Annotated in this window: 107 protein-coding genes and 3 tRNA genes (1 of these 110 only partly in view); 60 read left to right on the top strand and 50 right to left on the bottom strand. The window is 50.9% G+C overall.

All coding sequences use genetic code 11. The annotated features are described in order from the left end of the window. The coding region (locus MJZ26_01830) for a hypothetical protein (GenBank protein MCQ2104508.1) at positions 1-452 on the top strand (452 nt) is incomplete at its 5' end. Between the two features lie 100 nt (positions 453-552). On the opposite strand, the gene MJZ26_01835 is transcribed toward MJZ26_01830, so the two are convergent. After that, a complete protein-coding gene (locus MJZ26_01835) occupies positions 553-1,038 on the bottom strand; it encodes an 8-oxo-dGTP diphosphatase (protein ID MCQ2104509.1) in 486 nt (161 codons plus the stop codon). 23 nt (positions 1,039-1,061) lie between these two features. Further along, entirely contained in the window at positions 1,062-1,847 is a 786-nt protein-coding gene (locus tag MJZ26_01840; protein ID MCQ2104510.1) for a queuosine precursor transporter, read from the bottom strand. Between the two features lie 159 nt (positions 1,848-2,006). Between MJZ26_01840 and MJZ26_01845 the strand changes: the two genes are divergently transcribed. After that, positions 2,007-4,382, top strand: coding sequence for a diguanylate cyclase (locus MJZ26_01845; GenBank protein MCQ2104511.1), 2,376 nt, complete (start codon positions 2,007-2,009; stop codon positions 4,380-4,382). A 9-nt stretch (positions 4,383-4,391) separates the two neighbouring features. Here MJZ26_01845 and MJZ26_01850 read toward each other — a convergent pair whose 3' ends face one another. Further along, entirely contained in the window at positions 4,392-4,772 is a 381-nt protein-coding gene (locus MJZ26_01850; GenBank protein ID MCQ2104512.1) for a VOC family protein, read from the bottom strand. 106 nt (positions 4,773-4,878) lie between these two features. On the opposite strand from MJZ26_01850, the gene MJZ26_01855 reads away from it, so the two are divergent. Next, positions 4,879-5,439 (top strand): hypothetical protein, encoded by a 561-nt coding sequence (locus MJZ26_01855; protein MCQ2104513.1) that lies wholly within the window; start codon positions 4,879-4,881, stop codon positions 5,437-5,439. Positions 5,440-5,517: 78 nt separating this feature from the next. Here MJZ26_01855 and metG read toward each other — a convergent pair whose 3' ends face one another. Next, a complete protein-coding gene (gene metG, locus MJZ26_01860) occupies positions 5,518-7,611 on the bottom strand; it encodes a methionine--tRNA ligase (protein ID MCQ2104514.1) in 2,094 nt (697 codons plus the stop codon). Between the two features lie 180 nt (positions 7,612-7,791). Here metG and MJZ26_01865 point away from each other — a divergent pair, with 180 nt between their 5' ends. From MJZ26_01865 to prfB, 8 genes are all read left to right on the top strand, one after another. Then, complete coding sequence (locus MJZ26_01865; GenBank protein MCQ2104515.1) at positions 7,792-8,418, top strand: PadR family transcriptional regulator; 627 nt, start codon at positions 7,792-7,794, stop codon at positions 8,416-8,418. A 168-nt stretch (positions 8,419-8,586) separates the two neighbouring features. After that, complete coding sequence (locus tag MJZ26_01870) at positions 8,587-11,103, top strand: glycosyl transferase (protein ID MCQ2104516.1); 2,517 nt, start codon at positions 8,587-8,589, stop codon at positions 11,101-11,103. 326 nt (positions 11,104-11,429) lie between these two features. Continuing rightward, positions 11,430-12,518, top strand: coding sequence for a Fic family protein (locus MJZ26_01875; GenBank protein MCQ2104517.1), 1,089 nt, complete (start codon positions 11,430-11,432; stop codon positions 12,516-12,518). Between the two features lie 90 nt (positions 12,519-12,608). Then, complete coding sequence (locus MJZ26_01880) at positions 12,609-13,895, top strand: fibrobacter succinogenes major paralogous domain-containing protein (GenBank protein ID MCQ2104518.1); 1,287 nt, start codon at positions 12,609-12,611, stop codon at positions 13,893-13,895. A 251-nt stretch (positions 13,896-14,146) separates the two neighbouring features. Next, a complete protein-coding gene (locus MJZ26_01885) occupies positions 14,147-15,034 on the top strand; it encodes an Rpn family recombination-promoting nuclease/putative transposase (protein MCQ2104519.1) in 888 nt (295 codons plus the stop codon). A gap of 129 nt (positions 15,035-15,163) precedes the next feature. Further along, positions 15,164-17,026 carry a DUF4832 domain-containing protein gene (locus MJZ26_01890; protein MCQ2104520.1) on the top strand — a complete coding sequence of 621 codons (1,863 nt, stop codon included), beginning with the start codon at positions 15,164-15,166 and terminating at the stop codon, positions 17,024-17,026. Positions 17,027-17,149: 123 nt separating this feature from the next. Beyond that, positions 17,150-18,157: a peptidylprolyl isomerase gene (locus MJZ26_01895; protein ID MCQ2104521.1), complete on the top strand. Its 1,008-nt coding sequence runs from the start codon at positions 17,150-17,152 to the stop codon at positions 18,155-18,157. A 65-nt stretch (positions 18,158-18,222) separates the two neighbouring features. Beyond that, a protein-coding gene (gene prfB / locus MJZ26_01900) for a peptide chain release factor 2 (protein MCQ2104522.1) occupies positions 18,223-19,333 on the top strand; the annotation gives its coding sequence in 2 pieces (ribosomal slippage) (positions 18,223-18,294 and positions 18,296-19,333; 1,110 coding nt in all). Between the two features lie 73 nt (positions 19,334-19,406). On the opposite strand, the gene MJZ26_01905 is transcribed toward prfB, so the two are convergent. From MJZ26_01905 to MJZ26_01915, 3 genes are all read right to left on the bottom strand, one after another. After that, positions 19,407-19,661, bottom strand: a complete 255-nt coding sequence (locus MJZ26_01905) for a hypothetical protein (protein ID MCQ2104523.1) — start codon at positions 19,659-19,661, stop codon at positions 19,407-19,409. Between the two features lie 40 nt (positions 19,662-19,701). After that, positions 19,702-19,872 carry a hypothetical protein gene (locus MJZ26_01910; GenBank protein MCQ2104524.1) on the bottom strand — a complete coding sequence of 57 codons (171 nt, stop codon included), beginning with the start codon at positions 19,870-19,872 and terminating at the stop codon, positions 19,702-19,704. A 165-nt stretch (positions 19,873-20,037) separates the two neighbouring features. Continuing rightward, on the bottom strand, positions 20,038-21,732 hold the full coding sequence (locus MJZ26_01915; GenBank protein ID MCQ2104525.1) for a diphosphate--fructose-6-phosphate 1-phosphotransferase: 1,695 nt from the start codon (positions 21,730-21,732) through the stop codon (positions 20,038-20,040). A 179-nt stretch (positions 21,733-21,911) separates the two neighbouring features. Between MJZ26_01915 and MJZ26_01920 the strand changes: the two genes are divergently transcribed. Together MJZ26_01920 and MJZ26_01925 are read left to right on the top strand one after the other, a co-directional pair. Next, a complete protein-coding gene (locus MJZ26_01920) occupies positions 21,912-22,988 on the top strand; it encodes a hypothetical protein (GenBank protein MCQ2104526.1) in 1,077 nt (358 codons plus the stop codon). Positions 22,989-23,069: 81 nt separating this feature from the next. Beyond that, positions 23,070-23,933 (top strand): hypothetical protein, encoded by an 864-nt coding sequence (locus MJZ26_01925; GenBank protein MCQ2104527.1) that lies wholly within the window; start codon positions 23,070-23,072, stop codon positions 23,931-23,933. A 73-nt stretch (positions 23,934-24,006) separates the two neighbouring features. Here MJZ26_01925 and MJZ26_01930 read toward each other — a convergent pair whose 3' ends face one another. The 3 genes from MJZ26_01930 to MJZ26_01940 form a co-directional block, all read right to left on the bottom strand. After that, positions 24,007-26,301: a CotH kinase family protein gene (locus MJZ26_01930; protein MCQ2104528.1), complete on the bottom strand. Its 2,295-nt coding sequence runs from the start codon at positions 26,299-26,301 to the stop codon at positions 24,007-24,009. Positions 26,302-26,567: 266 nt separating this feature from the next. Further along, complete coding sequence (aqpZ, locus tag MJZ26_01935; protein MCQ2104529.1) at positions 26,568-27,287, bottom strand: aquaporin Z; 720 nt, start codon at positions 27,285-27,287, stop codon at positions 26,568-26,570. 205 nt (positions 27,288-27,492) lie between these two features. Beyond that, positions 27,493-27,565, bottom strand: a tRNA-Arg gene (locus tag MJZ26_01940). A gap of 133 nt (positions 27,566-27,698) precedes the next feature. On the opposite strand from MJZ26_01940, the gene MJZ26_01945 reads away from it, so the two are divergent. From MJZ26_01945 to MJZ26_01955, 3 genes are all read left to right on the top strand, one after another. Continuing rightward, a complete protein-coding gene (locus MJZ26_01945; GenBank protein MCQ2104530.1) occupies positions 27,699-29,282 on the top strand; it encodes a hypothetical protein in 1,584 nt (527 codons plus the stop codon). A gap of 110 nt (positions 29,283-29,392) precedes the next feature. Continuing rightward, a complete protein-coding gene (locus tag MJZ26_01950; GenBank protein ID MCQ2104531.1) occupies positions 29,393-29,626 on the top strand; it encodes an XRE family transcriptional regulator in 234 nt (77 codons plus the stop codon). A gap of 55 nt (positions 29,627-29,681) precedes the next feature. Next, a complete protein-coding gene (locus MJZ26_01955) occupies positions 29,682-31,010 on the top strand; it encodes a TldD/PmbA family protein (GenBank protein ID MCQ2104532.1) in 1,329 nt (442 codons plus the stop codon). Between the two features lie 302 nt (positions 31,011-31,312). Here MJZ26_01955 and lgt read toward each other — a convergent pair whose 3' ends face one another. From lgt to orn, 3 genes are all read right to left on the bottom strand, one after another. Next, positions 31,313-32,176, bottom strand: a complete 864-nt coding sequence (gene lgt / locus MJZ26_01960) for a prolipoprotein diacylglyceryl transferase (GenBank protein ID MCQ2104533.1) — start codon at positions 32,174-32,176, stop codon at positions 31,313-31,315. 79 nt (positions 32,177-32,255) lie between these two features. Continuing rightward, positions 32,256-33,593, bottom strand: a complete 1,338-nt coding sequence (locus tag MJZ26_01965) for a penicillin-binding protein (GenBank protein MCQ2104534.1) — start codon at positions 33,591-33,593, stop codon at positions 32,256-32,258. Positions 33,594-33,598: 5 nt separating this feature from the next. Beyond that, entirely contained in the window at positions 33,599-34,162 is a 564-nt protein-coding gene (gene orn / locus MJZ26_01970) for an oligoribonuclease (GenBank protein ID MCQ2104535.1), read from the bottom strand. A gap of 204 nt (positions 34,163-34,366) precedes the next feature. Here orn and fabF point away from each other — a divergent pair, with 204 nt between their 5' ends. Both fabF and MJZ26_01980 read left to right on the top strand, forming a co-directional pair. Then, entirely contained in the window at positions 34,367-35,596 is a 1,230-nt protein-coding gene (gene fabF / locus MJZ26_01975; protein ID MCQ2104536.1) for a beta-ketoacyl-ACP synthase II, read from the top strand. Between the two features lie 72 nt (positions 35,597-35,668). Then, the gene (locus tag MJZ26_01980; protein MCQ2104537.1) at positions 35,669-36,598 is read left to right on the top strand and encodes a YfiM family protein; all 930 of its coding nucleotides are present in this window, start codon (positions 35,669-35,671) and stop codon (positions 36,596-36,598) included. Between the two features lie 12 nt (positions 36,599-36,610). Here MJZ26_01980 and MJZ26_01985 read toward each other — a convergent pair whose 3' ends face one another. Together MJZ26_01985 and MJZ26_01990 are read right to left on the bottom strand one after the other, a co-directional pair. Beyond that, a complete protein-coding gene (locus MJZ26_01985) occupies positions 36,611-37,738 on the bottom strand; it encodes a hypothetical protein (protein MCQ2104538.1) in 1,128 nt (375 codons plus the stop codon). A gap of 91 nt (positions 37,739-37,829) precedes the next feature. Then, positions 37,830-39,413 carry a hypothetical protein gene (locus tag MJZ26_01990; GenBank protein ID MCQ2104539.1) on the bottom strand — a complete coding sequence of 528 codons (1,584 nt, stop codon included), beginning with the start codon at positions 39,411-39,413 and terminating at the stop codon, positions 37,830-37,832. Between the two features lie 141 nt (positions 39,414-39,554). Here MJZ26_01990 and MJZ26_01995 point away from each other — a divergent pair, with 141 nt between their 5' ends. Beyond that, positions 39,555-40,121, top strand: coding sequence for a fibrobacter succinogenes major paralogous domain-containing protein (locus MJZ26_01995; GenBank protein ID MCQ2104540.1), 567 nt, complete (start codon positions 39,555-39,557; stop codon positions 40,119-40,121). 100 nt (positions 40,122-40,221) lie between these two features. Then, positions 40,222-42,549, top strand: coding sequence for a UvrD-helicase domain-containing protein (locus tag MJZ26_02000; protein MCQ2104541.1), 2,328 nt, complete (start codon positions 40,222-40,224; stop codon positions 42,547-42,549). Between the two features lie 30 nt (positions 42,550-42,579). Here MJZ26_02000 and MJZ26_02005 read toward each other — a convergent pair whose 3' ends face one another. Together MJZ26_02005 and hflX are read right to left on the bottom strand one after the other, a co-directional pair. Beyond that, positions 42,580-43,161 carry a phosphatidylglycerophosphatase A gene (locus MJZ26_02005; GenBank protein ID MCQ2104542.1) on the bottom strand — a complete coding sequence of 194 codons (582 nt, stop codon included), beginning with the start codon at positions 43,159-43,161 and terminating at the stop codon, positions 42,580-42,582. Between the two features lie 28 nt (positions 43,162-43,189). Further along, entirely contained in the window at positions 43,190-44,560 is a 1,371-nt protein-coding gene (gene hflX / locus MJZ26_02010) for a GTPase HflX (GenBank protein ID MCQ2104543.1), read from the bottom strand. A gap of 55 nt (positions 44,561-44,615) precedes the next feature. On the opposite strand from hflX, the gene MJZ26_02015 reads away from it, so the two are divergent. Together MJZ26_02015 and MJZ26_02020 are read left to right on the top strand one after the other, a co-directional pair. Next, complete coding sequence (locus tag MJZ26_02015) at positions 44,616-45,695, top strand: ABC transporter permease (protein ID MCQ2104544.1); 1,080 nt, start codon at positions 44,616-44,618, stop codon at positions 45,693-45,695. 89 nt (positions 45,696-45,784) lie between these two features. After that, positions 45,785-46,864: an ABC transporter ATP-binding protein gene (locus tag MJZ26_02020; protein MCQ2104545.1), complete on the top strand. Its 1,080-nt coding sequence runs from the start codon at positions 45,785-45,787 to the stop codon at positions 46,862-46,864. Positions 46,865-46,976: 112 nt separating this feature from the next. Here the strand turns inward: MJZ26_02020 and MJZ26_02025 are convergent, their stop codons facing one another. Continuing rightward, positions 46,977-47,666 carry an NAD-dependent deacylase gene (locus tag MJZ26_02025; protein ID MCQ2104546.1) on the bottom strand — a complete coding sequence of 230 codons (690 nt, stop codon included), beginning with the start codon at positions 47,664-47,666 and terminating at the stop codon, positions 46,977-46,979. A gap of 11 nt (positions 47,667-47,677) precedes the next feature. Further along, complete coding sequence (locus MJZ26_02030) at positions 47,678-49,057, bottom strand: M20/M25/M40 family metallo-hydrolase (protein MCQ2104547.1); 1,380 nt, start codon at positions 49,055-49,057, stop codon at positions 47,678-47,680. A 216-nt stretch (positions 49,058-49,273) separates the two neighbouring features. Here MJZ26_02030 and MJZ26_02035 point away from each other — a divergent pair, with 216 nt between their 5' ends. Genes MJZ26_02035 through MJZ26_02045 form a run of 3 tightly spaced genes read left to right on the top strand, consistent with a single transcriptional unit; the run spans position 49,274 to position 51,774 of the window. After that, complete coding sequence (locus tag MJZ26_02035; protein MCQ2104548.1) at positions 49,274-50,404, top strand: dihydroorotate oxidase; 1,131 nt, start codon at positions 49,274-49,276, stop codon at positions 50,402-50,404. Next, positions 50,401-50,979: a hypothetical protein gene (locus tag MJZ26_02040; GenBank protein ID MCQ2104549.1), complete on the top strand. Its 579-nt coding sequence runs from the start codon at positions 50,401-50,403 to the stop codon at positions 50,977-50,979. Before MJZ26_02035 ends, MJZ26_02040 begins: the two co-directional genes overlap by 4 nt. Before the next feature lie 27 nt (positions 50,980-51,006). Then, positions 51,007-51,774 (top strand): redoxin domain-containing protein, encoded by a 768-nt coding sequence (locus tag MJZ26_02045; GenBank protein MCQ2104550.1) that lies wholly within the window; start codon positions 51,007-51,009, stop codon positions 51,772-51,774. Positions 51,775-51,848: 74 nt separating this feature from the next. On the opposite strand, the gene MJZ26_02050 is transcribed toward MJZ26_02045, so the two are convergent. Beyond that, on the bottom strand, positions 51,849-52,205 hold the full coding sequence (locus MJZ26_02050) for a hypothetical protein (GenBank protein ID MCQ2104551.1): 357 nt from the start codon (positions 52,203-52,205) through the stop codon (positions 51,849-51,851). Between the two features lie 77 nt (positions 52,206-52,282). Here MJZ26_02050 and MJZ26_02055 point away from each other — a divergent pair, with 77 nt between their 5' ends. Next, positions 52,283-52,786, top strand: coding sequence for a hypothetical protein (locus tag MJZ26_02055; protein ID MCQ2104552.1), 504 nt, complete (start codon positions 52,283-52,285; stop codon positions 52,784-52,786). Positions 52,787-52,819: 33 nt separating this feature from the next. Here MJZ26_02055 and MJZ26_02060 read toward each other — a convergent pair whose 3' ends face one another. From MJZ26_02060 to MJZ26_02100, 9 genes are all read right to left on the bottom strand, one after another. Beyond that, on the bottom strand, positions 52,820-54,079 hold the full coding sequence (locus tag MJZ26_02060) for an SUMF1/EgtB/PvdO family nonheme iron enzyme (protein MCQ2104553.1): 1,260 nt from the start codon (positions 54,077-54,079) through the stop codon (positions 52,820-52,822). Positions 54,080-54,115: 36 nt separating this feature from the next. Then, positions 54,116-54,958, bottom strand: a complete 843-nt coding sequence (gene cdaA, locus MJZ26_02065) for a diadenylate cyclase CdaA (protein MCQ2104554.1) — start codon at positions 54,956-54,958, stop codon at positions 54,116-54,118. After that, positions 54,945-55,829, bottom strand: coding sequence for a dihydropteroate synthase (gene folP / locus MJZ26_02070; GenBank protein ID MCQ2104555.1), 885 nt, complete (start codon positions 55,827-55,829; stop codon positions 54,945-54,947). The genes cdaA and folP overlap by 14 nt, the downstream gene beginning before the upstream one ends. Before the next feature lie 14 nt (positions 55,830-55,843). Then, a complete protein-coding gene (gene ftsH, locus MJZ26_02075; GenBank protein ID MCQ2104556.1) occupies positions 55,844-57,982 on the bottom strand; it encodes an ATP-dependent zinc metalloprotease FtsH in 2,139 nt (712 codons plus the stop codon). A gap of 61 nt (positions 57,983-58,043) precedes the next feature. After that, positions 58,044-59,090: a tRNA lysidine(34) synthetase TilS gene (tilS, locus tag MJZ26_02080; GenBank protein MCQ2104557.1), complete on the bottom strand. Its 1,047-nt coding sequence runs from the start codon at positions 59,088-59,090 to the stop codon at positions 58,044-58,046. Between the two features lie 38 nt (positions 59,091-59,128). Then, the gene (gene hisI / locus MJZ26_02085; GenBank protein ID MCQ2104558.1) at positions 59,129-59,479 is read right to left on the bottom strand and encodes a phosphoribosyl-AMP cyclohydrolase; all 351 of its coding nucleotides are present in this window, start codon (positions 59,477-59,479) and stop codon (positions 59,129-59,131) included. A gap of 23 nt (positions 59,480-59,502) precedes the next feature. Next, positions 59,503-60,498 (bottom strand): hypothetical protein, encoded by a 996-nt coding sequence (locus MJZ26_02090; GenBank protein ID MCQ2104559.1) that lies wholly within the window; start codon positions 60,496-60,498, stop codon positions 59,503-59,505. 24 nt (positions 60,499-60,522) lie between these two features. Further along, a complete protein-coding gene (locus MJZ26_02095; protein MCQ2104560.1) occupies positions 60,523-61,797 on the bottom strand; it encodes a glutamate-5-semialdehyde dehydrogenase in 1,275 nt (424 codons plus the stop codon). Between the two features lie 311 nt (positions 61,798-62,108). Beyond that, positions 62,109-64,955: a beta-galactosidase gene (locus MJZ26_02100; protein MCQ2104561.1), complete on the bottom strand. Its 2,847-nt coding sequence runs from the start codon at positions 64,953-64,955 to the stop codon at positions 62,109-62,111. A gap of 216 nt (positions 64,956-65,171) precedes the next feature. On the opposite strand from MJZ26_02100, the gene rplU reads away from it, so the two are divergent. The 7 genes from rplU to MJZ26_02135 all read left to right on the top strand — a co-directional run bounded on the left by rplU (position 65,172) and on the right by MJZ26_02135 (position 75,343). Then, entirely contained in the window at positions 65,172-65,657 is a 486-nt protein-coding gene (gene rplU, locus MJZ26_02105) for a 50S ribosomal protein L21 (GenBank protein MCQ2104562.1), read from the top strand. A gap of 3 nt (positions 65,658-65,660) precedes the next feature. Next, on the top strand, positions 65,661-65,921 hold the full coding sequence (gene rpmA, locus MJZ26_02110) for a 50S ribosomal protein L27 (protein MCQ2104563.1): 261 nt from the start codon (positions 65,661-65,663) through the stop codon (positions 65,919-65,921). A gap of 245 nt (positions 65,922-66,166) precedes the next feature. Continuing rightward, a complete protein-coding gene (locus MJZ26_02115; protein MCQ2104564.1) occupies positions 66,167-68,503 on the top strand; it encodes a hypothetical protein in 2,337 nt (778 codons plus the stop codon). A gap of 45 nt (positions 68,504-68,548) precedes the next feature. Then, positions 68,549-69,343 (top strand): inositol monophosphatase, encoded by a 795-nt coding sequence (locus MJZ26_02120; protein MCQ2104565.1) that lies wholly within the window; start codon positions 68,549-68,551, stop codon positions 69,341-69,343. A gap of 98 nt (positions 69,344-69,441) precedes the next feature. Beyond that, a complete protein-coding gene (locus MJZ26_02125) occupies positions 69,442-71,250 on the top strand; it encodes a glycoside hydrolase family 9 protein (protein MCQ2104566.1) in 1,809 nt (602 codons plus the stop codon). Positions 71,251-71,604: 354 nt separating this feature from the next. Then, positions 71,605-72,954, top strand: coding sequence for an NADP-specific glutamate dehydrogenase (gdhA, locus tag MJZ26_02130; GenBank protein MCQ2104567.1), 1,350 nt, complete (start codon positions 71,605-71,607; stop codon positions 72,952-72,954). Positions 72,955-73,246: 292 nt separating this feature from the next. Next, positions 73,247-75,343 (top strand): hypothetical protein, encoded by a 2,097-nt coding sequence (locus MJZ26_02135; GenBank protein MCQ2104568.1) that lies wholly within the window; start codon positions 73,247-73,249, stop codon positions 75,341-75,343. 17 nt (positions 75,344-75,360) lie between these two features. On the opposite strand, the gene ligA is transcribed toward MJZ26_02135, so the two are convergent. After that, entirely contained in the window at positions 75,361-77,544 is a 2,184-nt protein-coding gene (ligA, locus tag MJZ26_02140) for an NAD-dependent DNA ligase LigA (protein MCQ2104569.1), read from the bottom strand. Between the two features lie 30 nt (positions 77,545-77,574). Beyond that, complete coding sequence (locus MJZ26_02145; GenBank protein MCQ2104570.1) at positions 77,575-78,132, bottom strand: manganese efflux pump MntP family protein; 558 nt, start codon at positions 78,130-78,132, stop codon at positions 77,575-77,577. Positions 78,133-78,168: 36 nt separating this feature from the next. On the opposite strand from MJZ26_02145, the gene MJZ26_02150 reads away from it, so the two are divergent. From MJZ26_02150 to MJZ26_02170, 5 genes are read left to right on the top strand one after another with little or no spacing between them, the layout of a single operon-like run. Continuing rightward, on the top strand, positions 78,169-78,540 hold the full coding sequence (locus tag MJZ26_02150) for a hypothetical protein (protein MCQ2104571.1): 372 nt from the start codon (positions 78,169-78,171) through the stop codon (positions 78,538-78,540). Next, the gene (locus tag MJZ26_02155; GenBank protein MCQ2104572.1) at positions 78,537-79,085 is read left to right on the top strand and encodes a hypothetical protein; all 549 of its coding nucleotides are present in this window, start codon (positions 78,537-78,539) and stop codon (positions 79,083-79,085) included. The genes MJZ26_02150 and MJZ26_02155 overlap by 4 nt, the downstream gene beginning before the upstream one ends. Before the next feature lie 8 nt (positions 79,086-79,093). Further along, positions 79,094-79,987, top strand: a complete 894-nt coding sequence (locus tag MJZ26_02160; GenBank protein ID MCQ2104573.1) for a 4Fe-4S dicluster domain-containing protein — start codon at positions 79,094-79,096, stop codon at positions 79,985-79,987. Then, entirely contained in the window at positions 79,987-81,717 is a 1,731-nt protein-coding gene (gene nrfD / locus MJZ26_02165) for a polysulfide reductase NrfD (protein MCQ2104574.1), read from the top strand. Before MJZ26_02160 ends, nrfD begins: the two co-directional genes overlap by 1 nt. Next, positions 81,714-82,175: a hypothetical protein gene (locus MJZ26_02170; protein ID MCQ2104575.1), complete on the top strand. Its 462-nt coding sequence runs from the start codon at positions 81,714-81,716 to the stop codon at positions 82,173-82,175. Before nrfD ends, MJZ26_02170 begins: the two co-directional genes overlap by 4 nt. 3 nt (positions 82,176-82,178) lie before the next feature. Here MJZ26_02170 and MJZ26_02175 read toward each other — a convergent pair whose 3' ends face one another. Next, positions 82,179-82,922, bottom strand: a complete 744-nt coding sequence (locus tag MJZ26_02175) for a hypothetical protein (GenBank protein ID MCQ2104576.1) — start codon at positions 82,920-82,922, stop codon at positions 82,179-82,181. 7 nt (positions 82,923-82,929) lie between these two features. Continuing rightward, positions 82,930-83,937, bottom strand: coding sequence for a hypothetical protein (locus MJZ26_02180; protein MCQ2104577.1), 1,008 nt, complete (start codon positions 83,935-83,937; stop codon positions 82,930-82,932). Positions 83,938-84,062: 125 nt separating this feature from the next. Here MJZ26_02180 and MJZ26_02185 point away from each other — a divergent pair. The 3 genes from MJZ26_02185 to MJZ26_02195 all read left to right on the top strand — a co-directional run bounded on the left by MJZ26_02185 (position 84,063) and on the right by MJZ26_02195 (position 86,030). Then, positions 84,063-84,135, top strand: a tRNA-Lys gene (locus MJZ26_02185). Positions 84,136-84,193: 58 nt separating this feature from the next. Next, positions 84,194-84,267 (top strand) — tRNA-Pro (locus MJZ26_02190). A gap of 716 nt (positions 84,268-84,983) precedes the next feature. After that, positions 84,984-86,030, top strand: a complete 1,047-nt coding sequence (locus tag MJZ26_02195) for an alpha-hydroxy-acid oxidizing protein (protein MCQ2104578.1) — start codon at positions 84,984-84,986, stop codon at positions 86,028-86,030. Positions 86,031-86,114: 84 nt separating this feature from the next. Here MJZ26_02195 and MJZ26_02200 read toward each other — a convergent pair whose 3' ends face one another. From MJZ26_02200 to glgC, 8 genes are all read right to left on the bottom strand, one after another. After that, entirely contained in the window at positions 86,115-86,447 is a 333-nt protein-coding gene (locus tag MJZ26_02200) for a TfoX/Sxy family protein (protein ID MCQ2104579.1), read from the bottom strand. A gap of 59 nt (positions 86,448-86,506) precedes the next feature. After that, a complete protein-coding gene (gene trmFO / locus MJZ26_02205) occupies positions 86,507-87,898 on the bottom strand; it encodes a methylenetetrahydrofolate--tRNA-(uracil(54)-C(5))-methyltransferase (FADH(2)-oxidizing) TrmFO (protein ID MCQ2104580.1) in 1,392 nt (463 codons plus the stop codon). A gap of 77 nt (positions 87,899-87,975) precedes the next feature. Next, on the bottom strand, positions 87,976-88,431 hold the full coding sequence (locus MJZ26_02210) for a hypothetical protein (protein ID MCQ2104581.1): 456 nt from the start codon (positions 88,429-88,431) through the stop codon (positions 87,976-87,978). 114 nt (positions 88,432-88,545) lie between these two features. After that, positions 88,546-89,607: an IMP cyclohydrolase gene (locus MJZ26_02215; protein MCQ2104582.1), complete on the bottom strand. Its 1,062-nt coding sequence runs from the start codon at positions 89,605-89,607 to the stop codon at positions 88,546-88,548. A gap of 66 nt (positions 89,608-89,673) precedes the next feature. Further along, positions 89,674-90,327 (bottom strand): radical SAM protein, encoded by a 654-nt coding sequence (locus tag MJZ26_02220; GenBank protein MCQ2104583.1) that lies wholly within the window; start codon positions 90,325-90,327, stop codon positions 89,674-89,676. 8 nt (positions 90,328-90,335) lie between these two features. Further along, on the bottom strand, positions 90,336-90,668 hold the full coding sequence (queD, locus tag MJZ26_02225; protein ID MCQ2104584.1) for a 6-carboxytetrahydropterin synthase QueD: 333 nt from the start codon (positions 90,666-90,668) through the stop codon (positions 90,336-90,338). 61 nt (positions 90,669-90,729) lie between these two features. Continuing rightward, on the bottom strand, positions 90,730-91,536 hold the full coding sequence (locus MJZ26_02230; protein MCQ2104585.1) for a NifU family protein: 807 nt from the start codon (positions 91,534-91,536) through the stop codon (positions 90,730-90,732). 268 nt (positions 91,537-91,804) lie between these two features. Beyond that, positions 91,805-93,055: a glucose-1-phosphate adenylyltransferase gene (gene glgC, locus MJZ26_02235; protein MCQ2104586.1), complete on the bottom strand. Its 1,251-nt coding sequence runs from the start codon at positions 93,053-93,055 to the stop codon at positions 91,805-91,807. Between the two features lie 402 nt (positions 93,056-93,457). Between glgC and MJZ26_02240 the strand changes: the two genes are divergently transcribed. Together MJZ26_02240 and MJZ26_02245 are read left to right on the top strand one after the other, a co-directional pair. Next, positions 93,458-95,320 carry a phosphoenolpyruvate carboxykinase (GTP) gene (locus MJZ26_02240; protein MCQ2104587.1) on the top strand — a complete coding sequence of 621 codons (1,863 nt, stop codon included), beginning with the start codon at positions 93,458-93,460 and terminating at the stop codon, positions 95,318-95,320. A gap of 298 nt (positions 95,321-95,618) precedes the next feature. Next, on the top strand, positions 95,619-96,794 hold the full coding sequence (locus MJZ26_02245; protein MCQ2104588.1) for a multidrug effflux MFS transporter: 1,176 nt from the start codon (positions 95,619-95,621) through the stop codon (positions 96,792-96,794). A gap of 204 nt (positions 96,795-96,998) precedes the next feature. Here MJZ26_02245 and MJZ26_02250 read toward each other — a convergent pair whose 3' ends face one another. After that, positions 96,999-98,441: a hypothetical protein gene (locus tag MJZ26_02250; GenBank protein MCQ2104589.1), complete on the bottom strand. Its 1,443-nt coding sequence runs from the start codon at positions 98,439-98,441 to the stop codon at positions 96,999-97,001. Between the two features lie 120 nt (positions 98,442-98,561). Here MJZ26_02250 and MJZ26_02255 point away from each other — a divergent pair, with 120 nt between their 5' ends. The 16 genes from MJZ26_02255 (at position 98,562) to MJZ26_02330 (ending at position 107,477) form a co-directional block, all read left to right on the top strand. Continuing rightward, positions 98,562-99,638, top strand: coding sequence for a hypothetical protein (locus MJZ26_02255; protein MCQ2104590.1), 1,077 nt, complete (start codon positions 98,562-98,564; stop codon positions 99,636-99,638). 17 nt (positions 99,639-99,655) lie between these two features. After that, complete coding sequence (locus tag MJZ26_02260; GenBank protein ID MCQ2104591.1) at positions 99,656-100,108, top strand: type II toxin-antitoxin system VapC family toxin; 453 nt, start codon at positions 99,656-99,658, stop codon at positions 100,106-100,108. 93 nt (positions 100,109-100,201) lie between these two features. After that, positions 100,202-101,656: an Asp-tRNA(Asn)/Glu-tRNA(Gln) amidotransferase subunit GatB gene (gene gatB / locus MJZ26_02265; protein ID MCQ2104592.1), complete on the top strand. Its 1,455-nt coding sequence runs from the start codon at positions 100,202-100,204 to the stop codon at positions 101,654-101,656. Positions 101,657-101,710: 54 nt separating this feature from the next. Next, complete coding sequence (locus MJZ26_02270) at positions 101,711-102,043, top strand: hypothetical protein (GenBank protein ID MCQ2104593.1); 333 nt, start codon at positions 101,711-101,713, stop codon at positions 102,041-102,043. 200 nt (positions 102,044-102,243) lie between these two features. After that, positions 102,244-103,290 (top strand): site-specific integrase, encoded by a 1,047-nt coding sequence (locus MJZ26_02275; GenBank protein MCQ2104594.1) that lies wholly within the window; start codon positions 102,244-102,246, stop codon positions 103,288-103,290. A 181-nt stretch (positions 103,291-103,471) separates the two neighbouring features. After that, complete coding sequence (locus MJZ26_02280) at positions 103,472-103,657, top strand: hypothetical protein (GenBank protein MCQ2104595.1); 186 nt, start codon at positions 103,472-103,474, stop codon at positions 103,655-103,657. A gap of 57 nt (positions 103,658-103,714) precedes the next feature. Then, positions 103,715-104,137, top strand: coding sequence for a SpoVG family protein (locus MJZ26_02285; GenBank protein ID MCQ2104596.1), 423 nt, complete (start codon positions 103,715-103,717; stop codon positions 104,135-104,137). Positions 104,138-104,169: 32 nt separating this feature from the next. Next, on the top strand, positions 104,170-104,592 hold the full coding sequence (locus MJZ26_02290) for a hypothetical protein (protein MCQ2104597.1): 423 nt from the start codon (positions 104,170-104,172) through the stop codon (positions 104,590-104,592). A gap of 79 nt (positions 104,593-104,671) precedes the next feature. Beyond that, on the top strand, positions 104,672-104,905 hold the full coding sequence (locus MJZ26_02295) for a hypothetical protein (GenBank protein MCQ2104598.1): 234 nt from the start codon (positions 104,672-104,674) through the stop codon (positions 104,903-104,905). A gap of 30 nt (positions 104,906-104,935) precedes the next feature. Continuing rightward, complete coding sequence (locus tag MJZ26_02300; GenBank protein MCQ2104599.1) at positions 104,936-105,313, top strand: hypothetical protein; 378 nt, start codon at positions 104,936-104,938, stop codon at positions 105,311-105,313. A 9-nt stretch (positions 105,314-105,322) separates the two neighbouring features. Beyond that, positions 105,323-105,496 carry a DUF4314 domain-containing protein gene (locus MJZ26_02305; protein ID MCQ2104600.1) on the top strand — a complete coding sequence of 58 codons (174 nt, stop codon included), beginning with the start codon at positions 105,323-105,325 and terminating at the stop codon, positions 105,494-105,496. Beyond that, entirely contained in the window at positions 105,493-105,906 is a 414-nt protein-coding gene (locus MJZ26_02310) for a hypothetical protein (protein ID MCQ2104601.1), read from the top strand. Before MJZ26_02305 ends, MJZ26_02310 begins: the two co-directional genes overlap by 4 nt. 30 nt (positions 105,907-105,936) lie before the next feature. Further along, positions 105,937-106,215: a hypothetical protein gene (locus MJZ26_02315; GenBank protein MCQ2104602.1), complete on the top strand. Its 279-nt coding sequence runs from the start codon at positions 105,937-105,939 to the stop codon at positions 106,213-106,215. 13 nt (positions 106,216-106,228) lie between these two features. Continuing rightward, positions 106,229-106,384, top strand: coding sequence for a hypothetical protein (locus tag MJZ26_02320; protein MCQ2104603.1), 156 nt, complete (start codon positions 106,229-106,231; stop codon positions 106,382-106,384). Positions 106,385-106,503: 119 nt separating this feature from the next. After that, positions 106,504-106,764 (top strand): hypothetical protein, encoded by a 261-nt coding sequence (locus MJZ26_02325; GenBank protein ID MCQ2104604.1) that lies wholly within the window; start codon positions 106,504-106,506, stop codon positions 106,762-106,764. 2 nt (positions 106,765-106,766) lie between these two features. Further along, positions 106,767-107,477, top strand: a complete 711-nt coding sequence (locus MJZ26_02330; protein ID MCQ2104605.1) for a GIY-YIG nuclease family protein — start codon at positions 106,767-106,769, stop codon at positions 107,475-107,477. Here the strand turns inward: MJZ26_02330 and MJZ26_02335 are convergent. Genes MJZ26_02335 through MJZ26_02355 form a run of 5 tightly spaced genes read right to left on the bottom strand, consistent with a single transcriptional unit; the run spans position 107,474 to position 113,424 of the window. Further along, positions 107,474-110,128 (bottom strand): minor capsid protein, encoded by a 2,655-nt coding sequence (locus MJZ26_02335; GenBank protein ID MCQ2104606.1) that lies wholly within the window; start codon positions 110,126-110,128, stop codon positions 107,474-107,476. The two genes, MJZ26_02330 and MJZ26_02335, sit on opposite strands and share 4 nt — an antisense overlap. Before the next feature lie 4 nt (positions 110,129-110,132). Beyond that, a complete protein-coding gene (locus MJZ26_02340; protein ID MCQ2104607.1) occupies positions 110,133-111,371 on the bottom strand; it encodes a DUF1073 domain-containing protein in 1,239 nt (412 codons plus the stop codon). 15 nt (positions 111,372-111,386) lie between these two features. Beyond that, a complete protein-coding gene (gene terL, locus MJZ26_02345; protein MCQ2104608.1) occupies positions 111,387-112,721 on the bottom strand; it encodes a phage terminase large subunit in 1,335 nt (444 codons plus the stop codon). Between the two features lie 43 nt (positions 112,722-112,764). Then, positions 112,765-113,199 carry a hypothetical protein gene (locus tag MJZ26_02350; GenBank protein MCQ2104609.1) on the bottom strand — a complete coding sequence of 145 codons (435 nt, stop codon included), beginning with the start codon at positions 113,197-113,199 and terminating at the stop codon, positions 112,765-112,767. Positions 113,200-113,220: 21 nt separating this feature from the next. After that, complete coding sequence (locus MJZ26_02355; protein ID MCQ2104610.1) at positions 113,221-113,424, bottom strand: helix-turn-helix domain-containing protein; 204 nt, start codon at positions 113,422-113,424, stop codon at positions 113,221-113,223. A 39-nt stretch (positions 113,425-113,463) separates the two neighbouring features. On the opposite strand from MJZ26_02355, the gene MJZ26_02360 reads away from it, so the two are divergent. Beyond that, on the top strand, positions 113,464-114,015 hold the full coding sequence (locus MJZ26_02360) for a hypothetical protein (protein ID MCQ2104611.1): 552 nt from the start codon (positions 113,464-113,466) through the stop codon (positions 114,013-114,015). On the opposite strand, the gene MJZ26_02365 is transcribed toward MJZ26_02360, so the two are convergent. The 3 genes in view from MJZ26_02365 to MJZ26_02375 are tightly spaced (each overlapping or abutting the next) and all read right to left on the bottom strand, a layout consistent with a single transcriptional unit that may run on beyond the window. Further along, positions 113,979-114,542: a GTP cyclohydrolase I gene (locus MJZ26_02365; protein ID MCQ2104612.1), complete on the bottom strand. Its 564-nt coding sequence runs from the start codon at positions 114,540-114,542 to the stop codon at positions 113,979-113,981. The genes MJZ26_02360 and MJZ26_02365 overlap by 37 nt on opposite strands. Continuing rightward, positions 114,520-114,861 carry a 6-carboxytetrahydropterin synthase QueD gene (queD, locus tag MJZ26_02370; GenBank protein MCQ2104613.1) on the bottom strand — a complete coding sequence of 114 codons (342 nt, stop codon included), beginning with the start codon at positions 114,859-114,861 and terminating at the stop codon, positions 114,520-114,522. The genes MJZ26_02365 and queD (MJZ26_02370) overlap by 23 nt, the downstream gene beginning before the upstream one ends. Then, positions 114,861-114,945, bottom strand: partial view of a 7-carboxy-7-deazaguanine synthase QueE gene (locus MJZ26_02375; protein ID MCQ2104614.1) — the end only. 485 nt of this gene lie beyond the right edge of the window; only the last 85 of its 570 coding nucleotides appear in the window; its start codon lies beyond the right edge, outside the window — the gene reads right to left on this strand; the stop codon is at positions 114,861-114,863. The genes queD (MJZ26_02370) and MJZ26_02375 overlap by 1 nt, the downstream gene beginning before the upstream one ends.

Raw genomic sequence — 114,945 nt, forward strand, 5'->3', positions numbered from 1 at the left:
GCAGCGGCGACGTAAGCTCCTCTAGCAGCAGCGTTCCTGGCTCCTCCAGCAGTTCTACCGAAGGCTCCAGCTCCAGTAGCGAGGCAGGTTCCTCTAGCTCCAGCAGCGGCGACGTAAGCTCCTCTAGCAGCAGCGTTCCTGGCTCCTCCAGCAGTTCCACCGAAGGCTCCAGCTCTAGTAGTGAGGCAGGTTCCTCCAGCTCCAGTAACGAAGAAAAACCCACCACTGTACAGCAGTTACAGCCAGAGTTTGGTATGAAGCTTGAGGTTAATGGACTCCGCGTTGGTATATCCAGCACGCAGAACGGAATTGTCTCGATATATGATCTCTTGGGTCATGTAGTCGCAAGGCTATATGTTACAGCAAATACAGAAACTTACTATGTAATGCCATATCCAGGAAAGTATATCATCAAGCAGAACGGTGTAATACGTTCGTTTAATGTTAGGTAGCGGCACTTCCATTTCGCTGTAAAAAATAAAAGCCCGAACATGAAATGTGTTTCGGGCTTTTTTAATGTAGAGTTTTACAGATTTATGTAATGACTTTTGATTAAATAAAATCTTCCACCTTCACCGGTTCTTCATTCAAAAGGGCCTCGGTCAAGGTGCTGCCCTTGTAGGTCAGTTTCAGGCTGAAGAAGGGCTCGCCCCGTTCCAACAGGGCCAAAAAGATCAGGTCGCCGTCCCAGTGGGGGAGTTTCGCAACGTCTGCCTTCGGAACCCATTCCAAGTTGCCTTCGTCACACTCCTTGATTTCGCCGGTCCATTGGGTTGCTGTAAACAGGTGCATAAACTCGGTCTGGTCCATGCCGTCGCTAATGAAGGTTACGATGCCGCGGTACCTGGGCTTAATCAAGGTTAGTCCGGTCTCTTCCATCGCTTCGCGCTTGATGCAATCCTCGGGGGATTCCCACTCCTCGAACTTTCCGCCGATGCCAATCCACTTGTCCTTGTTGATGTCATTCTTTTTCTTGACACGGTGGAGTAGCAGATACTTGTCATCTTGCTCGATGTAGCAGAGGGTGGTGTTTAGCATAATTATGAATTATGAGTTATGAATTACGAGAGTTTGTCGTTTTCGTTGCGGAGGCCGTCAAGGCTTTCTGTGATAGAATTCAGCACCAATTCTTGCTTGCCTTCCATGGCTTCAAAACGTTTACGCAGCCAGTTGATGAGGGCGTAGGCGATAGGTGTTGCGCAGATGGCTTCAATAGCAAGCTTGCCCGGGAACTGCACCACGATCATGCTGATTAGGTCGTTGGTGGGCACCGTGCCAGCAAAGGCGATCAGCACAAAGATGCTGGTGTCTACGATGTAGCCGAAAAGGGAACTGCCGATGGTTCGCACCCAAAGAAGCCTGCGTCCGGTCTTCTCGCGAATCTTCACCATGGTCCAGGCGTTGGTCAATTCCCCAAGCAAAAACGCAATGAGGGAAGCCACGGTGATTCTCGGTACGAAACTGAAAATGGTGGAGTAGGCGCTGGCCGTTTCTTCCGTAAAGTCGGGGTAGGGGAGTGTGGTACCGATGAAGGTGAATACCGCCATGAACACCTGGCAGAAGAAGGTGAGCCAGATAACCTTGCGAGCTGTCTTGAATCCCCAGATTTCTGTGAGAACGTCCCCAAGCATATAGGCCAGGGGGAAGGTGATGGTTCCGGCATCGAAAATGGTAATGCCGCAGACCGACAGCAGTTTCACTGCCATCACGTTTGATGTCAAGTAGCAGGCCACCATCAGGCCGGCAATGACTACCAATGGGGAGAAGGGATCCTTTTTTGCGCCGATATCAAAATCAGACACATTATTAGGGACGGTTTTATCAAGGTTTTCCGAAACTTGTTTCATAGTCTAGGAAAAGTTAGAAAAAATATCCGAGATGATTTGATTATTCTATTTTAGAGTTGTTTTGTTTGAGTTTTTTACACTTGTGACGTATGTTTGTATATCTTTAATCTTACAAATATTTTTCACGGGTCTCAGTTTTACTTTTGGGGAGAAAGGTTGATGCAAAAACGAGTCTTTTCCTTTGTAGATACGGTTAGTTTTAAAAAGGAACTGTCTAAGTTCAAGGAATCGTATAGCTCAACGGCGCAGGGATCCCTCTTTTTCCATATCCATTCCGCCGTAATCGACGAGGCTCGCCTTAGGTCTGTCTGGACTTCCATCGAAGAGGTTTTTCCCGGTGTACCCTGGCTGGGAAACTCCACCAGCGGAAACATTGTGGATTGTAAACAGTCCGCCGAAATCTCTGTTACCGCAACTTTGTTTGAGAAAGCATCAACACGCTTCAAGTTGTTCCAGTACGACATGAAGTCTACGTCCGTAGAAAAGATAGCCCAAAGCATTGTTGCTGACGCTCAGAATAATCCGTGGGTCAAGGCTATCGAGATGCACTACACCATTTCCGATTTCTCCACTACAAAGATTTGCGACGGATTGCATGGCCTACGTAACGACATCCAGGTTTTTGGTGGAATAGTCTGCTCCATGGATATCACCAGTTCTGATTCCTGCGTGTTCTCTTCCGTTGGGGGATTCAATCCCCATGGTCTGTTGATCATGTTCTATGGAGGCGATGAATTCTTTGTGGAGTCTATCAAGATCAGCGGTTGGAAACCTCTTGGCAGAAATTTTCACGTGACCCGGGCCAACGGAAGTACTCTTTACGAACTGGGTGGCGTTCCTGCCTATGACATATACCGCAAGTATTTGAATATCGGCAACGATGAGAACTTTTTCTACAATGCCCTCGAATTCCCCTTGCTGTATGAACACAATGGCACAACCATTGTACGTGCTCCTGCGGCAAGTAATCCCGATGGCTCCTTGAACATGTCCTCGGATATTGATGTAGAGTCCATTGTGCGCTTGTCCTATGGCGAACCCCAGACGATTCTCGAAAGCATCCGCCAGGAAGGTGAAAGAATTAAGAAGTTCAAACCGGACATGATGCATATTTTCTCCTGTGCAGCGCGAAAGGCCTTCTGGTCCAGTCACGAGCCGACCTATGAACTTCTGCCTCTTAAGAACATCGCAGAAAGCGTGGGGTTCTTCTCCCATGGCGAATTTATCCGCGAAAAAGGTCATCTGAACCAGCACAACATCACCTTGGTGATTGCGTCCATGCGCGAAGGCTGCGGTAGGGAAGAACTAACAGCAGCAGAATCTACTTCTAAGAAACAGTCTAAGCTGCCATTGGCTGCCCGTATGGCCACCTTCATTCGCGAGACCTCCTTTGAGTTGGAGGAGATGAACAGCAAGCTTCAGGTATTCAACCGTCAGCTTCAAGATCTTGCTACTACGGATAGTCTTACTGGCCTCGAAAATAGACTGGCCTTTGATGAAATGCTTAAAGGCATTAGCAACGAAGAAGATTTAAGTGCAAACTGGGTCATGGTGATGATAGACGTGAATGGCCTGAAGTATACCAACGACACCTTTGGCCATTTGGCTGGAGATGCCTTGATTGTTGCTGCGGGCAAGGCCATTTCCTCTGCGTTTGCCGATGTAGGATCTTGCTTCCGAATCGGTGGTGATGAGTTTGTGGTGCTGGTGAAGGCCGACCACGAACAACTTTATAGACTTAGGAACAAACTGAAAAAATCGGTAGACGAATACAACAAGGATGCTCTCTACAGACTTTCCATGGCCATAGGTGAAAGTTTCTTGAAAAACGACATGGGCGTCCGCAAGTCCATCTGTGACTGGAAACTGGATGCCGACCTGAACATGTATCACGACAAGGTGAGCTCTCACCACAGTCGTGAGACTAGTGAAAACCAGAACCTGAGGGAACTGGTTTCCTGCTTGAATTCTATCGAGGAAGCCAAGGATTCCTATACGGCTCATCACTCCGACCGCGTGCAGGAAATTTCCAATATGCTTTCCAAGGCTCTTGGACTTTCTGAGTCAACCCAGCACTTGATTTCTGATGCAGCCTTGTTGCACGACATTGGCAAGGTCGGCGTTAGCGATGCCATCCTTAGTAAGCCGGGCAGATTGACTAACGAAGAATTTTCTGTTATTAAGCAGCACCCCGTTATTGGTGCTAGAATCCTGATGCAGTCCAACTATACTCAGGAACTGGTTCAGATTGTGCTTCATCATCACGAACGTTACGATGGTCACGGTTATCCGGAGGGCCTCGCTGGCGATGACATTCCTATTGGTGCCCGCATTATTGCCATTGCGGATTCCTTTGATGCAATGACAAGCAAACGCTGCTATCGCGACGCCCTTTCCCTGGATTTCTGCCGTTCAGAAATCGAGAAGAATGTGGGCGTAATGTACGATCCGGCTATCGCCAAGGTTGCCTTGGATCACTGGGATGAAATTGCGGATAAGCAGCTGGTCATGATGAGTGGCCATACCCGTCGATAGACAGGATTCTTATTCGTGTATTTCCAGGGGCAATCCGTCGGGATCGCTGAAGAAAGTCATTTTCTTTCCGGTGTAGTCGTCCACGCGAACAGGTTCCGTTGCGATTCCCAAGGCGTTCAGCTCTGCAACGGTTGCATCTACGGATTCTACGTGGAATGCCAGGTGACGAAGGCCGTTTGCCTCGGGGTAGCTGGGGCGGGGCGGCCTACCCGGAATGATGAACAGTTCCAACTCCATGCCGTTTAACTGCAGGTCAATCTTGTAATCTCCGCGTTCTGTACGGTAATTTTCGCGGATGATTTTAAATCCCAGAAGGTCCACATAAAAATGCTTGGACTTCTCGTAATCGCTGCCGATGATGGCGATGTGATGGACTTGTGTAAGGTTCATAAATTGCTCGTCAGTTGAATTCCTTGACGAAAGTAGATTTTGTTTCGACGAATCGCAAATCCGTATTCGAAAAAAAAGCCTATATTAGAGCTATCGGGGTTAGCTTATGAAATGTCCTTCCTATAAATTCCTTGGTTTATTTGCGGGCCTGTTCTGCTTTGCCATGAATAGCCATGCCCAGCTTGTGTTGTTGCCAGTCCAGTCGGATTCTTTGGTTAATCCAAATCTTGATGGACCTGTCCGTTTCGACAAGAATCCTCAAATCGTCGAGTCACAAAGCACTGGCCTTGGATTTAATGTTGCCGTGGACGATACGGTAGGGGCGGATAAGTTTTACATAGGCAAAGACTCTCTTGCCATGTATTGCAAGACGACCGTTGTCCAGGGACGCAAAAAGAAAAAGGAAAAACGCTACTGCTGGATTCCCGAAATTCCAGAGGCTGTGCAGAAGCCCGTAAAAGAGATTAGCTGTACCGATGACTGTCCCATCACTGAAGAAAGCTGGGACCGTGAACAGAAAATGAAGGAACGCAAAAAGGACTGGCGTGATCCTCTCGAAAGGGACAGGGATCGGGAACGTAGGACCGCTTTTCGTGTGATGTTGAAAGCAGCGCCTTTTATGGCGGCAGGGGCTTTGTGTCATCTTGATGCGAGTTGCTCAGAGTAATCTGAATCGAAAAAAAATGACCCGCTTTGAAGCGGGCCTTTTTTGAATTGTCATTCTCGCGAAGGCGAGAATCTAACGTTAATGCACGCCGTTGCCTTCCGGAACGTCGCAGGTTACGGCCTTGCCGCCGATTTCCAACGCGATGGGTGCGGCACCTTCGCCGGCAGTGCAGAACACTTCGCCGTTTTTGACGGAGAGAGCGATCTTGTCGAAATCCTTCAGCTTCAGTTCGCGAGGCTCGCTGGGAGAGACGCCCTTGAACAGTGCGCGGTCACCGGGCTTTGCTCCTTCAGGTACGGCCACCAGGCGGCACTTGTGGGTTTCCGGTTCTAGGTCGCCTGCGAAGAGCATGCCTGCGCTCATGATGCCGCGGAGGGGTGCGGGCTTCAGGTTTGCAAACAAAAGAATCATGCGGTCCTTAAGTTCAGAAGCTTCGTAGCTAGCCTTCAGGCCGGAGCAAACGGTGCGGAGTTCGCCTTCGCCTGCGTCCACCTTCAGAACGTAGAGGGAAGTTGCATCCGGGTGGTCTGCCACTTCCACGATCTTTGCTGCGCGAAGGTCCATGGCGGCAGGAACATCTGCTGCGGTCAGGGGCTTGTTCTGCTTGGGCTTGGCCTGCTGCTGTTGCTGCTGGGGCTTCACTTCTTCTTCGATGCGGGGGAACAGGGGCTTGCCTTCACCGAAAGCTTCGCCACCCTTCATGAGACCCCAGACCAGGTCTTCAGCGCTGGTGAACTTGGTGCCCAGCATAGTAAGGCCTTCTTCAGCCTTGGTGGGGATCACCGGCCACAGCATGCAGAGGCTGAGTCGCACGGCTTCGGCTGCCACATAGAGAACGGTTGCCAGTTCATCCTTGGCGGCCGGGTCCTTGGCCAGCTTCCAGGGAGCCTTGATTTCGAAGTAGCGGTTGATGCTACGGACCAGACTCATGATGTTTTCGATAGACTGGGAAAGACGTGCCTGGGGCAGATCCTGCTTGATGTCTTCGATAACCTTCTTGGCCAGGTTCATCACGTCGTTGGCGGCGTCATCCATAACGACAGCTGCGGGGAGCTTGCCTTCGAAGTTGGTGAGCACCAGCTTGTGGACGCGGTTCAGAACGTTACCCAGGTCGTTTGCCAAGTCGGCGTTAATGCGACGGACAAAGGAATCGTGGGTGAAGTTTGCATCCTGGCCAACCACCATTTCGCGGGCCAGGTAGTAGCGGAAGGCGTCGTCGCCGTACTTTTCCATGTAGTCCATGGGCTTTACGACGTTACCGGCGGACTTACTCATCTTTTCGCCGCCGTTCACCAGCCACCAGCCGTGGGCCAGAATATGCTTGGGCAGAGGAATGTCCAGGGCCATGAGCATGGTGGGCCAGTACACGCTATGAGTGGTGAGGATGTCCTTACCGATCAGGTGGTAGGTGGCGGGCCAAATGGGGGTGCCGTCGGCAAAAGTCTTGTGGAAGGCGGTGGAGGCGCTCACGTAGTTGAGCAAGGCGTCGAACCACACGTAGGTTACGTAGTCGCCATCGAAAGGCAGAGGAATGCCCCAGCTAAGGCGTGCCTTCGGGCGGCTGATGCAAAGGTCGTTCAGGGGCTGGCGGAGGAAGCCCAGGATTTCGTTACGACGGTAGTCGGGAACGATCCAGTCCGGGTTGTTGTTCAAGTGGTCGATGAGCTGCTGCTGGTACTTGCTCATCTTGAAGAAGTAGTTCTTTTCCTTCAGCCATTCCACCGGGCGGTGGCTAATGGGGTCGCACTTGTTTTCGTCCAGTTCGTCTTCGCCAAAGAAACGTTCTTCGCCAACGGAATACCAGCCTTCGTATTCCTTGGAGTAGATTTCGCCCTTGTCCCACAGCTTCTGCAGGCATTCCTGCACGTAAGCCTTGTGTTCGGGATAGGTGGTGCGGATAAAGAAGTCGTTGCAGATGCCCATCTTCTTCCACAGGTCTTCGAAGTGATGGTAGTATTCATCTACATGCTGCTGCGGGTCCACTTCGCGCTTGGCGGCGGCGCGCTGCACCTTCTGGCCGTGTTCGTCGGTACCGGTCAAAAAGAAGGTCTGGTAGCCAAGAATCTTGTGGAAGCGGGTAAGAATGTCTGCAAGGACGGTGGTGTAGGAATGACCGATATGAGGTGCGTCATTCACATAATAAATCGGGGTAGTAACGTAAAAGTTCTTCATGGGCCCAAATTTAGTAAATATTCCAAAGATGAAGAGGCTTGAAACCTGGACCCTAGGTTAGCTGTCTGGATATTCTAAGAAAGAAAAAAATATTTCATTTTTTTGTACTATTGCTTCAAAAATTGCATATATTGGAATTATTCCAAGTTGGAATACTTGGGTATTAGAAGAGGATGGAATATGAATCGTTACGACTTGGTTTTGCTGGGTCTTATATTGGAACACGAAAGCAGCGGTTATGATATTATTACCGCGATTCGTGAACGTGAACTGGACCGCTGGGCAAACCTGAGCACCTCTACGGTGTACAATCGTCTGACTACGCTCGAAAAGAACGAGTGTATCGTGGGCCGTACCGAACGTGACGGAAACCGCCCTGAACGAGTCGTGTTCAATATTACCGAAAAGGGTAGGGACGTTCTCAAGAAGGAAGTTCTCAAGCACCTGACCGGTTTTAACGACGACCCTCGTACCCTGGGCTTTGCTTTCCTTTTCGGCGCCGACAACAAGGAACTGATCCGTACCCTGGAGGCTCATGAACGCCGCCTTGTGGCTGAAATTGAAAATTTGGAGAAGATGATTGCGGAAGAACCGCGCCCCACGCTCTATCCGGAAGGCCCGTTCCTGAACTGCATGAGCCGCGACCACATTCTGGTGGAACTGAAGTACGTGCGTGCAGCAATCGGCATTTTACGTGACCCGATCCGCAACAAGAAGCTGGATGGTTATTTCTATATCAATTTCGGTAACCGCCCCTTCGAAAACTTCAAACAGAATGAATTAAAGGAATCTTCCGAAGTAAAATAGGTGACTTTTATAGGAGGTCATAGGGGTAGCCTATCCCTGCCTCCATTTTTTATTTCTAGATTTTAAACGGAAAATGGTGTGGACGAAATTTGAACCGTCAAAAGTCTCATAATTCGTAATTCATACCTCGTAATTTTTAAATCACAACCCCTCTATAACGGAGATAAAATGGCTACAACAAAGACAAAGAAGCCCGCTGCAAAGAAGGTGTCCGCTAAGGCCGCCGCCAAGTACGGTTACTTCGATGACGCTGCTAAAGAATACGTTCTCACCAACCCGGCAACCCCGATCAAGTGGTGCAACTACGTTGGTACCCTGAACTTCGGTGGTATTGTTGATACTACCGGTGGTACCCTGGTTTGCAAGGGCGACCCCGCTCTGAACCGTATTACCAAGTACATCGCTCAGATGCCTTGCTCTGACTTCAAGGCAAGCACTGTTTACATCCGCGTTAAGGATGCTAAGGGTGGCTACAGCGTGTTCTCTCCGTTCGTGGTTCCGACCCTCACCAAGATGGACAAGTGGGAATGCCACGTTGGTCTGTCCTACATGCGTTGGATCGCTGAATGCCAGGGCGTTCGCACTCAGGTCACCATCTTCGTTCCGACCGGATCCAACACCCTCCTCCAGGACATCCAGGTTACCAATATCTCTAAGGCCGCTAAGGAAATTGATATTGTTCCCGTTTACGAATTCAGCCACTTCGAAGCTGAAAAGCAGCTCACCAACGCTGACTGGGTTCCCCAGACCATGACCCTCAAGGCTCATCCGGAAAAGGATGGCTGCCTGGTTCTCGAACAGTATGCTTACATGAAGCGTGACTTCGCCGTGAACTACGTTACCGCCAACGGTAAGGTTTCCTCCTTCGATGGCGACCGCCGCGTATTCCTCGGCTCCAACGAAATGGGCTCCTGGGCTGCTCCGCTCTCTCTCGCTAACAAGGAACTTTCCAACTCTGAATGCGACCGTGGCGACAACATCGCTGCTCTCATGATTCACGCTGGCAAGGTTGCTGCCGGCAAGACTTTCCGTACCTGCACTCAGCTCGGTCAGGAACAGTCTCTCAAGGTTGCTAACAAGGCTATCAAGAAGTACCGCGACCTCAAGAACGTCGACAAGGCTTTCGCAGAACTGGCTCAGTTCTGGGTCAAGTACCTCTCTACCATCCAGGTGGAAACCCCGGATGCAGCATTCAACTCCATGGTGAACGTGCACAATCCTCGTCAGTGCCACACCACCAAGAACTGGTCTCGTTACCTGTCCCTGTACCAGCTGGGCTACGGCACCAGCCGCGGTATTGGTTACCGTGACTCCAGCCAGGACCTCATGGGCGTTATGAGCCACATGCCGGAAGAAGCTCTGGAACTCGCTAAGAACCTTCTCTCCGTACAGCGCCCCGAAGGTAACGCAATGCACCAGTACGCTCCGCTCGCTCTTGCTGAAGATAACGGCAACGAAGCTAACGCCGGTGACTCCCGCGAAAAGGCTGGCGTCAAGGACGAAAAGGGCAATCCGATGTATGCCGACTGGTACGGTGACGACCATCTGTGGATCGTTCTCACCGTTGCTAACTACCTCAAGGAAACTGGCAAGCTCGCTCTCCTCGACGAAGAAATTCCGTTCTACGTTGCTGGCAAGAAGCGCGCTGACCGTCCGAAGGGCACTGTCCTCGAACACCTCAAGCGTTCTCTCGCTTTCACTCACTCCAACATGGGTAAGCATGGTCTTCCGCTCCTCGGCTTCGCTGACTGGAACGACTGCATGAACCTCCCGCTGGGTGCAGAATCCAACTTCAACTCCGGCTTGTACGCAAAGGCCCTTCTGGAAATGATGGACATCTGCGAAGCTACCGGCGACAAGAAGTCCCTGGACATGTACAAGAAGTGGTACGAAGAAATCAAGAAGGCCTTCAACGACAGTTCTTGGGACGGCAAGTGGTGGATCCGCTGGTTCGGCAAGGACGGCACCGCTTACGGTACCAACAAGGCTAAGTACGGCAAGATCTATTGCAACAGCCAGTCTTGGTCTGTGATTTCTGGCATCGCTTACGGCGATCGCGCAGTACAGGGCATGGACAGCCTGAACAAGCTCCTGAACACTGCTAACGGTGTGAAGAGCTCTACTCCGGGTTACCGCGGCTTCGATCCGACCGTTGGTGGCATCTCCACCTATCCTCCTGGAGCAAAGGAAAACGGCGGTATCTTCCTCCACACCAACCCGTGGGTGATGATCGCTGAAACTATCCTTGGCCGTGGCGACAAGGCATTCCAGTACTACAACCAGATCAACCCCGCTGCAAAGAACGTCAAGCTGGACGAATTCGAATCCGAACCGTACTGCTATCCGCAGAACATCCTCGGTGACGAACACAAGCAGTTCGGTATGGGCCGTAACGCATGGCTCTCCGGTACCTCTTCCTGGACCTACCAGGCTGCTACCCAGTTCATCATCGGTGTTCGCGCAAGCTTCAAGGGCCTGATCATCAATCCTTGCATTCCTTCCGCATGGGGCGAATTCAAGGTGACCCGTAAGTTCCGTGGCGCTACCTACGAAATCTCCGTGAAGAACCCGAAGCACGTCTGCAAGGGCGTTGCCAAGATGGTTGTTGACGGCAAGGAAATCGATTCCAACGTCGCACCGGTGTTTACTAGCGGCATCCACAAGGTCGAAGTAACTCTGGGCTAAAATTTCCCATAGCCGTCGCAATAGTTCGTCGTTCGCCCCCTTACGTACTACTTGTACGCTACGGGGGCTCACTCCTGCTCTTGCTAGGCTCTGAAAAATTTTCGAAGAGGAGGTTCTGGAAAGGACCTCTTCTTTTTTTTCGCATATACCCTCGCTAGGTTATCTGTGATTTTTTGAATCTGAATTGATTTAAAGAGGCTCGTCTGCAAAGACGGGCTTCTTTTTTTTTGCGTTTTTCAATAACCATTATTATTTTTTGCGTCATTTTTCTCTAAACAATGCCGCAAATTATGCGTCATTATTGTATATTTAATGACGGTAATGCTATGTATATTCACGAAAAGCCGCATTGGACTGATTTTTACTGGAACAAGGGCGAGGTTACGCCCCTGGTTGACAAGGTGCGTATTGCTCAGGGGCATCTCTACGGTCGCCTCCTTGGCCTGGGGTTTGACAAGCAACTTTCAAAAGTGGCGGAAAACCTGACCGCAGACATTATCCGTTCCTCCGAAATCGAGGGCATCGAGCTGAATATGGATCAGGTTCGTTCCTCGGTGGCAACAAGGCTTGGCATCGATGGTGACAAGGTCGCCTATTCCCGTGGGGTGGAGGCCGTAGTGGCCGTGATGATGGATGCCATGGAGCATTACGACCGCGCAATTACCGATGAAATTCTGTTCGGCTGGCAAGCGGCATTTTTCCAGGACCGTTTCAGCAACGGCGCCCGCCTGGAGGTGGGAAAGTACAGAACCTGCGAGGAGCAGGTGGTATCTGGAATCATGGGCCGCCAGAAGGTCCATTACGAGGCCCCCAAGCCGGAGCGAGTTCCTGCAGAAATGAACCGTTATATGGAATGGTTCAACGGCTTCGATAACAATTCTTGGGTGGTGCGTGCCGCCATTGCCCATTTCTGGTTTGTGAGCATCCATCCCTTTGAAGACGGCAACGGCCGCCTGGCCCGAATCCTTGCGGATATCCAGCTGGCGAAGGGGGAGGAGAGCCGCCTGCGTTTTTACAATATGTCCACCCAGATCAACAAGGACCGTAAGGAATATTACCGCCTTCTGGAGTTGACCCAGCATGGCAACGGGGATATTACCCAGTGGCTGGTATGGTTCATGAATACCCTGCTTTACTCCTTGCGCGATGCAGAAGTTTCGCTGGACCTGGTGATGAAAAAGACCTTGTTCTGGAACCGCTTTGCAGACGTTGCCGTGACGGAGCGAGAGAAGGAAATCCTGAACATCTACCTGAACGGTTACGAAGGCAAGATGAATTCCAAGAACTGGGCGAACTTTGGCAAATGCTCCTCGGATACCGCCAACCGCGACCTGCAGGATTTATGTCAAAAAGGCCTTATCAAGTGCGACGACGAAGCCGCCAAGCGTAGGACGTACCACCTGGTGCTGGAGTAGAAGTTTGCAAATTAAATTTGGAAAAAATTCCGAATTTTAATTTTTAGATTTGTCAGTAGAATTTTTGAAATTGTGGGTTAGAGGTCTCTCATGAAAAAGAATTTCCTTGCTCTTGGAACTTGTGCGTTTGCGCTGGTCTTGGGCCTTGTGGCCTGCGATGACAGCACTTCTGCGAATGGTTCGTCCGGGGATGAAAATCCCGCTGAAGTGTCTTCCTCCAGTGTCATCCCGAGTTCCTCCTCCAGTGTCATCCTGAGCGATAGCGAAGGATCTAGCAGCTCTGTGGTTTCCTCTTCAGATGTCATCCCGGGCACCGACCCGGGATCTAGCTGTTCCGTAGCAAGCTCCAGCTCAGTAACTTCCTCTAGTTCCGTGGAGTCCTCTTCGTCGGTTGCTAGCTCCTCTAGCGAGAAGAGTTCCTCTTCTATTGCTAGTAGTTCCTCCGTAAAGAGCAGCAGCTCCGTTGCATCGTCAAGTTCTGCGGAATCTTCCTCCTCCAGTGTCATTCTGAGCTCATCGAGCGAAGAATCTAGCAGCTCTGTCGCTAGTTCCAGTTCGGAAGAATCTTCAAGTTCCGTAACATCCTCTTCTTCTGTCGCAAGTAGTTCTTCTTCGAGTGTCATCCCGAGCGAAGTCGAGGGATCTAGCAGCTCCGTTGCATCTTCCAGCTCCGCGAAGTCTTCGTCGTCGGTAGCAAGTAGTTCCTCGGTAAAGAGTAGTAGCAGTGTAGTTGTTGTAAAGGGGTCCATGACCGATTCTCGCGACGGTCAAGTTTACAAGACCGTAACTATTGGCACCCAGACATGGATGGCGGAAAACCTGAACTACGCATACACTGGCGTGAAGTACAATTACAACGGTTACACCTCCGACTCCACCAGCTGGTGCTATGAAAATGAAGCTTCCAACTGCGACAAGTATGGTCGTCTTTACACCTGGAGCGCCGTGATGGACAGTGCAGCCCAGTTCAGCGTGAACGCTGGAACCCAGTGCGGCTATGGTAAGACCTGCACCCCCAACAGCCCCCACCGCGGCATTTGCCCCGAGGGCTGGCACGTGCCCACGAACGAGGAGTACAGCACTCTGTACACCTACATCGGTGGTTCCAGCACCGCTGGTTCGTTGTTGAAATCTACCAGCGGCTGGTACAGTGGCGGCAACGGTTCCGACAAGTATGGCGTCTCGGTGCTCCCCGCCGGTTACAGGAACTACAATGGCGGTTTCTACTATGAGAGCGACGACGCCGACTTGTGGTCTGCCTCTGAGTACAGTAGCAAAGGCGCGTGGTACCAGTACTTCCGCTACAATTACGACGACGCGCGCCAGCGCAACCACGACAAGTACAACGGTCAAAGTTTGCGTTGCCTCAAGGATTGAGCCTACGGCTCGGATCCGCTTGCTCGAAGAATGAAATCAAGCTAGCTTGATTTCGCTTTTAACCAGGCCCAACGGGCCACAAAACAGGCCGCCAAGCAGCAACGCAAGCGGCCCGATTTTTTTACACCATTTTCTTCAAATGTCATCTTTTGTCATTTGACTGTTTCTAAATTACACCCCGTGCAAAATTTGCACACGCTTAACACAACATGCCTTGCAGTTTCAGCTTGTTTGCAAGGAAAGGAAAATCTATGAATACAAAAGATCACGATGGCATCTTCAAGACCGCCTTCAAGGAACCTAAGCGCGCAGCCTCGCTGCTTAAGCTCGCTGCAAAAAAGAACAAAAGCCTTGCAAAGTTTTTGCAGGTGGTTGATCTCAAGACCATGCGTGCTGAACGCAGCGAAACAAACCGACAAGGCCTCAAAGGTTCTGCAGATTTGGCCTTCTCACTAAAAATCAAGAATTCAAAGAACAAAGCCAAACTGGTTGTTGGCCTTGTTCTAGAGCACAAGTCGTACCCCGATAACGAAGTGGTCTCCCAGCTGGAGCATTACTTTTATGAACTGTTCCGCCTCAGTCGTCCCGACTGCCCAATGGTCGCTGTAATCGTCTATAACGGCGAAATCAAGTGGAACCCGCTCAAAGCAAAACTTTACGCAAAGTACCCGGAATATTTCCATGACATCGGCTATCCTTTCAAGATCGAGATGATCAATGTGGGCAAGGAAGTAGGGAATATCGACTTCAGTAAGTTGAACCCTTACGTGGCGCTCACACTTGTAGCCATGAAGTATGTGTTCAATGCCGAAAAGTACAAGCCCCTCATGGATAAGGCCGTGGCATATTTTACGAACCCGAAAAATAAAATCGATGCAAACTTCATCCAAGAAGTTTTGCTATACTTAGGCGAGGAATCATCTTCGGAATACAGGGAGGCTATCATGGACCGTCCAGAAATCATGGCAGAACGCAAGCGCAACGGCTTCGTGTCTGTAGCCGATGTGATTCGCGCCGAAGCAAAGCATTCCGCTGTAATCAAGGCTCTGAAACGTGGTAAGCTTACAGTTGAGGAAATCGCCGAAGATAACGATTTGTCTCTTGACGAGGTCCTTAAGATTCAAAAGGAACTGTCTTAAGTAAAATTTAAGGTTCTAGCAGAGAAATCGGCTAGAACTTTTTTTTACAAGTGCCATATTTTTGCTTATATTCACCAGTGAGGTGTGAATATGACTAAGGGATTGGTTGCATTTTTTATCTCAACTAGTTTGGCAGTATCTGCAGTAAGTGCAGCAAATCTTGTTGAACAGAATCTTGATTACAGCGACCACTTGCAGGAACTGCATAATCCTGCTCGCGGAACCACCCATCACAAGGGTTTTTACCTGCGTCCGGGAAAGACGTTGGATTTGAAATCCAACGGCACGGTCTATAACGACTTTATGCGTTTCCTCATTGACCTGGGCGGTTTCTCTAGCAACGCCTGGGAGAAGGATGCCGATGGCAACAAGGTGTCTCGCGGTGTTTCGCAGCCGCTGGATGAGGTTTCGCTGAACAATGTGCGGGCGGCCTTGGATTCCCTGCGTCGCCGTGGGGGAGCCTGCACCATTCGCGCTTCCTACGATATTGACTGCCGCGGTTCCCAGGATCCGGATATCGAGACCACTTTAATTCACACGAAGCAGCTGGCGGAACTTTACAGCGACTACGAGGATGTGATTCACTTTGTGGAGTTGGGAATGTTCGGCACCTGCGGCGAGATGACTACGGGCGGCCAGGACAATCACGCAAAGGCTTTGCAGACGTTTCTTGAAAACTCCAGCGATTGCATCAAGGTGGGTGTCCGCAGCCCGCAGGTGGTGGCGCTGTGGATGGGCCTGAAGGATCCCTACAGCACTTGGTATGTTTTCCCCGATTTCCGGGCGGATTCGGAACGCTTTCAAGATAGCACCCGCTCGGAGCGTTACGCCAAGTACATGGACCGGGTGGGTCTTTACAATGACGGCTACCTGGGAAGCGATAACGATCTTGGGACTTTCGGGGCGGGAGAGCCTTACCCGATTTCCCGTGAGAACGTGATTTCCTGGATGGAAGAGTTTGGCGTGGCGGTTCCCTATGGCGGAGACTTTGTCTGTAATTATAACCCGGAGACGCGCCCGCCCTTGAATACGGCGGAGTACCTTTCCTACGAAGGTTTCCGAACGCATACTTCTTACATTGGAGGGTCTATGGCGGGCAAGTGCTACAACTTTATGGACACCACCACGTTTATCGGCATTGACCCGGAGTATGGCGGCAAGGTGATGGGGCGTGAATATGTCCGCGACCATCTGGGTTACCGCTTTGTTTTGCGCAAGTCGGCGCTGTCTGATTCGGCGGCTCCGGGCGGCAAACTTCTGCTGAAACTGAATATCCAGAATGTTGGGTTTGCCAATAATCTGACGGCGGGGAAGGCTTCCTTGATTTTGAAGCGTTCTTCGTCAGAGGGTGCGCCTGCAGGTGATACCGTCGTTCGCGCAGGCGATGTCGTGGAGATCCCGCTTTCCTTTGACCCACGCCATTTGAATTCCCGCAAGCTGAAGATGAAGGAAACGAAAAATCCCACAGGACTTTGGACGGGAAAGAATTTTGCAGACTTGTTCGACGCGGAACATCCCGAGTTTGACGGCGTTAATGAAATTAGCGAAAGCGTGACTTTGCCCGCCGATTTGGCCTTGGGCGAATACAGTGCCTACCTGCGTTTTTCCCGTTATGGCGATTTCAAGACCGACAAGAATTTCCATGTGATTCAGTTTGCCAACGATTCTACCTATTTTGACAAGGAAACTGGCTCCAACTACATCGGGAATTTCCTGCTGGTGGAAAAGCTGGAAAATCCGGAGGCTATCGACGGTTGCGGCCCTAGGGGATGCTGCGGAACTTCTCCCGCGCATAAGGCTGTTTCCGTCCAGTATGTCTCTGGTTTGCTGCGTGTCTCTCATGCGACCCGTATAGAAATTTTCAACACCCGCGGACAAAGACTTTTCCGCTTTACGGGTCTAGAGAAAAATGCAGAAATTCCGATCCGGCTTAATCCTAGCATCTACATTGTAAAGACGGAAAGTTTACTTCAGACGCTTGTGGTAAAATAGCTCTGATTTTGTCTAAGCCCTTGATTCGTGTATAAAAAAGGGGGGCAAAAGCCCTGTTTTGTAATATTTAAGTGGTTAGTTTTTCTATATTTGAGTCGGAAAATTTTTAACAAGGATTAGATAATGTCCCTTAAATTGATTTCTCGTGGTGTTGCCGCTATGCTGCTCACTGCAGGTATTGCTTCTGCACAGTTGATGAATTCCAAGAGCCTGGATGTTATCCGCGTCGAAAAGGTCGGCATTTCTGCTGGCAAGATCGATAGCTTGGCCAAGATGCTTGGCGAACAGCAGCTCCGCGGCAAGAAGATTGACGACCAGACCATGACTCAGCTTCGCTATGCAGTTATCGACAACCTGGTTGGTCAGGAACTTATCAAGCTCGAAGCCAAGAAACAGGGTATCAAGGTTCCCGCAGCTAAGGTTGACAGTGTGACCAAGCTTTTCAAGGCTCAGTTCGGTTCCGAAGAAAACTTCAAGAAGGAACTTAAGAAGTCCAATACTACTGAAGCCCAGTTCAAGGAAAAGATCGAAGATCAGTTGAAGAGCGAAATCATTCTCGAAAAGAAGGTTCCGTATCCGCAGGATCCTACCGACAAGCAGAAGGAAGCATTCTGGGAACTTAACAAGTCCAAGGTCCAGGTTAACGACTCCATCAGCGGTGCCCGCATCGTTATCTACACCAAGGGCAAGTCCGCACAGGAAATTTCCGACGCTAAGGACATGCTGAAGGGTCTTGCTGCCCAGGTTCGCTCCAAGAAGGCAACCTTCGCTCAGCTTGCTGCCATGTATAGCGACGACCAGACTGCCAAGAAGACTGGCGGTGTCATGTCCAAGTTCGTGCCTAAGTCCAAGACCGATGCTTTCGGCAAGGCTATTGCAAAGATCAAGGTCGGCGAAATTACCGAAGTTTACCAGGATGCAGAAGGCGTTTGCATCTTTATGCTTACCGAACGTAACGATGGCAAGTACGAAAGCTACAAGCACCAGATCGACTACATCCTGCGTGTGCAGGCTGAACAGGATCGTCAGGCTCAGCTGAAGGCTTATCTGGATGGCCTTGGAAAGACCTACAAGGTTCAGTACCTTGATTCCAAGTACACTCCGCCTCAGGCAATCGGTTCTGCAAAGTAATTCGCATACATTTATGAAAAGGCAGCGGCGAATATAAGCCGTTGCTTTTTTTATAGGAGATTTTAATGGCATTTCAGACTACACATACCGGGCTTATTGACTTGCGCGCACGCGTAGATAAGCTCTGGGGGTATCTTTGACTTAGAGGCCAAGACAGAAGAACTGTACGTGTTGGAAAAGGATTCCAACGACCCTAACCTGTGGAATGACCAGGAGAAGGCTCAGGCCATGATGAAGAAGATCGGCAACTTGCGCGATCTCCTGAACAAGTGGAATGAAGTTTCTACTGCCTGCAATGACCTGGCGGAACTTTACGAAATGAGCAAGGACGAGGAGTCCGAAGACTTGACCAAGTCCATCGAGTCTGACATTGCCGACCTTAAGGCAAAAATCGAGGAAATGGAATTCAAGAAGATGCTTAATGGCCCCGATGACGCCTGCGCATGCTTGCTTTCCATTCACCCGGGTGCTGGCGGTACCGAGTCCCAGGACTGGGCCCTTATGCTGTTCCGCATGTATACCCACTTCTTTGAACGGGAAAAGATGGACTTTAAGGTGGTGGACTTCCAGGAAGCGGAAGATGCAGGCCTCAAGAGCGCTACCATTGAAGTGACCTGTGAAAATGCCTACGGTCTGCTTCGTTCCGAGATTGGTGTGCATCGTCTGGTGCGTATCAGCCCCTTTGATGCAAACGCCCGCCGTCATACAAGCTTTACCGCAGTGTATCTTTACCCGGAACACGAAGACGTGGAGTTCGACCTGGATATGGCTGATGTCCGTGTGGATACCTACCGCAGTAGCGGCGCCGGTGGTCAGTACATCAACAAGACGGACTCCGCCGTACGTATGACTCACTTGCCCACAGGCATTATGGCAAGCTGCCAGACGGAACGTTCCCAGATCCAGAACCGTGAAACCTGTTACAAGATGCTTAAGACCATGGTGGCCGAACATTACCGCCTGGAAGAAGAAGCCAAGCGTGATGCACGTATGGCCGAAAAGAAGAAGGTGGAATGGGGTAGCCAGATCCGCAGCTACGTGCTGCAGCCTTACCAGATGGTGAAGGACTTGCGTACTGGTGTGGAAACATCAGACACTGCAGGCGTGCTGGACGGAAAGATTAAGCCGTTCATTAACGCTTACTTGCTTAGCACCAGCGAAACCCAGCAAGGTTAAAGCTATCGCGGAACCAAGATCGAGTCCATTTAAATAAAGGTCTTCGGCGTTACAGCTGAAGACCTTTACTTTTTTAGGATTTTTTAAACTTTGCTTTCAGTCGTTTGACGCCTTCAACACCAAGGATGGTGAGGCCGCCGTATTGGAATGTCTTTGCCAATCCAAAGAATATGACCCACAGAACACCTTTTGTTGCTGCGTCGATGTCCAGGGCCATCTGTGCGAAGGATATGATGTAGCAGGGAATGCAGAGTAGCAGTACGATAACGCCTGTCCTAAAGGATAGCTTGGCCAGTTGGGTCTTGATCTTCTGAAGAAGTTTTTTCACTGGCGGGGCTCCTTGGATTATTGGGTCTCGCGGCGGTTGATTACTTAATATCGTACTTTGCGCAGATTTCTGCTCGTTCCTCATCGCTGAGGCTCTTTAGGTAAGCCTTGAAGCCGGGGCAGAACTTGGTATGAAAATGCCAAAGACGTCCAATGATGGACTTAGGATTCTTGTCGTACTGGGCGCGGATTTTGCAGTTTGCACATGCCATAGGTCGCTCTCTTTTCGATGGGGATCACGGTTCTTTCTTGTTTAGAACAAAATAAAAAAAAGAAAGGTTCCCGCGAGGGAACCTCTCTTTAAGTTTGCACTGGTCACGACGAATTTAATCGGCTATGACCCAAATGTCATTCCCGGCTTGACCGGGAATCGGGCATTACTTGCTCTTCTTAGCGGACTTCTTAGCAGCAGCAACCTTCATTGCGCCGCGTTCCAGCTTGATGGTGAAGTTGGTAACGTCGCAAACTTCGCTCGGACCCCAGTACTGGATCGGACCCGGATAGGTGTAGGATTCAGTCTTTGCCCATTCTTCGCGGTTAGCAGCAAAGAACTTGAACGGAGCACCGTCGAGAACGACGAGAGCCTTCTGGATAACCGGCTTGTCTGCACCGTGACGGCGTTCCATGTTCATCATCATGGTGATAGGAATGCCACCAGCGGTCCACTTTTCGATACCCTTGGTCAGGTCGCGAACAGAGCTCATGTAGCCGTTCATCTTGTTGAAAGCGAGAACGGAAGCGGTGTAGCCCAGGCTGTAGCAGTAGTCAGCGTCGAAGTTGGACGGAGCTGCGCAACGACCTTCGTAACCGAAGAAGTGGTTGAGGGCGGAGAACTTGCCCTTGAAGTTCTTGCGGCTCTTGAGTTCGCTCTTCACCATGTCGATGATGAGCTTTTCAGTTTCGATGAGGGAAACCTGAACGTTGCCATGGCTGTCGCGGTCCAGCATGAGCTGAGCCTGAACGAATGCCGGGAGGGAAACGAGAACTTCTGCAGAAGCCTTGGAAACCCACTTGCAGAGCTTTTCAACCTTAGCAGCGGTGTCGAGGCCTTCAACTTCCTTTTCGTGGTGAGCGAGGGCTTCGGAGAGTTCGGAAATCAGAACGCCAACATCCGGGATGAATTCCAGGAGGCCTTCCGGAATGAGAGCAACACCGAAGTTCTTGCCAGCAGCAGCACGTGCAGCAACGATGTCTGCAACATACTTGATGACCTGCTTGAGCTTCATCTTCTTGGCCTTGACTTCTTCAGAGATCAAGCAGATGTTCGGATGGGTTTGGAGAGCAGCTTCCAATGCAATGTGAGAAGCGCTACGGCCCATGAGCTTGATGAAGTGCCAGTACTTCTGAGCGGAGTTGGCATCGCGCATGATGTTGCCGATGAGTTCAGAGTAGGTCTTCACAGCGGTGTCGAAACCGAAGGAGGTTTCGATGTATTCGTTCTTCAAGTCGCCGTCGATGGTCTTGGGGCAGCCGCAAACAACGCAGGAAGCTCCGTTAGCCTGGAAGTATTCACCGAGAACAGCTGCGTTGGTGTTGGAGTCGTCACCGCCGATGATGACGATAGCGTCCAGCTTCTGAGCCTTGGCAACAGCCATGCACTTCTTGAACTGTTCTTCAGTTTCCAGTTTGGTACGGCCGGACTGGATGATGTCGAAACCACCAGTGTTGCGGTAGGAGTCCATGATCTTTTCGTTGATCACGATGAACTTGCCGTTTTCGAGGCCAGACGGACCACCGAGGAAGCCCAGGAGCTTGGAGTTCTTGTTGATGGACTTGATACCGTCGAAGAGACCTGCGATAACGTTGTGGCCACCAGGTGCCTGACCGCCAGAAAGAACAACGCCAACGTTCAAAGCCTTAGCAGCACCAGCTGCCTTGCCTGCCTTCAGCTGAATGTAGGGAGCACCGTAAGTGTTGGGGAACAGAGCCTTGATCTTCTTCTGATCAGAGACGGATTCGGTTGCCTTACCCTTGTTGAGTGCGACATTGAGAGCGCCCTTGCGGAGAGCGACGGGGAGTTTCGGCTGGTAGGCCTTGCGAGCCTTGCCGAGGACGGACAGATTGTCAGCCATTGTTTCTTCCTTTGGTTGAGAGTCCACAGGATGTGGACGGGTTAAAAAATCTACGAAGTAAATATAACAAAATATTTCATTTATGAAATTCATGGCGATGAGGACGAATTCCCGAAATAAGTCGATTACAATTCGCCTTGTTATTTTTACATTACGGTGTGGTTGATTAGGAGAAATATATGCGTAAAGTAGTTCTTGCCCTCGGGGCTGTGGTTGCTGGTGGAATCCTTGGTGCATGTGGCGACAATGGCTCAAGCGTCAATGAAAATTCAAAGACTGAATCTAGGGTAGATACCCTCTATGTCAGCAACTTGGATACCATTATCGCCATCGATACCATTCATTCCGTTGATACGGTTGTTCTAAATAACGTGGACACCCTTGTTTTGGACCGCGTCGACACCCTGGTTCAGGTGGACACCACTATTCTTAACAATGTGGATACCCTGATTCAAAAGGACACGGTCTATTCTGTGGATACTCTGGTCTTGAACAAAGTAGATACCTTGCTCATTACGGACACTCTTGTTGTGGAGGAACCCGCAGAACCTCCCTTCGGCTATGTTACTGATCCACGTGATAAGAAAACTTACAGGACTGTAAAAATCGGTTCCCAGGAATGGATGGCCGAAAATTTGAACTACCGCTATATGGGTTCTACGGATACCGACGATTCCTTAAGCTTCTGTCTCTTTGCAGATGAAGAAAATTGCAATCTTTTTGGACGTCTGTATTTCTGGTCCGCCGCCATGGACTCTGCGGGCTCATTCAGCCAGGATGCTGTGGGCTGCGGCAAGGGCGTGACTTGCGATCACAAAGATACAGTGCAGGGTATTTGCATGGAAGGCTGGCACCTGCCTAGTGTCGATGAATGGCAACAGCTCATTGATTATGCTGGTGGCGAGAAGAAGGCTTATAGTCTTTTGGAATCCCAAGACGACTGGGGCAAACGCATCGAATTTTTCAGGGACGAAGAAACTCAATCCGCTACACAAAATGAATTTATCTATAGAGGGGTGGATGCTTATGGCTTCAATGTGAAACCTTACGTTAGCGGTTCCGATCCTGGTCCAAGCTATATTGAAATTTTCGAATCAGCCTTTTATTGTTCCTCTACGGAAGACGATGAAAATTACATGATGGGCGTGGAATTCGGTAGAGCCAGGCTTTCCGTCAACCCTTCCATGAAAAACAAGTTCCATATACCTATGATGGAGGCTGATCAGGGCTTTTCTGTTCGTTGCGTAAAGAATTGACCCTAGGCCTTGCCGCTTGTCATATTCCGACATTTAAGGAATTTCTATATTTGTCACCGGAACGTTTGAATACGGATTAAAATGATGAACGAATTTGAAAAAGCCCTTAATAGCTTGCTGAACTTTGATGACTGTGATTCCAAGGCTGCGGAAAAGTACAATGCGCTTTTCAAGCAGATGGTGTCTGCTTCCATGCAAATCTGTGGCGAAACAGATTACAGCGCCTTGGTAAAGCAGAAAATCGAAACTGCAGAAAAGAAGTATGGCAGCAAGGTCGAAGTGGAGGATGGGGAGACCGATCCCTACAAGTTGCTCCGCGATGTTGTACGTTTCGAGATGTCTCGCGAAGCCGTTTTGGCCAATATGGAGTACGAAATCTGCTGTACAGAGAGTAACTACAGTAACGCCATGGCCAAGTTCCGCAGCGAACTGGAAAAGATCGTGCCCCAGGGGCAGTTTGAAGTGGTGGAGTCCATGTCTCAGGCGCTCTATTCCGATTTCACCAACTTCTTTGTGAACATGACGCTTGACATGGTTGCTGATTCCAAGATTTACCAGATGAAGGAATTCCGTCCGCTGCAGCTGAATGCCATGGGCAAGGAAATCCGTACCTACGCCAATGTTATCAAGCAGCAGAACGAAAAGCCTCAGAAGTCAGAAACTGTTTCAAGCTGGTTCCGTACCTTGTTTGTGCTGCCGGCGTTCCTCTTCAAGAATCTTTACGCTGTAAACATGATTGGCATGTTCCAGGTGCCTCAGAAGCATGTGGACGATGCGGCCCACATGTTCAACATCTTTACCCGCACGAATGAAACCTTCATGGCGGGAGACGAGTACAAGATTCTGCTTTATTTCCTGGCTGAGATGGGGCTTAGCAGCTGCTTCACGGTTCGCCCTAAGAAAAAGTCGAGCAATGCAGACGCAAAGAAACCTTTGGTGAACTAACAACCTCACGGAATGTTAAAAAGGCCCGGTCTCGTTTGAGGCCGGGTCTTTCACATAGGGAAAATTTCAAGGCTTACTTGAAGTTTGCCGTAATTGTCATGCCTTCGCTGGGATTGACCAGGTGGGGATTCTCGGTAGCACCGTCGCTCCAGCCTGCAAATACACGGCCTGCGTCAGGAATCGCCGTAAGCTGCATTCCGTTTCCGCTGAAGAATTTACCCTTGAAGCTGTTGCCCGGAATCTTTATTCCGTCTACAAGAATAGATCCATTGCCGCTTGCAGAAATATTCACATTGACCTCTCCGGAAAGTCCGAAGTATTGAGTGACTTCCTGCTTGAAGGTCTCGGTGCGGGTTCGTGCGAAGCTGAGCAGGTCGGAACCATCGGGAGACCAGTTGAAGCGGCTCTGGTTACGGGGCCAGCGCTGCTCGTCTCGTTGCTGTTCCGAACTGGGAATGGAACTTTTCATATTCTGTACGGCGGCCTGGACTTTCTCATAGGTTAAGTAGCCGTTCAAAAGGACGCTTGCCTGGTTGATGAACATTCGCTTGAATTCCGGGTTGGCCAAGAGCTTCTTCAGCATGTTTCCGATGGTGGAATTGGCTCCACCACCGAAACCTCCAAAGCCGCCAAAGCCTCCGAAGCCGCCGCCCATGCCGCCCCAACCGCCGTTGTTGCCGCCGTTATTATTATTGCCGCCATTGTTATCCATGGTGGCGCTTCCCAGTACCCACTGGAACATGTTCTGGCTCTGAACGTCAAAGCCGGAAATACCCGGAGTAAATCCATAGCCGTGGTCCACGTCAAAGATCATGAACTTGAAGGGATTACCGTTGCCGCCCCAGGCGCGGATGTTGTTGCCCGGCCAGTCACCGTTGTGAATGTACATTTCCGCGATCATATACTGAGCGAAACTGACCACATTCATCTTTTCCTTGACTTGGCTATACTGCTGGTTGTTTTCGCCTTCGAAGTTTCCGTTGGTAATCTGGTTCACCAGCTGGACAAATTCATTGGGAGAAGCGCCGGTTGTACCGCTTGCAACCCAGCCATTCTGGCAGCCGGTATCCATGCTGCTGCAGTTCTTCACTACGTTGATGCTTTTGGAATCGATGCCGTAGTTTGTTTCTACGAAACTGCGGTTTAAACGTTCACGCATGTCGTGAATGCCGAAGTATTCGCCGTTGTAGAACACCACCACCTGACGGCTGCGCTGGTAATCCACCTCGGTACCTTCCATGAGGCTTACCAGCATGGCGTCGCCGAAGTAGTCCGTCCAGAAACGGTTGCCGTTATTACGGAGGTTGAAACTCTTGATTTTCTTGGCTTCCGGGCGGGTCTTGAAGAGAGAGTATTTCAGGACCTTGTCGCCGTAGTTGTCGTTATCCATCTTGATGGCGACGCTCTTCTTGGGCTTGTAGCGGCTGTAGTTTCCGATAATGGAAATGCCCGCGTCAATTTCCCAGTTCTTGGTCTTGGTGGAGCTTCCGTTCTCGAAGAATTCCACATGGACAGGAAGTTCTGTTTCTTTCCAGAAGTTAGCTCCCTTGCAAGGTTCCTGGCACTTGGGGTTGTTGTTATCTGTCGCGTTCATGGCGTCGCCCTGGTAGGGGCCGGGGCCAGTAGCGTAGAGACCAGCGGTGGAGTCGAACATGTCGTGATGATTGACCGTAAGGGCCACCACCGGCATGGAAACGTTTTCGTTAATGAAGTAAGTCTGGGTTGTGGTATCGGCAGCCTGGCCGTTCACGAATTCAGAACAGCGGACTACCGTATTTTCGGTAATCGTTTTTGCTGCCGTAATTGCCTGGGAACCCTGGGTGGGGAAGGATCCGTCAAAGGTACACTTGATTTCGCCGCCCTTTCGTGGGGTTGGCGGATTGATGGTCAAGCTGGAATAGAAACCCGCTGCCGGAAGGACACTTTCCTTAGGCAGGTGGTTGTCGTCGTAGTCCTTGATACCTACGGAGGAGGAAGACTGTTTGCTTGACGAGGAGCTTGAACCGGGTTGAACCTGGTTGTTTCCGTTAGGCTGCTCTCCGGGATTGGTCGGGTTTTGCGTGTTACCCTGGTTCTGGGATGCGCCAGGATTGGATGGGTCTGCCGGATTAGTAGGATTCGACGGATCTACGGTATTTTGGGGATTGCTAGGATCCTGCGGAATTCCCATGTTGGGGTTGTTTGGGTCCTGCGTGTTGCCGGGGATAATTTCGCCTGTAATGGGGTCGATAACGTCGCCGGGGTAGATGTCGTCAATACCGGGATTTTCCCCGATTATGGGATTATTGGGGGATGTTTCGGAGTCTGAACACGCAAGGAACAAAGTGCTGGCTACAACAGCCGAGAATAGAGCGATTTTTTTATTCATATAAGCCCAAACAAGAATGGATTTCTATCCAAAACATCGCCACCATTTTTCAAAATAGGAAAATTTACACCACATGAATCTTTTGTTACACCATTGTTTACAAGAAGATTCTGAAAAATGATTCATAGTTGATTATAATCACATAATAGCGCTATGGGTAAAAAGTTTACACACTTTTTAGTGTTAATTCATTTTTAACTGATAAAAAAAGACTGCTTCGGATTTTTCCGAAACAGCCTCTGAAAGGAGTTTTTTAAAGGTCTTGCTTACTTCTTTTCAGCGAGGCACTTGTAGCCGAAACCACCGATAACGCCACCGAGGATGGGGGCGACCCAGAAGAGCCACAGCTGCTTGATAGCTGCACCGCCAACGAACACTGCAACTGCGGTAGAGCGAGCCGGGTTCACGGAGGTGTTGGTCACGGGGATGGAGATGAGGTGGATGAGGGTAAGGCAGAGGCCGATGGCGATAGGAGCAAAGCCAGCGGGAGCACGGCCGTCAGTAGCGCCCATGATAACAAACAGGAAGATTGCGGTGAGGACAACTTCGATGAGGAATGCGCTCATCATGCCGCAGGTCTTGCCGCCGAATGCGTTGATGCCGTTGGTGAGAGTGTCGGACCAGCCGTTAGTTGCGAATGCACCGATGCCTGCATTGGTGAGGTCCGGGCAAGCGATCACGTAGAGGAGGCCAGCAGCGATGATACCACCGATAACCTGTGCAATGATGTAAGCCGGAGCTTCCTTAGCCGGGAAACGACCGCCAGCAACCTGGCCAAGAGTAACAGCCGGGTTCAGATGGCAACCAGAAACATGGCCCAGGGCATAAGCCATAGTGAGAACGGTAAGACCGAAGGCGAGGGACACGCCTACGTAACCGATGCCAACGCCTGCAACACCGCATGCGAGAACAGCTGCGCCGCAGCCGCCGAAAACGAGCCAGAATGTACCGATTGCTTCTGCAATTGCACGAGTAGAAAGTTTCATTTTTGTCTCCTTGGTGTATTCACCATTATAAGGTTGTTGCAAATCTACAAATTGTAGGTTCCCAATTTCGGAATGAGGGCTGTTTTAAGTCGTTGACGTGAGGTTTGTCACGAAAAATGAATCGGAGAACTCGTTTTATAAACCAAGTTTTACATATTGGAATAAAAAGAAAGTCGGCTTTCCGTGGTGGAGAGCCGACTTTTACTACCCGGATCGCGATTCGAACGCGAGTTTGATCCTTAGGAGGGACCCGTTCTATCCAACTGAACTATCCAGGCAGATTAATGTGGTCCAAATATAGTAAAACAAAACATGATAACTGGGTTGTCGTTTCCAAAAATATGATTTTATGACCAAGATGCCTGCTAAAACGGATTTGGCGATTACGTGCCTTATGGAAATTTCTAACTTATGGATGTGAATAAGAAGTTTGTCCCCTTTGTAGTTGTATTTGCCGTCTTGCTGCTGCTGCCCTTTACTGTGCAGACTGTTTCCGATGTCAGGAACATGGGGGAGGCAAGTCCTCGACTTTTGAGTTTTGACATTTTCAAGGATCTTTTCTGCACGCCGTTCCAGCGAGAAAGCAAGATGAACGAAAGCGCCCTGGCTTTGGAGACTGCTTGGCGTGATGCTCGCGAGTCCATCGCTGGCGGCGAAGAAATCGGTGAATCGCTGGAAACTGTAATGGCGGCCCTTTCGGATCTAGAGTCAGCCGTATTCACGGTCAACGGCTATAATGACCTGGATTCCTCGGAGTTCGACTACAAGCTTTTGAAACAGGCCGACACGCTTCTTGCCGCTTTGGAAGATAAGCCCCTGACCTTTACGGCTGTCGACAGTTGCCTTAAGGTCGTGATTGCCAGTTATAGGGATTTCTCCCTCGGTCGGGCAATGTACGGTGTGAAGCATTATGGACTTTGGACCAGTCGCTACCTCCGCGCGTTCGAAAAGAAAGTCGAAGATGAAAACGCCCTTGTTCTTGCGGCTCGCCCCAAGTATCAGCTGGCCGTCTGGAAGTTGTTTAGTGACCCTGGTGAAAAGGTTGTGCTGGGGGATAAGTGGCTGTTCTACCGCCAGGATGTGGAATTCCTGGTTCAGCCATCACCTTTTGAAGCTCGTTCCGCAAAACTGGATAATCCTATTTCTGCCATCACCACGTTCCGAGATCAGCTTAAGGAGAAGGGTGTTGAATTGCTTGTTGTGGTCGTCCCTGGCAAGCCTAGCATCTATCCGGAGCGTTTGACCGGAACAAAGGTTCCTGCTTCCAGGGAGGAACTGTTTGGCCATGGCAAGAAAATTCTTGATTCTTTGACTGCGCTTGGCTTTAATACCGTGGATCTTTACACCCCTCTATGGAGTGCCAAGGCTGGAGACGAAAAGTTCGGTGCCTTATACCTGGATGACGATACTCACTGGACTCCTCGTGGTGCGGAACTGGCTGCAGGCGTGATTGCGGCAAAGGTTCACAAGATGAGTGCCGCCGGTGAAATTGATATAGGCGAAGCATCCATGAACTATGTTGCGAACGACAGCTTGGCAGACCGCATGGGCGATATCGGCGAAATGAGCGGGTTGAACAAGTTCAACGTATTTGCTGCACAGCAGGTGGTTGGCCATGTTGTCCAGCAACAGAATGTTACCCAGAGAGTTGTTCCTGCCGTTGACTCTACTGCGAAAGATTCGGTTGTGTACGACACTACGACGGTTCCTTTCAAGGATGATTTCCGCAAGGCCAGGATTTTGATTCTCGGCGACAGTTTCAGCCGAATCTATCAGACGGATTCCCCAGTGAATGCCGGCTGGATTTCTCACTTCGCAAAGAACATGGGCCGACCTGTTGCGAGCATTGTCAGCGACGGTGGTGCAAGTACCTTGGTTCGTGAAAAACTTGCCCGTAAGTCAGGCGTGCTGAAGGGCAAAAAACTCGTTATCTGGGAATTTGTGGAACGAGACCTTCGCTTTGGTGCAGAAGGCTGGAAGGATGTTGAATTTTAATGAAGAATGAAAAGTGAAGGATGAAGAATTGAAAGTAAGGCGGCTTTGCCGCGATTATCAATAATCATCAATCATCAATCATCAATTGTCAATCATCAATTAGGTAAGTTATGGCAAGACATGGTACCCCGACACCGGGTCAGGCAATTTTGGAAGGTATAGAATGGCTGAAGATGGACAAGGCTGAATTTGCCCGTCGCATTGGTGTTTCCATGGAAATGCTGGAGTCTCTGATTGCGGGTGCTCAGCCTATTACAACAGAATTAGCAACGGCTCTGGAATCCGTGACCGGCAGTCCTGCCGCCTACTGGAAGATGCTGGAACGCAAGTCCAAGAAAGCGTAAAGATTGCTGAACAAGACCGCTCCTCTTTATCCTTTAACCTTTATACTTAAGCTATATGAATATTATTGATGCTGTATCTTACTTGTGTGACCAGGCCAAGGGCCAGGCAGATCAGTTTGATGTGATTGCCTCTACCTCTCATTCCGAAGGTCTTTCCGTTTTTCAGGGGCAGGTTCAAAATACCGAGATTTCCGATTCTGTGGGTCTAGGTGTGCGCGTTATTAAGGATGGACGCCCGGGCTATGCCTATACGGAACGTCTTACCAAGGATGCCATTTCCCAGACCTTGAAGGATGCTCTTTGCCACACCCAGTGGACCGAGGCCGTGAATATCACGTTGCCTTCTGCGGTGGAAATGCCGGAAATCTATCCCAACTACAACGCAGACTTGGAATCGGTAAATCTGCAGCAAATGAAGGATTTCTGTATCGAACTTGAAAAGGAAACTTTCGCCAAGTCTAAGGAAATCGAGAACATTCCTTATCTTGGTGCAGATCTCAGTTCAGCATCCTCTGTCATTGCCAACAATACGGGCTTGATGTACAAGGGAAAGTCTAACTCCGTTTCTGTCGGCGCTGGTGCAGTCGCTTCTCGCGATGGAGTCAAGAAGCTTGGCAACTACGTAAAGTCCGGCCGTGACTGGTCTCAGTTTACCGTGGATGAAATCGCATCCAAGACAGCCGAGTACGCAACGGAACTCTTTGGCGCCAAGAAGATTGAAGGCGGCAAGATTCCTGTGGTTTTCTCGGAACGTGTTTCTGCAAGAATCGTAGGAATGTACACATCTCCCTTTATCGCAGAATCCATGCAGAAGGGGCAGTCCCGTTTGGCAGGAAAAGTGGGTGAAAAGATCGCCGGCGAAAAGTTCTCCATCGTGAACGATCCCCAGGGCGAGATGTTCATGCACAAGATCCGTTTTGACTCCGAGGGCTGTGTGGCCAAGCGAGTGGACGTGGTAAAGAATGGCGTCTTTGAAAGCGCACTTTACAATCTCGAAACTGCAGCCAAGGACGGTTGCGAGACTACGGGAAACGGTGCCCGCGATTTCGGAAGCAAGATGGTAACCGGCTTCAACAATCTGCTGGTTCCACCGGGAACCATGACTACCGCAGAACTTTTGAAGCTATTCCCCAAGTGCTTGCTTGTTGTTCGCCTGGAAGGCGGTTCCGGCTGTAACGCCATCAGTGGTGAACTCTCCATGGGTGCCCACGGCTTCTGGTGTGAGAACGGTGTTATCCAGCATCCGGTAGATGGCGTTACCTTGAGCGGAAACTTCTTTGATATCATCCAGCATGTGGTTGAAGTGGGCAACGAATTCAAGGATCCGTTCAGCACGTATCAGGTGCCTGCTCTTGCAGTAAGCGAGCTTAGCGTCAGCGTTTAAGATAAATCAACGTTCGTGCTTAAGAGTTTAGGACTAATTTCTCGATGTACGAGAATTAGTCCTATTTTTTTATTGGTCAAATAGGACTAAATATTTAGCATCAGGATTTTAGTCCTACAAAAGAACGATCTAACGATGATTTTATATGAGTTTTCTGTTAATTTGTTTCAAAAAGACGGAGAAAAATAGAACTACTTTTATCAAGTTGGCAAATTAGTCTTAAGACAGCCTAAAAAAAATAGGACTAAACCTCCCAAAAAGAAAGTTTAGTCCTAAAATATCCGGATTCCAGCGTAATGGCTTTAATTCTTACGCTTTTTTTCTCTATAAATCAGGACGATCAACCAGATCAAACCGCTAAGAATCATCAAGCTGCAAAGAGTCTGGCCGCGGCTCATGCCGAACAGGTCGACGCGTCCGAGGTGAGCGTCTGGCTTGCGGAAGAATTCGATGAAGAAGCGGAACAGACCGTAGCCCATCAGGTAGAGGCAGGGCATTTTGTCGCGAAGCTTTGGAATTCGACGTGCGTTGTACAAAATAGCGAAAAGGATGATTCCCTCAAAGCACATTTCGTAAAGCTGGCTGGGGTGGTGTAGAATGGGATTGCTCAGAGGGCTATCGTGGGCGAGGGGGAAGTACATTCCGATGGAGCTGGTTGTGACTTCGCCGAAAAGTTCACCGTTGATAAAGTTGCCCCAGCGGCCCCAGGTGTAGGCAAGAGGTGCGACAAGGAAGCAAAGATTCAAACCCTCCCAGACGTTCATCTTGTTTTTCTTCAGGCCGATGAAGGTGAAGATTGTCCCGAGGATAAGGCCTCCGTGATAGCTCATGCCGGCGATTCCGGAGAAATGATAGCCGGTGGCGTCGTGGGACATGGGAAGGATTATTTCAGTGGGATTGGCCAGGTAGTAGTCCGCCTTGTAGAAGAAGACGTATCCCAGGCGGGCGCCGATGATGATGCCTGCGATAATCCAAGTGAACAGGCTGTCGAACTGGTCCTTGGTATAGCCCAGGTTTTCCTTCTTGTTGATTCGCCACATGGTCAGGTATGCGGTGACAAAGGCGAAAATGTACATGATGCCGTACCAACGTACAGGAAAACTGCCGATTTCTATGGCAGTCCCGTCAAAGTATGTCGGAATCAGATTCCACCAGGATAAATCCATATAAACTCCTTAATTAGCGTACAGTTTAAAGGTTAAAGTAGAAAGAAATATCTTTACCCTTTATCCTTTATCCTATAACCTACTTATTAATGTATTCCCGTGCCCAGTGATTGATCAGGATTGCCGCAACATCGGCAGATGACTGGGTGCGCATTTCTCCATAGACTTGCATAATGACAATGATGATACCCTTGCTCGGGTTGTCCTTGGGTTCTGCAAAGCCGGCGAACCATTCGTAGCGGCCTGCGGGATTGCTGCCGTCCTTGTTTCCGGTCTTACCACCGATGGTCAGACTTTCAAGGGTCTTGCGGGCCATGTTCCTGTGAGAGATTCTCTTGCGGGCAGAACCGATGGTGACGGTTGCGATCATGGCCTTCTTGATTTCGTTGCAGGTTTCGTTACTGAACCTCGGCAGGCCGAGAGCATAAGGTTTGTCGGGAGCGAAGCCCTTCAGGTTCTTTGCCCAGGGAATTTCCAGGGGCTTCTTGTACACCAGGGCTCGCATCTGGGCTGCAGCAACGATGGGGGACAGGGTCACATCCTCGGTGAATCCGCTGGCAACCTCGTACAGGCCGTATCCTGTATCGGGCGGAGCGTACTGCAACGGCGGGTTGTTGAATCCAGGATGTCTTGCGTTATAGCCCAGCATCTTGGCGGTTTCCTTCAACTTCTTGGCGCCAAGATTGTAACCTACAATAGCCATGGACGGATTTGCGGAATGGGCGTATACTTCCTTGAGGGTGAGGGTCGGTCCGATGTACGGCTCCTTGACCTTCAGCTGATTCCTATAAAGATGGGTGCTCTTTCCTTGGGCGGGAATGGGGCTGTCCAGATTGTACCTTCGGCTTTCGAGGGCGGCAGCCATGGTTACAGTCTTCGCCACGGAGGCGGCAGGGAAGGTATTCCTTGCAAGATAGTCCGGCTCGTTCATGACCTTGCCGTCCTTCATTTCGCCCCAGGCCATGATTTCGTTACTCTTGGCATCTACCATCAGGTACATTGCATGGTTCGGTCTGAAGCGGCGAAGGTACTTGTCGATTTGCTTTGCCATGAATACATCCTTCTGGTTCAGGATGTGGGCGCTGTCTATGATTTCTGGTTCCGGCGGGTTTTCCGGGGCGACCTCGGCCAGGACAGTGGCTCTTGTATTCTCGATATCTTCAGCCTGGAGCTGTTCCTTGGTTGGCAGGGCCTGTTCTTCGGCAGGCAGGGACTCCTGGGCGGATGTTTCTGTTGGCTCAGCTGTCTGCTGGCTTTTTTCTGCGGTTTGCATCTGGGTGGTTTTCTTTTCATCTCCACCGAAGATGCAGGATCCGATACCTAGACAGACAAAGAGGAACACCACGATGGCAATGCAGCGGTTGCGCATGCGCGTAGCGTAGGGAAGGCGGTTCTTTGGTTCAATATAAGGTTTCAAACTCATTATTTCTTGTAAACGTCTTGCTTGAAAATAGTCTTTCGATAATAGTCGAGTTCTGCAATGCTTTCTCGGATATCGTCCAGTGCTTTATGATTCTCCATCTTCTGGAATTCAGGAAGACCTGGGAACCACCTAAAGCTTAACTCCTTGATGGAACTGACGTCGATGTTTCTGTAGTTCAGCCATTCGGACAGTTTGGGCATGTACTTGTAGAGAAAACGTCTGTCCTGGGTGATGGAATTTCCGCAAAGCAGGTTTCCGCCTTTTTCGGTGTAGGGCTTGATCAGGTCCAGAACCATCTTTTCGCAATCTTCCACAGTAAGCTTTGACTTGCGACATCTGTCTACCAGCCCGCTTTGATTGTGATGGCGGGTGTTCCATTCGTCCATTTGCTCAAAGACATTCTCTGGCTGATGAACGGCAAGAACCGGCCCCTCGGTAATGACCCTCAGGTTGGCGTCAGTGACGATGGTGGCTACTTCCAGGATAACATCCTTGTCGGGATTCAGGCCGGACATTTCCAGGTCCATCCATACCAGGTTCGGTGAACTTTTCCATCTAAGCATAGCAGCCACAATGTAGAAACTTTAAAACGGATAAATTGTGGTGTTTTTGTTGACTGATTGTTCTTTTGGGTAGTTCTTGATTTGATGCATTTCGTCTAGTTTTTTGGCTTATTTATCAAAAATTGACGTAAAGTACCATAAAAATCACTTTAACGTAAGTTTTTCGTTTACTATATTTGGTTCAAAAAATTGAAGGAGTCTGATATGGAAGACGTTGTAATCACTGGTATGGGCTGCGTTTCTGCCCTTGGCAACACCCCTGATCTTCTTTGGAACAATTTGCTGGCTGGTAAGTCCGGCATTTCCATGATCGATCGCTTTGACACCACTGCTTACGTTACCAAGTTTGCTGCATCTGTTAACGAATTTGACAGCTCTGAATATTTCAGCGCCCGTGACCAGTCCCGCTACTCCCGCGCCATCCAGTACGCCGTCTACTCTGCATACAAGGCACTGGCCGATGCTGGCATTGATCCTGCTGCAGAAGATCCTAGCCGCGCCGGTGTTATCATCGGTTCTGGTATCGGTGGCATGAAGATTTACAACGAATCCTGCGTTGCTCTTGCAAACCGTGGTCCTAGCCGCGTTTCCCCCTTCTTCATCCCTATGTCCATCACCAACATGCCGGCAGGTGAAGTTTCCAACCGTACTGGCTGGATGGGCCCCTGCTTCGCAGTGACCTCCGCTTGCGCAACCTCCAACCACTCCATCGCCGCCGCCGTTGACGCTATCCGTCTTGGCCGCGCCGACATCATGCTGGCTGGCGGTGCCGACGAAACTGTGAATGAAGTCGCTGTTGCAGGCTTCTGCTCCATGAAGGCTCTCTCCAAGCGTAACGACGATCCTACCACCGCTTCCCGCCCCTTCGATGTTGACCGCGATGGTTTCGTCATTGGTGAAGGTGCTGGCGTCCTCGTTCTCGAAAGCCTTTCTCACGCTCAGAAGCGCGGTGCAAAGATTCTCGCTCGCATTGCCGGTGTTGGCATGAGCGCCGATGCTCACCACATGTCCGCTCCTCGCGAAGATGGCGAAGGCGTTCGCATGGCTATTGAAATGGCTCTCCGCGAAGCTGGCATCCAGGCTTCCGAAGTGGGCTACGTCAATACCCACGGTACCTCCACTCCGCTGGGCGACGTTGCTGAATGCTCCGCTCTCGAAAAGGTGTTTGGCCTCCGCGACACACTCAAGATCAACTCCTCCAAGTGCATGATCGGTCACGCTCTCGGTGCTGCAGGTGCTCTCGAAGCCATCATCACCATCAAGAGCCTCCAAAACCAGATGATCCACGCTACTACCAACGTGTTCAACCAGGACGAACGCATCCACTTCGACGTTTGCGCCAACAAGAACACCAGCCACTCCTTCCGCTATGCCATGTCCGATGGCTTCGGCTTCGGTGGCCACAACAGCGTTGTTCTTCTCGCTAAGGACTAAGAGAAAATCAATTTTTCTAGAAAGCGCCTGCATGGATGCAGGCGTTTTTTTATATTTGTGCCCGTGAAAAATTTGTCGGTACTAATCCTTTCCTTGCTGATGCTCTGTGCGGTTTCCGTCCAGGCTGCTCCTGGTGATCCGCTGACTTGGCGTGATTCTACCTGGGATTATCGCAGTGAGGATTCTACAGACATCAAGAGTGAAATCTCCGTGCCCAGGCTCGCCACCGTTGTGGGCCTTACAGCCACGGCTTATGGTGCCGCCTACATCTTTGTGTTTGCGAAGGGTTGGTGGGGCGACCAGGGAAGTGATTTCCACTTCGAGAATGACTTTGATTACGCCTTGAATCTGGACAAGTTCGGACACTTTGCTTCCGGCGTGGCCATGGGTGAACTGTTCTACGAAGGGTACCGCTGGGCCGGTGTATCCGAGTTCAACTCCTACTTGTACGCCGGTTTGTCCGCCATGTCGACTCATATTGCTATCGACATCAAGGACGGTTTTGCTCCCAAGTGGGGTTTCAGCATATTTGACGTTCTGTCGGGCTCCCTGGGCGGTTTCCTGCCTATGGCGGAGCGCTATGTCCCTCTGTTCAAGTATGTGGATTTGAAGTGGAGCTACTGGATCAATTCCAAGGCCTACTATCGTTGGGAACACGCCGCCTCCAATGGAGTCTTTACAGACGACTACGTGAACCAGACCTACTGGGCTAGCTTTAAACCGTATCGCTTGCTGCCGGCTGCAGCCCGCAAGTATTATCCTAGCTGGCTTGCTATTGCCGCGGGCCTAAGTATCGACGATGGCGTATTCATCAAGCATTACGAGGGGACGCCTCATCGCGAAGTCTATATAGCTCTGGATTACGACCTGGAGGCCTTCCGCCCTCAGAGCCGCATGGCAAGACAGGCTATCAAGTGGCTGAATTACTTCAAGCTTCCGGCACCCACCGTTCAGGTGTATCCAGAAGTCCACTGGTATCTGCTTTATCCCATCAAGTTTTAGTAGAAGTTCGGCCTAGAAGCTGAACAGCATTTCGGCGCCAAAGGAAATCTTGGTGTTGTCCTTGGAGTTGTTGAATACCTCTTCCTTGTCGCCTATGGGAATCTTGACCATGGAAACAGCCGTTATATCAAGATGTTCGACGGGCGTGAGGTAAAGCCTGGCCCCCGTTTCGATGGTCTCGTAGGAAACGTCCTTGTATCTTACTGGCGTGTTGGTATGGAATTCTACGGGAACGCCTAATGCAATGGAATTGTTGAAGGATATGCCAGGCTCAAGATAGGCGAAGAAGAATTCCGGAACCTCATACTTTTGGTTCATCAAGGTATAGTAATCCTGGTTCCAGCCATGGACCGTGGGGAGCTTGCGGCTGTCTACGATGGAGTATAGGGCGCTGCCCTTGATGCTGAACATTCCGTAGGCGAAGTTCGGCTCGAGAAGAATGACATGCGTTGCCTTGGGCTCGCTTTCGCTAAGCTGGTCTGCATGGAGCCCGTAGACTGCATGAAGGCCAAAGCCACCGAACAACAGGTTTGCCTCGATGCCGGAGTGCAGTTCATTGAGGTGTTTGTCCTGCAGGCTCTTGTAGTCTCCGAAGGCTCGCAGGGCTTGCCGCCCGATGTTGAGCTGGTATGCAAGGTGAACATCGTAGGTCTCAAAGCCTATTCCATCGCTTCCGTTTTCGTCGTTCTTTCCTCTTGCAAATCCTGCACCAATCTGTAAGCCGTAGGCATTGATTTCAAAACCGCGAATGTCGTGGGACCGCATGCCTGCTGCGAATTTTTCCTCATCGTCGTATAGGTAGTACTTGATGGCGCCTTCTGTGAAGGATATGTCGCCAACTTTGAAGGCTAGATTGGGGCTAGGGGAGTATTGGATGAAGGCTCCATCGTAAAGGGCTGCCGCCTTGGCGAAAGTACCCTCTGCTTCAAGCTTGAGCGTTGCGGACCATTTTTCGTTGAATCTATGGCTGATGGCTAAGTTTAGGTCGGTGTCCAGGGTGTGGAGAACGTCGCTATCTTCAAAGTCGGTTGTGGCGTATGCCTTGGATTCCATGTTGCCGGAAATTTCCAGGGCGTAGGATCCGGAGGACAGGGCGCAGACCATTGCTGCGGCGGAACATAGAAACTGCTTTGTAGCCATTGATTTATCCTGCATTATTCTGCAAATTTAAAAAAAGTCCCTGGTTGAAAAACCAGGGACTTTTACTCAAAACGAGTCTTAAGCCGTTTTATTAGAAGCTGAAGACAGTTTCAACGCCGAAGCGGAGAGCAGTGTCTGCATCATCGTTGTCGTCACCCATCGGGATGTCGAGCATACCGAAAGCGGTGATGTTGAGGTTTTCAACCGGGCTCATGTAGAAGCGAGCGCCAACGTCGAGGGTTTCAACGCTTGCGTCGTCATCGAGAGTGTTGGTGTGGTATTCAACAGGAATACCGAGCTTGATGAAGCCAGCGAGCTTGAGAGCCGGTTCAGCGTAGATGAACATCCATTCAGGAATTTCACCTGCATATTCCTGGTTGCCGAGGTCTCCGTCATCGGTGAATGCGATGAAGAAGGAGGTCTTGATCTGGAACATGCTTACGTCGAAGGTCGGTTCAGCCAAGATGGTGTGTGCAGCAGAGGTGATGTCTGCGTCGCCAGCGAGGCTCTTGTCGTCGTCGTCGTCGCCGAGGAAGTCAGCATGGAAGCCATAGACAGCGCGGAAGCTGAAGCCACCGATGGTGAGGCCTGCGTCGATACCGGCATGGAGTTCGTTGTGTTCTTCAGTCTGGTAAGACTTGTAGTCCACATACGGACGGAGGTGCTGACCAGCGTAGTTGAATTCGTATGCTACGTGAGCGTTGTAGTTAGCGCCGTTGCACCAACCGAAGTTGTTATCGGCGTAGCAACGTTCGTCGTTGCCGTTACGGCCAAAGCCGATGCCCAGTTCAAGGCCGGCGAGTTCGATCTGCATACCGCGGATGTCGTGTTCCTTCATACCAGCAGCATTGTAGGTCGGATCATCGTAGCCATAGTAAGCAACGAATGCACCTTCAGAGAAGGTCAGGTCGCCGAACTTAACAGCGAAGAAGTCGGCCGGCTTGTACTGAACGAATGCACCATTGTAGCCAAAGCCCGGAGCTTCGTTTGCGTCGTCGGCTTCGATACCCAAGTGTGCAGACCACTTGTTGTTGAACTTCACGTCGATGTTGAGGTCGGCGGTGGTGGAGTAGTTGTGACCGAGGTCTTCGTCAGCGAGAACGTCGTTGGTGTAAGCGTCGAATTCGACTTCACCAGAGAACTTAACTTCCATCTGAGCAGCGGAGGTTTCTTCGTTCATGCTAGCCTTGAGCATGTCGAGAGCGTTGCCAGCAGCAGCGGAAACTTCACCCTTGTCTTCTGCAGGAGCAGCTTCGGCGGTCTTAGCTTCTTCAGCCTTCTGAGCTTCAGCGGCAGCCTTTTCTTCTTCAGCCTTCTTAGCTTCAGCAGCAGCCTTTTCTTCTTCAGCCTTCTTGGCTTCGGCGGCGGCCTTTTCTTCTTCAGCCTTCTTAGCTTCAGCAGCAGCCTTTTCTTCTTCAGCCTTCTTGGCTTCAGCAGCGGCCTTTTCTTCTTCGGCCTTCTTGGCTTCTTCAGCAGCCTTTACGGAATCAGCGTTAGCAACCGGAGCGGCAGCTTCAGCCTTGGGAGCTTCAGCAGCAGGAGCAGCGGCAGCAGGAGCAGCGGCAGCGGGCTGTGCAGCAGGAGCAGCAGCGGGAGCTGCTGCGGGGGCGTTCTGAGCAAGTGCGCCAGCGGCAGCGATGCCGAGGACAATTGCAGAAAGCTTCATCTTGTTCATTCTAATTCTCCTTTTATAGGATTTGGTGTTGTGAATTTCACAACCGCAAATTTAGTTAGTTTCGTGTATTTTTGCACCCCTAGTAAATTAAAAATGGTGATAAAACACACAAAAAAAAGGTTATTTTGTATAATTTGGAGTATGAAAAAGAGCTTTTTTACACTGGTGGTAATGTTGTCGACGTTTGCCGTGGCCCTGCCGGTTACGGGATCATTTAAAGACGGTCGCGATGGAAAAGTTTACCGAACCGTGATAGTCGGTTCAAAAACTTGGATGGCCGAAAACTTGAACTTCAAGTCCAAGGGTAGCGAGTGCTACGAGGGTTCCGAAGAAAATTGCAAGAAATACGGCCGACTTTATACGTTCGAAGCGGCAACCAGGGCTTGTCCTGCGGGCTGGCACCTGCCTGAAAACGACGAGTGGACCATGTTCAAGACCTTTATCGAAGATAGCGACGGCAAGGAAGCCGCCTGGGTGAGCCTCAAGTCACGAGACAAGTGGGATGGCTCCGATAGGTACGGCTTTGATGTTGTTCCTGCAGGGAAGGCTACGGATTCCTTCATGGATTTGGGAGTCTCGGCACATTTCTGGAGCGCAACCGAAGAGGATGGCGACGCCTATGGATGGCACCTTGCTCCTCCCGGTGACTTTAGCCGCGACTTCGATATCAGCTCCAACATGTATTCCGTGCGTTGCCTGAAGAATTAGATAGCAGTGAATTTGCTTTGGGACTTGACGATTTTCTTTTTGTAGTTTACATTTGTGCACTATGAACGCGGATTTTAAGTCAGCTCCCGATTTTCAGAAAATGCTTGATTCCTTAGATGCGGAACAGCGCCTTGCCGTAGAGACTACGGAGGGTTTTGTTCGCGTGATTGCGGGGGCTGGTTCAGGCAAGACCCGTACGCTAACCCATCGTTACCTGTATCTGGCCAAGGAACTGGGAATTTCCCCCGGCAACATTCTTTGCGTAACCTTTACCAACAAGGCTGCCGGCGAAATGAAGTCCCGTATCCGTACTATGTTGAAGGGTGACGATTCCGGCTACATTTCCACGTTCCATGGCTTTTGTGTTCAGTTTTTGCGTGAAGATATCCATGTGCTGAACTATCCCAAGGAATTCATGATCCTGGATGAGGACGACCAGAAATCCCTGCTGAAGAAGGCTTATGCCGAACTGGGCTTGCACCTGAACGACCTGAAGATCAGTAGCGTCATGGATTTTATCGGTGGTCGCAAGGCCATGGAAACAGATTATGTCTCCATGTTCGCTGAAAAGGATGGCGAGGCCCTGCTGGAATTGATTGATTCTGCGCCAGACAAGTGGCACAAGGTTTATTACCGTTACCTTTATGAGCAGCGCAAGAACTTTGCCCTAGATTTTGACGATCTTATCCTGGTGACGTTGTATATCCTGAAGCGATTCCCGGAGAAATTGGAAAAATGGGCCAAGCGCATGATGTATATCATGGTGGATGAATTCCAGGACATTGACGGTCAGCAATACCAGTTGGCAGAACTGCTTAGCAGTTACCACAAGAACCTGTTTGTGGTTGGTGACCCGGACCAGACCATTTACACCTGGCGCGGCGCCGATGTAAACCGTATTCTTGACTTTGACCGCCATCATGAAGGCTGCAAGACTATTCTTCTGCAGAACAATTACCGCTCTACGCCTAGCATTTTAAAGGTCCCGGATTCTGTCATCAAGAATAACGAATTCCGTATCCAGAAGGTTTTGAAGCCCGTGCGTGCCGGTGGCAAGACTCCTGTTTTCTACCACGCCAAGAATACCCGTAAGGAAGCGGAGTGGATTGTTGAACGTGTCCAGCAGGCGGTGGAAAACGGGGTGGACTACAAGGATATCGCGGTTCTGTACCGCATGCATTCCCAGTCCCGTTCTGTTGAAGAAGCCTTGATGAGTGCTGAAATTCCTTACAAGGTCTATAGCGGTATCGGTTTCTACCAGCGCCAGGAAGTGAAGGATGTGCTTTGCTATCTGCGTATGCTTGTGTATGCCGATGACCTAAGCTTTATGCGTGTGGTGAATACGCCCAAGCGCATGTTCGGTCCCAAGAAGCAGGCAGTCTTGCAGAGTTATGCGGCTAGCCGTGGGCTCTCTCTTTACGACGCCCTGCTTGAAATCTATGTGGCTGCCGAGGCGGAAAATGCCGCCGTGGAGAATACGGAAGATAAGCCGGAGCTGGACTGTGCCGCCTTCATGGCCCGTACCAAGGTAGGGGAGTTTGTAAAGCTTATCGAGAAGTTCCGTTCTTCCTATAAGGACATGGCTGTTAGCGATGTACTGACCAAGATGCTTCGCGAATCGGGCTACGAGGAAATGCTCCGCCTGGATGGAGACGATGACCGACTTAGCAATCTTGCTGAATTGAAGCAGGGTGTCATGGAGTTCGAAAAGAATTTCGAGGAAGACGCTACCCTGGATGAGTATCTGCAAAACATCGTGCTGTTTACCAATGCGGATACGGATGGTTCCGCTGACGCTAATTCCGAAAGTGGTGACGCCGCCGAAAATGCCCGCAAGAATAAAATCCAGCTTATGACCATCCACAACGCCAAGGGGCTGGAGTTCCCCTATGTGTTTGTTTGCGGGCTGAATGAAGGTTGTTTCCCGGTGAAGCGGGTAAAGAACAAAATCCAGCTAGAAGAGGAGCGTAGGCTTGCTTATGTGGCCTTTACCCGCGCCGAGAATGTCCTTTGCATGAGTGATGCCGAAGACAGCGCCGGTGGCGATGTGCAGTGCCGTTATCCGTCTCGGTTCTTGTTGGAAATGAACATGGACGAACTGGATATTGCCCGCGGCTTCAGCGACGAATGGTACCAGGAGGCCCGCAAGCACATTGCCCAGGTAGATAGCGAGCGCGAATTGAACGAAAGTCTAGATAATCTTGATTTAGACGGATCCGGTGTGGATGGGGTTTCTGGCAAAAAGGCTCCTATGGCCCAGTTTGCCGAGGGTGATCGCGTGTTCCACAAGATCATGGGTGAGGGAACCGTGGTTGGCGTTGATACGGAGAACTTCTATTACGAAATCAAATTTGACAAGATTACCACCCACAGGGCAATCCAATTCGACTATCCGCTACAACGGATAGATTCTTCAGACGAAGAATAATTTCAAAAAGGTGTGAAAACAGTTGCGGGATTAAAGTCCCGTAGCTGCAACCAGTGCAAACATCAAGATGCCGGCGTAAACACCGCCCAGCAAGTCGTCTGCCATAACGCCCCATGCTCCGGGAAAAGCTTCGAACTTGTGGATGCCCAGCGGCTTCAGAATGTCAAAGAAGCGGAACAGGGCGAATGCGATTCCCAAAATCCAGGGGTGTGCCAGGATGCTTGCCGTGGAAACGAAAGCGACGGACATGAAAATACCGCACACTTCGTCAATGACGATCCAGCCCGGATCTTCTGTCTGGGTGTCATTCATGGCTTTCTTTACGAAAGGGATGGCGGCAAAAAAGACAATGAGGGCGGCGGCAAGAAAGGCAATGTTCAAGCCTGCGCTGTATCCCGCGAAGGTCAAGTCCGGGCATCCGATCTTTGCAAACAGTAGAGCCATGGGGTAGGCTACGATAGCGGCTGCCAAACTTCCCATGGTGCCGGGAGCCTTGGGGCTCATTCCAGAACCGAAGAAAGTACAAATCTGTGCGGAAACAAAGTCCGTACCGCGCCACTGGTGAGGTACGCGCTTCTTGCCGTATTTTTCCTTAAGTTCTTCCTTGTTCATAATTACCTTGCATCTAGAACTTCAAACATCAATCAATATAAATTCCTGGCTCGCGGTAGTTTTCGTCGCGGTTGCTGTTGAAGCTTTTGTCGGAAATGCTTTCGGCGGGGTGGGCGGGCCACGGCGATTCCACTTCTTCCTTGATCTGGGCGGCAGCGGCCTCGCGCTTCTTGTGCCAGGCGGCCAGCTGTTCCTTGAAGGCGGTGCGCAGCAGTTCCATGCCGATGTTTTCCTTGGCGCTGACCTGAATTGCCTCAGGGTAATTTTCACGCAGTTCGTTACGGCGGGCTTCGTCGCAGGTTTCTACCTTGTTGAATACGCGGAGGCGGGGCGTCTCGGGGCTGATAATGCCCTGCAGCGTCTTGTGGGTCACTTCCAGATGTTCGCGGTAGTCGGGGGCGCTTCCGTCAACCACTTCAAGGATACAGTCGGCGTGGGCGGCAACTCCCAGGGTGCTCTTGAAGGTTTCAATCAGGTTGTGGGGGAGCTTGCGGATAAATCCCACGGTGTCAGACAAAATAATGTTCTCGCCTTCCAGGAACAGTTTACGGGTCGTGCTGTCCAGTGTAGCGAAAAGCTTGTCTTCCACATAGACGTCGGCGCCGGTCAGGCGATTGGTGAGGGTGGACTTGCCCGCATTGGTATAGCCCACGATTCCCAGATGGAAAATGTCGTTGCGGTTCTCGGCCTGCTGCTCCCGGGCGTCCTCAATTTTTTCCAGCTTTTTCTTCAGTTCCTGGATTCGCTTGCGGATCATTCGGCGGTCCGTTTCCAGCTGGGTTTCGCCAGGACCCTTCGTTCCGATACCGCCGTTATGCTGGCGGCATAGGTGAGTCCACGCACCTGTCAGGCGGGGCATCATGTACTGCAGCTGGGCCACTTCCACCATGAGGCGGCTTTCGGCCGTGACCGCGTGCTTTGCAAAAATGTCAAGAATCAAACCAGTGCGGTCCAGCACCTTGATTCCGGGGAGGCGGGCTTCCAGGTTGCGCACCTGGGATCCGCTCAAATCGTCGTCGAAGACCACCATCTTGGCGTCGTTTTCTTCCAGGGCACGCTTGACTTCGTTTACCTTGCCTTCGCCAATGAGGGTGGCGGCGTTGAACTGCTGAACGCGCTGCAAGAAACTTTGCACCACTTCGGCGCCGGCGGTTTCTGCCAGGCGGCCAAGTTCCGCCAATTGTTCGGTGGCAAGCCAGGGACGAACCTTGGGAGTGGCGATTCCGACTAGAATGCAACGTTCCTTCTGGACCTTATTTTCCTTAAGCCCACGTTCCCCGCGGGATTTCTTTTCGCGGGGGTGGAAATCATTGGAAAATTCGTCGGCATGCTCGCTGTCGAGCCCTCGGTTGAATTCCGGGTCGTTTCCTCGGTTTCTCTGGTTATCTTGTCTGCGCATACAAAAATCCAATATAAAAATTTTGAACAGGATTATTTTTTTATATTGCCCAAAGATGAAAATCCGTCTTACCACAGAGACCAAGAATAGATTGAAACGTTTCCGCAAGAACAAGCGGGCGTTCTATTCCTTGATTGTCCTGGTGGTTGCCTATCTTCTTTCGTTGACCAGTCCTTGGACGGTGAACGACGAACCTCTGGTGCTCCGCTATCAAGGCAAGACTTATTTCCCGGCATTTGTCCAGTACAGCGAAAAGGAGTTCGGTGGCAGTTACGATACGGAGCAGGACTATGCCAAGCTTTTTGCCGATGTTCGTGAGTGCGAGGAAGATGCCGCCGAAGGTTTTACCCGCGCCGGGGGCTGTCCCGAGACGTGGGCAATTATGCCTCCTGTTGCACATGATCCCCTGAAGGCGGATCTTGACGATGATGGTACTCCTCCATATGCCCCCAGTGCAAAGCATTGGCTGGGAACCGATAGCAACGGCCGTGACGTGCTGGCCCGCCTCATTCACGGCTTTAGAATTTGTATCAGCTTTAGCTTGCTCTTGACTGTTCTTGGCACCTTGCTGGGAATTGTCATTGGCGGAATCCAGGGCTACCTTGGTAAGTTCTGGGATACGGGCATGCAGCGCATGATTGAAATCTGGTCGTCGTTACCTATGCTCTATGTGGTAATCTTGATCGGAAGCATCTACGGACGAAGCTTCTGGCTATTGATCTTGATCATGGCCGCGTTCAACTGGATTTCCTTGAGCTACTACATGCGTGCGGAATTCCTGAAGCTTCGCAACATGACCTATGTGCAGTCCGCCAAGGTTCTTGGCATGAGCCATCGTCATATTTTCTTCAAGGAAATTCTGCCCAATGCCATGACCCCGGTGGTGACCTTGTTCCCCTTTACCCTTATCGGCGGTATCGGTAGCTTGACTTCCCTGGACTTTTTGGGCTTTGGACTTCAGCCGCCTACACCTAGCTGGGGCGAACTGATGAGCCAGGGCCTCAACAATCTTTACGCCCCCTGGATTTCGGTAAGCACTGTGGCTGCTCTTTTTGTGACTTTGCTCTTGACCACCTTCGTGGGAGAAGGTGTCCGTGATGCAATGGATCCCAAGTCCGGAGACCGGTATGAATAAAACGCTTCGCATTTTATAATGAACCGTGAATAATTAAACGTGAACAATTAATATGGCGCTTCGCGCGGAATAAAGAATAGATGGATGATATGAACATCGCTCCAGTCCTATCGGTGAGAAATCTTTCTGTTGCCTTTGGTTTTTCCAAGGGCAAGAAAGGTACTTTCATCTGTAAGGAAGGAAAGCCTTTGCAGGTGACGGACAAGGTCAGCTTTGATATCCGCCCCGGTGAATTCTTTGCGCTGGTGGGGGAGTCTGGCTGTGGCAAGAGTGTTACCGCCATGAGCATCCTGAGATTGCTTCCGCAGCCCAGCGCCCAGATTGTTAGCGGCGAAGTTCTGTTTAACCGTTCCGTCATTCTGAGCGACTCCTCCTCTGAGGAAGAATCCAGTGCAGTAGACTTGGTTAAACTGCCTATTGCTGAATTGCAGAAATATCGCGGTTCCAAGATTGCCTGTATTTTCCAGGAACCCATGCAGGCTCTCAATCCGGTACTGACCATCAAGAAGCAGCTTCTTGAAGTTTTGAGGAGTGAAAAGTCCAAGAAGGAAGAAAGCCTTGAGGTCATCCGTCAGCAGCTAGCTGCAGCAGGATTTTCAGACCCCAATCGAGTGCTTGATTCCTATCCCCATGAGCTTTCCGGTGGCATGCTCCAGCGCGTATGTATTGTGATGGCGCTTCTTGCTAAGCCCAACCTGATTATCGCTGATGAACCTACCACCGCTTTGGATGTGACAGTACAGGCTCAGGTTCTTGCTGTCCTGAAGGAAATGGCTTCCAAGTCCGGTACTGCGGTTCTTCTCATTACGCACAACATGGGCATTGTGTCCCAGTATGCGGACCGCGTGGCGGTCATGTATGCGGGGCGTATCGTGGAGACGGGCCCTGTGGACCAGGTCATCAACGAACCTCTTCATCCCTATACCCAGGGGCTGTTGGCTGCCATTCCTGAAAGCCACAGCCAGATGAAGAACCTAAGATCCATTCCCGGTTCTGTTCCCCACCCGAGGGATTTTGTCGCCGGTTGCCGATTTGCAGACCGCTGTGAAGTTTGTTCCTGTGGAAGCGAAGAACTCCAGGCTGGCTGCCGCTCGGCGCAAAGACCGCCTTGCATTGGAAACGTGCAAGACGCTTTCGGCCATATTGCCTTCTGTTTCCGCAAACTTTAACTCTGGTTTTTATGATCGTGTCGCAGGATGCTTGAATCCTTGTGCTGCACGAAAATCTTGAAATAAAAAAGGCCGCATTTTATTGCGGTCTCTTTTCGCATGGCGAAACAGGTTACTTAAATGCCTTGCACCACTTGGGAACGATGTCGGTAGCCTTGCCTTGGATACATACGTCCGTATCGGGATCGTACTGGGGTACTTCTAGGTTCAGGCAGGTAACCTTGGCGCCGTAGCGCTTGGCTATGCTCTTGAATCCGGCGGCGGGGTAGACCACGCTGCTGGTTCCGATGTATACGAATTCTTCGCATTCAATCAGGGCCTGCTGGATTTCTTCCATGTACAGGGGCTGCTCGCCGAAGAATACGATGTCGGGCCGGCTCATGGCTCCGCAGAAGGGGCAGCGGGTTTCCATGGTCTCGTCGGCCTTGTACATAAAGCGATGCTCTGGATTCTTTTCGCAGGTCAGTCGATTCAGGTCGCCGTGCATGTGGAGAACCTGGCGGCTGCCGGCACGTTCGTGAAGGTCGTCTACGTTCTGGGTTACCAGCAGGAACTCGTTACCGAGACGTTTTTCCAGTTCTACCAGGGCCAGGTGGGCGGCGTTGGGCTTGTGTTCGGGAAGCCCCTTACGCAGGAAATTGTAGAAGTCCTTGACGCGCTTCTTGTCGCGGGCGTAGCCTTCGGGTGTGCACACGTCGTCGATATTCTCGTGCTCCCACATGCCGTCGTTGCCGCGGAAAGTTCTCAGTCCGGATTCTGCGCTGATGCCTGCGCCGGTAAGTACTACAAGACGTTTTTTCATGGGACACCCTCTTAGCAGAGGCCTCCAAAGAACAGGGTTTCCGACAGGATGCCGCTTTCGAAGTCTGGCAGGTAAAGGCTTTCGTTTTCTCCGTGGGCGTTGCATTCAGGGTCTTCGAGACCGGTCATGAGAATGGGAATGTCGCCGAGGATGCTACGGAAAAGTTCTGCGCCGGGGATGCTTGCGCCGCAGCCGACAATCTTGGTTTCGGTTCCGTAGGCGGAGGCCATGGCTTCGCTCATCTTCTTGAAGAAGGGGTGATCCGTATCAGTGACAAAGGGGTTGGCTCCGTCTTCGGTCTCGATTTCGCAGGCGAGGCCATAGGGAACCTGTTTCTTGATAAAGTCTACCAGCAGCTGTGTGCAGCGTACTGCGTCCATGCCGGGAGCAAGGCGAATGCCGATTCGGGCATAGGCGCTGTCCTGAAGGACGTTTCCGGCGTTGGTACGGCTGCCCACTTCCATGGCGGTCACCACCAGGCTGGGCTTGCGCCATAGGGTTTCCAGGATTTCGTCTTCGCTGCATTTGAGCTTGACGCTGTCCAGTACGCCGCCGTCGTTACGGAAGATTTTCTCGGTCATGCCCAGGCTCTTGTAGGAGGTAAGTTCCTCGGCCGTAGGCGGTACAAGTCCATCCTCGAAATGGGGGATGAGGATCTTGCCGGTGCCGTCAGTAAGGCTTGCAATGATACGGCAGAGAGCCTGACCTGGGTCGGGAATAGGGCCTGACCAGGAACCGGAATGAAGGGGCGCCTTTGTAGAGCGGAGTACGACAGAGATGGCGCTCATGCCACGGAGGGTGGCTGTAATGGAGGGCGTTCTCTTGGCGAAGTTGCCCAGGTCCGCAATAATGACTGCGTCGCTTTTCAGGAGCTGGGCATGGGCCTTCAACAGGCCCTCGAATCCGGCGCTGCCGGATTCTTCTTCGCCTTCGATGATAAACTTAAGGTTTGGACCATCCTGCTTTTTCCAAGCGCGAACCTGTTCAAGAGCTGCAAGGTGGGTGATGATACCTGCCTTGTCGTCGGCGGTGCCACGGCCAAAGAGCCTTTCGCCATCGGCACTGACGGTTGCTTCGAAGGGCTTGGTATTCCAAAGGGCTTCGCGCATGGGCGGCTGCACGTCGTGATGGGCGTACAAAAGGATGGTGGGCTTGTCCGGGCTGGTGAGGCTTTCACCGTAGACCGTGGGGCGGCCGCTTTCGGGAAGCAGGAACTGTACGTTGGTGAGACCCGCGTCAATGAACATCTTCTTGACGGCTTCAGCGGATTCAAGGACAAACTTCTGGTCGAAATTGTCGAAACTGATGGAGGGAATACGAACCAACTGGCGGAGCTGTTCAATGTACTCCGGCATTTTGTCGTGAATGGTCTTTTTCAGTTGTTCCTGCATATTACGAAATTCTGTTATATATTTATACGCGAATAAGATAGTAAAGAACTTTGGTTTTGGGCGTTGCCCCCCTTTATTTGCTATTTTTTGAAAGGAATAAAATCAAGATAGTGATTAGAGTCACTAATCGTGATTCTTTAGGAAAAGGTTTTACTTATGAGTTTTAACTGTGTAAATCACGAATATTATTTAAACTTTGGCGACAGGGTTTTGGCCATGATCAGAAAGGTGTTCCATAAGTACCCTGAATTTCGCCATGATTCCCTGAAGCATGTAGCAAAATTTGCTCCCGTGATTCCCTTCATGGGTGGTCGTCCGGACTTGAGCAAGACCCTCAAGCGTGTGGTGTCCTTCCCGGACCATAGCAACTCCCTTTACTTCGGCTGTCCCATTATTCTGGCTGCAGGTGCCAACAAGACCGCTAAGCGTATTTGCGATTATGCCAACATGGGTTTCGGTGGTATTTCTGTTGGTACCGCGACCCGTAATTTCCGTGAAGGCAATACCCATCGTCCCCGCATTGGTTTCCTTGAAGAAGAAAGGGCCATCCATAATAGCATGGGCTTGAATAACGAAGGCGTTGAAGTCATTGCCAAGCGTGTCGATTCCCAGTTGACCAAGGCTCATAAGGTGGGCTTGTGCGTTGGCGTTTCCGTGGCGGAAACCCCGGGCCTTACAGATGAAAATGAAAAACTGAAGGATGTAGTAGAAAGCTTCGCCATTGCCTACAAGGCTGGCGACTATATCGAAATTAACGTGAGCTGCCCCAACACCGGTGAATCCCGTGTAGACATGGACTTGACCCTTACGGAAAAGATCTTCAGTGAAATCATGAACTTCCGTAACTCGCAGACTTTGCGCAAGGCTGTCTATGCAAAGATCAGTCCGGACCTTTCCGAACGTCACTTGGTGAACATCATGGACATGCTTGTCCGTTGCGGTGTCAACGGCGTTGTGGTAGGAAATACCTATCCTACAAAGAAGATCAGCGAACTTCCGGTACAGACCAAGTTCGAAGATCTTACTCCGCTCCGTGCCGATGGTGATTGCGGCGGCATGTCCGGTCGTCCTCTTTACGAAAACATGCTGTGGAACGTAAAGTATATCCGTGAACATTATCCGGAAATGAGCGTCATTGCCTGTGGCGGTATCGACCATGGCTTCAAGGTTTATGACTTGATTAAGCTGGGTGTAGATGCGGTGCAGTGCTATTCCGTGGTGGCTTTCCGCTGGATGGCTGCACACGCCATGCGTAAGGAACTGGAAGTCGCCCTCAAGGAAGATGGCTACAGCTCCCTGGCAGAATATGACGATCGTAATCCCAAGCAGACAAAGGTTGCTCGTTGATTCAATTCGGACGGATTGTCGCTAGAACTGTGCTGACGGTAGGTCTCCTGCTGTCAGCTTCTTTTGCTGGCTACTTTCTGGACGAAACAACGCCCCGTGTAGAGCCTCCGCGGGAGTTGCCCTCCTGGATATTTGGCGGTTCCTTCGATATTGGCTTCTATCTCAACGCTCTGGATGTGGGCGCATCTGCTGCAGGGGAGTACCGCCTCCTTCCCAAACATTCCCTCGGGTTGGCCGCGGGCGTCCAGTTTGGCGGAGAACTGTTGGATGTGGCCTTGGATTACCGCTTCTTCTTTGGCGGAACCATGATGGAAGTCGGCTACGATGACTTTATCCATCTGGCGGTGGCCGGTATGTACTTTGAAAAGTTTGACGAAAGCTATTTCGTGCCGACTATCTCTGTGGGGTATGGCCGCGACTTCATGCCCTTGCGTAAGGCCGATCTCCTGTGCCGTATGGAAATCAAGATTTCCTATCTCATAGGGGAGACAATAGCCGATTTCGATGAAGGCAAGTTGATTGCCCGAGAAACCCACATGGTAACCAATTTTTCTGTAGGCGTTTTCCTGTTCTAGCATAGGTTATTTCAGTTGGAGTTCTAGATGAAAAAATCTTTGTTGTCCGCTGTTCTAATGTTATCCACTTTGTCGTTGGCGGCTCCATGGCTTGGTGTTACCTTCAAGAAAGGAGTTTTTGAAAATCATCTGGCGCTGGATGTAAAGGGCGTTCATCCAGGTTCCGGTTGCTTTACCGCAGGCATGGTTGCTGGCGACCAGATTATCGGTGTCCAGGGTGTAGCCCTTACCGACATGTCGCAGATTCAGAGTGCAGTGTCCAAGGGCAAGGCCGGGCAGAACATCAAGATTGAAATTGCAAGAGACGGTAAAAAGATTCCCTTGAATGTGAAACTGACTGAACGTCCCGATGATATCAGTGACTTGACCGGCTCTGCCATCGGTAGCAAGATTGCTGAATTCAAAGCCAACTTCTACAAGAATGGCGAAAGGCGCCTGGCAAAGCCCAAGGCTACGCTGCTGGATTTCTGGGCTACCTGGTGCGGTCCTTGCCGCAAGACTTTGCCGGTCCTGGCGAGCGTCTACAAGAAATACAATGCAAAGGGGCTTGAAGTCATAGGCATCTCTAACGAGGAAGTCTCCGTGCTGAACCAGTTCTACGCCCAGCAGCATGCGTCCCCCTATCCGCTGTATCGAGACGCAACCCAGGACATGTGGCGTCGCTATGGAATCCACGCGGTACCCACCCTAATGCTTCTTGATCAGGATGGATACATTAAGCGCGTATGGAGCGGCGCTCCCAGCGAAGCTATGGTAGAAAAGCTGGTGCTGGAAGTTATGAACGAAGCGAAGTAATTCCTGCACGTTCTAGCAAAAAGCAAAGTCCCCGGTCTTGAACCAGGGACTCTTTTTTTAAAGGTTGTTGAATATTAATGGACGGAAGCCTTTTTCTGGGTGGCGAACAGCTTGTCGTACTCGGCCTTGCTGATACGCTTGTAACCGGTAGTGATACCACCAAATTCATAGTAGGCGGAATCACCCTTGACGCTCATGCAGTAGGTCATGTTCAGGGAGTTCTTGCCACAGATCTTGCCGTCTTGGGCGGTTGCTTCAAGATCGCCATTGACATTGCGAATGGTGAAGTTCTGGTTGTCGGTGCTCAACACTTCGAAGATCATGTTGGCTTCACCTTGCCACTGTCCTACGTAGCTGCCGGCATTTTCACCGCAGGCGTTGAGGAGGAGGGTAGAAAGCAGAATTGCAGAGAGAGAGAGAATCTTTTTCATGTCATTTAAAATAGTATTTTTGAGTGAAAAAAAACATAATGTAACCAATGAATTACCTAATACGGCATATTTATCTATTGGCACCTGTTCTTGCTGTGGCCTTGCTGATTGGCATATACAGGCTGATCAAGGTCAATGACAGGCCTATTCCGAAGTATGAACCGAAGTACATAGAGGATACCTGGTCGGCAGAGGAGTACATAAGGCATTTGAAAATGCGTCCCTTTAACGACAGGGAAGTTCACCGCCTACTGCTGAAACGGACTAGGCAAAAGGCTGGTGTGTACCTGGAAAGCCTTTTACCTGCAATGGATACTGCCGGAATTGAAATTGTCCATGCCTTCCATGTGGTTCTTGGTGACGACTATGTTCCAGTAATCACCAGCGGTAACGATTATCCCTACCATAAGCAGAATTCAAAACATTACAAGAATGCTGCCATGGATTTTAGAATCAAGTACATTCCTTACGAAGACAGAAAAAAAATCGTCGATCTTGTGGATCAACGACTTAAGGATCGATTCAAGGTTATCTGGGAAAAAGACGAGGCGGAACATCTTCATGTGGAGATGCGGGACTAGTTATTCCGGAGCTTTGCGCCAGCCCCCTTGCGACTACTTACAGCAGCGGAAACCTACAGAAGGATACTGATTCTGGGGATAGAAGCTGAACTTGCTTTCGGTACACTTGCTTCCATTGTTGGTATTCCAGGCACCGCCTGCTACCAGGAACATGTTGGGATGGTCCTTGCTTGCAGTAGATGTCCATTCCCAGAGATTTCCGTTCATGTCGTACATGCCCCACCAGCTACGGCACTGTTCCTTGCGGCCAACGCGCTTGGCGGCCTTGGTGTTGGTGTTGCACTTGTTCTGCTTGTAGGAATCGCCGTAGGAGTACTTGTAGTTGTCCTTGCCGCGACAGGCTGCCTGCCATTCGTCTATGCTGCAGAGGTGCTTGCCTTCCTTGGCGCAGAGGGCCACTGCTTCTTCCTGGCTGACCATGTCCTTGGGAAGTTCGTCAGCCTTGTTGGGATATTCGTAGGCGTCGACGCACACGGTCTTGCCGCCAACGGGAACGGGATAGGCGTTCTTGCCGCAGATGTTGTCGCTGGCCATGTCGTACTTGGCTTCTTCCCACGGGGTGCGGTTTCCAACAGAGTCTTCTGCGAAATAGAATACGGAACCGGTCTTGTTGTATTCGATGGCCTTGCCTGCTTCGACGGGGTTCAGTGTGTCGCCAATGGAAAGGAATGTCTTGCACTTGATTTCGTCGCACTTGACCTTCAGCTTGATGGGGTCGTAGTAACGGCCTGCGGGAGGTGCGATTTCGGCAACCGGCGGAACCTTGTCGGAGTTACGGATGCTGTCCTGAATGCGTTTCTTTTCGGCTTCCTCGGCGCGGGCCTTGTCGGCGGCTGCGATGCTGTCGGCTACGGCCTTGAGGCTATCCTGACGGGCCTTTTCCAGAAGGGCAAGGCTGTCCTTGACGTGCTTGATGCTGTCGCGAACGTGACGGAGGCTGTCGCGGTTAATTTCCGGTTTTAGGTTTGCCAGGGAATCTGCAATACGCAGGCTGTCGGCGATACGGGCGCTGTCGGCGCGGAGTGCTGCCAGGGAATCGGCTGCACGGAGGCTGTCGGCGCGAAGCTTTTCAAGATTGCGGAGACTGTCAAGAGAACGCTGACGCTGCAGTTCCAATTCGGACTGCTGCTGGCGAGCTAGGGCTTCCTGCTTCATTTCGTCGAGCTGACACTGCGCAATGAAAAGACATGTCAGCAGAAGGAACATCAGGACAAGAATGACGATATTCTTTTTCTTGCGGTTCTTCTTTTGGGAATCGTTGCCTTGTGTATTATTCTGATTTTGCTCTGCCATAAAAGTCTCTTTTTTAAACCTAAATAAATGTCTTTACTAGTCTGCCTTTTCTGCGGCAATTGCATCCTGCTTTGCCGATTCGCGGACATCATTGAAAAGTTCACCCCAGTGGCGAATGATTTCCTGCTTCAATTCCTGGACGCTGATGTTACGGCGCAGGGAGTTTCGATAGGCGATGGAAATGTAACCCGTTTCTTCGGACACGACTATCACCAGGGCGTCACATTCGGAGGCCAGGGCCTTGGCAGCACGATGGCGCATGCCGTAGCCAGCTTCCTTTTCGGCGTTGCCTGTAGGCATGGGAAGAATACAGCCTGCAGCCACGATGCGCTTGCTATTCAAGATGACGGCACCGTCATGGAGTGCGGAGTTAGGGAAGAACAGGGCTCGTAAAAGTCTGGAACTGATTCTTGCATCTAGGATTTCACCGGTGTCGGCGTAGTTCTTTAGACCAACGCGTTTTTCGAGAACGATCAGTGCACCGGTTCTGGTCTTGGCCAGGTCTTGGACGGCGGCTGCGATGGTCTTGGTGATTTCGTCAAGGCCGCTGGCGTGGAAGAATATATTGTGGAAGTCCAGCTTACTTGCTGCCTGGCCGATTCGGGTCAAGGCGCTTCGAATTTCGGGCTGGAACAAAATCACGATGGCGATAATACCAAGCGTTGCCAGGTTACTGATGAGCCACACGACGGTGTGCAGTTCCCACCACTGTGCAATAATCCAGGCGAGGATCAGGAGAAGCCCACCAAAGATCATCTGGGCGGCGCGGGTTCCGCGGAACAATAGGAAGATGTAGTAGATGATGATGGATATCAGGAGAACATCCAGGATATCCGCCATACGGACATCAATAATATCGAATAGCTTAAATAGAACCATTGGTCATGGCCTCCAGATAAAGCATAGATTCCTTGGCTTCCTTAACGTCGTGGACGCGAATTACACTTGCTCCACCGAGGGCGGCAACGATGCCTGCGGTAACGGTGGGAATCAGGCGGTCGCTGGTTTCGAGTCCCTTCATCTTGCCGATGTAGGATTTTCTTGAAGAACCAATCAGGATGGGGTAGCCTTCCTCCAGGAAATCTTCGACGGACTTCATCAGGTCGATGTTGTCCTGGGCTGTCTTACCAAAGCCGATACCGGGGTCGATGCAGATTTTTTGCGGATCTACACCAAGTGCTAGAAGCTTAAGTACCTGGTCCATCAGTTCGTCGTGAACTTCCTTGACCACGTTCTCGTAGGGCTTGAAATCCTGCTGCATGGTGCCGAAGTTACCGCGGATGTGGTTCAATACAACGGACGCCTTAGTTTCGGCAACGGTCTGTGCCATTTCCGGGTCCATGGTCAGAGCGCTGATATCGTTGATGATATGGGCACCCAGGTGCATGGTTTCCTTGGCTACAGCGGATTTCACGGTGTCGATGGAAAGGTAGATGCCCATTTCTTGGGCAAAGGGTGCAAGCTTTTCCACCAAGGGGCAGACACGGTCGATTTCTTCTTGAACGGGAACAGGGGCGCTCCCGGGGCGACTGCTTTCGCCACCGATATCGATGATGGTTGCGCCTTCTTCAATGAGTTTTCGTGCATGATCAAAGGCTGCATCCAGGGTGTTGTGTGTTCCACCGTCGAAGAAACTGTCCGGGGTTACATTCACGATTCCCATGATCAAGGGGGTAGGCCTGCAATCCAGCAGGTCTTTGCCGATTTTCCAAGGAAGAGCTCTTGATTTGGAAAGCAGTTCTTTAAACATAATCCGTAGTCTTTTTAAGCTTGGGGCTTGGGTTCTTCGGGGGGAACTTCAGAAGAATTTTCATGGACAGTTTCGCCGCCTTCTGCCGGAGCTGGCTTGACTTCGGTAACGGGGGCGTCTGCGGCCGGTGCTGTCGGAGGATTTGCTCCGGGGTCGGGGGGCGGAACGTCGACCATCTTCTTCTTTTCGGCCAGTTCTTCCATGGCCTTGTACTGACGGCTCTTCTTGGTTCCTTCCAGCTTTTCGCCTGCCATGACGCGGTCGATTTCCTCACGGTCGAGGACTTCGAATTCAAAGAGGGCTTCGGCCAGGGTCTTCAACTGTTCGCGGTTTTCTTCCAGGAGGTTGCGAGCCTGGGTGTCAAGACGTCTGATCAGTCCGTTGACGGCGTTGTCGATCTTTTCTGCCATCATCTCGGACATTTCCTTGGGCTTGCTGATTTCGCGTCCCAGGAATACTTCGCCATCGGCTCGGCTGTAGCAGACAGGGCCGATTTCGTCGTCGAAGCCCCATTCGGTAACCATCTTGCGGGCAAGCTCAGTGGCTCGCATAATGTCGTTGGAGGCTCCGGTACTCTGGTGGTTGAAGAAAATCAGTTCGGCGAGACGACCGGACATCATGATCATGATACGTTCTTCGGCATATTCGCGACTGTAGCTGACTTGGTCTCGTTCCGGCAGTGCCATGGTAACGCCCAGGGCTCGGCCACGAGGAATGATGGTGATCTTGTGGAGCGGGTCGCTGTTCTTGCAGAGGAGCGTCATGAGGGCATGGCCTGCTTCGTGGTAGGCGGTATGACGTTTCTCTTCGTCGGTCATCAGGAGAGTACGGCGTTCTGCACCCATAGAGAGCTTGTCGCGGGCTTCCTCGAAGTCCAGCATGGTAACTTTCTTGTTGTTGAAGCGGGCTGCCATGAGGGCTGCTTCGTTTACAAGGTTTTCAAGATCGGCACCAGCCAAGCCAGGAGTTCCCTTTGCAACGGCCTTTATGTCCACGTCATCTGCCAGAGGCACCTTTCTCTTTTTCAGGTGGACGCGGAGGATTTCTTCACGGCCCTTCAGGTCGGGGAGGCCAACCACAATTTGTCGGTCAAAACGGCCCGGACGGAGCAAGGCCTTGTCCAATACATCGGGACGGTTGGTGGCTGCAATAAGGATAACGCCTTCGTTGGCGGAGAAACCGTCCATCTCCACCAGGAGCTGGTTCAAGGTCTGTTCACGTTCGTCGTGTCCACCGCCAAGGCCCGCGCCACGCTGGCGACCTACGGCATCAATTTCATCAATAAACAGGATACAAGGGGCGTTCTTCTTTCCGTTTTCAAAAAGATCACGGACACGGCTTGCGCCCACACCCACGAACATTTCCACAAAGTCGGAACCGCTCATGCTAAAGAAGGGTACGCCAGCTTCGCCAGCCACGGCGCGGGCGAGCAAAGTCTTACCGGTACCCGGAGGACCAACCAGCAGGGCTCCCTTGGGAATACGGCCGCCCAGTGCGTCGAACTTCTTTGGATCCTTCAAGAATTCAACCAGTTCCTGCAGGTCTTGCTTTGCTTCGTCGCAACCAGCCACATCGGTGAACAGGGTCTTTTTCTTGGAGTCAAGTTGCTTGGCCTGGCTCTTGCCAAAGGAGAAGGGGTTCTTGCCACCTCCGCCCATCTGGCGGTTCATCATGAAGTAGAAGAAAACAATCAGGAGGATTGCGGGCATGAAGGCGATAAGGGTGTCCATCCAAGAGGTCTCTTCGTGGATGACCTTGACCTTGACGCCCTTGAACACTTCCCATGCGGTAATCTGTTCGTTGGTCACGTCCAGCATGTGGCTGGTAAAGCGCTTGGTGCCACCTTTTTCATTGTCGGACTTGGTAAACCTAGCGATAGCGCTACGGTTTGCCTTTGCCTCGGCCTGTTCCTCGGGTGTCATTTCGCGGGCACCTTCGATCATTACGCCGTCTTTGGTCTTCTGGAGGGTCAATTCCGTAATGACCTTGGTGGAGTCGCCCATCATGGCCAGGAATTCGGTGCGAGTTATGTCGGATTCACCTTCCTTGCCTGCCAAGGGGAACATGATAAACAGTAAAAGAATCATCACGATAAGGATGATGAAATTCTTGTTCTTGTACGGGGGCGTCGGCTTGCCTTTCGGTTGACTCATACGTTCCTTCGGTCGTTAATAAACTTGTATACGTGCATTTTAGGCCGCAGATAACGGCCTTTTACTTGTCCATAACAAGATACAAATTGTCGCTATCCTTGATTGAGGCTAAATCACAAAACCAAAGGATATTACGCCGTTTTTCAAGGATAATTTGCTTATGTCTAAAATGTCTTGGAAGTGGATTGGGTAAACAAGCTTTGCTTTGATTGATTGCGAGCCTGAATCCCTTGGTTTCTAGCCAGAGACGGAAAATTTCAGAACTCAGTAGTTCGTTAGGAAATTTTTTAAGGTCAATGGTCAGGACTTTTCCGTATTGACTGAATTCGTCGCTGTGGGGGCAGTTCTGCGGCGAAACCATGGCTGGATCAAAGATGGCATTCGCCTTTTCCAGAACGCGGGAATAGGCTTTCTGGGCAAGGGATCCAACATGGCAAAGCTGCAAAGTAGCTTCGGGAACTGTTTTCTCAAGATAGGGAAGGTCTACGTGACGAATCTGGTTGCGGGCAAACTTGGTGTCGGAATTGGATTCATCTTCACACCATACAAGACCATTTTCGGCGGCGTATTGAGTCAGTTCCTCTCGCGTCACATTTAAGAAAGGTCGATAAAGTTCCGTGCTTCCGAAGGATCTTGTCTCTTGAATTCCGCGGAGTCCGGCCAGGCTTACTCCGCGACGCAACCTTAGATAAATCGTTTCTGCCTGGTCTCCCGCGTGGTGGGCCGTAAGGATGGCGTCGGCGCAGTTCTCTGCTGCGAATTGACGCAGTGCACTGTATCTGGCGTCGCGGGCGTTTTCTTCAAGGGATCCGCCTGCATTCTTAAGGGCGGTGCCGTCTAACCTTTCTATGAAAAAGGGAGCTTTGTAATTTACGGCGAAATTTTGAACAAATTCAGCATCCCTGTCGGCTGTTCCTTCTCGCAGCCCGTGATGCACATGGGCAATACCCAGCCATTCAATGCCGTGGTCTGCTTTGTGGGTTACAAAAAAGTGGGCGAGACAGATGGAGTCCAAACCGCCCGAAACAGCAAGAAGCAATCGCTTCCAGCCGTTTTGCTTGATTTTATTTCTTGTGGATTCAAGGAATGATGGGGGGGGATTGCTCAAAACAAAAAACCTTTATCCTCTATCCTTTATCCTCTCCGCTATTTATCGCAAACCTTAAAGAAGCAGCTGCGGGCACCGGTGTGGCAAGCCACTTGCGGGCCCTGCATGCGGACCTTGAAGAGCAAGGCGTCGCTATCGCAGTCGGTAGCCCATTCCACGACGGTCATAACGTTTCCGCTGGTGTCGCCTTTGTGCCAGTATTCCTTACGGCTGCGGCTCCAGAAAACCATTTCACCGCATTCCTGGGTACGGCGGAGAGCTTCTTCGTTCATCCATGCCATCATGAGAACGTCGCCCTTGTCTGCATCCTGAACGATAGCGGGAGCAAGCATAACGCCGTCCACTTCCACTTCGAACTTCACTTCCTTCATGATATCTTCAAACTTCATGGATCACTCTTTTTGTTGATGTTTTAATCGTTTCTTGGCTTGTATGCCGGGTTGTTTGCAAATAGTCCTGCCAGACAGTCTTTGTATTCTTTCTCGTTGCCACGTCCGCGGAGATAGAATGTTTCTGTGGTATCGGTTGCGTTCATTTCCAAGTAGTTGTTTGTGAGGTAGGCCCTGTATGCTTCGCTGCAGAATTCCGGTTTGTTGACGTAGCCAAATGTGGTTTCGTTGGAACAGGTTACGCCATTGGAAGAAACCTTGAAGGAATAGCGGGCTTCATTTATGCGGGTGGTTCCGTATGCTTCAACGTCAATGTTTTGTCCGCCTATGGTCAGGGTTCCTGTATTCTTCGTCAAGTTGGAAAAAGCCACGTCTTTTTGAGGGATGTCCTGGGGGTATTCGCTATCGCTACCTTCATTGTAATCGTATGGACAGATGTTGAAGTACGTTTCCAGAATGTCGTGCATCATTTCGTTGATGAAGACATAGTTGGGGTCGATTGTCATGTAGCTGATGACGGAGTCCTGCATGAATTCGTAGGCCATATTGAACAATTGTGCCTTTCCGCAGGTATAAACTCCGTTACGAATTCCGCAGTGGACGGAATTCCAGCTACCCCAAATAGAACCATCGTTGTTTCCTCCGAACATGAAGAAATCTATGTCGGGGTCCAAGGGAGAACTGTTTTCGTATTCTTCTGTGCTGCGGTAATACACCTTCATGGAATCGGCACTGATGGTGTAGGCGTATATGTTGTCGTCTCCCATGGGGTTCCAAGAGTAAACTCCATTGACGATGGTGCATTTGCCCCAGTAGTAGGTAAAATAATTGATGCCATCCTTGGTTTCGTACTTTGCAGGACGTGCAACGCGGAATGCGCCTTCTTCAGCTGACGTAGATTGGTTGCTTTCTGACGGAATTTGAGGATTGGCGGAAGAGTCGTCTCCGCAACCAATCAACAAAGACAATGCGATTGCTGTGAACGTCAGCGCCCCAAAATTCATTTTCTTAAAACTCATAAAACCTCCTAACTTTTTTGAGCATTAACCGCGAACTTGTCCTTCGCCGCGGAGCACCCACTTGTAAGTGCAGAGGCTTTCTACACCCATAGGGCCACGAGCGTGGAGCTTGTCGGTGGAAATGCCCACTTCTGCACCCAGACCGTATTCGCCGCCGTCGGCAAAACGGGTGCTGGCGTTTACCATGACGCTGCTGGAATCCACGTTTGCAACGAAGTAATCCTGTGCGGCAACGTCTTCGGAAACGATGGCTTCCGTGTGGCGGCTGCTGTACTTTTCGATGTGGTCTGCGGCTTCTTCCACGTTTTCCACAAACTTTACGCTGGCCTTCAGAGCCAAATACTCGGTGTGGTAGTTGGCTTCGCCGCCGATGTCGGTGACCTTTGCGATACCTTCCAGACGCTTCTGGGCGTCGGCGTTACCAAACAGTTCTACGCCACGGCTAGTGAGGGCTTCTACCAAACGCTTGACGTCTGCAGTGGGGAGGGCCTTGTCAAACAAGACGCATTCCATGGCGTTGCAGACGCCGGTACGCTGAGTCTTGGCGTTAATCAAGATGTTTTCTGCCTTGGCAATATCGGCAGCCTTGTCTACGTACACATGGCAGATACCGTTAAAGTGCTTGATCACAGGGATCTTGCTCTGTTCCACAACTGCGCGAATCAGACGTTCGCCACCGCGAGGAATCACCAGGTCGATGCAGTCGTTGCGCTGGAGCAGCATGCCCACCAGGTCGTGGCTGGTTTCCGTTACCAGCTGGACGGCGTCCGCTTCAACGCCGTTTTCGGTCAATGCCTTGCGGAAAATTTCAGCCAGGCACTTGGCGCTGTTCAAGGATTCCTTACCGCCACGGAGGATTACTGCGTTACCCGCCTTAAAGCAGAGGCAGGCACCGTCGATAGTCACGTTGGGGCGGCTTTCAAAAATAAAGAACACGGAGCCGATGGGCACAGCCACACGGCGGATATCAATGCCATTCTTTAGAGAGCGATGTTCAAGCTCCTTGTTCAGCGGATCTGCAAAGGCCGCAATTTCTTCGGCGCCCTTGGCCATGGTCTCGATGCGTGCATCGTTCAAAGTCAGACGGTCCAGCATGGAATCGCTGATCTTGCCGCGGGCGGCATCCACATCAATCTGGTTGGCTGCAAGAATCTCCGGCTTGCTTGCGCGGAGCAGTTCTGCCACGCGGGCGAGAACCTTGCTGCGGGTCTCTGCACTGAGGGTACGGATTTTCTTGCTTGCCTTACGGGCGTTGTTTGCCAGAAGGTCGGAATATTTCTCTAAATCGACAGTGTTCATACGCAAAATATAGCTTTTGAACATTTCGATGTTCCAACTTGGAATATGCGGCGGCTGTCAAATGTGAACTGAAACTTGATTTTCGTCACATTTGAGATTATTTTAATATCAAACAGGTTTGTTTTTATCCGCGACATTAACGGGTAGTCGCTAGGGTATCGGACTTGGGTGTTTAGACTCGGTGCTAGCCTTCTCTCTCAAACGGCACCGAGTCTTTTTTTGTTTCGATTTATTTTTGTTTGAACAAACTAAAAGAGACCGCGGAATATATCCGCGGCCTCTTTAACTTTTAACCTATACGCTCTACGCTATTACAGCAGTTCCACGATCTTTGCGAACAACTTGTCGGCCAGGGCGTTTGTTTCCAGTCCTTCGAAGATGTTGAACTGGTTGAACATGATCTTACCCTTACCGAAGGGATAGAGTTGCAGGTCGGAGCCGGCCTTGATTTCGCCATCCTTCAGAGTGAAGTCGCGGGCGAAGACGGTTGCGCCAGGCAGTTCATTCAGGGAAAGGCTCGGTGCAACTGCAGCGGAGATGTGGTCCAGCACGGCGCTGTCGCCGAATACGCCAGAAAGGGCGGATCCCTTGGGCAGGTAATGAATGCTCATTTCGTTAGCGCCGGTGCTCCAGTGGGATTCGATATTGAAATCGAACAGATGACTCTGATTCATATAGTCAATATCGTCTTGGGTCATGTCGGAAAGAAGCAGGGTCTTGCCACTGTTCTTTGTAACATCCACAATCTTGTCCAGAATTTCATCGGGCCAGGAACTGAGGTTTGCTGTGAAGATAATCTGTTCGGGGCCGGTGAGAGCAGCGAGAGCATCGCTGGATTCTTCGCAGTTGTCCAGGAAGCAGACCTTCTTCATGGCGTTCTTTACATCCGCCTGTTCGATGACAACAAGGTCTTCGCTAGAACTGTGGACGGTCTTGCCGTCGGCAATCAGGGTAACCTTGATCTGGTACTTGCCAGCGCTACGGGGGGCCATCATGGTGCATACGCCCATCTGGGTAAGACTGGTCTTGCCGGCAGGTTCCTCGGGGGTCAGAGTCTGGCTGGAAATTTCCTTGCCCTTTTCGTCTTGCAGGGAGACTTCCACAGAAACATCCTCGTAACGCTTGTTGTTAAGCAGGGTTACCTGGAAGCTGACTTCACCCTGGGGAGCGACTACGTGTTCCAGTTCGCTAATGAGTGCGCGGCTGGGGGTGGTAATTTCCTTGGTGAATTCGTCGAAGCCCTTGCTTACGCGATTTTCGTCGCAAAGACCGTTGAAGTCCGTGGTGTAGTCAGCCCACTGGTCCAGGAAGAAACCGGAAACCTGAGGGTTGCTCTGGAAGGCGGTAATCTGGTCCAGCTTGCTCTTGATTGCGAGGCGGCGGGAATCCTTACAGAAGTCTTCGTAGCTCTTCCAGATGGAAAGGTCGCTTTCAACGAAGTTTTCGATGTTCTTAATGAAAGTCTTGATTGCCTTCTGGTTCTTGCCGCTACGGGGGCCTTCAATATTGGTGGCGGTTTCGGGCAGCAAGGTGTGGTTCTTCATTGTAACCAGAATCTTGTTGCTGATATCGCTTGCAACGTTTTCTTCTTCGTCCTGGAAATGGGCGTCACCCAGGCCGACATCGGGAACCATGAGTTCTTCGTTGTCGCGGTCGAAGCTGTGGGCCAAGTAATGGCTATAAGCTGCACTGGGGTTCATGCGGGGATTGATACGCAAGGAGGCGTAGCGGTCAATGCGGTCTACCGTTACAGGAACAACCTTGCCGGTATCCTTGCGGAAGTTGCCTTCGTTGTCCAGGTAAATGCTGTTCAGGTTGCTGATTGCCGGGCGGGTCATGTCCACAGGGCTAATGGAGTTCAGCATCTTGTTGCCGTTCTGCAGCAGGAAGGTGCCGTTTTCGGAACCGAGGACCCATGCGCCGATACAAGGATGGTTATGCTGTTCCTTGACGATGTCGTTGATCAGCTTCTTGGCGATTTCCAGACCCTGGGGGGTGGAACGCATGGTGTGGATGGGGAATTCCTGGAACACGATGAGGCCGAGATTGTCGCAGATGTTCAAGGCTTCTTCGGTCAAAGGTGCACCGCAGGAACGGATTGCGTTGAAACCTGCGTTCTTTACGGCCTTCAAGTCTTCTTCCAGCTTTTCGTTCTTGTAGGTCCAGAGGCCGCCCTTGCTCCACTGTTGGTTGTAGCTCACGCCCTGGATCTTGAGAATCTGGTCGTTCAGGTAGTAGTCGCCCTTAAGGCAGTCGAACTTGCGGAAGCCGAAGGTACGGACAACGGGGTAGGCGTATTCAGGACGCTTGATTTCCTTGCCTTTTTCCTTGGCGGCCTTGATTTCCATCTGGAATTCCACGGCGAACATCTTGGGGTGGTCCGGGCTCCAGGTGTACTTTTCGCGCTTCATGTCCTTGACTTCGAAAACGTAACGCTGGGTTGCGTTTTCCTTGTCCAGCTTGATGTTGTCAATGAAGTGCTCATAGACGTCGCCATCGGGATTTCTCATGAGGACGCGCAGGCGTGTCTGGAAACCGCGGGGATTGTTGAAGCTGACTTCGCAGGCGATTCGGTCCTGGTCCATGTCCGGTTCAACATGTACATCGGAAATGAAGGCTGCGGTACCGACAATCAGCTTGACGTCGCCAAAGATACCGCCAAAGGGGTACTGGTTCCAGGGGAGGCCTACCGGCATTTCGTCGGGGCGAGCGTAACGGTCGTCTGCACCTTCCTTGGATTCACGGCCGAAGTCGATACGGCTGTTGGATGCGCCCATGTTGGCAACGCGGACGCAGAGGATGTTTTCTTCGCCGATCTTCAGGGCTTTCTGGGTTTCGAGAATAAACGGTGTGTAGGCGCCAAAGTGGGTGCCCAGGAACTTGCCGTTGAGCCAAACGGTTGCATGGGTTGCGATACGATCAAACTGCAGGAAGATTCTCTTGGAAACCTGCTTTTCGTCATCGATGGTGAAACGCTTAAAATAGTAGGCGCAGTCCTGGGACATTAAAAGCTTGTCGAAGGAACGTTCCCAAATGTGGGGAACCTGGACAGTTTCTGTGTTTTCGGGATAAGTTGCATACCAGCGGTTAGAAATGCCCTGGTCTTCAGTGTCCCAGATCATCTGCCAATCGCCATTCAGGCTCGTAATTCTGCTCATTAGAGTGTCCTTTTAAAATATACGGGGACAAAGGTAGGAAAAAATGAACAATGAACTGTGTGCAATGAACGACTAGGGGGTAAAAATGGGGTGCTTTTTTGTTGCTTTGTTGAAAAAATGTGAAAAAGTTGAGGTTTTTTCGCTCTAACCCTTTGATAAACAACAGATTCTTACTAAATTTGGGGCTCCAATAGCAACCTAAAAAGGATTACAAAAATGTATTCTATTGTTGAAACAGGTGGTTTCCAGTATAAAGTCGAACTCGGCAAGACCTACAAGGTTCCGACCATCGACGCAGCTGTTGGTTCCGAACTGGAGCTCAAGTCCGTTCTTCTTTTCGCAGGAAAAGAAGTGCAAATCGGCACCCCTGTCCTGAATGATGCTTCCGTCAAGGTTGAAGTTCTCGACCACGGCAAATACGATACCATTATCGTGTTCAAGAAGAAGCGTCGTACCCGTTACGAACGTCGTAACGGTCATCGTCAGGGCTATACCGAGGTGCTCGTAACGGAAATCCGCTCCGGCGCAGAATCCGCAACTGTTGAACCTCAAGTTATTACCCGCAACCGCGCTCGCGTGGCTGCCCTTGCTAAGCAGAAGGCTCAGAACAAGCCGCTCACTCGCAAGGAAAAGATCGCTCAGGGTATCGCTAAGCCTGCAAAGGTTAAGAAGAACTCTCTGCGTAAGGCTAAGGAGGCTTAATCCATGGCACATAAGAAAGGTCAAGGTTCTGTACGTAACGGTCGCGACTCTAACGCCAAGTATCTTGGTGTTAAGAAGTATGCTGGTGAAGTTGTCAAGGCTGGCAACATCATCGTTCGTCAGCGCGGTTCTCACTTCCACAACGGCAAGAATGTTGGCATGGGCAAGGATTTCACCTTGTTCTCCCTCATTGATGGCGTCGTGAAGTTCGAACGTGTCGACAACAAGCGTCAGAAGGTCTCTGTTTACGCTGAAGAAAACTAATTGAGACGCAAGGGAAACCACAAGGTTTCCCTTGGAACCTTTCCTAGAGTCTTCTAGTGAAAGTTTCAATCTCAGTAGCTAGGTATGGTGTCCTCTAGACTCCTTCCTTGAATCAGGGTAAATAAGCTCTAAAGCTTTTAATTAGGTCATCCGCAAGGGTGGCCTAATTTTTTTTCGGGTGTTTTGGTGGCTCATCTGCAATGGGCTCCTGATTTTTCCATTCTCATTTTTCTAGATTCTTGTTGATGATTTTTAGTAAGCTCAAGTTTTCGCTGATTTCTTTTTTTGTAGCCCTGGTGACAGTCTTGTTCGTGGGTTGTTCCGACGATGATTCCTCTGTAGAATTTCTTTTTGACCGAGAGGTCACCGAGCTTACCGTAATTAGGAGTTGTGCAGACAAGTCTGATTCCATAAGCTATTGCTATCAGATCCGCTTCCACGCTCCTATGGATACCAGCGATCTGGAAGCCTATTACATTTGGGTGGATTCCACTGTTGTGGGGGATACTGCAAAGAAGGCCGACAAGAAGAAAATGGATCTTGCCGATACGGTTATCCACTATGATCACGCCAGGGAAGTTTATAAGACTGTCGACTTGACCTCCCTCATCCAGGATTACGTTAAGGAACGTGACAGCCTGATGGTGGGTATCTACTGCGGATACTCTGATAAGGATGATCCTGGTTCTATCCAGCGTGTCTATCTGCACTTTGGCGACGATATGCCGCCCTCCCTGGTGGCGCTCACAGACTCCGTTTGGACGACAGGAGCCTTGTTCCGTTGGAACCGTCCTACGGATCAGACGGATTACTACGCTCCCAATGAACTTTCCGGACCGATCGTTGGCTATAACATTATCCTTTATGCGGAGGACGATACCGAGGACATCCGCGACCTCAAGGTGACTGTATCCAATGTGGAAACCACCGACTCCACGGGCGATGAGATTTACAGACGTCATTCCCAGATTTACTCGAATAACGATTCCATTTGGGTAGACTCCGTTAATCATGGGGACAAGAGAAAGAATTATCTGTTCCTTTCCATCCTGGACGGAAAGGGTTACGACACGGAGGACTTTGACGCCAATGCATTCAGCTTGATCATTGAGGGCCTGAGGTCTGAAAGTCGCTATACCATTGGTATCAGGTCATTTGACTCTAGCGGAAAATCTTCCGGTAACGCAAGTACCAGCGTGGCGAAGGACAACCAGCTTATCATTACGACGGACTCTGTAGCACCGTTGATTGGAGAGAAAATCTTTACCATCAAGGATACCCTGTATCCTGAACTGGCACGCCTTGACAGTAACAATCGTCTTCGAATTTTCTGGAGCCGGAGTATTGACCCCATGTCTGCCGAGAACGACTTCTCTGTGGATTCCGTCGTGAATGTTCCCGATACCTGTCTTAAGGGTGTTCATTACAAGCCTGTCAGGGATTACGTCATCGACTATTACGACACTCATAATAAGACTTGGGATTCCATCGCCGGCGGTACGGTTGATCGTTACAGCAAGTACTACGCAATCTCCGGTGACACCATGAAAGCGGTGACTGAGGCGGAAGGTATCTTTATTACGGATACCGTTCGCTGGGTGGCTCCTAGCGATACCTTGATTCTCCGTATACGAGCAAGGGATTTGTCCAAGTATTATTCCAAGGCGCTGATCGACACCATCGTTGTTTCTCCCGGAGCTCTAGCCCAGGAAGTTGAATGTCCCGAAGGCTTTGTTCCGGTATCTGCTGGCGATACGAATATCTTCTGCATGGAACGTTATGAACATATGGATGATTCCGGAAAGTTCGTAACGAACGTTCTTCATTCGGAGGCTGTTGCTGCCTGCGAGGGTATTTCCGCCAGCGGCTTTACGGTAGGTCTTTGCAAGGAGCGCGACTGGGAACTGGTTTGCCTTTCCGGGGCTCTTTCCTATGGTGTTATCAAGGAAGATGATGTCGGAGCCATTGACTACCTGTTCTCCGACTGTAACGTGGCGACCAACGACTCCGCTTCTGCTGCCGACTTGACCAAGCGTAATAAGCGCTGCATGAATCCCATGGGCGTCCATGACCTGCCAGGGCAGTTCCAGGAATGGGTGATGGGCCGATCAGAGGATACGTCGGCTGTAGCCAAGGGTGGAAGCTTCAGGGTCTATGGTGGCATGGACCGCGAAACCCAGGCTCTTTGCACCAACCGTAGTTTCCCGTATTATACGCGTCCTGCCTATACCCAGGATCCCGTCTATCTCTATCGCGAAGGTACTCGAGTCGATACGGTTTTCCAGGCCGATACCTCCAGGACGCTGTATGCCAAGCTGACCAAGAAGGATTTCAAGGATTCTCTGCAGTTCTTCGATGTGATGGATTCCAGCGGCAACGTGGTGGGCACGGATTATGTGCTGTACTCCGAATACAAGAGGGGTGGCGATGAATGGCTTGATACCCTTGCTAACGGAATGACTTACTCTCCGACCAAGATTGAAGTGGTGTTCCTGACAGGGGAGAAGGTTGCCTATAGGCAGGCTTCCGCATTCTACAAGTCCTACTCCATTGGCTTCCGTTGCTGTGCTTATCCGGAGTAGCTTTTGAAAACTTGTTTTGTTCCGCGTTATTACGAAGGGCGAAGGATGAGCGAAATTAATACAGACGAGTTCTTGAAGGTTGCCGAGGAACTGGCACGAAAGGCAGGGGAGATCTGCCTTGAGTTGCAGAGCGACCTTGGTGATGTTAAGTACAAAACAGCCAAGGATGTGGTGACCATTGCCGATGTCACCAGCGAAAAGCTGATTGTTGATGGTCTCCGTGCTGCGTTCCCCACCCATTCCATCCGTACCGAGGAAGCGGGCGTTATCGAGGGGTCCGACCCGCGTTACCGCTGGATTATCGATCCGGTAGACGGTACCGTGAACTTCAGCCGCGGTATACCCCTGTGGGGCGTTTCCATTGCGCTGCATTTCGAGGGTAGGCCGCTGGTGGCTGTGGTGAACCTGCCGAAGCTGGGTGAAATGTTCACCGCAGCCAAAGGCCAGGGGGCCTTCATGAATGGCAAGCCCATTCATGTCAGCGGCGAAAGCAATCCTACTCATGCCATCGTAAGCAACGGCGACTTCAATGTGGGCGATGTCCCGAAGATCAATGCCCAGAATTCCAAAAACTTCGCCCGCGAAGCGGAAACTTTTGAACGCGTCAAGTGCTTCGGGTCTGCCGTTATCGAGGGCTGCTTTACCGCATGCGGCCGCCTGGACTGCTTCGTGATGACCATGAGCTATCCTTGGGATATCGCGGCCATTGCTCTTCTGGTAGAAGAGGCTGGCGGTAAGTCTACCCATATCGACGGTTCCGAAATGCAGTTTGTGGACGCAGAGCAGGTTGTATTCAGCAATGGCCTGCTTCACGATGTCCTGGTAAAGACGGTCTCGTAAAAGCCCTTATTTCAATCTGTATAAGCGAGGACCCTTCGGGGTCCTTTTTTATTTTTTCTATCTTCATTGATGGTGTGATGGGATATTTCGGAGAACTTATGACTATAAAGAAGACTTTATTGGCAGGTCTCGCCGCTTTCGGTCTGGCAGCAGTCGATGCTAGCGCCGCCCTTAGCGAAGACGATTTTGTAGAAGCCGCCTGGATGACCACCCGTTTCTTTGGTGCTCAGCGTTCCGGCGAAGGCCCTAACTGGATGGCGGATGGTACCAACTATCCCACCAGCTTCATGAAGGACAGCTACCAGGGTAAGGACATTACCGGTGGCTGGTTCGATTGCGGTGACCATGTGATGTTTGGTCAGACCCAGGGCTTTGCAGCCTATATCTTGGCACTTTCCTATGCTGAATTTACCGAAGGTTTCTACGACCTTTATACCGGTGATTACACAGACTACAAGGCTAGCAACGATTATTCCCGTAAGGGTGGTAAGCCCAACAAGATCCGCGATCTTCTGGAAGAACTTCGCTACGAGGCTGACTTCTGGGTTAAGGCAGCACCCGATGAGAAGACCTTCGTTGCCGTGAAGGGCGATGGTAATTACGACCACATGAAGTGGGTTACCCCTGGTAAGATGAGTACTTTGGGAACCGGTGAAGGTGGTGGAAATCGTCCTGTCCAGGCAAATACCAACGACTCCTTCTCCTCGGGCATGGTGGCTGCCATGATGGCTGTCATGGCTCGTGTGGATCCGGATGAGGCCAACCGTACCAAGTACCTCCAGGCTGCAAAGAATGCCTATGCCTACGCCAAGGCCCATAAGGGTGTGACCACCTCAGGTTCTTTCTATGCAGAAAGCTGGTGGGATGGTCGTGTTCAGGATGGCGTATTCCTGGGTGCCCTGGAACTTTACCGTACCACGAAGGATGAATCCTACAAGAGCGATGCGCAGAAGGTCTTTGCTGACTTGAAGTTTGAAAAGGGTAGCTATTCCCGCTTGAACTACGCCAATGCCGTTCCGCTGTCCGTGGTGATGGCCCAAGGTGTGTTTGACTGGACTCCCGAGGGCGGTACCTACCGTGACATGCAGCTGTACCTTGACAATATCTACAAGGGCAACATGAAGGATGATATTTTCATGAAGGAAACCGGTGGTGGTGGCTCCTTCTCTGTTCGTACTCCGTCCGGTGGTGCTTTCCTTTATGCTCTGTATGCCAAGTTCACAGGCGATACTGACTACGATCAGTTGATCGAAAAGAACGTGGCCTACCTGCTTGGCGATAATGGCAATAAGAAGTCCTATATCGTAGGCTTTGATCGAAACAGCGCCAAGGCTCCGACCGCACCCCATCATCGTGGCTATTATGGTAACGAAGATGAGGGCCGTGAAGTAGGTTCTTTCTCTGCAAATTCCGCTCCTGCAAAAAACAAGTACTTCGGTGCCATGATTGCTGGCTCCTTCAACAATCCTGGCCATAACACCAATGTTTCCGACTGGCAGGAAAACGAAGTTTGCGTCGATATGAACGCTCCCATGGTGGGTGCCCTGGGCTACATCCTTTCCAAGAAGGCTCCCAAGACCGATGTGGACCTGGGGATCAAGGCTCCCGAGACTCCTAAGGATACGGTGTCTTCCGTTGATCCTAACGAAGGCAACGAAGCTGGAATCCTGTCTCAGAAACTTGTAGCCTCCGGCTTCAGCCTGGTTCGCAGTGCAGGCGTTGTGTCTGTAGCCAATGCTGCCAAGTCTGCCTTTGCCGTAAGTGTCTTTGATCTTAACGGTAATATGGTTCAGCGCATTGAAAGCGATGGACAGCCGGTGTACTTTGTACCCAAGTCCAAGGGCGTGTTCCACGTTCGCGTGAGCTCCAACAGCCAGCAGAAAGTCTTTACGCTGAAGAATTTCTAAGGCTTTGAAAGGGTAAATGAAGACTCTCCCGGCAATCCCGGGGGAGTCTTTGTTGTAAAATTAACTTTACACTTGTTTGATAAATTGTCTAACTTACAAAAATGTAAGAATTTTTGGCTGTACCCGTTTAAATTTAGCCAAAAAAGGCAATTTGAAAATCGTACAAAATTATAACCTACAAAAATGTATGTTTTTTACATTTTTTGCCCTTTACCGCTTGTTTTTTTTCATTATTTGTTATCTTTAAAAACGTAACAGAAATACCGTGCCTCGCGGTTCGAAATCGTCGAAAAGTGGGGTAGGGTACCAAAGTTTAATTAAACATAACTCAAACTCTCATCGGAGATAATTATTATGGCAATCCAGAATGCTTACCTCAAGTCCGTCTACGAAAAGGTCGTCGCTCGCGATCCGGACCAGGCTCTCTTCCACCAGGCTGTTCGTGAATTCCTCGAATCCCTGGACCCCGTTCTCGCTCAGGACAAGTCCTGGGAAACCAACGGCGTAATCGACCGCCTCGTCGAACCGGAACGCGTTATCACTTTCCGCGTACCTTGGTTGGATGACAAGGGCAACGTTCAGGTTAACCGCGGTTACCGCGTTCAGTTCAACTCCGCTATCGGTCCTTACAAGGGCGGTCTCCGTCTCCGTGGCGAAGTGACTCTCTCCATGCTGAAGTTCCTCGGCTTCGAACAGATCTTCAAGAACTCCCTCACTACTCTCCCCATGGGTGGCGGCAAGGGTGGTTCCGACTTCGAACCCAAGGGCAAGTCTGATAACGAAGTGATGCGCTTCTGCCAGTCCTTCATGACTGAACTCTGCAAGCACATCGGCGCTGACACCGACGTTCCGGCTGGTGACCAGGGTACTGGCGCTCGCGAAATCGGTTACATGTTCGGTCAGTACAAGCGTATCCGCAACGAATTCGTTGGCGTTCTCACTGGTAAGGGCCTCTCCTACGGTGGTTCTCTCGCTCGTACCGAAGCTACCGGTTACGGCCTCTGCTACTTCACCCGTGAAATGCTGAAGGATCTCGCCAACACCTCTTTCGCTGGCAAGACTGTTGTTATTTCCGGTTCCGGTAACGTTGCTATCTACGCTACCCAGAAGGCTCAGGAACTCGGTGCAAAGGTTGTTACCGTTTCTGACTCCAACGGCTACATCTACGACCCGAACGGCATCAAGGTTGAAGTTGTTCAGCAGATCAAGGAAGTTGAACGCGGCCGTATCTCCGAATACGCAAAGCGCGTTCCGGGTTCTGAATACCACGAAGGTTCTAAGGGCGTTTGGACTGTCAAGTGCGACATCGCTCTTCCCTGCGCAACTCAGAACGAAATCGACGAAGAATCCGCAAAGGCTCTTATCGCTAACGGCGTGATGGCTGTTGCTGAAGGTGCTAACATGCCTTCTACTCCGGAAGCAATCGAAGCCTTCCTCAAGGCTGGCGTTCTGTTTGGACCTGCTAAGGCTGCAAACGCTGGTGGCGTTGCTACCTCCGGTCTCGAAATGTCTCAGAACTCCGAACGTCTCTCCTGGACCTTCGCTGAAGTCGACGCTAAGCTCGATGGCATCATGACCTCCATCTACCAGGCTGCTTCTTCCGCTGCTGCAAAGTACGGCGACAAGAAGAACCTCGTTATGGGTGCAAACATCGCTGGCTTCCTCAAGGTTGCCGACGCTATGAAGTGGCAGGGTGCTTGCTAATAGTGCACAAGCCGAGTGCAGCGAAGCCAAGTTTGCTTGGCTTCATTGCCGAGGCGTAGCACGGACGCCGTAGGCGTCAACAAGACCGCTCGCGCTAGAATCAGGTAGAAATACTCTGATAAGCGCTCGCTCTCACAAGAAAGGACTGGCTTTTGGCCAGTCCTTTCTTTTGTATACGGATTCTACAAGGAATGGCCTGGCTATGGATGATTTGTATAAGGTATTTTCATTTTCTTGTAAAAAAGATGATACAATTAAGTTATATTCTTATGTGTATTGATTTAGGGGAATCATGAATAAAATACTAAGCCTTTGTTCATTGCTTGTAGCTTGTGTTTTTTCTTCGGCTTTGGCCCATGTTGAAAGAATGCCCGACATGAAGGACAAGCGTGATGGCCGCGTCTATAAGACCGTACAGATTGGTGATCAGCGCTGGATGGCAGAAAACCTTCGCTACGACTTGAAGGGTAGCTTTTGCTATGAAAACAAGCCTGTAAATTGTGAACGCTTCGGCCGTCTTTATAATTGGTCCATGGCTATGATGTTGGTTGACTTCTATAACAACCACACCATTGCAAAGCTTGTTCCCAAGTACAGGGAAGGTCGTATTCATGATATCTGTCCTAAGGGCTGGCATCTGCCTACCAACAAGGACTGGAAACGCATGAAGAACTTTGTGGGCAAGAAGGGTTCCAGCGATGGCGTGGGAATCAGCCTTAAGTCCGTGGATTTCTGGGAAAAGGAAATCCGTCTGCCCGGTGGCAACGATGAATTCGGCTTTAATGCCTTGCCTTCTGGTGAAAGAGATTTTGAAGGCCGCTATTTTGATATGTTCAGGTCTGCCTTGTATTGGACTTCTACCGAGTATGACGATGGCGGCGCCTACATTTGGTGGATTTACTATGATTCAAGATCCATGGAAAAGAATTACGATACCAAGGAAACGGCAGCTTCTGTCCGTTGTGTCGAAGATGTAACCTACAAGATCAAGGAACCTCCTCCTCCGCCGCGTAAGATTATTCCCAAGGTTGTGGAAGTTCAGGGTAAGAAGCTTCAGACAATCCATATCGGTGACCAGGTATGGATGGCCAACAACGTGGATACCAAGGTCCCGGGAAGTTTCTGCTACCAGGACAAGGAAGAATACTGCGAAAAGTACGGTCGTCTGTACACATGGTCTGCAGCACTTAAGCTTGATGAAAAGTTCCAGAAGGAAGTGGCCAGGGATTCCATTTCTAAGATTAGGCCCAAGGGTATTTGTCCCAATGGCTGGCATGTTCCTACGGCTCGTGATTACTATAGGCTGAATGTCTATTTGAAGGAAATCGATGACGCCGTAGGCGTTGGCACCAATTTGAAGTCTCGCACTGGCTGGAACGAAAGCGAAAATGCTTTGCTGGGTGAAAACGGCTTTGGGTTCAATGCAGAAGCTTTCGGTATCCGCCGTTACGCCTTGCCCAAGATGCTCTGCGAGCGTATTGTCAAGGACATCTTGAAACCAACCAAGAAGGGGATGGAACCTGATACGGTCTATGCGGATTCCTGTGTTGTTGATCCCCAGTGGCAGCCGGGCCTTGTGTACGAAGGTGACAGCCTGTTTACCGGTTTCTGGTCTGGAACGGAGTCTGATTCCCTGTCTTCTGTAGTCTGGAAACTGACCTATGACGAAGATGACTTTGTTCAGGATTCCGCAAGCAAGGATGAGGCCTACTATCTGCGCTGCATGATGGATCCGCCTGAAGAAGATGAAATTTACGATAGTACCGCAATTCACGATAGGCGAGATGACAACAAGTATAAGACTGTAGTCATTGGTGAAGATACCTGGATGGCGGAAAACCTACGTTTTGCAGCTCCTGGCAGCTACTGCTATGAGGAAAAGGATTCTAGATGCCGTTCCTATGGACGTCTGTATCCTTGGACTGTAGCGATGCGTCTGCCGGCAGATTATATCGATAATTCTTCTACGGGAGGTATCATGATTGAACACCAGGGCCTCTGTCCTGATGGTTGGCATGTACCTACGAACGAGGAATGGCTTGCCTTGGGTCAGAAGGCTTTGAACATGCGCCGTGGCGGTATTGGTGCCGCTATGAAGAGTAAGGAAGGCTGGGCTAGGGGTGGTGCGCCCATTTCTGCAGCCAGTGGCTTTAACGCTCTGCCATCAGGAAGCCGATTCGCTGATGGTGAATACCTTGAACTGGGTTCCAGTGCCTACTTCTGGACTGCTGCAGGTGGTGATGGCATGGGCGGTGTGTACTGGTACCTGGTGAATAACAAGGATGAATTTACCAGTGCAGAAGACTTCGACAATGCTTCGTTCTCATTGAGATGCGTCAAGAATAAGTTGTCCAAGGATTCTGGTAGCGCGCCTGCCGCAGCTCCTTAAAGCACATCAAAAAAAACTTAAAACAAGCTCATTTGTTCGCCGGCATCACTTTGTGGTGCCGCGTTCTTTTTTGGGGAAATTTCTTCCTTGTTTGCTGCGGAGGGCGTTTCAGGCGTTTCTTCGGAGGAGTCGGCGATTTGCTGTAATAGCCAGGCTTCGTCATGGACGGGGATGCCCAATTCGTTGGCCTTGGTCTGCTTGCTGCCGGCGGCTTCGCCTGCCAGGACCCAGCTTGTTTTCTTGCTGACAGAACCGCTGACCTTGCCGCCGTTCTCCTCGATGAGCTTGCGGGCTTCATCGCGGTCCATGGTGGGGAGGGTTCCGGTAATGACTGCGGTCTGGCCCGCGAACAAGGTCTTGACCACACCCTTGAATTCCGTGGGGCAGCCTTGGGCGACCAGCTCATCAACCTCTGCAGTGTACATCTCGGTATGGAAGAAGTCGTAGACGGAATAGCCGATTCGTTCGCCGACGTCGGTAACGCCCTGCAGCTGTTCTGGCGTTGCTGTACGGATAGCTTCCAATGTGCGGAAATGCTTTGCCAGGTTGCGGGCACTGGTACGGCCCACGAAACGGATGCCAAGACCGTGGAGCAGGTTCTCCAGGCTTCGTTCCTTGCTGGCCTGGATGGCGTTGAACACGTTCTTTGCGCTCTTCTTTGCCATGCGTTCCTGACTTTCCAGGTCTTCCATGGTAAGGTGGTAAAGGTCCGGGATGCGCTTGATCTTGCCTGTTGCAATGAGGCTTGCCAGAAGCGAAGGCCCAAGATTTTCGATGTTCATTGCCTCGCGGCTTACGAAATGCTCGAAGAGGCATTGGACCTGGGCTTTACAGTGAAGGTTTTCGCAGCGGAGGATCACTTCTCCTTCCACATGGGTGAGGGGAGTGCCGCATTCGGGACATGTTTCCGGAGCGCGTACAGGAACTGCGCCTTCGGGGCGGAGTTCCTTTTTGACATCGGTAATCTTCGGGATGATTTCGCCACCCTTCTCGACGCCGACGGTATCGCCGAAGTGCAGGTCAAGACGGGCCACTTCGTCGAAGTTGTGGAGGGTGGCGCGTTTGACGGTGGTGCCTGCGAGACGGACCGGGGCCAAATTGGCTACAGGGGTAACTGCGCCGGTACGGCCAACCTGGAATTCTACGGAAAGTAGGGGCGTGTAGGCCCGTTCCGCCTTGAACTTGTAGGCAATGGCCCAGCGGGGGCTCTTGCTTGTAGTACCCAAGGCGCGCTGCTGGGAAAGATTGTTCAACTTTACAACCATGCCGTCGATGTCGTAAGGAAGGTTGTCTCGCCCTGCGCCAATTTCCTCGGAAATCTTCATGATTTCGTCTGCGGTGTCGGCTGTCCAGGACTGGTTTGTATTAAAGCCAAGTTTTCTTAGCTGTTCCAGGTTCTGCTGGTGAGTCTGGTTTTGGCTCTGGGGAATGTGGTATGCAAAGAATCGCATAGGGCGAGTCTTGCATTCATTTACGCTCTTCAGCTTCAGGGAACCGGAGACCGTATTACGGCAGTTCTGGAAAATCTTCTTGCCTTCAAGAATGAGCTGTTCATTCAATCGTTCGAAGGCTTCTCGTTCCATGTATACTTCGCCACGGACTTCGAAGGTGCCCTGGGGAATTTCCGACGGGTCGATTTTCAGTTTCTTGGCGTCAAAATATTCGGGAATATCAGGGATTGTCAGGGCGTTCAAGGTAACGTCATCGCCCTGGGCTCCGTCGCCACGGGTTACCGCCTGCTTTAAACGTCCGTTCTCGTAGACGATACTGAGGCTTACTCCGTCAATTTTTCGTTCGCAAATCCATTTTGCGTACGTCATTCTGGAGGTTCCATGGGAACCGATGGAATCCATGTTTTGGGATTGGGCTTCAAGAATCGCTTCATCCAGTCCATCTTCGGCGGCCCTGATAAATTCCTGCATTTCCTCGGCGCTGTAAACATTGGAAATGCTGAGCATAGGCACTGCGTGGGTCACCTTGGCAAAATCATTGGTAAGGTCGCTGCCCACATTCCTGGTCAAAGAGCTTGATCCGCCTAGATCCGGATATTTCTTTTCGAGAGCTTCCATCTCCTTGAGACCAAAGTCAAAGTCCTGGTCGCTCATGGGGGAGACGCCTTCCTTGTAGTAAAGGCGGCTGGCTTCTTCCAACTGTTTCTTCAGTTCAAAATACCGGGTTCGATCAATATCTTTCTGGTCCATAGGGCGCTCATTGGTAGCGAACTTTCTTGCCTAAAATAATATTTTAACGCCGATTCCAATCAGGATAATTCCTGCAATAATCTCTGGAATTTTTGTCTTGAACTGCTTGGCGGCGCGATGTCCAATCTCATATCCGATAACGCCCATGACAAAGCTTGCTATAGCGATGGCAGTAGTGGCGGTTACCATGTTGGCGTTGATAAACGCAAAGGAAATGCCGACGGCAAAGGCGTCGATGCTTGTGGCAATAGACATGAGCAGAATGTTTGCTAAGCTCAGGTTCTTGGCTGCAGTTTCTGCGGCTTCATCGTCACCACCGCGGACAGCACCCCAGATCATGCGGCCACCGAGAATGCAAAGGATGGCGCAGGCGATGGGGGTTCCAATGGCATTGAACCACCGTTCAGCAAAGTTGCCCAGGAAGTAACCGAGAAGAGTCATACCACCTTGGAAAACACCAAAGGAGACTGACTGGATAAAAGCTCTGGAGTAGGGTATTCCAGACTTGCTTAGCCCAGTGGCAATGGCCACAGCAAAGCAGTCCATGGCTTCGACAATTGCGATTATGATGATTTCAATGATACCCATAATTCCAAATATAGATTTTAAGGTATATTTAGGCTGATGGGTACTAGGTTAAAGACTGTTATCGGAGTGTTTGTCATGGTCAGCGCCTTGTTTGCGTTGGACCTTTTTGCCTTGCCCAAGGTAACTCCGGAACTGAAGACCGAGGCCAACGAATTTTTCCAGAATGAGTGCAAGGCTTGTCACCGGTGGGCTCGTAAATTTGCTGCTCCTCCCATGCAGGAAAATGTGGCGCAGTACGAGAATTCGCCTGAAGAAATGGTCAAGTACCTGATGCATCCGACGCCGAAACATCCTGATGAATGGCCGGCGATGGACATTACTCCTTTGACAGAAGAGCAGGCCAAGATGATGACCGCCTGGCTTCTCTATATTCTGAAGAATCCCGATGACCCGGGGAGGCCCAAGTGAAGATTCTTGTGGCGTTATTTTCCCTGGTGTTCGCCTTCTTACTGGCGGATTTCATTTGGAGTCAGAAGGCTGTAAAGGTGCGCTCTGGCGTTGCGGAATTTTCATCTGCGGATAACGCAGTCGTTCCTTTCAATCATATGCTTCATGGGGATTCTATCGGCATGGATTGTGCAGCCTGCCATACGGGAGCTAGAAGTGCCGCCCTAGCCTACATGCCTTCCAAGGCGGACTGCATGGATTGCCATCGATTGCCCCTGACAGAAAATCCAGGAATTGAAAAATTGGATTCTGTCTTGAAGGCTGCTCCCGAGAATCCTTGGATGCATAGGCGGATGTTGCCGGAACATGTGGTGTTCCATCATGGAGTTCATGCCGCTGCCGGAGTGAGTTGTGCCGACTGTCATGGGCCGGGGGCCAACCTGAAGAATATATATGGAGGCGAAAAGCTCGATATGAAGACCTGCCTCCAATGCCATAAGGGTGAGTCCTTCAGGGATCGTAACTTTAAACCTGCGGCTACCTACTGCGCCGCCTGCCATCGTTAGGAGGTTTCATGAATCGTCGTGATTTCATAAAGTCCTGCTCCCTGATGGCTGTTGCCGGTATGCTGTTTGGCTGCCGTAAGGATGTTCTTGGTGGGAACGGTTCTTCTACAGGGAAGGCTGTGCCGACCATGAAGGAATTTGAGGGGGAGGTCCGTCGGGCGATTTCTCAGGCTAAGTCCGGCTTGGACCTGGTTCGAGTTTCCGCTCCGAAGGCCATGAACATTCCGGAGGCGTCCCGAGTAAATCGTTTTGGCATGGCTATCGACCTGGATGCCTGTGATGGATGCGGCAAGTGTATTCTCGCCTGCAATATGGAGAGTAACATCCCGCTGGTGCCGGAAGAAGACGCTGCTCGAAACCGTTTTATGCACTGGATAGAACTTAGGGATGGAAAGCCCTTCATGTGCGCCCACTGTGGGGATGCCCCCTGCGAGAAGGTGTGCCCTACGGGAGCTGCCAATCACACTCCCGATGGCCTCAGTGCCATGATGTACAAGCGATGTGCCGGCTCCCGCTTTTGCGGGGCGAACTGTCCGGCGAAGGCTCGAAAGTTCAACTTCAACGATGCGCAGGAATTGGGGCTGGTCCGAAAGTTTAACCTGGATGTACCCCTTCGTGACAAGGGCGTCATGGAAAAATGCAGTCTTTGCCTCCATCGCCTTCAGAACGACCGTTTGCGCTTCAAGACGGAAGCGTCCATAGCCGGCGTGACTGCAGACTGGCGCGGTCGCGGGGTGGAAACCGCCTGTTCCGAATCCTGCCCGAAAAAGGCAATCGTATTCGGAAACTGGCTGGATCCAGAATCCCCTCTGGTAAAGGCAACTGCAAATCGCCAGCTTTATGCCCCTCGGGAGCTAGCCAATCTTGATCCCGCCGTAGTCTTCATGATGGGGAAGCGCTGATGTTCAGGATTCTAGTATACATCGGGCTTGCGCTGTTTGTCCCCGGGCTTTGTGCGTTGGGCTATTCTCTTTACGAGGGCCCTTCCGCCTGGATGACGGATTCCGCCACCTTCTGGGGAACGCCTATCAGTCTATTCGTCTTCTGGATCGGCCTTGCTCATGCGGGAACGCTTCTTTCTGCCATATTCCTGGCGCTGGATGTGAAGCTGGATCGCCGCACCGCCATGCTGGCTGAGCTTTCGACAATCTGTTGTCTTGTCATTGCGGCCCTGTTCCCACTGATGCATTTGGGCGTTCTGGAACGTTTCTATATGGTAGTTCCCTTTCTGGACGCTAGGGCTAACGTGGCTAATGTGAGGTCGCCTCTAGTTTGGGATTTCTGCTGTATCGCCGTTTATGGAATACTTTCCACCTTGTTCTTTGTGACCCACATTTCCGTAAAGAAGATTCCTGGCTTTGATCGGATTAGGCGTCCCATGGCCTGGCTACTGTTCCCCTTGGTTCTTTGGGTCCATACGGTTGTGAGCCTCGATTTTGCGTCTACCTATGTGCCTCAGTGGACCGGAGCGTATTTCCCTCTCTACTTTATTATCGGAGCAATCTTCTCGGGCCTTGCCATGATGAATTGCATCCTTTGGACAGAGGGGTACCGCATGCGTTTGCTTGAAAAAATGATGCTGGTAGGTTCGTGGATTATTGCGGCCATCTGGTTCTGGGAACTTCTTCTGAAGGGATCCTTTGACACAGGAGCCTTCGTCTTTGCCGCCTTGCTTCCCCAACTTCTTCTGGTCAAGTCCATTAGGGAACTGCGAGTCAGTCGACTTCTTATTTCTATTTCCATTCTTGTCGGCCTTCTACTTGAACGATTCAACCTGGTTTCTCCCGGGCAGGATTCCGTCAATACCTATGGCCTTGTAGATTTAGGCCTTGTATCATTTTCCTTTGGTGCATTCCTTTTGTTCTTCTTTATTGTTCGTCGCCGTCTAGCATTTTTCTTTGAGGATGGTGGTTCCTACTTTGGTGAAGTGGATAGCCGAGACATGGTGCAGGAGGAACTGAAGTCGTCCGATAGTGGAATGGCAATTTTCAGGGTCTTACGTACGCCTCTACTGGCTGGTTTTGCCCTTGCAGTCTTGTATGGTTTAAGCTTCCAGGGCATGGCATCCTACGAGAATATAAGCCTGTCCTTGGTCAACTATCTCCCTATGACCTATCCAATCATCGCCTTGGTTGCGGGGGTGTGGATCTTTGGTTGGGAAGTCCATAAGAGCGGATTGGCTTGGTCGAAAAAGAGGATTTCCTTGATTGCTGCGGTTGCGGCTTTGATGGGCTTGTCCATAGGCTTGTTCTATGGTGGAGGCTCCTCAGAATCTTTGGATACTGCAGAAGTTGGTGCCCTGTTGAATTCTGATGAAAATCCGTCGGGGGAACATTCCGCCATGGTCTGGAATGCCCGTTGCGCAACTTGCCATGGTGTCGACGGAACCTTTAATCGCAAGTTTGTAAACGAATTCTATCCGGTGCCACAGAAACTGGATGTTTCTCGTTTGGAATCATTAGGCGAAGATTCCCTGGTAAGTGTGGTTCTAAGAGGCCGAACCAACATGAATGCCTATGGTGGCCGTCTGTCAGAAGGGGAGGCCCGCGGCCTTGTTCGTTATATGAAAAGCCTGGCCGAGAAACAGAACCTTGTTGAAGAACCTGCGGAAAAACAGGGGGGCGAACCATGATTACGCCTTTTGCCAACGCCCTTGCTTCCTTGCTTGCCCTTGGCTGTGCCATGTTCCTTTGGCGTCAGGGCTCCTCCATTTTGCGCAACGGAGCCTTGCTCGCTCTTGGACTTGTAATATTTAGTTTGTATGTATTTTGGGGAATTTTCCCAGATGGAAAGGAAATTCCCCTGGAACTGGAACATTATCCTTTCAAGATGCTGGCTCTTTGCCTTTGTTTCTCTACCACTGCATTGAAGGAGAATCGCAGGCGCTTCCTGGTTCTTGCGCAGTGCCTGTGGCTTTGGGTGGAACTGTTCGGTGGTATAACCCTTTATTACCGTGGGCTGGATATGGCCTGGACCCGCATCATTGCTATTTCGGGAATGGCTCTTTTGAGTACACTCTTGCGGAATATTTCCAAGGAAATGGAATTCTGCCTGATGGTATTCTGGTTTGCAGTGTGGGTTTTCTTCTAGCCTTTACTTGATCTTGGCCGCAGAAGAAATATTCAGGAGATGCTTAGGGCTGAGCTTGGACAGGTCTGTTGCCTTGTTGCGCTTGATATCCAGTTCCTTGGTCTTGAACCAGAGGGGCACTGTACTGGGGTGACGCATTGTGAAACCCATCAGTTCCTTAGGGAAAAGATTCTTGTAGATAATATCCCATTGATCCTTTATGGATTCCTTGCCGTCGAAAACGGGATTGCCGGATGACCCTTCAACCTGCTCTGCAACCAGGTAGGGAACGCTGAACATCTTTCCGCCGGCGTGTGCCATGCGTAGGGCGTAATCCAGCAAGCGTAATCTTGGCGGAAGACTCTGGTCGAAGATGCCTGTACGTTGGATAATCCTTCGGGAGAAAACACCGATAAGGGGGTTGGGCCCGGCTACATAGCGCATGGGGGCGTTTTCGTCAATCTGCTTGAATCCGCGATTTCCATCAAGAATTAATCCGCCGTAGAAATGGCCGTTGGACTTGATTCGCGGTGCGAAGGCGTCGATAAGGGTGTAACCGTCGGCTTCCTGGGCAAGTTCATTCAAGAATTCCCGATCCACTTTAACATCGGGCGTGGTAAAGATGATCCATTCCGCCTCAAGTTTTTCAAGATCGCTGTTCCAGTCCTTGCTGTGGAACCAACCTAGGGCTGGGTCTTCGAAAACGGGAGTCCACTTGTCGAAACTTGGAGAATCTTCCTCGAAAACGAAAACGTCAAACTGTCGCATGACTGGCCTAGAAGTTCAGGCGGAGGCCCAGGCGATGCTCCTGTCCTAGGCCTTCTGCAAGATAGGAGAAGCTGTAGTCAAGAGCGAAAAGACTGGAATTGTAGCCAAGACCTGCACTCAGCATGTGGGCTCGGTTGGTTTCGTCGGGCCTGCTGTTGGATGCCATCAGTTCCGCTGCATCGCGGTACAGGTCCAGCCAGGTCCTGGAAAAGCCTACACGGACGGCAAAGCTGCTGCCAAGAGCATATTCGCCACCCAGGTTTAGGAATGCTTCCTGGTAGCGAGGAAATTCGCTGTCGGCAAACAAGGTTAGGCGTCGCAAGCCCTGCGGTCTGAAATACCCGGAAATGGCCCAAGTTTGAGACATGGGGTAGTATTCGTTTTCGTCGTCATCCACGTAGTCCTGTAGCAGATAACCGAAGTCTCGGGCCGCCAGGGCAAGTCCAACCTGCTTGCTGCTGGATTGCCATGTAATACCCCAGTCAAAGGCGGCGCCAATGGCGGTTCTATCGCCTTCTTCTTCTGCCAATCTGTCGGTTGCAACCTTCAGGACTGCACCGAAGCTGAAGTGCTTCATGGGGAATGAAACTCCAGCGGTAATCAGTTGGCTGAATGGTTCGTACTCGATATCGGTCGGGTCGCCGTATTCGTCGTAACCGTCGATACTGCCGTAGTCCAGCCAGTTGTAGGAAGCCTGCAAGATATACTTGCCTACGTGAGTTGTGTAGAAGATACTTCCCTGATTTTCGGCCATATCACCGGTCTGCCAGTGGGCGCTGACCACATGGTTTTTGCCATCGGGCATAAGGACCGATGCCGGGTTCAGCTGACTGATGGTCGGATCTGTTGAAGGAAGTGCTCCTGCAGACTTTTCAAGGGCTGCGTTACGAGGACTGTCAAAGGTATTGATAAAGGAAAAAACTTCTTGACCAGCATCACCCTGGGTAAAGTAGGCAAAAGCCCCCATAGGAGCCATAAGCCAAAGGGCAGAGGTCACGAAGTTCCTTAAAAGCATACGGTAAATCTAAAAAAATACGAGAAGGAAAAAATAGTAACCCTATTCAAAATGCCTAAAAAAGGTAAAAAGGGGGAGTCTCGCCTTTACAAATCACAAAACCTTTAATATATTTGGACTCACTCGGGCTATTAGCTCAGTTGGTAGAGCAACGCCCTTTTAAGGCGTGGGTCGAAGGTTCGAGTCCTTCATAGCTCAGGAAAGGCCGGTTCCGAGTAATCGGGATCGGCCTTTTCCTTTTAAATTACGAGTAAATCGGGGTGTAGCTCAGCCTGGTAGAGCGTCTGCTTTGGGAGCAGAATGTCGTCAGTTCGAATCTGGCTACCCCGATAAAATGAGGCCACCCCCTTGTGGGGTGGTCTCATTTTATATTGGGGGTAGCAGATCGAACTGCGAAGTCAGTTCGACAAAAATTTCCAATGCACGAAACGAAGTGAGTGCGTATGGGAATTTTTGAGCTTAGGCCCATAGGCCTAAGCCCGTAGGGTTCGAGTTGCTCGTCGAAGACGAGAAGCAACGAGAACAATCTGGCTACCCCGAGCCTTCATTCTGCAATCTGGCTACCCCACGATTCGAAGAATCGTTAGTCAGATTGTAGGGCGAGTGAGTCACGGCGAAGCCGTACTGGCACACGAGTAATCTGGCTACCTCGAGTACGAAAGTGCGGTAGAGGGTTGCCCGTAGGTAATTTCGTCGTTTCTGAAATGGCTTTTTTTCAAAAATGTGTCACTAAACATTGCTAATGTAAATTTTAGTGACAAAAATTTTGAATAAATTAACGAAAATTTGGTTCCAAAGTGTTCGAAATCGGGTGTTTTGTTGAATTCTGTTGATAAAAATATCTTAAAATGAATGTTTTTAGCTTATTATCCTACAAACAAACTAAAAATTATGCCACTAAATGAGAAAGTATATGAATATAGTGACACAAAAACCAAATTTTCCCTGTTTCTACATTCGTCAGTACCCTCTATGTATATTTTCGAAGCTGGTTTGAATCTTTGTGTTGGGAGGCTTTTTATATATATTTCCCTTCGAGGTATCAAATGACTTATCAAGAAGTTTTGGAAAACGCTAAGAAGAACATTGGCCCAAACTGCAAAGTTTGCCCCGTTTGTAACGGCTTGGCTTGCGGCAATACCATGCCGGGCCCTGGCTCCAAGGCTCCAGGCAACGGTGCCAATGACAACTTCAAGGCTTGGCGCAACATCAAGCTGAATGCGGATACCTTCGTGCCCAACACGCCTATCACCACGGACATTGAACTTCTGGGAATGAAACTTGCCATGCCGTTGATTACGGCTCCCATCGGCTCCATCGCCATGCAGTTTAATCCTACCGACGACGTGGCGGACTTTAACGAAAAGTGCATGGCCGCCTGCGAAACCCGCGGAATTTTCCACGCCTATGGCAATGGCCGCGACCAGCGTGTCTGGGATCGCGCCATCGAATCGGGCAAGGCTCACGGCAACTGCGGCATTCCCGTTTTCAATCCCGGCACCAACGAAGGTATCGAGAAGCTGATGGACCTGTACAAGGATTGCCTCCCGCAGGCTATGTGCGTTGTCGTAGATAGCGCAGGCCTTCCGCACTTAAAGACTTTCAACGGCAAGGGTGGCGGCACCAAGACCGTCGAAGACCTGCGCGAACTGAAGGCTTACGCAAAAGTGCCGTTTATTGTGAAGGGCATCATGAGCGCCCGCACCGCCCTGAAGGCTGTTGAAGCCGGTGCCGACGCCATCATCGTTTCCAATCACGGTGGCCGCGTTCTGTCTGATACTCCCGCCACTGCAGAAGTCCTGCCGGAAATCGTTGCTGCCGTCAAGGCTGCCAACGCCGCTGCCGGTGCAGTTCACCAGACCAAAATCCTCGTGGATGGCGGCATCCGCTCCGGCCTAGACGTATTCAAGGCTCTGGCTATGGGCGCTGACGCCTGCCTCATTTGCCGCCCTGTGCTGATTTCCTATTACGGCGGCGGTCAGGAAGGCATCGAAATTTACCTGGATAAAATCAAGGCGGAACTTGAAGATACCATGTACATGTGCGGTGCCCGCAAGATTGCTGATATTAACGAGACCATGATCCGTATGTAGCTCGTCGCGGTTAATGTCGCGCGAAACCAGTCGCGAAATAATTAGATTGCTTAAAATGAAAGCTCCCCATAAGGGAGCTTTTTGCTATTTGCGATTGGCGGAAGCTTTCGTTTTCTTCTTGGGTTTCGGCAAGACTTCCACAAGCTTTCGCACGACGTCCTTGGCGTGGGACTGATGTTCCATTTCGAGGATGTAATGTTCCTTGGCTCCCTCGTAAGGAAATCCGCATTCGGCCTCTTCCATCAAGTCTTCTAGTTCAGGCAATTTTTTTACGTAGGCCATGTCGTCGCAGGCGATGATGACGGGCTTTTCGTCCACGTAAATCATCCAGTCGCCAAACATCTTCTTGGCGCGCACGTTGCCAACGTCATTCAGGACATCTTTGATAAAGTCTATGAATTCGGAACTGCAGGACATTTGAACAAGTCAGGTTGTGGTCGTTAAATCGGCGTGGAACTTAAATGCATCGGATTGCCTTACCCTTCGCATTCCGCATCTGCCTGCGGATTAACGAAGCGGGCGTTCCCGATGGTTCGTTCTGCGATCCACTGGCGGACGGCCCGTTCTGCTGCGGCGCCAAGAATTTCCTTCTTGTTTTTCTTCTTCAGGCCTTCGTGATGGGGGAGGAGGCCAAAGTTGAAATTCATGGGCTGGAAGTCTTCGTTTTCTTCCACCAGGCGGTTCATCAGGGCGCCGATGCAGCTTTCGTCGGGCAGCGGATCTGCGTGACCGTGCAACAGCGTTTGGGCCATGTTCCATGCGGAATACCAGCCGGTGGCCACCGCTTCGGTGTAGCCTTCGGAACCGGTAATCTGGCCTGCGAACCAGATGGGCGGCAAGTCCTTGGCGCATTCCAGATCCGGGCGCAGGCGCAAAGTTTTGTCCAGGAACTTGGGGGAATCGATGAAGGTGTTGCGGTGCATGCAGCCCAGGCGCGCAAAGTTTGCGTTCTTCAGGGCCGGCACCATGGTGAAGATTTCCTTCTGGGTTCCCCACTTGAGGCGTGTCTGGAAACCAACCATGTTGTACAAAGTCTTCTGCTTGTTTTCGGCGCGAAGCTGAATTACGGCGTACCAAAGCTTACCGTTATTGCCAAGACCCAGACCGATGGGGCGCATGGGGCCGTGACGCAAAGTTTCGTAACCGCGACGGGCCAGTTCTTCGACAGGCAGGCAGCCTTCGAACAGTTCGTGCTTTTCGTAGGGGCGGGGCTCCACGGATTCTGCGTCCACCAGGGCGGCCACGAACTTCTCGTAGGTTTCGCGGTCCAGGGGGCAGTTGATAAAGTCTGCGGTTTCGCCCTTTTCCCAACGGTTCATATAGAAGGCGTGGTCAAAGTCGATGGAGTCCGTTTCCACCACAGGAGCGATGGCGTCGTAAAAATGCAGGCGGTCGCTGCCCAGTCGCTTGAAGATGTCGTCGGCCAGAGTGTCGCTGGCTAAGGGACCTGCGGCCACCAGCGTGGGGCAGTCTCCGGCGAGACTGGTCACTTCTTCGCGATGTAGCGTAATGTTGGGGCAGGCGTTAATGCGGGCCTCTACCAGGTCGCTGAAAATATCGCGGTTCACCGTCAGGGAATCCCCAGCGGGCACGGCGGCTTCTGCGGCACATTCCATGAGGAAACTTCCAAGCATTCTCAGTTCCTGCTTCAAGAGTCCGTGTGCGCTTGTAACCCCAAGAGCCTTGAAGCTATTGGAGCAGACCAGCTGAGCCAAGTGGCCGTCACGATGGGCGGGGGTAGGCTTTACCGGGCGCATTTCATAAAGGTGAACGTCAAAACCGCGGCTTGCCAACTGCAATGCTGCTTCACAACCGGCGAGACCGCCACCAATCACACGAACTTTCTGTGCAGAAACATTTTGAGTCATGTACGCAAATTTAGAAAAACGAAAAATCGCGACCGGAGGGCCGCGACTTTCTAAACCTTTATCCTTTAGGCTTTAACCTAGTTAACAATCATTTTCTTGTAGGTCTTTGCGTTTCCGATCCAGAGCTTTACAAGAAGTTCTTCCAAGGATGCGGACGTTACACAGTCCGGATCTGCATCCTGGATTTCGTCGGAAATCATGTTGGCCTGAGTCAGGTTCAGCATGCCGTAGTAAAGGGCTTCCAGCAACTGAGACAGAAATTCCGGAGAAACCCTGGCTACAGACTCCATGTCGTTCAAGGGAGGAAGCTGGGTCACATCGGGCTGGAACTGGTCAAGGTTATCCATGGTCCACATGTCTGCAGCCTTACCCATGTCGGGGGTGAGGGCAATGCCCTTGAGGTTGGAGCGGTATTCGTTCCATTCCTGGGCTGTCGTCTTGCCGGCCTTACGGATCTTCTTCAAGAAAGAGAGGACTGCGTAGTACAATTCCTTTTCTTTCTGGTTGATTTCCTTTTGGGAAGCTTGAATCATGGATACCTATAAAAAACTCGAAAGAGCCGCGACTGCCTTTCCGTGAAGGTTAGGACAGCCGCAGCTGTTTATGGTTGTCGCCTAGGCGACATTTTTCTTAGTGGCGGAACGGTATTAGTGACGGAAGTGACGCATACCGGTGAAGACCATTGCCACGCCAAGCTTGTTGCAAGCTTCGATGGAAAGGTCGTCCTTCTTGGAGCCACCCGGCTGCACGATGTACTGGACGCCGGCTGCTGCTGCAGCTTCGACGTTATCCGGGAACGGGAAGAATGCGTCGGAACCCATAACGACTTCGCTGAACACCTTGGCTTCGAGAGCCTTGAGGCCAGCCTTGTCGATGCACTTGCCCTTTTCGTTGAAGAACTTCTGGGCAGCCTTCATGCGGGCGACGTTGTCGCGAACGCGGGGCTGGCAGAGGCGGAGGTTAGAGTCGATGCGGTTGGGCTGGCCGGGGCCAAGACCCAGAACCTGGAAGTAGCCGCGGGCATATTCGTAACCCATGACGATGGCGTTGGACTTGGTGTGCTTGGTAACGATCCAGGTGAAGCGGGCCAGGGCTTCCTTGTTCTTTGCGAACTTCTTCTTGGTGACGCATTCGAACTTTTCGTAAACGTCAACGTCGCGGTCCTGAACCAGCATACCGCCGATCACGTGCTTGTAGACCTTCATCTTGGTGGCCTTCTTGATTTCGCCAACTTCAAGGAGACGAATGTCCTTGGACTTGTTCTTGAGGAATTCAAGAGCGTCGGCTTCGAAAGCCGGAGCAAGGAGGATTTCAACGAACTTGCCCTTCAGGAATTCTGCAGTCTTCAGGTCGACCTTCTTGGTCACTGCGATAACAGAACCGAAAGCGGACACCGGGTCACCTTCCCATGCTGCTTCCATGGCAGTGCGGAGGGTCTTACCAGTTGCGAGACCACAGGGGTTCATGTGCTTCACGATGACAACTGCATTTTCACCAGCGAATTCGCGAGCCATTTCGAGAGCTGCGTCGGCGTCAACAATGTTGTTGTAGGAGAGTTCCTTGCCGTGGAGCTGCTTTGCGGTAGCGAGGCTTGCTTCAGTGCAAGTGGGATCGCGGTAGAAAACAGCTGCCTGGTGAGAGTTTTCACCGTAGCGCATGGGCTGCGGGTCAACGAACTTAAGCTTCAATTCTTTAGGTTCTTTAGCCATATTATCCTCTTTGGGTTTATGTTATAAATCTAGTTAAAAAATCAGCCTTGTTATGGAGAATTTCTTTTAAACACCACGTTCATTTGGATCCCAGATGACCTTGTGGAGCTGGACCTGGAATCGAACCTGGTTCTTTCGCATGACCTGGTTAGAAAGAATCCAGTTCACCATGTCCTGGTAGGGAAGTGTTCCGAATACAGGGGAGACGTAGAATGTTGGATGGCAAATGTTTTCCAAAGACTCCACGATTCTTGCCGCATCCTCGAGATCCTTGACGGAACCTACTACGAACTTGACCACGTCCCGGCTATCCAGGTTGCGGAAGTTGTCCAGCTTCATCTTGCCTTGCATGTTGCTGCTGGAACATTTCCAGTCCATGGTCACAAAGACATTCTTGAAACCAAGAGGCTTCGGCATGGTCCCGTTGGTCTCGATGTTGATATCGAAACCGTTGTCATCCAGAACCTGAAGCAGAGTCTGCACGTCCTGATGAATCAAGGGCTCGCCACCGGTCAGAGTGACATTCTTGCAGTCAAATGATTTTACTTTGTCTACAATCTGGCCGACATTCATTTCCGTAAAGTCGGAACCTTCCACGGCGTACATGGAGTCGCAGTAACTGCATCGCAGGTTGCAGCCGTGGAGACGGATAAAGACCGCGGGGGCTCCAGTACGGATGCCTTCGCCATCGATGCTGAAAAATATTTCGGAAACTTTCATGAGCTGGCCTAGTCTGCTTCGTATTCCGCGATATTGCCTTCGCTTTCCTGGACCACTACCCGGTAGCAGTTCGGAATCTGGTCGCAAATCCACTTGGCCATGTTCTCGGCGGTAGGATTGAAATCCACAATGTCGTTAAGCAGCTTGTGGTCCAGCTTGTCCTTGATTGTTTTCTTTACGTGGGAAAAGTCGATGACCATTCCCTGGGCGTTCAGCTCCTTGGACTTGCAATGGACCGTGATGATCCAGTTGTGCCCGTGGATTCCTGTGCACTTGCTGTCATAGGGGAGGTCCAGACGGTGTGCCCCGGAGATTTCGAATCGCTTAGATATCTTGTACATGTCTACCTAGTTTTGTTTTACGACAGGATGGCATTGCGAACTGTCGCGGCTCTACGCCTTGTTAAGTTTCAGAAGGAGCGTCGTTGAATTCCTGTACCTGTGGAGGCAAGTTGTCCAGCGGGTCTTCCGGGTCTACAACCAGGTTGTAGTAAACGTTGTTCTGCAGCTCGTCTTCGATGTAGAAGAGCGTTCCGCCCATGGCGCTGCCACAGCCGGCGCATGCTCCCTGGAAGCGAATCTTCAGGTGGTTGTCTTCTGTCAGGTCCAGGATTTCCAGGTCTCCGCCGTCGCCCTGCAGGGTTCCGCGGACAGACTTGTGGAGCCATTCCTCGATCTTCTCGATCTTCTGCACCTTGGTGAGTGCGTTCCATTCAGCGTCAGCCTCGGCTCGGCCTTCTGCAGTCTGGGTGCGGTACTTGATGCGTTCCATCTTCTCGCGGACGATGATTGCGGTTGCCTTCTTCTCGGGATATTCCTCCAGGACCTTGGCAATGAGCTTGTTCATCTGGCCGATTTCTGCGGCGTCTGCGGGAATGGCACGAACCTCGGGAATATCTCGCAGTTCTTCTTCAATGGATTCTGCCGTAATCTTGCAGGCTTCGTCCACAGTTACCATCTGGATCTTCTTGCAGAAGGTATCGGCGAGGGCGGTAAACACCGGGCCGCCGTAGGTAAAGAAACGGGTTTCCAGAATCTTGTCGCAGTCCGGGTCGATCATCAGGTAGACTTTGAGACTAGCTTCCTTCACATCCACCAGGGCGAGGCCCTTTTCATCTGCTTCAATCTGGAAAATTGCCCCACGATACTTGGGGGACTTAGCAATATCTTGCACCTTCTGGGAAAGTGTGCTTGTTACATCTTCACTCATACGCTGAAAAGTTAGAAATTTTTCTTTAGAGAAATCCTTTCGCCTCTTGTCTGTAGGCTCGAAGAACCGTTCTTTTTTCTTTTTATGGAGCCCACGCGGGGGTAGCTCTCGCAGCTCCGGCTGCAGCAATTAAACGAATAAAGCCCCGCTTTCGCGAGGCTTTATTTAATCTTTAACTTAGGCGCTTTAGGCCTGGCGTTCTACGAACGCAGGCCTCTGCGGCTCGGAAATGAGAGCAAATAAATTTGCTCTCGCTTCACTCGCCTTGTTAGGCCTTGATAATTGTGTCCTTAGCCAGCACGACGATGCCGGATTCGGTAACATGGAACAGCTTCTTGTCGCGTTCCAGGTCGTAACCGATTTCGAAGCCGGCCGGAATATGCAGGCCCTTTTCGATGATGGCTCTACGGACCTTGGCGCCCGGGCCGATAGTCACGTTGGGGAAAAGGATAGATTCTTCAACCATGGCGTCCTTCTGGATGGTAACACCCGGAGAAAGGATGCTCTTGACTACGGTACCGCCACCGATAACGCAACCAGCGGACACGATGGAGTCGATAGCTGCACCCTGATGGGCTTCATTGTCTCCGGCAAAGAAACGTGCAGGAGGCTGGTTCCAGTTGAAGGTGCGGATGGGCCAGTAATTGTTGTAAAGGTCGAAGGGCGGATTTTCGGAGCAAAGGTCCATGTTTGCTTCGTAGAAGGCGTCGAGGGTACCTACGTCGCGCCAGTAGCCCTTGGTGCTAGCCTGTTCGCCACGGACGATGTTGGTGTTAAAGTCGTAGACGTACACCGGATAGTCGTGGTACAGTGCCGGAATAATATGCTTACCGAAGTCGGTTGCGCCGCTTTCTGCGCCCTTCATCAGTTCGCGAACCAGGAACTTGCTGGTAAAGAGGTAGTTGCCCATGGAGGCGAGGCACCAGCCCGGACGACCCGGCATTTCCTTCGGGTTCTTGGGCTTTTCTTCGAAGCCGATCATGCGGTTGTCCTGGTCCACTTCGATAATGCCGAATTCGCTTGCTTCCTTTACCGGCACGGGGATTGCTGCAATGGTGAGCAATGCGGCGCGGGAGAGGTGGAAGTCGATCATCTGGTTGATGTCCATCTTGTAGATATGGTCACCACCGAAGATTGCCACCAGGTCCGGACGTTCGTCGGTAATCAGGTTGATGTTCTGGAAAATGGCGTCGGCAGTACCGCGATACCATTCGTCGCCAGTACGCATCTGTGCGGGAACCAGGTCAACATACTGGTCCAGGCTTGCGTTAAGGTTCCAGGCTGCGGAAATATGCTTGTTTAGGGAATCGGACTTGAACTGGGTCAACACCTTGATCTTGAAGATGCCGGAGTTGATGAAATTGTTCAGAACAAAGTCAATGATGCGGTAAGTGCCGCCAAAATGGACTGCGGGCTTTGCACGGTCGCGGGTGAGGGGCTGCAGACGGCTGCCCTGGCCACCGGCCATGATCATGCACAAAATGTTTTTCTGGTGCTCTCTGGAGTAGGACCAACTCATATACCATACCTCATGGTAACGTGAATAAAAAATTTACATGCCTAATCTATGAAATTTTTTACAAAAAGGTTGATTTTTTTCAAAAAAAACGAAAATGTTGTTAAATATTGTTTAAAAACCTATTTGTTTGGTAGGAATTGTATGCCGGAGAACAGGACGTCCTTTGTCCAAGAATTGTTACCAGTGGAAAATTCTTTGTTCGGAGGGTTGGGGCGTTGACCAAAAGGGAACCATACTGCACGGGGTGGTTTGACCTGTTGAATTATCACATTCTCAAAAAAAATTCCTAACGATGCCTTTAAAATTTTATACATTTTCATCGTTCGAAATTCTCGAAAGGGCGAGTTGTGCGCGAACCTCGTGTTCAGGTCGCCTTAACATTAACCAAATAGGAGCTAAATAATGTCTCTTACTCTGAACGACATCAAGCACCCGAAGATCAAGGCTTGGGTTGAAGAAGTTATCGCAATGTGCGAACCGGACAACGTTGTTGTTGCTGACGGTTCCGTTGAAGAATACAACACTCTTATGCAGAAGTGCGTTGACGCAGGTCTCGCTACTAAGCTCGCTAAGAAGGAAAACTGCTACCTGTTCCGTTCTCTCCCGTCTGACGTGGCTCGTGTTGAATCCCGTACCTTCATCTCCTCCGTTAAGGAAGAAGACGCAGGTCCGACCAACCACTGGATTGACCCGGTTGAACTGAAGAAGACCATGTCCGGTCTCTACAAGGGTTGTATGCACGGCCGTACCATGTACGTGATTCCGTTCTGCATGGGCCCCCTCGGTTCTGCAATCTCCAAGAACGGTATCGAAATCACTGACTCCGAATACGTCGTTCTCAACATGGACATCATGACCCGCGCTGGCAAGAAGGTTCTCGATATCTTCAATGCTGACCCGAACGCTGACTTCGTTCCGTGCCTCCACTCCGTTGGTAAGCCGCTCAACAACGGCGAAAAGGACAACGGTGTCTGGCCCTGCGCTGACGTTGAATTCAAGTACATCTCCCAGTTCCCGGAAGAACACCTCGTGTGGTCCTACGGTTCTGGCTACGGTGGAAACGCTCTCCTCGGCAAGAAGTGCTTCGCTCTCCGTATCGCTACCGTTCTCGCTCGCGACGAAGGCTGGCTCGCTGAACACATGCTCATCCTCAAGCTCACCAACCCGAAGGGCGAAGTTAAGTACGTAACTGGCGCATTCCCGTCTGCTTGCGGTAAGACCAACCTCGCTATGCTCATCCCGACTATCCCGGGCTGGAAGGTCGAAACCATCGGTGACGATATTGCATGGATGAAGTTTGGTGCTGATGGCCGTCTCTACGCTATCAACCCTGAAGCTGGCTTCTTCGGCGTTGCTCCGGGCACCTCCGCAGAATCCAACAAGAACGCTCTTATCTCTGCTGAAAAGAACACCATCTACACCAACTGCGCTCTCACTGAAGATGGCGACGTATGGTGGGAAGGCATTGGCTATCCTGCAACTGGCAAGCTGGTTGACTGGAAGGGCAATACCCGTGACGCTCTCCCCAAGGACAAGGCTCCTAAGGGCGAAGAAATGGCTCACCCCAATGCTCGCTTCACTGCTCCGGCATATCAGTGCCCCTGCATTGCTGCTGAATGGGAAGATCCTGCAGGCGTTCCTATCTCCGCAATCCTCTTCGGTGGCCGTCGTCCGTCCACCATTCCTCTGGTTCACCAGTCCCTGAGCTGGAACCACGGCGTGTTCCTCGGCTCCATCGTTGGTTCCGAAATCACCGCTGCTTCCACCATTAACGCTGCTGAAGTCGGTAAGATCCGTCGCGACCCGTTCGCAATCCTCCCGTTCTGCGGCTACAACATGGGTGACTACTTCAAGCACTGGATCGAAATCGGTAAGAAGTCTACCGAAGACAAGCTCCCGAAGATCTTCTACGTCAACTGGTTCCGTAAGGACGCTGACAACGCTGAACTCCCGGGTGGCTTCATGTGGCCGGGTTACGGCGACAACAGCCGCGTCCTCGCTTGGATCTTCGACCGTTGCAACGGCGTTGACAATGCTAAGGAAACCCCGATTGGTCTCATGCCGGCAGACGGCGCCCTCAATACTGAAGGCCTCGCTGAATGCTACAAGAAGACCCTCCCGGCTATCACTTCCGTTGATGTTGAAGGCTGGAAGAAGGAACTCGCTGACGTTAAGGAAAATCACTATCCGAAGTTCGGCGCTCACCTTCCGAAGGAACTGAACGACATCATCGACATGATTCAGGATCGTCTGAACAAAGCTTAATAAGGCGAGCGAAGCGAAAACAAACTAGTTTGTTTTCATTTCCGAGCCGACAAGCTTGCGCTGCGTAGCAGCGCCAGGCATAAAAGCTTAAAGGAACCTCTGCGGACCTCCGCAGGGGTTTCTTTTTATCTTGAATTTTTTGCCAAAATTTCTATCTATGGTGCCGAAAACAACGCGTTTCCTTGTTGGAGTAAGTCCAGTTGTCCACAATCCGCAATAGCGGGGAAGGCTAGAACGCGCATTCGAGTGAAGCGCGCGGCTGGACCGGGCGCTTGTTGTTTTTTAAGGTGTATACATCGTGAGTTCCAAGTCCAAATTCACGTTCTTGATGTTCCTTCTGGGAATGCTTTCTGCCTTCGGGCCCTTCGTTACAGACCTCTACCTGCCGGCTCTGCCTAACTTGGCGGAATATTTTATGGCGACGCCCTCGGCATCCCAGCTGAGTTTAACCATGAGTATGCTGGGCTTGAGTATTGGCCAGCTGTTCATCGGCCCGCTGAGCGACAAGTACGGCCGTAAGCGCCTGCTGGTGATTTGCCTTGTGCTGTTTGTAATAAGCACCATGGCCTGCATAGTTTCTCCGGACATGGCTGTCTTTAATGCTTGCCGATTGATTCAAGGTCTTGCTGCTTCCGGCGGTATTGTGATTGCTCGTTCCGTTTCTGCGGATTCTTATCGTGGCCCGGTGCTCACTAAGTTCCTGGCCATGGTTAGTGCCGTGAATGGGGTAGCCCCTATTGCGGCTCCCGTGCTGGGAGGTTTCTTGTTGAATTTCATGAGCTGGAAGGGAACCTTTGCGGTCTTGCTCCTCTATGGCTTTGTTCTGCTGTTCATGGCGGGCAAGTTCCAGGAATCTCTGCCCAAACATCGCCGCAGCGACAAGTCAATTCTTGCGAACTTTAGCTTGTATGTAAAGGTGTTCCGCAACGGCGAATTCGTTCGCTTCTTTGCAGTATGTACCGCTTCCATGATTGTGCTGTTCGGCTACATTGCCGCATCGCCTTTTATTTTCCAGAAACTGTATGGCCTGAGTCCCATGGGCTTTAGCTTCTGCTTCGCGATGATTGCCTTCTGTACTGCCGTAGGCTGCGCAACTTCTGGTAAAATCGGAAACGATCGAAAGGCTATCAAGATTGCGGGCATTGGCGTTTTCATTGCTTCTCTTGCAGTAGCGGCTTGCCTTTTGACTCACGCACCGCTGCCCTTGCTCCAGCTTAGCTTTATGGCGACCACATTCATGTTCGGCTTGATGCAGCCCCCGGCCAGCGCATTGGCCTTGAATGCCGAACGCAAGAATGCAGGCACGGCTTCTGCTGCCATGGGTGCCGCAGGTTTTCTGATGGGCGGTATTGCTTCGCCTATTGTTGGTGTTGGAGACATTGCTGTAAGCGCTTCCATCATGCTGGTTACGGGTGGATTCCTGACCATGGTCTTTATGATCATCGCCAAGGCAAAGATGCCCAAGGCCCGATAGATGGTTTTAAATCTGTAAAATTTGAATGCTTATGTAAAGCGCTCGGAAAAGATCCGGGCGTTTTTTAATCTAGTGGAAGTTCAAGAATACAACGTGTTCTTTGTGTGCTTTTATCCATCAAAAAAGAGCCTGGTATGAACCAGACTCTTTTTAAAGTAGATGTATGTAACCGTTGTTTTTTAAGCCAAGCGGTTTATACGTCTATTAGTTGATGCGTCCAACCAGGTTGCCAGACAGCATGTAGTCCTTGGTAGAACCGTAGCTGTGGAAGCCAGCAGACAGGCTGAAGCGGTCGGTGAAGGACTTTTCGATGTAGAATGCACCGAGAACGTCCTTGACGTGCTTCTGGTTAGCGGAAACGCCGAATTCCTTGTGGTCGGCACGATCACCAACGTATTCAGCTTCGAGGATGATACGGTCTACAACTGGAGTGTAGAAGGCGATACCACCAGTCAGAGGAATAACCAGGTCGTCGGCCAGGTCCATGAGGGCTGCTTCTGCGAAGATGTCGAACTTGCTGTCGATTACCGGCAGGTTAGCCTTCAAGGAAGCGTTGTGCTTGATGTCTGCGTCGGAGTCGTAGATGACATCGAACAGGTTGCTGCGGTAAGCAAGCTGGACCTTCAGCTTGGAGAGGCCTTCGAGACCGTGGAAGTTGAAGGCGGCGCGGATGTCGCCCTTGTCCAGGTTCTGGGAACCGCTAATGAGAGACAGGTAGAAATCCATGTTGTCGGTCGGAGTGAAACCGAACTGCAACTGGTTTTCCGGAGCCTGGGTAGAGAGGAAGCCGTTCAGGTAACCGTCGATGTAGCCACCGAAGTAGTCACCGCTCTTGTCGGTATTGTCCCAACGACCCACCTTGAAGGTGAAGTAGTCGGTGCCCTGCATTGCCCATGCTTCGTCCAGAGAGAAGTAATCGGCTGCAGACTTGTCTGCATCGTTACGGATAGCTTCCTTCTTGACCTTCTTGTTTTCGTAGTCGCCGGTCTGGAGGTCGCCGGGGTAGAAGGCTACGCCAATCTTACCCTTGAAGTCGTCGGTTTCGGCGAGAACTGCGAAGTTTGCTTCGCCGTTCCAGGTTTCGAAGTTGTCGCCAAGTTCGTCGTCTTCGCTGGTCCAGAATACCTTGCCTGCTTCAAGTTCGAAGTCGGCGTTGATGTCGAAGTTGATCTGGTTGACAGTCATCACTGCGTTTTCGATCATCTTCTTTTTCTTGCGCTTCTTCTTGGGCTTTGCAACCGGTTCTGCTGCTGCTTCAGCAGCGGGAACGGGCTCTTCTGCAGCTGCAACTTCTGTTGCTGCAGGTTCGGCAGCGGGTGCTGCTTCGGCAGGAGCTTCTGCAGCCTGTGCAGGGGCGGCCTGTTCAGCAGCGGGTGCTGCTTCGGCAGGAGCTTCTGCAGCCTGTGCAGGAGCGGCCTGTTCTGCGACAGGAGCGGCTTCTGCTGCGGGAGCTTCTGCAGCCTGTGCGGGAGCAGCCTGTTCGGCAGCGGGAGCGGCTTCGGTTGCCGGTGCGGCAGCGGGGGCCTGTGCGGCTTCTGCTGCGGGAGCGGGAGCAGCGGCCTGTGCGGGGGCTGCTGCGGGGGCTGCTTCAGGTGCAGCGTAAACTGCTGCAGCCATGATGCAGGAGGCAAGGAACATTTTCTTCATATTAGGGAACTCCTTTCACTAATTCCACGGTATAAGTTTAGTAAAAAAATCTTTCATCTAGTGTTTTTACTTTTGTTTTCCATATAAAAAGCTAACTTTAGGGGCCAGAGAGGTTTTATTTTGAAGAAAATTCTGTTTTTTGCGCTTTTTGTCTTGGTTAGTATCGCCCTTGCACAGGATAATCTTTACGTTTACAAGAAGAATGGTTCCAAGGTCGACGAATCTGCTCCTGCAGGAGCCTTGACCATGACAGACTGGATCAAGGAACTGCCCATTCCCAAGGACTCCGTAGAAAAGGTTACCTACGTCAAGGAACGCGTCGAGGTTAAGGATAAAAAGGGTAGGGTGATCAAGGACAAGAAGGGCAAGCCCAAGACTAAGCTTCAGAAGAAAAAGAAGGTTATCTGGGAAGTTTCTGAACCTAAGGAACCACCCAGGTTTGTTCCCATTGATTGTAAGTACGGAAACATGTGGGTTAAGCGTGCCGACCTGGCCCGTTTCCAGCAGGCTTCTGCTGATATTAGCGGCGAATATGCCTCCGCCTCTGGAAGTGTGTTCCTCAAGAAGTCTCCCACCAATCCCCGATTGTTTACTGTTATCATTCAGAACGGTCCCTTTGGAAACCGTGCGGAACTCGAAGCAAGTAATATCGAGCTCCGTGAGGCTAACGGTCATGGCCGCATGACCTATACCGAGGATGGTTGTACTGTCGATATCGCCGTGGCCAACCGCCGTGTTCAGGTTGCTCAGCGTGGTTGCTCCGAATACAATTCGGGCAGCTTCAAGCTTGAAGGCGAATACAGCAATTTCAAGGGAAATCGTCGCGTTGTTGAAAACTTCAACCTGCCGGAACAGTCCTTCACCTACAAAAAGTTCAAGTGGTGCGACAGCGGCTTTGACTCCTGTAAGGAGGAAAAGGACGAAAATGGCAAGGTAACCATCACTTGGAGTAAGGGTGGAAACGGTTTTATCGAACGTAAGGCCGGCGATGAGGTTCACACCTACCGTCCCTTTGAACATGTGATTCCCCATAAGCGAGACTTCTACAAGGGTGAAAAGCCCATGGCCATCAAGACCAAGCGCACCGATATCAGTGGTGAATGGTGGATCTGGTATTTCTATCCGCAGGCTGAACGATTCAGGATGGTTCGCGCAGGCATGCGTGAAGACATTGCCCAGATGGAAATCTACGAGTAACTCTTTTACTGCAGTTTATGAACAAGTCCGTTGAACAGTCCCGCATTTTATTCCTGGATACAGGTGCTATTGTGCGTCTCTTGCAGATGAACCCGGACTACTATCCGGTGGTTTCCTCTGTGTTGGACTACGCCTACGAAAAAAACATTACGGTTCTTACATCTGCTGTTACTTTGTTTGAAATCTCCCGCAGGGCCTGTGTGGCGGGGGAGGGGGTTCTCGCTCGCCAGTACCGTGAGTTTTTTGAGAATTCCAGAAACGTAAAGCTTTGTGAGGTTAACGGAGAAATTGCGGTGAAGGCTGCTGAACTTTTCGCCGCCGCCGCCCGTACCAATCATAAACTGACTGAAGCCGAAGCCCAGCGCCTGGCTACCGCCTATGTGAATGGCGCTGATTGTATCCTAACGGAAAATGCGAACTTTGCAAATGCAACGGACATACCTGTGGTAACCTTGGACGAAGTCCTTTAAAGTTTCGTTTATAGACGTAAATTTAGTGAGCCCGAACCCATCTAGGTTTGGGCTTTTTCTATCTTTGGATTGTATAAATTTATTGGAGCTAATATGCCTAATTACTCTACCGTTATCGGTCTCGAAATCCATTGCCAGCTCGCTACCAAGACTAAGATGTTCTGCGGTTGCGAAATTGAAGTGAACACCAGCCCCAACAAGCACGTTTGCCCGGTTTGCCTCGGTATGCCCGGTGCCATGCCTGTTCCCAACAAGAAGGCTGTGGAATATGCAATCCGCCTGGGTCTCGCTCTCAACTGCGAAATCGACCTGAACGCCATGTGGACCCGTAAGAACTATTTCTACCCGGACCTTCCCAAGGGTTATCAGATTACCCAGACTGGCGGTCTTCCGGTTTATGACCACCCGATCTGCAAGAACGGCTGGCTTGAAATCATCAAGGCCGACGGTACCAAGAAGCGCGTGGGCATTACCCGTATCCACATGGAAGAAGACGCCGGTAAGCTGATCCACGACATGAGCCCCACCGACTCTCACTTCGACGCAAACCGTTGCGGCACCCCGCTTTGCGAAATCGTCACGGAACCGGACATCCGTAGCCCGGAAGAAGCCGTTCTGGTTCTCAAGAAGATCAAGCAGACTCTTGAATACACCCGCGTCTCCAACGCCAACATGGAAAACGGCAACATGCGCTGCGACGGTAACATTTCCCTGCGCGCTTCCGAAGACGCTCCTTTCGGCACCCGTGCAGAAATCAAGAACCTGAACAGCTTCACCAACCTTGAAAAGGCTTTGAACGCCGAATACTACCTGCAGTCCGCTACTCTGGACGCTGGCAAGGAAGTGGAACAGTGTACCAAGCGTTACGACCCCAACGCCGACAAGACTATCGTCATCCGCAGTAAGGAAGACGCTCACGACTATAAGTACTTCCCGGAACCGGACATGGTACGTCTTGTTACCGATCCTGCCTTCGTGGAAGAAATCCGCCGCACCCTTCCGGAACTGCCGGATGCCCGTCGCGCCCGCTTCATGAACGACCTCGGCGTGTCCGAATACGACGCCCAGGTGCTTACCGACGACCGCGACATCAGCGACTGGTTCGATACCGCTTCCAAGAACTGCAAGAACGGCAAGGTCCTGGCCAACTGGGTCATCACCGAACTCCTCGCTAAGATGAAGGACCTGGAAGGCGGCCTCGCCGACTTGAAGATCAAGCCGGAACAGCTCTGCGCCCTGGTGAACCTCATCGAAGACAAGACCATCAACGGTAAGATTGCAAAGACCGTGTTTGCCGACATGTTCGAAACCGGCAAGGATCCTGCAGATATCGTTAAGGAAAAGGGCCTGGTCCAGGTGGCTGACACTGGCGCTATCGAAGCTATCGTTCGCGAAGTCTGTGCCGCAAACGCTGCCCAGTTCGCAGAATTCAAGGCCGGTAAGGTTGCTCTGAAGGGCTTCCTTGTGGGTATGACCATGCGCAAGTCCGGTGGCAAGGCTAACCCGGCTATGGTCAACGAAATTCTCGACAAGCTGGCTCAGGAATAAACGCGGTTAGATTGCCATCCCGGATCTAGTCCGGGACAGGCGTCGCTCTTCGCAATGACACGGAATCATGCTCTCGGTATTTTCGTTTTTGCAATCGTCTGCGTCGTACTGACGCCGGCGGTTTCAAGTGCCGCGGACAAGCTGGACCAGTATGATTCCGCTTATGTCAGTACGTTGAACATGAGTGACGAGGAAATTGCAGAACTTTACGGCATTGATTCCACCAAGCTTAACGCGGGCCCCACGCTCCAGGAATTGAACGAAGAAAACCCCAGCTATATCAAGCGCGAGTACAATCATCGTCAGCAGGTTATAGTAGGTGGTGTGGTGATGCTCTGTGTTGCGCTTGCAATGGTGTTGATGAACAATTATAACCCTTCGCGCTGACAGAAACCTACATAAACTCAAAAACGCCTAAATTGAACGAAAAACGGCGATTTTTAAAAAATCGCCTCTTTCAATTTTGCTTTTGTAGTGTTACTTTTGGACTGAAACCGTCACTCGAGCGTCACTTGACTGGCACCCGAGGATCGCCGGGGAGGTCTATGAGTAAGGTTCGTGAAACAGTCAATTTGAGAAAGCGTACCATGAAAAATGGAGGCCAGTCCCTATATCTGGATTGGTTCTTTCATGGCAAAAGGGAACGCGAATTTTTAGGACTCTATCTTGGAAAAGATAAAGTTCAAAATGCAACTACAATGCGTTTGGCCCAACAGCTCAAGGCAAAGAAGATGGAAGAGCTGATCGCCATTGAAGCTGGAATCGCTGTCAAGAAATTTGAAGCAACCAGCATCTCATTTAGAGATTATGCTTTGGAAGTTGCAAGTCGATATAAAGTGAAAAATACCGTTCGATCTTTTACGTCGGCTGCGAAACGTATTCCGAATAAGATAATGCTCGCTTCTGTTGATAGGGCCTGCCTTTCAAAGATCATTCGAGATGCTTGGGGAGACTGTTCTCAAAACGCACAAAACTCAAACGGTGCGTTTCTTAAGTTGGCCATGCGACAAGCTTTCAAGGAAGGTCTTATTCCTCAGCTCCCGGATTTTTCCGGTGTTGTTCCTTCACCAAAGCCTGGCAATAAGGTTTTCTTGACGCTGGATGAAATAAAGCAATTCATGGTTGTAGAACCTCCTGTTGAGAAATGTGGCGCTTCTGCAGCAAGGCGCTGGTTCATGATAAAGGGCGCTTTTCTTTTCGGTTGTTTTACGGGACTTCGTTATAGCGATATTTATAAGGCAAAATGGGGCGACATTCAAGACGGTATTTTGATTACGGAACAGATGAAAACGAAGGAGGAAGTTCGTATTCCTCTTTCGCAAAACGCCTTGCAATTTATTCCGCAAAGAAACGAAAACGTTCGAGACGAAGATCGAATTTTTGACGCCATTCCTGGTAGATCATGTCATGCAGATATAAAACTTGCTAAGCTGGTGGAACTTTCCGGGATAAAGAAGCACATTACGTTTCACTGTTCCCGTCATACCTGTGCGACCTTGATGCTTTCCTATGGGGCGGACCTTTATACCGTCAGCAAGATTTTGGGCCACACCAACGTCAAGACTACCCAAATCTACACAAAGGTGCTGGATGAGGGCAAGCGCAAGGCTGTCGAACTGGTTCCCAAGATTTAGAACCTTGCGGAAATCGTGAAAGGGCTATAGACTATCCGTCTATGGCTCTTTTTTTGTCTATTGAACAATAAAAATTGAAAGAAAATGAAAAATATTTGAATTTTTCTTGATTTACGTCTTGACACAGCTGTGCGGTTATGTAGATTTGTAGTGTACAAATGAGCAAACAAGGCTGATTCAAATGAATACAAGAAAGACAAATAAGGGCGAGTTTAGGTACTATAACGTCGCCTACAAGTTTAACGGGGAACCCAGAACCTGGAGCGTGACTGTTGATGTAGCCAGCAGCAAGAAGGCTGCTATTGAATGGGTCAAACGCTACCTTGGCGGAACCGACCACAAGGCTCACCCGGCCTACCTCATTTAGGACCTGCTGATCGGCAGGCCTTTCTTTTAACCATAAACCCTAAAAAAGGAACAAATCATGAATAATGAACAGAAACAGATTGAAACCCTCAAGGAAGACATCAAGGGTGCAAATCGAACCATCGAAGAACTGGAACATGAAGTTGAGATGCTTCGCGCGAAGGTTCACGAACAGTCCAAAAAGGGAAATGCAGAAAACGTCTTTGACTGTTTGGCAATCACGAACGTGCAGGTTTTCCCCTTCAAGGAAGGTGCAAGCCTGGGTCACATGAAGGGTCTTGCAAGCGTTGTTTTCAACGACCAGCTCATGCTTCGCGGCTTGCGCATTATGGACGGTGAAAACGGTCTTTTTGTTGGCTATCCGAACGATCCATTCTACAAGGGCGAGGATTTCCGCTGTATCGCCCAGCCCATTACCCGCCAGCTTCGTGAACACATCGAAAATTGCATCCTGGAAAAATACCAGGCCGCAATCGCTTAAAAATCACCATTGAAAATAAAGGACACCGAACCATGAGCTACAATTACCGCGATGCCATCAAAGAAGATTGTGAAACCGCTATCAAGGAATACCTGGAATACCATAAGGATGAAGTGAAGGGAATGTCGAAGGAAACGCTGACTGAAAAGTTCCATGACGCGTTCTGGATTGACGATTCCGTCACAGGCAATGCTTCCGGTTCCTATACCTTTTCCTCCTATGAAGCGGAACAGAATCTTGCTGGTAACTGGGACCTGCTTGGCGAAGCCATGAGCGAGTTCTGTTGCGAGTGTGACGCCATCGCGAAGGGCGCCGAATGGGCTGACGTGACGATCCGTTGCTATTTGCTGGACGAGGGAATTGAAAAGGCCATGGAGGAACTGGAGGAATTGATCGACAGCGCGATTGAAGAATCCGAGGAATCCGAAGAAGAACTGGAGGAATCGGAGGCCTAGTTTAAGGCTGTTTCGATTCCTCCTTTTTTATTACTTGAAAAACCTAATCAAGTTAGGTATTTTTAAACAGGGAATGAAAATGGAAATTGAAGAAGTCAAGAAGGTGCTGCTCAAGGCGCTCTGGGGTTATGAGCAAAAATCGGTGGAACTTCGCAAGACCGCCGAGAACAGCTCCAGCGCGGAGTATCGCAAGTACCAGCGTGAGCTTTTGAGTGCCGTAGCGGTCCAGAAACAGACTGTAATCGAAATCGCGGCCGCGTTTGGACTCAAGGCGGAATGGCAGGCGCGAGAATCCTGCTGGACCATCAAATAATCACCACCAAAATTTAAGGGACACCGAATTATGAAAATCAAGGCATTTCTTATTGACGTGATTGGCGGAAACAGCCGCGTCGTTGAAATCGAAAACAAGCTGGAGGACTATTATCGCGAGCTTCACTGTGAACTGATTGACATCCAGTCGCGCAAGGTCGGCAAGAAGGTATTCGACATTATCTGTGATGATGAGGGGCTGATGAAGGAAGATAACAAGATCAGCGCCATCGACAACCTGGGCGCGCCTATGTTTGTGGGCAACCTTCTTGTGGTGAACTGCAAGGATGGCGTGGAAACCGGACTTGAGGACGATGAAATCGAATACGTTCGCGAGCGAGTCCAGAAGCTCTGTACCCGTAATTTTCCGGAAGGCTATGAAATGCTGACCCAGGTGGAATACTGCTAGGAGGCGACCATGGTAAAAGTTGGAGACATTATCAAGATCATTGAAATGCTTGGCGAACCGCGTTATACGGGAAAGACTGGCGTCGTGGAACACATCGACAGCCTGGGCCAGCTGCATGGAAGCTGGGGTGGGCTGGCTGTTCAGCCCGAGAACGATCGCTTCGAGGTTATAGGCCACAAATGACAGACCAGCTGGATTTCTTTTCGATACTTGACCGCGTAGAAATCCCCAACAGTGCAAAGCCATGGTGTAAATCGTGGCTTTGCGCCCTTACGAACGATGTGGGCGTCTATGTGACGAATGTTCACACCTATACGAAGGGCGAGGGCTACATGGCCTATTTGGAGCTTAAATGCGCGCTTCTCTATCCTTATGTCTATTACGCCTGCAGCTTGCAGAACCGCATGGCTGGGCGTGGCTCGCTATTGACCCAGGACCCGGAATGCTGCTTTACGGTATTCGACAATCTGGATCAGATTGAGGCCAAGGTGACAGACTATTTGGAAAAATGTTCATCCGGGTATGAGCTGAAACCTGGCTGGATAAAGTCTGTGGTTGCCGATATGTTGAAGGACATTCAGCAACAGTCTTAAAATGCTATCTTATCACAAGAGGAAAAATCAATGTTTGAAGATTTCTGTACCTATTACAAGGGCGAGGAAAACTGTCCCTTCGAGGCGGGGAAAGGTTATGCGGGCAAGTTCTGGGTGGCTGAAAATTTCGTCTGCAAGGAGTATGCGCGGACTGTTGAAAAACAGACGGAGCTGGACTTCTTTAGGATGGTCTGCGCCTATATCGCGAAATGGGCGCCCTATCAGTTTGTGGAACTGATTCGGGAGTACCTCAAGAACTCCAAGGCAAGCGAAGAAATTCGCATGAACGTCAGCAAGCTCTATTTCTAACGGTGAGGCCCAAATGACAGCTGGAGAACTTATCAAGGAACTGCAGAAGTTTCCGTCGGACTGGGTTGTTCTTTCACAGAATGGAAATGGCGATTATCGCCAGGTCGAAAAACTGGAAAAGGACGACAATTATGACGATCTGCTGATTGTCGCTGGCGGTCAGGAATAGTCGTTTATATCGGATAAATAATGTTTCTTGAAGTCAAGGCTTTTACCAGCTTTGGCTTTTTTTTATCTTGCGATTGAATCCAGATGGATGCTGACTAGGAATGAAATAACGAGTTGACGATGAACTTCAAAGATCTTGCTGCTACAGTTGAGCTGACAGAATACTGCATGACCCATGGCTATTCTATTGTGTGGTGTCGCTGGCTTGACAGCATTCTCTTTACCAGGGAATCCGATGAGGCGGAATTGACGCCTAAACCGCGCGTATCGGCATCCAAGATTTTCAAGGCTGTTGCGGAAGCTAGGTATGACGAAAGTCTTGATCCGCTGATGGACTATCTGGAACCAGTGAAGCATCCGTTGCAGGATTCTTTTATTTAAAGGTGAAACCTGATTTACAGAGGGATAAAATGCATCAACCATATACGTTTAAACTTGACCCAAACGTATGGAATAACGCTATTGCAGAAATAGAATTGGTTTTAATTGGAAAGCGTAAAAATAAAATTGCTATAGATTCGAATGTGATTGGAGTAAAGGGCGCAAAGCTCCCTCAAGATATCCCTGTTTTTCCAGGAATTTATGCGATTTGGTCGAATAACTCTCTAAAATATATTGGTGAAACCACAAATTTGAAAGGAAGATTGAAAGAACATTTTATCTCTACTTCGAGAGACTCTAAATTGAATGAAATAAAAAAGGAGGTTTTAAAAAATAGAAAGATGTATGTTTCGTTTGTCTGCGTTTCCCCTGCATCATTTAGGTTGGCAGTTGAAGATAGATTGATTGGAAAAGTAAAAGAAGATAAGCCTGCATCTTTACCATGGAATGATAAAAGTAAAAATGTTGCTGATTGTACTAATTGGCTGCTTGATACGCTTAAAGAAGCTGGTAATGGTGGGCTAAATAGTATCTATTTGATTAACAAGTATGTTCTTGAGTGTGATTTTTCTGTTAAAGTGAAAAAACTTTTAAAAAGATTGGTCAAAGAAAAAAAGATAGAATACACAAATGAACCTGGCTGTGAGGGCTATCGCTTGCTGAAGAGAAAAGTAAAAAAGAAAAAAAGAAGAATAATAACGAAAAAAAATTAAAGTTTTTCCAGCTTTCCGTTCTTGATGTAATAAACCTCTGCTCCGATGCTCTGCCATTTTTTTGCCACCTGTAAATGGGTGGCTTTACTTTTATCCATCAAGTCGTAGGGATAGGTAAGTGATTCCACGCAATCAATCGTGACGTCGCCATGGAACTGTAGTTCCAGGTAGCTTCGGATGTTGTTGTCGCGGAAATTCGCCATGTTGGAAGTGTCCGTTCCAAGTTTTGGCAATTTCCTTTCACTCATGTCGTCATAGGAAACAGCCTTGGGATCGGTGACGAGGCTGGGCTGGTAAGTTTCGCCGAGGCTGTCGCCAGCAGTCCAGGTGCAGACGACCTTATCCTTCTTGAAACGAACTGTGACATTTCCGTACTGCGTGGCCGGATTGTGGGACTTGAACTCGCGAAGTTTGTCGTGGTCCAACAGGTTTCCGTATTTTTCGTACTGGCCAATCTTGAGCTGATTTGCCCTGTCGGTGGAACCAAGGCCAAAAAGGTTATGGGCGGCGCCCAAACGCGCGTGAGACTGTTTGATTGAACCGTCTGCGTTTAGACTTGGACCACAATAACCGCCGGAGCTTCCTGTTTCGAAAGTGTTCTTGAAATGGCTAGTGAAAACCTTTTCGAGAATATCGTCGTCAATGTGCATTCCCAGGTCATGCTGCTGGAAAAGCATCTTCATGTTGGCTTCGATTTCCTTGGCGTACTTCTTCGTGTCCGAACCGTACTTTCTGGATTTTTCATACTTGGCGATGGCGTCGTCCAGATGCTCAAGGGTCTTGGGCAATTTTGAACCCATGGTGGCTTTGAGTTCTGGGAGAGTGACTGTTCCGAAGGGGATTCCACCAGCCGTTCCGCTTTTGATCTTCTTCAAGCGTTCGCGAAGTTCCTTGGCTTCGATTTCAGCCTTTCTTGTTTCGGCCTTTTTCAACAGCTGTTGAAGCTCCGTTCTTGCCGCGGCGTCACCCTTTGCAATCGCGGCGTCCATATCTTCCGCCAGCTTCTTGATGATCCCGGATTTCGGATGCTTGGCAAGAAAGTCCTTGATTTCGTCCACGCGTTGAATGTCGGATTCCCATAGGATTTTCTGTTCCACCTCGCGAAGCGCCTTCTTATAGGCGTCCTGCGCGACCTTCCAGCTGGAATACTTCTTATGGTCCTCCACCCACTTGATTTCAAATTCAAGGTCATGCTTTCGGCTGGAAAGGGAACGGGGCATCCCGTCGAGTTTCTTCTTGACGGAATCATTGACGAGAATGGCTGTGTCATAGTCGAAATCCCTGGCGACCTGGATCGGGTCCTCAAGGTAGGTACAGGCCTTGAGCTTCTTGAGGGATTCCTCCAGCTTGGCGCTCTGGGCTTCCATTTCGCTGTAGGCGCTTTTGCCACCCTTCTGCAGGGCTTTTTCCAGTTCGTCCTTACCGGACAATCCATGAAGCCCGTTTGCTTCCTGTAACAGCTTGTGCGCCTCTGTACGGATGGCTGTTCTGCGTTCCAGCTCCTTCCTGATGGCGTTTTCCTGTGAAATAGTCCTTTTTTCATGCCTTTTCTGGGCAATTTCGGCAATTCTGCGCCTGCGGAGTCTTTCTTCCCAGCGATTTTGGATATCCGCGATCTGCTGGGGTGTCCTTTGGTGGCGTTTTTCTGCCGCCTGGATGAGCCTTTGCCTGGATAACAGCGATTCCTGCTCCATTTTGAGCGCCTGCAGCTGTTTTTCCTGCTGGGCGATAGTCTGTTCCATCTTTTCCAGCTGGGCGCTCGTAGCCTCGTTTGCGCCCTGCTGCGGAGTCTCTGGCTGTTCCGCCTGTCTGACCTGGTATTTTCCGTCGATTTCCGGCTCCCAAGCGACCATGCTGCAACGGCATTGGAAGTCCTCTCCTGGGGTTCCATGGTACATTTCCGAGGTTCTTGGATGCTCCACAAGTCCTTCGGGAGTTTCCTCATAATAGACGTCCGGATTTTCGACGCTGCAGATCAAGCCGTTCATGAGGGCGTGGGAATCACGCTCGCGCCCGTCCAGCGTTGTCATCCACATATAGTAGCGGATGCCCAGCTTCTTGTAGGTGGAAAGGTTGGCTGCTGAATTGAGCTTTCCCATTTCCGTTCTGGCGATCAGCTCCGCGCGATGCTTTGTCTCCATCGGCAATTCCCTGCGAATTGCAGATTCAAGTTGCGATTTGCTCCAGCCCTTCATCCTCGCGTCGGTGGCGAGCCTGGATATCTTTGCCTTGGCGTCGGTTTCGGCACTTATGCAGAGCTGTTGGAAATTTGCCTTCCATGCGTCAAAGATGGACTTTTCCGCTTCCGGGGGGAAGTAGGGCTGGCCCACAAGCATTTTGGAATATTCGCTGAAATTCCAGCCCGTCTTTACTCCGACGGCATCGGCTAGGCTTGACACCTTCTTTACAAATTCCGGGGACAGTTCAGCTTTCGCTTTCGCAAGATCGTCAAGGTCGTCAACGAAGCCCATGAGGGCGAGCTGGATATTCTGTTCCAGCGCCCTTGCAAATTCCTCGCGGGTAGCCTTTTGAAGGTCCGCCTCGATGGCGCTGGGATAGAACTGGTGGGCGCTAAAGACGGGCCTGCGTCCACGCTTCTTCTGTCCGATGCGTTCCACGTTCCTTACGAAATTGAGAAAGCTGTTTGCCATTCTGCTAGTCCTCTACGGTTACTTCCCAGGAGTGACCGTTGTGAAAGACGCTCTCATGGATGCTGTCGGCGTCTATGGCTCCCATCTGGTAATAGATGTTGAGGGTTTCCGCCTGGAGCTTCTTTGCCTCCAGCTGTTCCTTTAGGCTCATGACAGAAACTGGTCCCCATTCGAACTCGCTACAGCTTGCGTTGCAGTTCCTGTGGGCAAGTTCGGAAATGAGCCTTGCTGACGGACGGTAGATATAGCGGGAACGCCAGCTTTCCACCAGTTCGCCATAGGCCTTTGTGTCGCCCTCGTTAGTCTGGGCGAGACCAGTGGCGCTCTGTCCGAAAAGGATGCTGACGGGGATTCTTGAATCCGCGCTGACCATGTTCATCGCCTTCTGCAGGACTTCGGGCAAACCTGTGAAGTTGTGGCTTAAAATCTCGAATTTGTCATTTGCGCCGCTGAAAACGCCCCGGAACGAACTCATGGATAGCTTGACGAGGCTTATAAGCTCCTGTGCGTCGCGGATGCCGCAGTCCGGCTTGGAGAGCATTTCGTTGAAGTTCTCCAGGCTGAAAAGCATGACGCCCGTTTCCGTCGCCATGTTGACGATGCTTGCCATGACGTTGGCGAGGTTCTTTAGGCTCTGTTCGCTGGCCTTCAAGGCGGGTGTTCCGAAGAACCGTTCTCGCAGGGAAACTCCACGAAGGACGTCCGGGGCCTTCTTGCCATAAATGACAGTGCATCTTTGGGGGTGGATTTCGCGCCTTTCACCGTCCAGAAGGGTGACTCGGAAAACTTTCGGGGAATCACCCTCGAAGTCGCTGGATTGAAGATCGACTGTCCCTGCGCTATAGACGCGGTACTGTCTCACCTTGGCGCTGGACGTTGGGGGTGCAGCCAGGGACTGCAAATCGTCATTCTCATATTCCGTGACGATGATTGCGCCTCCAGTCAAACGCTGATATTCGCCAGCGACCTGCAGGGCTTCGATGAGGCCAAGGGAGAAACATTCCTTGAGGACTGTTCCATCTTCGTCTCCGATGATGGAAATGTCATGCTTGAAGGCTGTTTCCGGAACACATTCCACGATTCGGGCTGCAATTCCGTCCTGCACCTTCATTTTCGCCAGTTCGTAGAGGTCGCTTCCTCCGTAGGGCTTTGCGAAGGTACTTTCTCCCTTATCCATCTGGGCGTGACCCATTCCTGTGACGAAATTGCCGTAGGCTCCGTCCTGAATCTTGCTTTTTTCCATGAGTTGATTTCCTTTTTAGATGAAGCTGACCATGCCGGAGCCTGTCCCGGTCGATAGGTAGTTGAGGGCTTGCGTGGTAGAGTCCACGCGGTCGTCATGCGGGGCTGTGGGGAAGGAGACCAGTTCCTCGACGTAGTCGCGAACCCAGGGGTGTTCCGCATCCTGTTTGGGGATGAAAACGTTCCCAGCCTCGAAAAGGGGGCTGACAGCGAAGGCTCGCGCCTCCTTTGACCCCTGCGGCGTATAGGGGACGATTCCGCTGATCTGGTTTTTCAATGCGCTTATGATTGCGGGGCCGTTGGCCTTGTCCTCTATGATTTTCTTCAATGCCTTGGGATGCTTGACTGTGATTCTTTGCAGGGCGCGGATGCTGGAGACGAAATCCATCTTCTCGCAGACGCAGTCGATGAGGTAGAAGCGGGAGCCGACCTTTCCCCAGACGGTTCCTGCTACATTGTCGCTTGAGGCGCTGTCCGTGAACGTGAAATCCCAGCTCTGGATAATCTTGTCGAATACCTTCGGCAGAATTTCGTATTCCTGCAGCCATTCGCGCTTGATGATGCTTCCGCCGACGGGTGCGGGGTGCTGCTGGTAAAGGGCGTTCCAGTCATAGCTTCCCACGTTCGCCTTGATCTTCTCAAGCATTTCGACCGGATATCTTTCCGGATGGAGGGCTTCTCCGATTCTACGATGAGGCTCGTCAATTTCCGCGATTGCGGGATAGTTTATTATGGTCCACTGGTCTCCATCGCCCCGCTTCATGGCGTTGAGCAGGCGTCCAGCCAAGTCGTCCTCATGCCATCTGGTAAGCGTCACAAGAACGCCACCGCCTGGGGAAAGGCGTGTGTAGGCCGTAGATGTGTACCAGTCCCAGACCCTGTCGCGGATTGTGATGCTGTTCGCTTCCTGTCTGTCCTTCAACGGGTCGTCAATGCCGAGAATGTCACAGCCCATGCCCGTGATGCCGCCACCGATACCAGTGCTTCGGAAACTTCCGATATGGTTCGGTATTTCCAGCAGGTTTGCGGAACGGGTGAACCTGCTTCCGCGCGGGGGGAGGGAAACGTTTGGGAAGATTCTATGGAACTCGCTTGAGTCCATGATCCTTTGGACGTCCTTATTGACTCGCTTTGAAAGGCTGTCGCTATAGCTGCAGGCGATGAAGGAAATGTTCGGATTTACGCCAAAGCACCAGGCTGGAAAGTGTTTGGAGACAAGCTGGCTCTTGCCATGTCGCGGAGGCATGGTTAGAATGAGTCGAGGACTCTTGCGTTCCATGACGTCCACGAAGAACCCCATGAGACGGGCGCAGATTTCCCTATGTACCCAGCCGATGCTGTACGTCGGCATGGTCGCTTTCACGAAGGCGAGAAGATTGCTCCTTGCAAGTCTTTCAATCTGTGGAGTCGTTTTCGTAGATGCCCAGTTCCCTGGCCTGCCTTCTGATTTCTCCCAGTTCCTCCGGCGTGGGGATTTCCCCGTTGGAGTCAATCGTTATTGCGTCGGGACAGTCAACCATCCTGTCGAGCATTTTTCGCTTTGCGCGGGTGAGCTTGGTTTCCTCCGTCTCCTCGGCTATGTCAAAGACAAAACGAGCCGCCTTGATGTTTCCGGAAAGGGCCATGCCGCTCATGACGGAAAGAATAGCGGCGCGTATCTGGATTGGCTTGTCAACCTGGATTCCGATGTTCCGCAGCGATTCCTTGAGCTTCCCTTCACCCAGCGTAAACTTTGTGCCAAGGACATTCCTCGCGACGTCGCGAGCCTCCTTGGCCTTCTGCTTGCTCCTGGACGCGGCAAGGCCTCCCAGCTTGCCGAGCTGTCTCATATCTACTGGCTCGTTCATACATTAGTCGTTCCTCAAGTCCTTCCACCAGCGCAGAAAATCGGGCCAGTAGATTGTAATGCGTCCACGCTTGCAGCTGCGGCGTACGGGCATCCCGCGCGTCTTTATCCAGTCATAGACGGTGAAAGGGTTGAAGCCGATCTTCTTTGCGACCTCCTTGACTGTGAGGTAGTCGTTTTTTTGTTTTGTTTGGTCTATGTTAGCCATCGGCTCCCCGGAAGAAAAGATTTTTTATATACGGTTTCCATGGCTATTACCACATTTGAAGATTTGAAGAAAAGGTTCGACACTCTCAAGGCGCTGAACGAGAGGAAGGTTGTTGCCGGATGGCTGGATTCCAATGGAACGGCAAGAAAGGCGAAGCAGAACCTGGACTACCGCAAGAAAACGGGCAAGAGGACTGCTGCACTTCGCGAGCCACCCTCCAATGCGCTTATCGCAAGAACGCTCAACTACGGAAGAAAGGCCGGGACGACCCTTGAGGGCGTCCATTACAGCGCCATTCCCGCGCGTCCGTTCCTGCGCTTCGCCATGGAGAGGTACAGGGCCTTGATGCCAAAGATCGAACAGAAGTATATCCCCCTTGTGATTGCTGGAAAGTTCGATGTTGATGCCCTATGCCTTGAGCTGGGCGTAAGATTGAAGGACTGCATCACGCTCGCCATGCGCGACAGCGCAAGATACGAGGCGCTGCATGAAGCTACGCTTATCGCGCGACGCAGGGAGAAGAACGACAGTCCGACGCCCCTCATCGACACTCATCAGCTGATTGACTCGGTGACGTTCGAGGTCAAGTGATTGCGGAACGCTCCGCTGGAATGAACAGTCCGAGTCACCATGGAGACGTTCTTTGCGCCTCTTGCTGTGACACAGGCGTGCTTTCCTTCGATGCTCACTTCGACGTCCTCTGAACCAGTCGCGAGGTGAATGACCTCGGCAATGTCGCTTCCTATCTTTTCCTGGAGCTGGAGACGCTTTCCCACCATTTCCGCGATACGGGCGAACTTGGAAAGTCCGAGAACCTTGCCATGGGGAATGTAGCGGATGGAAACCTTCATGTCGTACATGAGCGCCAGATGATGCTCACAGTGGCTGAAAATCGTTATGTCGTCAACCTTGACAATCTGCCCATCCGTCTTTTGCTTGAAGCACTTGCCGAACTTCCTTGCAATCTGTTCGTTGGTGTAGTTCTGGCCTTCGAACATTTCCGCATAATAGTCCGCAACGCGGCGGGGCGTCTCCCGAAGCCCCTCGCGATTCGGATTGTCATTGAGCGCCTGGAGAAGCTGTCTTACCAGGCTCTCAATTTTCTTCTTCTCGATCATATTCCGCGATGTTTCCTTCGCTTTCCTGTACGACGACGCGATAGCAGAACGGCACCTGTTCGCAAATCCACCTTGCGATGTTTTCCGCAGTCGGATTGAACGGGACTACGTCATTGATGTAGGCGTGGTCCAGCTTCTCGGAAATGCTCTGCTTGATCTGCTTGAAATCCACGACCATTCCCTGGGCGTTCAGGGTCTTGCTCTTGCAGCAGACCGTAATAATCCAGTTGTGTCCGTGGAGGCCGTTGCACTTGCTTTCGTAGGGTAATTCCAGACGGTGCGCGCCTGCGATTTCAAAACGCTTGCTTACCTTGAACATTATTCGATTCCTATGAACTTGTGCCATTGAAGTGAAAGAATCCAGCCCGGATTCTGCTTGACCAGCTCAATACAGTGGTCAAGA

This window comes from Fibrobacter sp. (assembly GCA_024398965.1).
Classification (GTDB): domain Bacteria; phylum Fibrobacterota; class Fibrobacteria; order Fibrobacterales; family Fibrobacteraceae; genus Fibrobacter.

Excerpts from the sequence above, each read along its gene's own strand:
- rpmA (MCQ2104563.1), top strand. The coding sequence starts at position 65,661 with ATGGCACATAAGAAAGGTCAAGGTTCTGTACGTAACGGTCGCGACTCT.
- MJZ26_02305 (MCQ2104600.1), top strand. The coding sequence starts at position 105,323 with ATGGTAAAAGTTGGAGACATTATCAAGATCATTGAAATGCTTGGCGAA.
- MJZ26_02115 (MCQ2104564.1), top strand. The coding sequence starts at position 66,167 with ATGATTTTTAGTAAGCTCAAGTTTTCGCTGATTTCTTTTTTTGTAGCC.
- MJZ26_02200 (MCQ2104579.1), bottom strand. The coding sequence starts at position 86,447 with ATGTCCTGCAGTTCCGAATTCATAGACTTTATCAAAGATGTCCTGAAT.
- MJZ26_02195 (MCQ2104578.1), top strand. The coding sequence starts at position 84,984 with ATGACTTATCAAGAAGTTTTGGAAAACGCTAAGAAGAACATTGGCCCA.
- queD (MCQ2104613.1), bottom strand. The coding sequence starts at position 114,861 with ATGTTCAAGGTAAGCAAGCGTTTTGAAATCGCAGGCGCGCACCGTCTG.
- MJZ26_02090 (MCQ2104559.1), bottom strand. The coding sequence starts at position 60,498 with ATGAGTTTTAAGAAAATGAATTTTGGGGCGCTGACGTTCACAGCAATC.
- MJZ26_02230 (MCQ2104585.1), bottom strand. The coding sequence starts at position 91,536 with ATGAGTGAAGATGTAACAAGCACACTTTCCCAGAAGGTGCAAGATATT.
- hflX (MCQ2104543.1), bottom strand. The coding sequence starts at position 44,560 with ATGCGCAGACAAGATAACCAGAGAAACCGAGGAAACGACCCGGAATTC.
- MJZ26_01930 (MCQ2104528.1), bottom strand. The coding sequence starts at position 26,301 with ATGAATAAAAAAATCGCTCTATTCTCGGCTGTTGTAGCCAGCACTTTG.
- glgC (MCQ2104586.1), bottom strand. The coding sequence starts at position 93,055 with ATGAGTTGGTCCTACTCCAGAGAGCACCAGAAAAACATTTTGTGCATG.
- MJZ26_02355 (MCQ2104610.1), bottom strand. The coding sequence starts at position 113,424 with ATGGCTAACATAGACCAAACAAAACAAAAAAACGACTACCTCACAGTC.
- gdhA (MCQ2104567.1), top strand. The coding sequence starts at position 71,605 with ATGGCAATCCAGAATGCTTACCTCAAGTCCGTCTACGAAAAGGTCGTC.
- MJZ26_01985 (MCQ2104538.1), bottom strand. The coding sequence starts at position 37,738 with ATGGCTACAAAGCAGTTTCTATGTTCCGCCGCAGCAATGGTCTGCGCC.
- MJZ26_02335 (MCQ2104606.1), bottom strand. The coding sequence starts at position 110,128 with ATGGCAAACAGCTTTCTCAATTTCGTAAGGAACGTGGAACGCATCGGA.
- MJZ26_02125 (MCQ2104566.1), top strand. The coding sequence starts at position 69,442 with ATGACTATAAAGAAGACTTTATTGGCAGGTCTCGCCGCTTTCGGTCTG.
- MJZ26_02210 (MCQ2104581.1), bottom strand. The coding sequence starts at position 88,431 with ATGATTCAAGCTTCCCAAAAGGAAATCAACCAGAAAGAAAAGGAATTG.
- MJZ26_02000 (MCQ2104541.1), top strand. The coding sequence starts at position 40,222 with ATGCTTGATTCCTTAGATGCGGAACAGCGCCTTGCCGTAGAGACTACG.
- MJZ26_02250 (MCQ2104589.1), bottom strand. The coding sequence starts at position 98,441 with ATGAAGAAAATGTTCCTTGCCTCCTGCATCATGGCTGCAGCAGTTTAC.
- ftsH (MCQ2104556.1), bottom strand. The coding sequence starts at position 57,982 with ATGAGTCAACCGAAAGGCAAGCCGACGCCCCCGTACAAGAACAAGAAT.
- MJZ26_02270 (MCQ2104593.1), top strand. The coding sequence starts at position 101,711 with ATGACACGGAATCATGCTCTCGGTATTTTCGTTTTTGCAATCGTCTGC.
- MJZ26_02030 (MCQ2104547.1), bottom strand. The coding sequence starts at position 49,057 with ATGCAGGAACAACTGAAAAAGACCATTCACGACAAAATGCCGGAGTAC.
- MJZ26_01920 (MCQ2104526.1), top strand. The coding sequence starts at position 21,912 with ATGCGTAAAGTAGTTCTTGCCCTCGGGGCTGTGGTTGCTGGTGGAATC.
- MJZ26_01910 (MCQ2104524.1), bottom strand. The coding sequence starts at position 19,872 with ATGGCATGTGCAAACTGCAAAATCCGCGCCCAGTACGACAAGAATCCT.
- MJZ26_02020 (MCQ2104545.1), top strand. The coding sequence starts at position 45,785 with ATGAACATCGCTCCAGTCCTATCGGTGAGAAATCTTTCTGTTGCCTTT.
- MJZ26_02290 (MCQ2104597.1), top strand. The coding sequence starts at position 104,170 with ATGAGCTACAATTACCGCGATGCCATCAAAGAAGATTGTGAAACCGCT.
- MJZ26_02295 (MCQ2104598.1), top strand. The coding sequence starts at position 104,672 with ATGGAAATTGAAGAAGTCAAGAAGGTGCTGCTCAAGGCGCTCTGGGGT.
- lgt (MCQ2104533.1), bottom strand. The coding sequence starts at position 32,176 with ATGGATTTATCCTGGTGGAATCTGATTCCGACATACTTTGACGGGACT.
- fabF (MCQ2104536.1), top strand. The coding sequence starts at position 34,367 with ATGGAAGACGTTGTAATCACTGGTATGGGCTGCGTTTCTGCCCTTGGC.
- MJZ26_02310 (MCQ2104601.1), top strand. The coding sequence starts at position 105,493 with ATGACAGACCAGCTGGATTTCTTTTCGATACTTGACCGCGTAGAAATC.
- MJZ26_02280 (MCQ2104595.1), top strand. The coding sequence starts at position 103,472 with ATGAATACAAGAAAGACAAATAAGGGCGAGTTTAGGTACTATAACGTC.
- MJZ26_02005 (MCQ2104542.1), bottom strand. The coding sequence starts at position 43,161 with ATGAACAAGGAAGAACTTAAGGAAAAATACGGCAAGAAGCGCGTACCT.
- hisI (MCQ2104558.1), bottom strand. The coding sequence starts at position 59,479 with ATGAAGTTTGAAGATATCATGAAGGAAGTGAAGTTCGAAGTGGAAGTG.
- orn (MCQ2104535.1), bottom strand. The coding sequence starts at position 34,162 with ATGCTTAGATGGAAAAGTTCACCGAACCTGGTATGGATGGACCTGGAA.
- MJZ26_02365 (MCQ2104612.1), bottom strand. The coding sequence starts at position 114,542 with ATGATCGAGAAGAAGAAAATTGAGAGCCTGGTAAGACAGCTTCTCCAG.
- MJZ26_02300 (MCQ2104599.1), top strand. The coding sequence starts at position 104,936 with ATGAAAATCAAGGCATTTCTTATTGACGTGATTGGCGGAAACAGCCGC.
- MJZ26_01870 (MCQ2104516.1), top strand. The coding sequence starts at position 8,587 with ATGGCTACAACAAAGACAAAGAAGCCCGCTGCAAAGAAGGTGTCCGCT.
- MJZ26_01885 (MCQ2104519.1), top strand. The coding sequence starts at position 14,147 with ATGAATACAAAAGATCACGATGGCATCTTCAAGACCGCCTTCAAGGAA.
- MJZ26_02160 (MCQ2104573.1), top strand. The coding sequence starts at position 79,094 with ATGAATCGTCGTGATTTCATAAAGTCCTGCTCCCTGATGGCTGTTGCC.
- MJZ26_02120 (MCQ2104565.1), top strand. The coding sequence starts at position 68,549 with ATGAGCGAAATTAATACAGACGAGTTCTTGAAGGTTGCCGAGGAACTG.
- MJZ26_02260 (MCQ2104591.1), top strand. The coding sequence starts at position 99,656 with ATGAACAAGTCCGTTGAACAGTCCCGCATTTTATTCCTGGATACAGGT.
- MJZ26_02215 (MCQ2104582.1), bottom strand. The coding sequence starts at position 89,607 with ATGGCTAAAGAACCTAAAGAATTGAAGCTTAAGTTCGTTGACCCGCAG.
- cdaA (MCQ2104554.1), bottom strand. The coding sequence starts at position 54,958 with ATGGTTCTATTTAAGCTATTCGATATTATTGATGTCCGTATGGCGGAT.
- MJZ26_01945 (MCQ2104530.1), top strand. The coding sequence starts at position 27,699 with ATGGATGTGAATAAGAAGTTTGTCCCCTTTGTAGTTGTATTTGCCGTC.
- MJZ26_01850 (MCQ2104512.1), bottom strand. The coding sequence starts at position 4,772 with ATGAACCTTACACAAGTCCATCACATCGCCATCATCGGCAGCGATTAC.
- MJZ26_02015 (MCQ2104544.1), top strand. The coding sequence starts at position 44,616 with ATGAAAATCCGTCTTACCACAGAGACCAAGAATAGATTGAAACGTTTC.
- MJZ26_01835 (MCQ2104509.1), bottom strand. The coding sequence starts at position 1,038 with ATGCTAAACACCACCCTCTGCTACATCGAGCAAGATGACAAGTATCTG.
- MJZ26_02275 (MCQ2104594.1), top strand. The coding sequence starts at position 102,244 with ATGAAAAATGGAGGCCAGTCCCTATATCTGGATTGGTTCTTTCATGGC.
- MJZ26_02350 (MCQ2104609.1), bottom strand. The coding sequence starts at position 113,199 with ATGAGACAGCTCGGCAAGCTGGGAGGCCTTGCCGCGTCCAGGAGCAAG.
- MJZ26_02060 (MCQ2104553.1), bottom strand. The coding sequence starts at position 54,079 with ATGGCAGAGCAAAATCAGAATAATACACAAGGCAACGATTCCCAAAAG.
- folP (MCQ2104555.1), bottom strand. The coding sequence starts at position 55,829 with ATGTTTAAAGAACTGCTTTCCAAATCAAGAGCTCTTCCTTGGAAAATC.
- MJZ26_02320 (MCQ2104603.1), top strand. The coding sequence starts at position 106,229 with ATGACAGCTGGAGAACTTATCAAGGAACTGCAGAAGTTTCCGTCGGAC.
- nrfD (MCQ2104574.1), top strand. The coding sequence starts at position 79,987 with ATGTTCAGGATTCTAGTATACATCGGGCTTGCGCTGTTTGTCCCCGGG.
- aqpZ (MCQ2104529.1), bottom strand. The coding sequence starts at position 27,287 with ATGAAACTTTCTACTCGTGCAATTGCAGAAGCAATCGGTACATTCTGG.
- MJZ26_01995 (MCQ2104540.1), top strand. The coding sequence starts at position 39,555 with ATGAAAAAGAGCTTTTTTACACTGGTGGTAATGTTGTCGACGTTTGCC.
- MJZ26_02045 (MCQ2104550.1), top strand. The coding sequence starts at position 51,007 with ATGAAAAAATCTTTGTTGTCCGCTGTTCTAATGTTATCCACTTTGTCG.
- trmFO (MCQ2104580.1), bottom strand. The coding sequence starts at position 87,898 with ATGACTCAAAATGTTTCTGCACAGAAAGTTCGTGTGATTGGTGGCGGT.
- MJZ26_02100 (MCQ2104561.1), bottom strand. The coding sequence starts at position 64,955 with ATGAGCAGAATTACGAGCCTGAATGGCGATTGGCAGATGATCTGGGAC.
- MJZ26_02220 (MCQ2104583.1), bottom strand. The coding sequence starts at position 90,327 with ATGAAAGTTTCCGAAATATTTTTCAGCATCGATGGCGAAGGCATCCGT.
- MJZ26_02285 (MCQ2104596.1), top strand. The coding sequence starts at position 103,715 with ATGAATAATGAACAGAAACAGATTGAAACCCTCAAGGAAGACATCAAG.
- MJZ26_02315 (MCQ2104602.1), top strand. The coding sequence starts at position 105,937 with ATGTTTGAAGATTTCTGTACCTATTACAAGGGCGAGGAAAACTGTCCC.
- MJZ26_01855 (MCQ2104513.1), top strand. The coding sequence starts at position 4,879 with ATGAAATGTCCTTCCTATAAATTCCTTGGTTTATTTGCGGGCCTGTTC.
- MJZ26_01845 (MCQ2104511.1), top strand. The coding sequence starts at position 2,007 with ATGCAAAAACGAGTCTTTTCCTTTGTAGATACGGTTAGTTTTAAAAAG.
- MJZ26_02360 (MCQ2104611.1), top strand. The coding sequence starts at position 113,464 with ATGGCTATTACCACATTTGAAGATTTGAAGAAAAGGTTCGACACTCTC.
- MJZ26_02135 (MCQ2104568.1), top strand. The coding sequence starts at position 73,247 with ATGAATAAAATACTAAGCCTTTGTTCATTGCTTGTAGCTTGTGTTTTT.
- gatB (MCQ2104592.1), top strand. The coding sequence starts at position 100,202 with ATGCCTAATTACTCTACCGTTATCGGTCTCGAAATCCATTGCCAGCTC.
- MJZ26_01915 (MCQ2104525.1), bottom strand. The coding sequence starts at position 21,732 with ATGGCTGACAATCTGTCCGTCCTCGGCAAGGCTCGCAAGGCCTACCAG.
- MJZ26_02325 (MCQ2104604.1), top strand. The coding sequence starts at position 106,504 with ATGAACTTCAAAGATCTTGCTGCTACAGTTGAGCTGACAGAATACTGC.
- MJZ26_02145 (MCQ2104570.1), bottom strand. The coding sequence starts at position 78,132 with ATGGGTATCATTGAAATCATCATAATCGCAATTGTCGAAGCCATGGAC.
- MJZ26_01875 (MCQ2104517.1), top strand. The coding sequence starts at position 11,430 with ATGTATATTCACGAAAAGCCGCATTGGACTGATTTTTACTGGAACAAG.
- MJZ26_02340 (MCQ2104607.1), bottom strand. The coding sequence starts at position 111,371 with ATGGAAAAAAGCAAGATTCAGGACGGAGCCTACGGCAATTTCGTCACA.
- MJZ26_02095 (MCQ2104560.1), bottom strand. The coding sequence starts at position 61,797 with ATGAACACTGTCGATTTAGAGAAATATTCCGACCTTCTGGCAAACAAC.
- MJZ26_01880 (MCQ2104518.1), top strand. The coding sequence starts at position 12,609 with ATGAAAAAGAATTTCCTTGCTCTTGGAACTTGTGCGTTTGCGCTGGTC.
- MJZ26_01990 (MCQ2104539.1), bottom strand. The coding sequence starts at position 39,413 with ATGAACAAGATGAAGCTTTCTGCAATTGTCCTCGGCATCGCTGCCGCT.
- MJZ26_02180 (MCQ2104577.1), bottom strand. The coding sequence starts at position 83,937 with ATGCTTTTAAGGAACTTCGTGACCTCTGCCCTTTGGCTTATGGCTCCT.
- MJZ26_01925 (MCQ2104527.1), top strand. The coding sequence starts at position 23,070 with ATGATGAACGAATTTGAAAAAGCCCTTAATAGCTTGCTGAACTTTGAT.
- terL (MCQ2104608.1), bottom strand. The coding sequence starts at position 112,721 with ATGCCGACGTACAGCATCGGCTGGGTACATAGGGAAATCTGCGCCCGT.
- rplU (MCQ2104562.1), top strand. The coding sequence starts at position 65,172 with ATGTATTCTATTGTTGAAACAGGTGGTTTCCAGTATAAAGTCGAACTC.
- MJZ26_02170 (MCQ2104575.1), top strand. The coding sequence starts at position 81,714 with ATGATTACGCCTTTTGCCAACGCCCTTGCTTCCTTGCTTGCCCTTGGC.
- MJZ26_01895 (MCQ2104521.1), top strand. The coding sequence starts at position 17,150 with ATGTCCCTTAAATTGATTTCTCGTGGTGTTGCCGCTATGCTGCTCACT.
- MJZ26_02175 (MCQ2104576.1), bottom strand. The coding sequence starts at position 82,922 with ATGCGACAGTTTGACGTTTTCGTTTTCGAGGAAGATTCTCCAAGTTTC.
- MJZ26_01840 (MCQ2104510.1), bottom strand. The coding sequence starts at position 1,847 with ATGAAACAAGTTTCGGAAAACCTTGATAAAACCGTCCCTAATAATGTG.
- MJZ26_01955 (MCQ2104532.1), top strand. The coding sequence starts at position 29,682 with ATGAATATTATTGATGCTGTATCTTACTTGTGTGACCAGGCCAAGGGC.
- MJZ26_02035 (MCQ2104548.1), top strand. The coding sequence starts at position 49,274 with ATGATCAGAAAGGTGTTCCATAAGTACCCTGAATTTCGCCATGATTCC.
- MJZ26_02150 (MCQ2104571.1), top strand. The coding sequence starts at position 78,169 with ATGGGTACTAGGTTAAAGACTGTTATCGGAGTGTTTGTCATGGTCAGC.
- MJZ26_01950 (MCQ2104531.1), top strand. The coding sequence starts at position 29,393 with ATGGCAAGACATGGTACCCCGACACCGGGTCAGGCAATTTTGGAAGGT.
- queD (MCQ2104584.1), bottom strand. The coding sequence starts at position 90,668 with ATGTACAAGATATCTAAGCGATTCGAAATCTCCGGGGCACACCGTCTG.
- ligA (MCQ2104569.1), bottom strand. The coding sequence starts at position 77,544 with ATGGACCAGAAAGATATTGATCGAACCCGGTATTTTGAACTGAAGAAA.
- MJZ26_01865 (MCQ2104515.1), top strand. The coding sequence starts at position 7,792 with ATGAATCGTTACGACTTGGTTTTGCTGGGTCTTATATTGGAACACGAA.
- MJZ26_02050 (MCQ2104551.1), bottom strand. The coding sequence starts at position 52,205 with ATGAAAAAGATTCTCTCTCTCTCTGCAATTCTGCTTTCTACCCTCCTC.
- MJZ26_02025 (MCQ2104546.1), bottom strand. The coding sequence starts at position 47,666 with ATGAAAAAACGTCTTGTAGTACTTACCGGCGCAGGCATCAGCGCAGAA.
- metG (MCQ2104514.1), bottom strand. The coding sequence starts at position 7,611 with ATGAAGAACTTTTACGTTACTACCCCGATTTATTATGTGAATGACGCA.
- MJZ26_02240 (MCQ2104587.1), top strand. The coding sequence starts at position 93,458 with ATGTCTCTTACTCTGAACGACATCAAGCACCCGAAGATCAAGGCTTGG.